The organism is Saccharopolyspora antiqui, assembly GCF_052246905.1.
GTDB lineage: Bacteria > Actinomycetota > Actinomycetes > Mycobacteriales > Pseudonocardiaceae > Saccharopolyspora.
In genome coordinates this window covers 1-115,343 of record NZ_JBQQBO010000010.1, presented here as the reverse complement: position 1 = coordinate 115,343, position 115,343 = coordinate 1, and the positions used below count along the sequence as shown (strand labels likewise).

Genomic DNA, 115,343 nt, shown 5'->3' with positions numbered 1-115,343 from the left:
CGCTGACGTCCCTGCTGCCGCAGGGCGCCGACATCGGCTTCCACCTCATCGTCGCCCGCAGCACCTCGGGCGCGTCGCGGGTCATGATGGATCCCGTGCTGCGCCGGATGTGGGAGCTCGGCACCCCGGCGCTGCTGTTCTCCTGCCCCAAGGAAGAGGGCAAGTTCCTAGCGGACGTCCGCCCCAAAACGCTGCCGGTGGGACGCGCCCAGTTCATCAACCGCCGCCGCACCATCCGCCTGCTCCAAACACCACTGCTCGACAGCGACTACGCGGAGCACCGGTGAGTGACGGGGACGGGGTGAAGGGCACCTTTCACCAACTTACTTGGTAAAAGGTGCCCTTCACCGCTCACCTGAATGGGGTCGTGAGTGCGAAAGCGGGTTGGAGCCGGGTTTCGCACTCACGACTGCGCCGCGTCGTCGACTACGTGGACGACACGGCGTCGCCGCCAGCGTTGGCGCCATCCGGGCGGGCCGAGCGCTGCTGAGATCGCCGCCAGGCAGATCAGCAGGATCGCGGCGACCACGCTGATCAGGGTTACGCGCAGCGGAATCGGGTTGTCCGGAGGGATGTCGGCGTGCGGCACGCGTCCGGCCAGTTGCGAGGCTCCGCCCTCTTCCGCTGGCAGCACGCTGGCCACCGCCAGGTACGGATTCACCGTGCCCCACCCCATTTCCGCGTCGGGCACGGTCGCCCCCGGGCGGGTAGCGGTCGCCCGCAGGCGCTCGGCGACCTGGTCGGCCCCCAGTTCCGGGCGATACGCCCGGACGAGGGCCGCCGTGCCGGAGACGAACGGGGTGGCGAAACTGGTGCCGCTGTCCTGCCAGTGCCCGGGCCCGCCCGGGCCGACGCTGATGACGTCGACGCCGGGGGCGACGAGGCTGACGAACGAACCGGTCTGCGAGAAATCCGCCCGAGCACCCGTCATGTCCACCGCGCCGACCGCCAGGACACCGGGATACGAAGCGGGATAGGTGATCGGGTTGCCCCGCTGTTCGCTGTTCGCGGCGGCGGCGACGATGAGCACGTCTCGCGCGTGGGCGTAGTCCACGGCGGTGCGCAGCTCGTCGTTGGGATACGGGCTGCTCGCCGACACGTTGATGATCCGCGCCCCGCCGTCGACGGCTTCCCGGATCGCATCTGCCATCGCTGGCGCGGTGCCGCCGGTCCGCGACTGCGTGTAGCGCACCGGCAGGATCCGGGCTTCCGGGGCGATCCCGGCGAACCCGAGGCCCGGGACGGGTCGAGCCGCGATGATGCCCGCGACGAACGTTCCGTGCCCCACGCAGTCCGTGTTCGCGGTGTCCCCCGGGCTGAGCACATCCACGCCGTCGAGGACGGCCCCGGCCAGTTGCGGCGTTTCGGCGTCCACACCGGAATCGATGACAGCGACCGTGACTCCCGCGCCCCGGGTGAGCCCCCAGGCGCGTTCCGGAGTCAGCATCTGCTGCGCCCACGGTCGCGACGGCTCGCTCCGGATCGGCGGCTGCCGACAACCGTTCCCGGAATCGGGCGGCGGATTCGCCGGTTGCGCGACGGCCGCAGGCATCGGGACCAGGCTGAGGAAAGCCCCCACCGCGCCGAAAATGGCCAGAACACGCCGGAAATCGCGGCTGCCGCGGTGACCTCGGCGGCGTTGCTTCACTGCTGGCCCTCCTGTGGTGGGTAGGTTTGCGCTGCCGCCATCGCCAGTCCGACCGGTGTGCCGATCCGCCGCAACTGCTCCGGGGCGTCGATCACGCGCTGCGGCGCGCTGTGCCTGCGGCCAAGCGCGCGTTGCAGCCTGGGCAGGATCGTCAGGTCGGTGTCGTGCAGCGTTCCGGGATTCGACGCCTCGCCCGGACGCAACTCCCGCATCAGCACCGCGGCGGGCATCGAGGCGTCGTCTGCCGCCTCGGCCGCGTCCGGCTGCTCGACGGCCAACACCTTGAACCGGCTGCCCGCCGGGAAGACGACCTCGTCCGGCAGCCCGTTGCGGCCGAACGCGGCGGTGCGGCGCGCCGAGTGCGACCAGATCACCACATCCGCGTGGGCTTCGGTTGTGGTCAGGTCGGATGCCGCACTGGCGCTGACGAAGCCGGGTTCGGCGAGGACTCCGCCGGTCTCGTAGGCGTCCGTCGGGGATTCCCCGGCGGGCAGCAGGACCATGCCGTACGCCGGTCCGCGGTGCACCGGCAGCCGCCGCAGGCCGGAAGTCAGGCAAGCGACGTAGTCGTCGGTGCCGGATTCGTCGGTGCGAAGCATCCGGTTCACCGCGGGGGCGCCGAACTCGCCGTCGCCGACGTACAGGCAGATGGCGACGAAATCGGCTTTCTCGTCCTGGTTCACCCCGGCACGCAGCGCCGGATAGTTGGCCAGGGCGGCGTTGACCGTGGGCAGCGCCGCGTCGAACTCGGCCCCGGCCAGCTGGACCAGACCGGCGCGTTCGGCGGCGGTGCTCCGGTGGTCCGGCGCGAACCGCCGTTCGCGCGGCGCCGCGGGCAGCAGCCCGGATTTCGCTGCGGCAGGCGCGGCTTCCGCGACCGGATCGGGCAGGTCCACCGGCTCGGGTGGATGTGCGCTCTCGGATTCGGGCGTTCGCGGGTCTTCTCCACCGGTGGAGCGGGCAGCGGCGTCGGAGTGCTGTTCGCGCCGAGATGTTCCGGGGGCGGGTTCGGTGAGGAGTGACTCCGGTGGAGACGAGACCGTCACCGGTCGCGGCGGCAGCGGCGGTGCGACGACGTGCCACGTGTCCTGTTCGCGCGCTGGCGGGTCTTGCTCGGATGTGTGGTTTTCCGTTGCCTGGTCGGCGTTCCCGTGCGCTACGGGCAGGTCGTGGTTCGTCGGGCTGCCGCGGTTTTCCAGCGGAGCAGTGTTGTTCCCCGCCGGGCGGTCGCTCGCGGGCTGGCCGTTGTCCCCGGGTGCTGGGGCGACCACGGCCGGTTGATCTGCTGGCTGATCTTCCGAAGGCGGTTCGCTGTCCGCCAACGCGTCTCCCGCGCGATCCGCAGCTGGCACGGACGTCGTGAACTCCACCCGGTCGGCCAGTTCTCCCACCGCCGAGCGGATTGCCTCGCGCATCCGCTCGTGGGCCGCGCCGAGCACGAGAAGGCGGAGCCTGCCGCGGTGTTCCGGGTGCAGTCCGGTGATCAGGCGGTGCAGGGCGCGCGGTGTTCCCCCGGCCAGCGGCGTAACGGGCGAGCCGATGACCACGGTCATCCGGTCCGGTTCGAAGGCCAACTGGTCGGCGGCGCCGGACTCGCCCGCGGTGGTCAGCGCCAGCCCGGCCGGTACCACCCGGGCCGTGATCTCGTCCGGCGCGGGAGCCGCCCCGGTCGCCTCGACCTCCCGGTACTCCAGCGGTGCGGACCGGAACCACCCCAGCGGAGCGGGCGCTGCCGCCACCACCCGCGTTTGCCCGCTGGCGGAGTAGCGCAGCGCGACCGGGAACGGCTGCCAGGATCGCCGACCGAACTCGTCGTACAGCACGGCGCTCTCGACGCCCAACTCCTCGTGGTGGAGGTAGCCGGTGGCGGCGAACACGTCGTGGCCCAGCAGTTCGGCGAGCCGCTTCATCCACCCAGTGGAGGCCGCTTCCGGATCCGTCGGCACCAGTTGCAGGTTCGAGCGGAAGGCGGTGGGGAAGCGGGAGAGCAGGGCGGCCAACCGACGGGGCGAGATCGGCACGTCGCCGGGCCGACCCAACAGCACGCGGGGGTGCTGCGGCGATACCGGAAGCCCCGCGCCGATGCCGATCCAATCCTCGCCCGGAGCGTCGGCGTGCACCAGGATGCCCGCCGGTATCGGTTCCGCCCGCAGGTCCGACGCGGTGACCGCACCGCGTGGCATCAGGGCTTCCCAGTGCGGCAGCGGATACCGGGCGCCGTACCGCCGCTTCTGGTCCTTGGGAGCGAACAGCTGCCAGGAGTGGTGATCGTCGCCCGCGAAGATCGTGCCGTCGGCGGTGAGCGTCAGCGGCCCGTCCGGCGCGAGGACGTGCACCGCGAATTCCTTGGCGAGTTTCTGCGCCGGACTGTTTCCTTTGGGGTCGGTTCGCGCCAGGCCGGGCACGGCCACCCACAGCCGGTGGCTCTTCGGCACCGAGCTCAGCGCGACCTCGCACGCATCGCGCAGCGCGGCACGGAAACCGGGATCCCGGCCCGCGGTGGTGGACGCCAGCACGACGGCGTTGCCCGGCGCGTTCTGCACCGCGGCGAACAGCCGGACTTGCTGCTCGTCCTGGTCGTCGCGATGCCGGATGACGGCCTTGCCGCCGTGCGCTTCGACGAACAGGCTCCCCGCGCGGGTGTGGTTGGTTTCCGGTGCTGGTATCAACTCGGTCTCGTTCCGCGCGGTCGGGCTCCTCACCGATGCCGTAGCGAAGGCAGTTGTACCTGGACAGTCTGGGGATTCGCGGCCTTGTGCGCGGACGCGCGATACCCGCGCCGGAGGTTCGGAGGGGTTTCCCTCACCACCGCCCTGATCTCGCCCCGTTGCCACGCGCCGGTTTCGAGCGCGGTGCCTGGCGGTTCGGCCCGATGAGTTGGACGCCGACCGGTTCGCGGCGCTGCTGGAACAGGCTGGCCAGGCCACCGAACCGCGGCAGGCCGTGGAGCTGATCCGGGAGGCGCTGCGGCTGTGGCGTGGCGAGCCGTACCAGGGCCTGGACATGCCGGAACTGACCGCGGACGTCCGGCGGCTCACCGAACTCCGGCTGGCGGCCACCGAGGACCGCTACGCCGCCGAGTTGCGCTGCGGCAGGCACGCCGCGATCGTCGCCGACCTAACCGAACTCGTGGACCGACATCCGCTGCGGGAACGCCTGCACGCGCTGCTGATGACCGCGCTGTACCGCGCCGGGCGGCAGGCCGACGCGCTGGCCGCCTACCGCGACGCGCGGTTGGTGCTGGTCGAAGAGCTCGGGGTCGAGCCAGGGGCGGAGCTGCGCGAGCTGGAGGCCACCATACTGGCCGGTGAGCCGCTCGAAAACGCCGTGCCCGCAACGCATCCGGTGCCCGCGCAGTTGCCGCGCAACGTCACCGGATTCGTCGGCCGCAGCCGCGGTCGCAAACCCATCGGCTAGTCCACTCGGGCCCGGTTCTGCGAGACCACAACCCGCCGTCCTCGCTACAGTGGCCGATCTGTTCTGCCGTCGAACTCCGCGCGCGCCGCATCAATCGCCGAGATGTTCTGAAGGCTCCATTGGATCAGGGGATTCGTCGCTTCGAGGAGCGTTCGTCCCATGGCCGTGAGTTCGTAGGTGACGTTGGGGGGCATGACGGCGTACACGGTGCGGGTGAGGATCCCGTTGCGCTCTAGGCCGCGCAGAGTGACGGTCAGCATTTTCTGGCTGATGCCTTGGATGGAGCGTTTGAGCTCACTGAATCTTTTGGGGCCCGCGCCGAGCGTGTCGACTACGCCGAGAGACCACTTGTCAGCGACGAGGTCGAGGACCTCGCGCGCGCGGCAACCTTGAGCAGCTGACAGCTGGGCGGGTGGCCTGGTTGCGGGAGCGGCGGACGCGTCATCGGCCATGAGTTACCTCCATGGAACCCGGGCACTGAAAAGTGCCTGATTGACCCACCATCCGAGGTTACCTGAAGATACCGGGGAACCTTTGGTAAGCACTCGGGCATCGAGGGAGGCTCCCTGGATGAGCGCTGACGTAAACGTCGAGGCGATCGATATGCCCGGCTGGGTGACCGCCTAGCCGTTCGGGCCGGACGAAGAACGCGTCTGACGGTGTCGAGTATTTGGCTCTTGGAATCGAATTCTGGAATGGCAGGGTGAGCTGGGCATGAAGTTTGGTATCGCTACGTTCATCACCGACGAAGGCATCAGTCCGGCGTCGCTGGGCACTGCGGTGGAAGAGCGTGGGTTCAACTCCTTGATTGTCAGCGAGCACGCGCACATTCCGGTTGAGTACCAGATGCCTGCTGGCAGCAAGGGCGGGTTGCCTCGCGACTATCACCGCATCATTGACCCCTTCGTAGCGCTCTCGTCAGCGGCATCGGTCACGCGTGACCTTGTCCTCGCCACGGGAGTGCTCTTGCTTCCCCTGCGGGATGTGATCTACACCGCGAAGGAGGTCGCCAGCCTGGACCTGATCTCCAACGGACGTGTCGCGATGGGTGTCGGCGTGGGTTGGATGGTTGAGGAAATCCGCAACCACGGCACAGATCCGACCACCCGTGGTGCGAAGATGAACGAACAGTTGGCGGCCCTCAAGCAGATCTGGACCCAGGAGCAGGCCGAGTTCCACGGCAAGTTCATCGACTTCGACCCCATCTTCTCCTGGCCCAAGCCGGTCCAGCAGCCACACCCCCCGATCTACATCGGTGGTGAGAGCCCACGGGCGCTGGAACGTCTACGCACACTTGGCGACGGGTGGCTACCCCAGGCAGCCACCCCGCCCGAGGAGTTGCGCCGGGTGCGTCGGTGGTTGACCGACAACGGCCGGACGGCTGTGCCGTTCATGATCTGGGGCGCCGGGCGGGACATGTCCACGCTGGCCGGCTACGTCGACGCCGGGATCGACGAGGTCACTTTCCTGCTCCCGACGCAGCCGGAGTCGGAGACATTGCGCGACCTCGACGAGCTAGCGGTCCTGGCGAACAGCCTCTCCTGACCAACGGCTGCTGGGAGACCTCAACCGCCACCACGGCGTAGTGGGGTGGACCCCGGAATCAGCCAGCCTGTTGATCACGCGCGGGCGCGCCGCTTGAGCGGGAGTTCCCGCACCGGAAGGTCGAAAGCGAAGCGAGTGGACTCCTGGTCGGCATCGTCAGCCACCCGCAGCAGCAGTCCACTCGCGAGCCGATGGCTCCCCCGCCCAGTCGAGCGGGGGAGCCATCGGAGAGCTAAAAAGCAGCCCTTGAGATCAGACGCGCACGGAGGCGGCCTGCGGGCCCTTCGGGCCCTGGGTGACCTCGTAGGTCACGTGCTGGTCCTCGGTCAGCTCACGGAACCCCGAGGCTTCGATGGCCGAGAAGTGCACGAAGACGTCCGGCCCCCCGTCGTCCGGGGCGATGAAGCCGAAGCCCTTTTCCGCGTTGAACCACTTCACGGTTCCCTGTGCCATAACAATTTCCTTCGAGAGCTAGAGACAAAGCAGGCCCGGCACACCGCGTGCCGACCTGGGCCGGAGAGATCTCAGACGACAGCTAACTCCAGCTACACCAAAGAGAGCAGCTCGCCCGCATCAGCATCCTGCGAGCGTGCGTGAACACGAACCAGAACTACCACGACCACCAGGAACACTACACCACCGCGACACCGCGGCACCGCGCTATCCCGATCATTTACCCGTGTGTCTCGATGTGGGCCGGACGGTGGTGGCGCCGACGGTGCTGAGTAAGATGCCGCCCCCCAACAGGCCGTGGAGGCCAGCGCGAACCTCACACCCAGGGCGGAGACCGCCTGCCCGGTAGCTCTGACCACGATCAGCGCCCCGGTGATGCCCAGAGCACCTGCAGGGGCTGTCGGCGGGCACCGGCAAGGGGACGGCCAAGGCACACTCGGGCGCAGACCGAGGGGCGCAGCCCTCGTGGCGGCGGCAATCGATTACCGCCGAGCAGGATCGGCCACACGGCGGCAGCGGCCACGAGGAAGAACACCGGGCGGTGCCCGATGCCGAACAGCGCGACCGCGACCGGAGCCCAGGACAGCGGCGAGATCATGCGCAGGAACTGGAAGACCGGACGTGTCGCGCGTTCCACAGCGGCCAGTGACCCGACCGCGAGGCTGAGCGGCATGCCGATCACGGCCGCGATGAGGATGCCGACGAGCAGTCTCCACAGGCTCGACCCGATGTCGTGCAGGAGGACGCCGCGAGCGATGAGGTCGCCGATGGCGGGGACGGCGCGCTGCGGTGCGAAGGAGCTCAGCAGTCGATCGTCGTCGGCGATCACGCTGGTGAGCAGCCACCACAGCGCGACGGCGAAGGCGATCGTGCCGAGCGGCATATGCGAAGGCGGCGGCTGAACTCGACGCGCGGTAGCAACCCGGGCCGCGCTCAGGCACCGCGCTTCAGCCGCGCCAGCGCTGACGCCGCCTGAGAACCGGCTGCTTTCCAAGCGAGGCAGTACCGCACCGGAGGAGACCGCTCAGCACGTGTTGGCCAGATCGCGGTGCCGCAATCGCTGGCGCCGCAACGCGGTCGTCCCGGCCGGGCCGGAATTCCCAGTGGGGTCGGGGAACACCGGTTGGGGCTTCACGGGATGGTGACCACCATCTTGCCGATGTTCTCGCCGCGGTAGAGGCCGCTGATCGCACCAGGCAGGGCTTCGAGGCCGTGCCGTTCGGTTTCCAGCGGGGTCAGTTGCCCGGTCTCGACCCAGTCGACGAGGTGGTCCAGCGCGGCGGGCAGGGCGTCGGGGAACTGCACCGGGGTGTAGCCCTGCAGCGTGAGTCCGTTGGCGTACAGCGGTTTGATGTTCACCGTCCACGCGGTGTCGTCGTCGTAGGTGGAGATCAGGCCGCACACGACCACGCGTGCCGGGCGGCGCATCAGGCCCATGACGGTCTGGCTGACCGCGCCTCCGACGGAATCGAAGTACAGGTCCGGGCCGCCGAGCGCCAGGGCTCGGAGTTGCTCGGCGAGGTCCGGTGCGCGGTAGTCCACGGCGGCGTCGAAGCCGAGGTCTTCGGTCAGGATCTTGCGCTTCTGCTCGGAGCCCGCCAGACCGATGACCCGGGCGCCGCGGATCCTGGCGATCTGTCCGGCCAGCGAGCCGCTCGATCGACCAGGTCGAGCGGGCGTTGGGCATCCTGGAGGGCCGGTGGAAGCTGCTGATCATCCACCACCTCCTGGTGCGCCAGCCGCGCCGCTTCTCCGACCTGGAGCGCGCGATCCCGCGGGTGACGCGGAAGATGTTGATCCAGCAGCTGCGTGCGCTGGAGGCCGACGGGGTGGTCCGCCGCATCGTCTACCCGGAGCTGCCGCCGCACGTCGAGTACGAGCTCACCGAGGCTGGGGTGGCGCTGAACCCGGCGCTCAACGCCCTCCACGACTGGGCGGCCGACTCCTGCCCCGGCCAGTGATCAGCATGCAACGCCTCGGTCGTCCGTCGGCCTCCCGCTCGGCGCAGTGATCATGCCCGTCATCGCCGATCAGGTGCTCGCCGCGATCAACCGGATCTTCGACGTCGGAGGCGCCTCGATCGTCGGCCGCGAGCGAGGGCGCGCGCATGGCGCCAGTGCCGGTCCACTCCGACGATCGTCGGTCGTGCTGGTGGAGACCGACCAGGTCAACGCGATCCTGAAGCAGACGTTGGGATGATCTTCGGCGGGGAATGGCGGTATTCGGCTTGGTGTTCTCCTATGCCGGACGCCGAGAGCACGCCCGGCGCTGAGGAAGATGATCGGAGTCGGCCGCACTGCCGTGCGCGTCGGGAATCTGGAGGACGCCGTGCCGACTAGCTCGCGACCGTTGCGGAAACTGGGGTTCTTGACCATCGGGCTGTTCGACGAGGCAGACCCCCGTGCTGGGCACGAGTCGACCCTGCGGATCATCGAGCTGGGGGAGCAGCTGGGCTTCGACAGCGCCTGGGTGCGGCACCGCCATCTGCAGTACGGCATCTCGTCCCCGGTAGCCATGCTCGCCGCGGCGTCGCAACGCACCGATCGCATCGAACTGGGTACCGCGGTGATCCCACTGGGCTGGGAGAATCCGTTGCGGCTCGCCGAAGACCTGGCGACCGTGGACGTCCTCTCCGGCGGACGCCTCAACCCCGGCATCAGCGTCGGTCCGCCGAACCACTACGACGAGGTGAAACAGGCGCTCTACCCGGACACCGCCGACTTCGAGGACTTCAGCCACGACCGCGTGGCGCGACTGCTGCGGTTCGTGCGGGGCGAACCGGTGACGCGGTTCAGCGGTACCGAGGGGTTCGAGGTGTTCTCCGACCGCGTCCAGCCGCATTCCCCCGGCTTGGGGAGCCGCCTGTGGTACGGCGGTGGCAGCCTGCGGTCGGCCCGGTGGGCCGGCGAGCACGGCATGAACTTGTTGACCAGCAGCGTCGTCAAGGCCGAGGAATCCGAGGACTTCGCCGAGATCCAGTCGTCCCACATCCGGACCTTCCGCGCGCACCACCCGGACGGCGACCGCGCTCGGGTGTCGCAGGGGCTCGTCGTCATCCCGACCGACTCGGCCACGCCCGAGCAGCGCGCGAAGTACGAGGACTACGTCCGGCGGCGGACGCCGCGCACCACCAGCCCGCACGGCCCCGCGCGGATCATGTTCGCACCCGATCTCCTGGGCACCTCCGCGCAGATCGCCGAACAGCTCCACGCCCACCTCGCGTACCGGGAAGTCACCGAGGTCGCGTTCCCCCTGCCGTTCACCTTCGATCACGCGGACTACGTCCAGATCCTCACCGACATCGCCACCAAGCTCGGCCCGGAACTCGGCTGGCACCCGACGCGCTGACAGCGAGCCCGCGTGCGGCGCGACGAGCAAGAGGCCGCTGCGCTCTTCCTCCACTGTGGAGTCCGACGGCGGGAGGCGGCCTCCGGCCGGGAATTCCGGTGCTGGCGGACGTACGGGTGCGACCACCTGATGGGAAAACGGCGGAGGGTGTTGACCGCAGGTGGCTCGGCTGCGGATGCTGATGGCATGGGCAGGCACTCAGCTTTGGTGCGACGGCTGCACATCGACCTGGTGAGATCGACAGCGCACGGCTGTTGATCCCCATGAGGCCGGGCGCCCGCAGCGGCCCGGCCACCCGTGCTGGTTCGCCGTCGTCGAGTGATCTGATTTCCCACCATTCTCGGGGGATTGCCGCCACGTGATCCGTCGGCCGCTTCGCGGTCGAACGCGCTCACCATCCGTCCAGTCAAGAGGATGCGGTGCCGCGGCTGCGTCGGCGAGACCTGTTCCACCACGAATACCGCGAGAAGACCCTGCGCGCCCGACCCGGTGCGCCGGTGTCCGGTGTCGGGTGCCGCTGCGCCCTCGGATGCGTGAACCGTGCGGTTCGGCTGAGCCCGCCCCGCGGGTGAGAAGGGGAAGATGAGCATGCGGTTGCACCTCAACGTCGGCATCAACAGCACCGGCTACGTTGGTTCGTCCTGGTCCTGGCCTGGGACCCGGTGGAACCGGTTCGCCGACTTCGAGCACTACCTGCACGCGGCCGAGCTGGCCCGGTCCGGGGTGTTCGACGCGGTGTTCCTGTCCGATCACACCGCATTGCAGCGGGACAACTCCTCGCGGCCGCTGCACTCGTTCGACCCGGTGGTGCTCTTCGCCGCGCTGGCCACCGCGGTGCCCGACATCGGTTTCGTGCTGACCGCGCCGCTCCCACGCGCCGGGACGGCGAGCGGCGCGGGCGACGGCGATGCCGAGGCCCTGTTCGGGCTGGAGCGAGGGGTGCAGGTAGCCGCCGTTGAAGGCGATCACTTACCGCTGGCCTGGAGGGAACGCTCCTCGCGAAGCTGGAATACCTCAACCCCGGTGGGTCCAAAAAGGACAGAGTGGCCAAGTGCATCGTGCAGGACGCCGAGAATGCTGGCCTGCTTCTCCCCGGTCAGCCCGTGGTCGAATTCACCAGCGGAAACACCGGTGCGGGACTCGCAATCGCCTGCGCGGTCACGGGCCATCCCTTCGTGGCGGTGCTGTCAAAGGGCAGCTCTGCCGAGCGCGCGCGGATGATCAGCGCTTTGGGGGCCGAGGTGGTCCTCGTGGACCAGTTGCCCGACTCGGTTCCCGGCCGGATATCGGGAGGCGATCTCGAACTCGTCGAGCTGGAGGCGCAGAAAATTACCGAAGAACGCGGCGCGTTCCGCTCAGACCAGTTTGAGAACCGGAGCAACGTTGACGCCCACTACACGGGTACGGGGCAGGAGATCTGGGAGCAGACAGGCGGTAAGATCGACGCCTTCGCCGACTTTGTCGGGACGGGCGGTTGCCTAAGAGTGGGGTTCAGGGCATGACCGCCAGCAGGGGATCCAACCGCACGCTCCTCGGACGACAGGGCCGTGACCTGCTCCAGAGCGACGTCGTGCCAGACGCGCCGGGCCCTGATCTAACAGTTCATTCTTGTTGCATCGACTTTCAACTACGGGAGCGGAAATGCGAATCGCGGTCATGGGCACGGGCGGTGTCGGCGGCTACTTCGGGGCCCGTCTCGCGCGCGGTGGGCACGACGTGGCGTTCGTCGCACGAGGCAAGCAACTGGCAGCGCTGCGAACGGACGGCCTACGCGTCGAGAGCCCGCTGGGCGACGTGCACCTGCCCGAGGTCGTGGCCACCGACGACCCAAGCGAACTCAACCCCGTGGATCTGGTGCTCTTCGGCGTGAAGCTGTGGGACACCCACGAAGCCGCCGAGCAGATCCGGCCGCTACTGCGTGAGGAGACCGCGGTCGTGTCCCTCCAGAACGGCGTGGTGAAAGACGACATCCTCCGCCAGGCGCTCGGCCCGCTACACGTGCTGGGCGGGGTCTGCTACATCGCGGCCACCATCGACCGACCAGGGGTGATCCGGCACTCGGGCACCATGCAGAAGCTGACGTTCGGCGAGTACGACGGCTCCCGGTCCCCGCGGGTCGAGCAGTTTCGCGCTGCCTGCGCGGACAGCGGCATCGACGTCGAGGTCAACGACCGCATCGAGCAGGCGATCTGGGAGAAGTTCGTCTTCCTCGTCGGCCTGTCCGGCACCACCTGCCTGGCCCGCACGCCAATCGGCCCGATCCGCGACCACGCGGAATCTCGGGCCTTCCTGCACGACGTGATGGACGAGGTCGTCCAGGTCGCCCGCGCACAGGGCGTGCCACTGCCGAAGAACTACGCCGACAACCGGCTCACCTTCATCGACAGCGTGCCCGACACGATGACCTCGTCGATGCACCACGACCTGGAACGCGGCAACCGGCTTGAAATCCGGTGGCTCAGCGGCGACGTCGTCGACCGCGGACACGCACTCGGCATCCCCACGCCCGCCAACCACGCGATCGCCAGCCTGCTCGCCGTCCACGCCGACGGCCGACGATGACCACCACCCCGGCACTGACGGCCCGCCCCACTCGCCAGTCACGTTGCACTTCGGGACAGCTTCGGGAATTTCGGACACGGGACGGGCCCTCCTCGGCCGCGGTCAACGCACCCCACGCGACTGGAGCTGCCGAGGTTTCGCTGTAACGACGTACGGTCCCGTTGTAGACCAATGCTTCATGGTCGTTGAAGTAGTCATACCGAGCGAGAACAGCGTCGTATCCTCCGGCCTGTGCCGGATCGTCGGTTGCGTCGAGGCGGAAGCGCTGATCATCGGATCGCCAGGCGTACTGACCGCGGCCATCGCCGTAGCGGTGGCCACGTCCAGCTACCTGGCGGCGGTGTACCTGGCCGCGGATGCTCGGCGTCGGACCGATCCGGACCTGGCACGGATCTACCGGCTGCGCGGGCTGCGAACGGGGGCGGTGGCCGGAGTGCTCGCTGTCGCGGCCCTCGCCGTCGTGCGGCAGGACGCACCCGGGTTGTGGAACGGTCTGGTCAGCACCGGTGGGCTGGTGGCCGTCGGTATCTCCGCCGCCGGAGGACTGGTGACACTGGCACTGGTCTGGCGTCGCCGTTTCGGCCTGGCACGGGCGTCGGCCGCGCTCGCCGTGGTCGCGATCGTGGCCGGCTGGGCCGTCGCACAGCAGCCCACCTTCCTGCCCGGTCTGACGGTTGGTCAGGCCGCGGCCGGGCATCGGACGCTGCTGGCCGTCATCATCGGTATGGCCGTCGGTGCGGCTGTGGTCATTCCATCCCTGATCCTGCTGTTCGGGTTGCTGCTGCGCGGCCGACTGGACACGGGTCTGCGGGGCACGGAGCCGGCCCGCCGAGTGCGCATCAGCGCGTCCCGGCCTCGACCAGTGGTGAGCAGCGCATTGGCCGTCATCTTCCTGGTGGCGGGCGTGGGCCGCACCGTTTTCGCCGAGCCCGCCTGGGCACTGGCTGTCGGCGTCGTCTGCCTGTGCGCGTGCGCCGTATCCACCTTCGCGCTCGCCACCACGGCCCCACCGACGGACCCGTGAACGCCCGAGGTATCCGACACCTCTTCGGGCGGCCGTGTTCGCCGTCGTCGTCTGTTGCCGCGAAAGTCCCGAACGACCGGACGCCGCTGGGGCGCTGGGCCGCGCGAGGCCGTTGGATCCGCCTTAGTTTTGAGGTGACGGGTAAGCGGCCTTGAACAGGCCGGGTGCTCGCCGCGCCGTGCAGCCATCAGGACGGTCCTTCGTCGAGCGCTTGGGGAGACGGGTCATGTCATCATCGCCAGACCAGCGACAGGATGCGGATCAGCGCATGTTGGGTGCCGTGCCCGGTGCTCCTGCGCTTGGACGGGGGCCGGTACCCACCGGTGACTATTCCCGTCACGACTACCACCACCCAGCTGCGGGGTGGGGTGCGGCGCGCAGCGTCGCGCATGTGCTCGAAAGGGCGGGCGAGCCGGTGCAGGGCGTCCGCGCTTTGTTCGTGATGAACCACGAGGACGGCGGGTTCGACTGCCCGGGCTGTGCGTGGCCGGATGACCCGGCCGGTTTGCGCCTGGACATCTGCGAGAACGGCGTCAAGCACGCCACATGGGAGCTCGCACCGGCGAGGGCGGATCGGGAGTTCTTCGCCGCGCATACCGTGACCGAGCTGAGCGGGTGGACCGACTACGAGTTGGAAGCGGTGGGGCGCCTGGCCGAGCCGCTGAGCTACAACCCGACGACCGACAAGTACGAGCCGATCGCTTGGGACGATGCCTTCGCCATGGTTGGTGCCGCCCTGCGCGGACTGGACAGCCCGCACCAGGCGTCGTTCTACACATCGGGGCGACTCAGCAACGAGGCCACGTTCCTGTACCAGCTGTGGGTGCGCGAGTTCGGCACCAACAACCTGCCGGACTGCTCGAACATGTGCCACGAGGCGAGCGGCCGTGCGATGCAGGCAGCGATCGGTACCGGCAAAGGCACGGTCGATCTGCTCGATTGGGAGAAGGCGGACGCGATCTGGGTGATGGGCGACAACGCCGCCTCGAACGCGCCGCGAATGCTCACCTGGCTGGCCGAGGCGGACCGTCGAGGCGCGCAACTGGTGCACATCAATCCGCTGATCGAAGCGGCGTCGCGGCGCACGATCGTTCCGCACGAGTTCGCGGACATGGCCACGTTCCACACCACCCGGATCGGCACGATGCAGGTCCAGGTCCGCATCGGCGGCGACATGGCGCTGCTGCGCGGGGTCGCCAAGGCCGTGTTCGAGGCGGCGGAAAACGATCCGGACGTGCTCGATCGGGAATTCCTCCAGCGGCACACCACCGGCCTCGACGAATATCGCAGGCTCGTCCAGGCCACTGCCTGGAGTGAGCTGGTGCGGGCCAGTGGCGTCGAGGAATCCGCGATCCGCCGACTCGCCGAGTCCTACCTCGGGTCCCAGCGGGTGATCATCGCCTGGTGCCTGGGCATCACGCAGCACGAGCACGGCGTCGACACGGTGCGCGAGGTCGTCAACGTGCTGCTGTTGCGCGGCAACGTGGGCCGCGAGGGCGCGGGGCCGTGCCCGGTCCGCGGGCACAGCAACGTGCAGGGGAACCGCACCTGCGGTGTCAACCACCGGCCCGACCAACCGTTCCTGGACCGGCTCGCCGAGGTCTGCGGAATCGACCCGCCACGCCAGCACGGGTTGGGCACCGTCGCCACGATCGAGGCGATGCACCGCGGCGAGGTCAAGGTGTTCGTCGCCTTGGGCGGCAACTTCGCGCTCGCCGCACCCGACCTGGCCTACACCGCCGCGGCATTGCAGAACTGCGCGCTGACCGTCCAGGTCAGCACCAAGCTCAACCGCAGCCACCTCACGCACGGCAAGCGTGCGGTCATCCTGCCGTGCCTGGCCCGCACCGATGAGGACCACCAAGCCAGCGGCGTCCAGGGAGTCACCGTCGAGGACTCGATGTCGATGGTGCACATGTCCTACGGGATCAAACAGCCGGCCTCGCCCCAGCTCCGCTCCGAGTGCGCCATCCTCGCCGGACTGGCCCAGGCCACCCTGCGCGACAGCCGCACGCCCTGGCAGGACTACACCGACGACTACGACCGCATCCGCGACACGATGGCCCGCGTGCTGGACGGGTTCGACGACTACAACGCCCGTGCCCGGCACCCGCACGGCTTCCGCATCGCACAGCCAGCCCGGGAGCGCATCTTCAAAACTCCCTCCGGCCACGCGGAGTTCTCCCCAGCGCCACTACCCGAGGAACCCGACCCAGGCGCCGGTCGGCTGATACTGACCACGATCCGGTCGCACGACCAGTTCAACACCACCATCTACTCCAACGACGACCGCTACCGCGGGCTCAAGGGCGTGCGCACCGTCGTGTTCATGAACCAGGCCGACATGAGCGACCGCGGACTCGACGAGTTCGACCTAGTCGACATCACCAGCTTCGCCAAGGACGGAACGCAGCGGACCGTGCACGGCTACCGCGCCATCCGTTACGACATACCGGCCGGCTGCGTGGCCGGCTACATGCCGGAGCTCAACGCTCTCTGCGGTATCGCCGACTACAGCACGCAAAGCGAGCAACCGGTCACCAAGCACCTCATCGTCGAGGTCAGTCCCGTCGACCGGGCCGTGGCGGGCGGATAGCAGCGACGGGCCGCGCCGTCCGATCCCGTCGATCATGCGCGTGGTCGGCTTGCGCCGCGGTGTCGCGGATGCGCAAGCACCGCCGCCGCTGCGGCCAGCACGGCGGCGGGCAGCGGCCCGATCCACGGCAGATACCGGATGAGCACCGCCTCGACGGCCGCGCCGACCACCAAACCGCAGAAGGCGAGGATCTGCACCCGATCGATGCGCCGTGGCCACGAGGTTCCCCGTGATAATGCTGGCGAACACGCCACCGAGAACCAGCAAGCACAACGCATCGGTCATCCCCGCAGCCAGCGAGAGCATGACCGCCACCACCGTCGCACGTGCAGACCGGGCAGGGTCCCCGGAACCGTGCTGCCGATCAGTCGCCACCTACCAAGGCATCCTTCCCATCAGCAGGCCCGTGGTCACCTGCAGGCGAACTCGAAACCCCAGGGTCGCGGAATGTCGCGCAGGTCGCAGGCTGCGAGTCGGAAGCGCTTTCCCAACCACCGTCGGCAGTGCTGCTGGGGCGCACCGCGAGAGTGCGGCGTCGTGCCGCTGGGAATCAGTGGGCGGGGTCTAGAAGAGGCCGGGTCCCGCAGTGGCGAACGCGATCAACGAGAACGTCAACTGCTGACTCTGCCGGGACCGGGACGACCGGTGTCTGATTACCACGCCGATGTCCACTCCGCGGCTTCCAGAAGTACGTCCCCAGGCTGCTCATTCGGTCTTCTCGTGGGAATCAGGTTGCGTACTCTAGACATTGAATCCAACCCGGTCTAGCCTCGTGCACGATGATCAGACGTGACGGAGGCCATATGGTCCCGCCGGGTTGCTTTATCAACTAAGCCGATCATCCGATGTGGACGGTGCGCGCCCTCGCGATCAGCGAACCTGCGCTGCTGGCTTCGCCGCGTGCCATGTCCGCCACCTCGAACGCCAGCGCCAGCGACAACTCCTGCCACCGACGACTGAGGTCCGGGTACCACGAGCGCCGGAAAGAGGACGACGATGCTGTCAGCACAGGACAACGAGATTCTGACCCGCGTGGGTCCCGGCACGCCCACCGGAGAGGTTCTTCGCCGTTATTGGACGCCTGCCCTCCTCTCGCGCGAGGTGACCGAGCCGGGCGGGGTCCCGGTGCGGGTCCGGCTGCTGGGGGAGGACCTCGTTGCGTTCCGCGACACGCAGGGGCGTGTCGGGCTGATCCAGGAGAACTGCCCGCACCGCGGCGCGTCGATGTTCTTCGGCCGCAACGAGGACGGCCCGGACGGCACCTGCGGGTTGCGCTGCCTCTACCACGGCTGGCAGTTCGATGTGGACGGCCGGTGCGTGGACATGCCGTCGGAGCCGCCCGCGAGCACCTTCAAGGAGCGGGTGCGGGCCACGGCCTACCCGACGCACGAGTCCGGCGGGATCGTGTGGACCTACATGGGCCCGCCGGAGACGATGACGCCGTTCCGGGACTTCGGCACCGAGACGCTGCCGGTGGAGTACCAGCTCGCCTCCAAGACGCGGTCGTACTGCAACTGGGTCCAGACGATGGAGGGCAACTTCGACACCGCGCACATCTCCTGGCTGCACTCCTGGCCGGGCGCCAACGAGATCCAGGACGACGGCAGCGACAAGCCCGGCTACCCGTCGAATGTCCTGACCTGGAAGTTCTGGATGCACGACCGCGCGCCGGGGATCGAGGTCGCCAACACCTGGTACGGCTTCAAGTACGCAGGCATCCGGAACACGCCCAACGGTCACACCAACGTGCGGGTCACCCAGTACATCTTCCCGTACAGCACGATCGTCCCGGCGGTCCCGTTCAGCACCCGCCAACTCATGGTCATACCGATCGACGACGACAACTGCTGGCGCGTCAACTTCAACGTGTCGATCCCGTCCAACCCCGCGGGCCACGGCGGCGAGCCGCTGTTCGGGACCATCGACCCGTACAGCGCCGGGCAGGCGCTGAGGACGAACGGCGAGATCGCCCGCACCCACGTCGCGGAGAACGACTACCTCATCGACCGCGAGCAGCAGCGGACCACCACGTTCAGCGGCATCGCCGACTTCGTGAGCCAGGACCTGATGGTCACCGAGTCGATGGGCCCGATCTACGACCGGTCGCAGGAGCACCTTGGCGCCATCGACAAGGCCATCATCCGCATGCGCCAGCTGATTGTCCGCACTGCGAAGAAATTCGCCGACGACCCGGCCGCGCCGCTGCCCGCGCTTGCCGGGCCGGACGCCGACTTCCGTCGCATCCGCGCCGCCGACAAGACACTGGAGGAGGGCGAGGACTGGCGGATGCTGGGCACCGACGACGACCCCGGTGTACGGGAGGCCGAAGAGGCACTGCGCCACCGCCTGCCCTCGGCGGGCGGCTGACCGCATGGGTATCCATCGGCTCAACCACGCCGTCGTGTACGTGCGCGACGTCGACCGCAGCGTCGCGTTCTACCGCGACATCCTCGGGTTCCGGGTGCAGATGCAACGCCCCGGCACGGCCGCGTTCCTCCAGGCCCCCGACTCGACCAATGACCATGACATCGGCCTGTTCGCAATCGGCGCGGCGGCGGACAACCCGGCAGGTCGCGGCCATGTCGGGCTCTACCACCTCGGCTGGGAGATCGGCACGCTCGACGAGCTGGAGCAGACGGCGCAGCGGCTGGTCGAGGTCGGCGCGTACGTCGGCGCCACCGACCACGGCACGTCCAAGAGCATCTACGCCCGCGACCCGGACGGGCTGGAGTTCGAGGTGGCCTGGCTGGTGCCCGCCGACCTGCTCGACGACGAGGCCTTCGCGCAGCGCTCCCGGCGGGGCACCCCGCTCGACATCACGAAGGAGAAGGCCCGCTATGGCGCCGACACCCGCGGCGGGATCGGCGTCTCCACACCGGTTACCGGACTCTAACTCGGCAGTTCGTCGCGCACGGCTCATTGGCACGAGCCCATGCACTCGCCAAGGTCGGCCATCCGTGACTTCCTGCGGTTTTCCGCGTTGTCCTCAAGACGGTGAGGTATCAACGGTGATACGCCCTCTGCTACGGGCGGTCGGTGCGCTGACGGCCGTACTCAGCCTTGTCCTGGTGGCCTCTTGCGGCGCCGCAGACCGCAGGTCCAACGACACGGCGCCGCTGGCGCCGATGGATCCCTATGGCGGCAACCCCGCCGCCGAGGGCACGCCGAAACCCGGTGGGACGCTGGTGATGGGGATGGACCGCGAGATCATCAGCTTCGATCCGACCACCCAGAACACGAACCCGGCCGCTCTGGCCGTCTACGACTCGCTGCTGAAGCAGACGCCCAGCGGGTCCTTTGAACCGTATCTGGCCCGGTCAATGGACAGCCCCGATAACGGGAAGACCTGGCGGCTGGGCTTGCGGCCCGGGGTGAAGTTCTCCGACGGCACCGACCTGAACGCGGATGCCGTGATCATCAACGTGCAACGACACATCGACAAGGCCTCCTCACCCGCGTACACCTCCGCCCGAGAGATCGCGTCCATGCGCGCGGTCGACCCGTTGACCGTGGAGTTCGAGCTCAAAACTCCGTTGGGAGCGTTTCCCGCGCTCTTCGCCCAGTCCCAGTTCGCCGGCAACCTCGGGTTGATCGTTTCTCCTGCGGCATTGCAAGAGTTTGGCAATCAAATATCGAGCAATCCGGTCGGTGCTGGTCCGTTTACTTTCGTCAGTTGGCAGCGGGATTCGAAGCTGGTCCTGGCGAGAAATCAGAACTATTGGCAGCAGGGCAAGCCATATCTGGATAATTTGGAGTTCCGGCCGTTGCCGGACACCGAGACGCGGTACGCGTCGATGCACAACGGTGACGTCGACCTGATTTTCGGTGGTTACAACGATGAGCTGATCCGCGCCATGCGCGACCAGAAGTTGAAGGTCTACTACGGGCCTGGCGATCTCGGTGAATACCTGCTCTACAACTTCAACCGGCCACCGTTCAACGATCGCCGAATGCGTGAGGCAGTCATCCGAGCGATGAATATTCCCGCGTTGGGTGCGAGTCTGTACAACGGCAGGCTCGTCCCGGCGGACAGCCTGTTCAACACGGATAGCCCGTACCACACGCAGGCGGCGTCGGACGCGTGGCCGAAGTTCGATCCGGAGAAGTCCAAGCAGCTGATCCAGGAATACACGGCAAGCGGCGGGAACCCGAACTTCAGCTTCAAGACGTCGAACGCGCCGAACCGGGTGAAGTTCGGCGAGTTCCTGCAGGCCCAGATGGCCGCGGTCGGTATCCGCGTCGACCTGCAGTACTACGACCTCGCGCAGTTCTCCTCCCAAGTCGTGCAGAGCGGCGACTTCCAGGCCACGACCTATGTGGGGACAATCGATACCCCGTACCCATCTGTTTGGCGTCTACTGCACACCGGAGCGCCCAACAACTTCGGCAAGTACTCGAATCCTCAGGTCGACGCACTGCTGGACGAGGCTGCGGGCACCATGGACCCGTCCGTGCACAAACGGGCCTATCAGCAGGTCGAGCAGCTCACCGGACAGGAGCTCGTGTTCGCATACTTCAGTCGCAGCAACCTGTCCACCATCACCAGGCCCGAAGTCAAGGGCGTTGACCGCTACATATCCCGCGACATGTTCTTCGCGACGACCTGGCTCAACCGATGAGGGAACTGCTGACATGACCTACCTGCAATCGCTGGCTCCAGCGAGCCCTCAAGAGGACCGTGTGGCCCGAGGCGAACAACTACCTGGAAACGCGCTGTTCCTGGAGTTCTTTGCCCCGCAGGGATGTTGATTCTCGCGTGCGGCGACGACCGGCGGCGACCGCATCCCCCGCCGCCTCGTACGATCTGGAAACGAGCGGCTAGCGCCGACGACGTCCGCGATCGAAGGATGACCGGAGGTTCGCAATGGAGTACGTGCGGTTGGGTGGCACCGGGCTGAAGGTGTCCAGGATGTGCCTGGGAATGATGAGCTACGGCGACCCGAAGCTTCGCGAGTGGTCGCTCGACGAGGACGCCGCCGAGCCGTTCGTCCGTGCCGCGGCCGAGGCGGGGATCACGTTCTACGACACCGCGGACGTGTATTCCCTCGGCCGGAGTGAGGAGATCACCGGTCGGCTGCTCAGCCGCTTCTTCACCCGCCGCGAGGACTACGTGCTCGCCACCAAGGTGCACGGTGCCATGGGTGACGGCCCGAACGACCGCGGGCTGTCCCGCGCCCACATCATGGACGCGATCGACGCCTCCCTGCGTCGGCTCGGGACCGACCACGTCGACCTGTACCAGATCCATCGCTTCGACCCGCAGACGCCGGTCGAGGAGACGATGGAGGCGCTGCACGACGTCGTACGTGCCGGGAAGGCTCGCTACATCGGCGCGTCCAGCATGTACGCCTGGCAGTTCAGCAAGGCGCAGTACACCGCCTCGACCCATGGGTGGACCAGGTTCGTGTCCATGCAGAACCACTACAACCTGGTCTACCGCGAGGAGGAGCGGGAGATGCTGCCGCTCTGCCAGGACCTGGGTGTCGGCGTGATCCCGTGGAGCCCGCTCGCCCGCGGGTTGCTCACCGGCAGCCGCGGCCGGGGCGGCGAGAAGCGGACCCTTCGGGCCCGCAGCGACTCGTTCGGCGACACGTTGTACGACGACAACGACTTCACCATCGTCGACCGCGTGGCGCAGGTCGCCGAGAAGCATGGCGTCGCAGCCGCGCAGATCGCGCTCGCCTGGCTGCTGCACCAGCCGACCGTGACGGCACCGATCGTCGGCGCGACCAAGCTCGGGCACATCAAGGACGCCGTCGCCGCCGTCGACGTCACGCTCTCCGACGACGAGCTGGCCTCCCTCGAAGAGCTCTACCAGCCCAAGCCGATCGCCGGTCACAGCTGACTACACGCCTTCTGCTTGCCGAAATCGGTTGAGGCAGGAGGCTTTTCGTCGTCCCGCCTGTCCCGCAGGGGTCCACCTGGGACGTCCTGATGGGACAGACGCGGCGAGAGCCTGATCAGCGGCACCCGGGAGCCGACAGCCCCCCGGGTGCCGCTGGTCGGGCAGGGCTCACTTCTTCGCGGTGAGGCCCTTCGGGTTGAGGTGCTTGATGTTGCCGGACTCGGTGCCGTCCGCCGGGTCGATGATGCAGTCGATCAGCGCCGGCTTGCCCTCCGCGAGGGCCTTCCGCAGCATCTCGCCGACCTGGTCGGGGGTCGTGGCCTGGTATCCCGTACCGCCGAACGCCTGCATGATGACTTCGTGCCGCGCCCGCAGGTACGTAGGCGCTGGGTCGCCCGACGGGGAGGTCTCGTCACCGCGGTATACGCCGCTGTTGTTGAGCACCAGCGTGATCACCGGCAGGTCGTAGCGGGCGATGACCTCGGCCTCCATGCCGGAGAAGCCGAACGCCGAATCGCCCTCGATGGCGATCACCGGCTGCCCCGTCTCGACCGCGGCCGCGATGGCGTAGCCCATGCCGATGCCCATCACGCCCCACGTACCGGAGTCCAGCCGGTGCCGCGGCACGGTCATCGGGATCGTATTGCGGGCCAAGTCAAGGGCGTTGGCGCCCTCGTTGACGACGTACGCCTCCGGGTGTTCGGCGATCACGTCGCGGATGGCTAGGAGTGCGCCCAGGAACTTCATCGGCTGCGCGGTCTTCGCCGCCTCCAGCCGCTTGGCCATCTTCGCCACGTTCGCCGCGGACTTCTCGCCCAGCTGCTCCCGCCACGCGGAAGGCGCCGCGATCTGCCCGGGTTTCGCCCGCTCCACCAGCGCGTCCATCACCGAGCCGATGTCGCCGACCAGCGGGGCGGCGATCGGCTGGTTGGAGTCCATCTCGTTCGCCGCGATGTCGACCTGGATGAACTTCGCGTCCGGGTTCCACTGCGGCGCATCCCCGTGCCCCAGCAGCCAGTTCAACCGCGCCCCGACCAGCAGCACGACGTCCGCCTGCTTCAGTGCCAGCGACCGCGCGGTCGCCGCCGACTGCGGGTGGTCGTCCGGCAGCAGCCCCTTGGCCATCGACATGGGGACGTATGGAATCCCGCTCGACTCCACGAACTGCCGGATCGCCTCATCGGCCCGCGCGTACGCCGCGCCCTTCCCGAGCACGATCAGCGGTCGCTCCGCGCTGGCCAGCAGCTCGATCGCCCGGTCCAGGGCCGCCGACTCGGGTATCTGCTTCGGCGCCGGATCCACGACCTCCCACAGGGACTTCTCGCCCTTCTCCTTGTCGAGGATTTCGCCCAGCACCGCCGCCGGGATGTCCAGGTACACCCCGCCCGGCCGGCCGCTCACCGCGGTACGGATCGCCCGCGCGATGCCCCGCCCGATGTCCTCCGCCCGCGACACCCGGTACGCCGCCTTGCAGAGCTGCTTGGCGACCGCCAGCTGGTCCATCTCCTCGTAGTCACCGCGCTGCAGGTCCACGATGTGCCGCTCGCTTGAGCCGGAGATCTGCACCATCGGGAAGCAGTTGGTGGTGGCGTTCGCCAGTCCGACCAGGCCGTTGAGGAAGCCCGGCGCGGAGACCGTCAGGCAGATCCCCGCCTTCTGAGTCAGGAACCCGGCCGCCGCGGCCGCATGCGCCGCGTCGCTCTCGTGCCGGAACCCGATGTAGCGGATCCCGGAGGCCTGTGCCAGGCGCGCCAGGTCAGTGATGGGGATGCCGACGACACCGTAGATCGTCTCGACCCTGTTCAACTTCAGCGCGTCGACGACCAGGTGGATCCCGTCCGTCAGGGCAGCCGTGTCGCCACCCTCCGCTTCCGTGGCCTGCGCGACAGCGTCCGTCATGGTCCGGATCCTCCCTAGGGGCCGTTCGTCCGTTCTCTGTTAGCACCAGCGACCTCAGTCGGCCGTTAATTGTATGCAGTATCCAGCATCCCATCGTTGGGGGCTAGGGGGTGGACGGCGTGGATCGTGAGCGCGCGGCAGGGCCGACCCTGCGCAAGGGGTCGGCCCCTGGTTTTGTGGTTGGTGAGCTCAGGCTTCTGCTCGCACGAGATCCGGCCTGGCGAAGGGGGTTGCGGACAGGACGACGCGAACGGGGTTGAGGTAGCAGGCCCCCGGTGTCCCCGCCCGGATTTCGGGTGCTCACGACGCGTTTTGCGGCAGGTCACTGGTCTTGTTCCAGTTCTTTGAACTGATCGGGGAGGGCCCCGTCTTGGGACCGGGCTCGCGGATCCCAGTTGGTGGTTCCGCGTCAGCTGGCCGGGCGAGTGGGAAGAGGAGCCTCGCTGCTTGGTGTCCTCGACGGCGGGTGGGCCGAATGGGCGGACGTGATGGGCGTCACTGGAGGTTGCTCGTCCCGTCTCGATGGAGAAGGTCTCACAGGCGGGAAGTGAGGGCATGACGGTTGTGCCGTGCTCGCGGATCGGGATCGTGGTTTTGACGCGATCGTGGTCGGTGAGTATGTGCGTCCCTTCAGCGACAACCAGTTCGCCCATATGCTGCCGCTTTTCGACGGATACGGCGTGCAGGTGTGGTTTCCCGAGGCTGGCGGCCCCCTCCAGTCCGATAGCCCCGATCTCCGGGCGCTGATGGCGATGCTTGGTGCGCAGTCTCAGCGGGAGGTCCTTCAGGCCCGGCACCAGCCTCACCGGGACGGCCGAATGCATTGACGAACCCGACGCGGTCGACCGTTTCCCACGCGACCACGGCCTGATCACCATCTACGACAACTCACGCCTGGTCGTGCCAACCGACCAGGCCTGACCAGCGAAAACAAACCCGCGTCATGGGGTAATTCTGTGTCCGAGGCGAGTTGTGGTGCAACTCGACTGCTAGGCAGCAGTCGAGTCCACAAAGGAGAGATTGGGGTACTGCGGCACGGCCACGTCGGGTGGCGCGCTCTCGGCATTCGCAGCACCGTGGTTACCTGCGGACCTCGCGCTGAGGGTGGGTGCCAGAGCCTGCGCCAGGAGCGTGCGAGCCGCTCGGCATATGGGCTGTACGATTGTAGGGGCGATCATGACTTCGGACGCGACTGCCGCTGGTGGAAAACGGCTGCCCCGGCACCGCAGCGCGCGGGACGACGCGGGCATCGCGGGCGAACACCGGCCAGACGAGGCGCGCCCGGTTGGAGACACGAGTGCAGGGCGCGGCAGTGACTTCGCCCAGCTGGCCCGGATGATCAAGCAACTCGGTCTGCTGAATCGTCGCCGCGCCTACTATGTTGCAAGGATGGCCGTCAACGGCGGGTTGCTCGCGGCCGGCGGCGTGGCGTTCACCGTGCTTGGTGACTCCTGGTGGCAGATGGTCACGGCGGTGGTTTTCGCGGGAGTGTTCACGCAGCTCGCCTTCATCGGACACGATGCCGGACACCGCCAGATCTTCCGCACGCGCCGGGCCAACGACCTGGCAGGCCATGTTCACGGGTGTCTCACGGGGATCAGCTATGGCTGGTGGGTCGGCAAGCACAACCGGCACCACGCCAACCCGAACCACGAGGACGCTGACCCCGACATCGAGATCCAGGCCCTGGCGTTCACCGCCGAGCAGTCCCGCACAAAGCGCGGCATTCTCCGGTGGATGGCGAAGCATCAGGCATTCCTCTTCCTCCCGCTTCTGACGCTTGAGGGGATCAGCCTGCACGTCCGCAGCATCCAGGCCGTGCTGCGACGGGAGGTGAAAGCGCACCGTGTGGAATCCGCGCTGCTCTCCGCGCACGTGGTGGGTTACCTGGTGGTGGTGTTGCTCGTGTTGTCGCCGTTCAAGGCGGTGGTGTTCATCGCGGTGCATCAGGGCCTGTGGGGCGTGTACATGGGGTGCGCGTTCGCGCCGAACCACAAGGGCATGCCGATCCTGCACGCGGCTGACAAGCTGGACTTCCTACGCAAGCAGGTGCTCACCTCCCGCAACATTCGGGGGAGCCGGTTCGTGGATTTCCTGCTCGGAGGTCTGAACTACCAGATCGAACATCACCTTTTCCCCAGCATGCCGCGGCCGAACCTGCGGCACGCACAGCGGCTTGTGCAGCAGTTCTGCACCAGCCGCGGAGTTTCGTACAGCCAGTGCGGCCTGTTCACTTCCTACGCGCAGGTGCTGCGGCACCTGCATGCCGTTGGCACGCCATCGCGACACCCATCGGTCGACCGCAGCGCCCCGTAACCACATGGCCCGTCGCGTGGGCCACGATCCCGCTCGCCGCGTTCTGGCCATGTACTGCCCGCAGCCTGCGGTGGTCTACCTGGCGGTCAGCGGGTGGCCGCCGTCGGTTTCCCAGCGGTCCTCAGGCGATGCCTCCGCAGGCTGCGGGATGAGCGCGGTAGCAGCGGAAGTCGGCTTCGGATCATCGGCGAGCAGATCGTGGGGGGAGGCGACGCTGTCTTGTTGGGATGCCTTCGCGAGCACCGCGTTCCCGCGGAGTTCGGTCGTGTCCACAGGGATGACCAGCAGGACCATCCGGTGTCCGCTCGGGCTGGTCAGGCTCACCGTCTGCTGATCGAGCGCGTGGAAGCCTTCCAGACGTACCTGGTGTCCCTCGACGCGGAGTTTCCGTGGGGCCGGTTCCCAGGCGGTCAGGTTGTAGGCGAGCCGGGTCATCGGCCCGGAGGTAGCCGTGAGTGCGGTGAGCAGCCCGGTGAACTCGATCGTCGGGTTCGCCGATCGCGGCCACCAGGCGCCGTCGACGAATCCTCGCGGGCTGGTTGCCGACTTGAGTGTGAAGCGCGGTCCCGCAGGGGTGGCCCGCGTGGTGACCGGGTTTAGCTGGTTGGGTCCCATGGCGGAACTCCTTCCCGGCCGATCAACGACCGGTACTGACCCCCGGGACTGTGGAAGCTGGACTGCTCACGTTGCCGAGAACCTCGTTGATCTCAGCCTACGCCCAAGTCGTAGATCAGGTGCGATTCCGGAGCTCGTAGCGGTCGAGTCACACGGTCGCAGCAGCAGGAGGACGCGTCGATGATCGGCGGTGTGGCGGGGCCACCGCATGCGGACCCGTCACGTTTCGGGGCGGGCGACCTCCGAAGGTCGCCCGTTCAACCCCAGACTTCTGGCGAGCGTTGCCGAGGGGCACGGGTACGGCCGCTCCCAACGCCCGGCCCGGTGCCCCTGGAGACTTCGGCACCATTGCCTCGGCCAGATGCGCGGAAATATCCCCAGTGGTCATTCCCTTAGCTGTCAACTAAATCGCCAGTTAGTCCACACTGGGCAGACGGTTGGCTGTGTCCACGACTGGCACCAAAGCCGGAGGTGCCCACCGCGGAGTACTTCGATGTGCCCTGGTGTCCGTGATCGCGGGAGCCGTCCACCGAGGTGCCGACACCGCTTTTGGTGCCGACAGTTCGGCCGGGACCAATCCGCGCTTCGGTCTGCTGGTAGTGCCGCGAAGTAATCTACTGTGGACAGTGTTGTGGCAGGTCGATACCGCCGAACCCCAAGTGAATTGGGAGTCAAACCGCCTGGTGCGGCACAACATCCTGCGCAACCGACCTGCAGAACTGATCACGCGCTCGCAATCGTTGGAGGCACCGGTGGCGGATGGGTACCACGCGGCCGGTGGAGTGATGATGCTGGCGATCCAGTGCGTTGCGGCGCTATCGTGTCGTGACCGCCCCGGCCCCCGGCGGTAGCCAACACTTACGGTTGTCCCACCGGAGGCCAGCGATGTCAGACTCGTTCCTATCGGCCGAATCCAGCTCCACACCCGCCCAGCGGCCGACCGCGAGCGAGCGGCGTTGCGATGACAGTGATCTCAGCGACGCGGTCCGGCAGGGCTGCGCGAGTGCCTACCGCGAGCTGTACGTGCGGCATGTGGGTGCCGCGTACACCGTGGCTAGGCAGGTGACCAGATCGTGGGTCGACGCCGATGACTTCGTCTCCCAGGCTTTTGCCAATGTGCTTGCCCGCTTGCGCGAAGGCCAGGGGCCATCCGCGTCGTTCCGGGCATACCTGCTGACGTCCGTACGTCATGCAGCTTTCGAGCGCACCCGACGGGACCAGCGGCTGCAGCTGGCGGGCGACATCGCCCACGTCGTCTCGGACGACGTGGGCGAACGGTTCGAAGACGCCGCGATCGCAGGGCTGGAGCGCTCGCTGGCGGCGCATGCCTTCGTCAGCTTGCCGGAGCGCTGGCAGATGGTGCTCTGGCACGTCGAGATCGAAGGCCGGACCCCAGCCCAGCTTGCGCCGTACCTGGGGTTGACCCCCAGTGGTGTCTCAGCGCTGGCCTACCGGGCCAGGAAAGGGCTGCGCAAAGCGTACCGGCAGGCTAGCCAGGCGTCGTGTTCCGGCTAGCGCAAGGTACTGACTCCGGTTGCGCGGCATTTTCCGCCGTCACGGTCGGACCCGGTGACAGCGGCCGACCGAACCGGAACAGACCCGAACGCGCTGCGCGTGGTTGTGGATCTGCATTGTTGGAGATGCGAACTCCCGCGACTAGAGCTTGACGGGATGGACGCCCTGTGGACTCGGAATCGTGCGGTTTCCCTCGCATTTGGATCCGGCTTTCTCCCCCCAGCGATAAGTGGTTACCAGGGTCTGGAGTAACCGGATCAAGCGGAATGAGTTGACCGTACGCGCCTTCCCGGCGTCTGTCACTCTCCGGATCATCCGGCGCCGGCGTTCGCACTGCGCCCACCGGCGACGAATGTGGCCTGGATTTTGCGGTATCTCTGTTCGGTCCGCGTCGTGGTGCGCGTAGGCTGGTGCTGAGTCGTTGAGCGCATCGGTAGCGTCGGCAGGACCCGTGAGGCGCCGACGTATGGCGGCTGATTCCGGCTACGGGGATGAGGCCACAAGATGAATCGGTGCGGTGTACCCCCGTTGACGGTGGGCGCTACCCGTGGCACTTCCCATGGGTGATATCGACCCGTTGGTGTGGACCCTTGCCTCGATCATCGCCAAGGGGGGAGGTTCGGCGCCGCTGCGGATCTGCCAAGCCTGCGTAGCGGAACTGCTGGTGGACGGGGCGGCGATCACGATGATGACCGACGCTGATCGCCAGGAGCTGGTCTGCGCCACCGACGAGGTGGCGAGCGAGCTCGATGAACTGCAGTTCAGCCTTGGGGAAGGACCAGGCGTGGAGGCACTCACCTCGGGACGCCCGGTGCTGATTTCAGACCTGGACGACACCATCGACCACCGGTGGCCTATGTTCGCCACCAATGCCCGGCGCATGGAGGTACGTGCTCTGTACGTGCTTCCCCTGCAATTGGGCACGATCAAAATCGGGGTCCTGGACCTCTATCGCGTCAGGCCCGGTCCGCTGCAACCCGAGCAGCTGACCGGCGCATTGCGCGCTGCGGACGCGGCGTTGTGGACGTTGCTCGGCCACCGGGCTGGCGAGACACTGGATGGCGATGGCCCACTGCGGTGGTCGCACGATTACCCGCTCCGCAGGGCTGAAGTGCACCAGGCGACCGGGATGATCGTGGCGCAGGCACGCGTTTCCGCGGAGACCGCGCTGGCCATGTTGCGGGCATCCGCCTTTGCAAACGACCGCCACATCGATGAAGTGGCCCGCGACGTGGTCGCCAGGCGGCTTCGGTTTGAGGAGGGACCTCGATGATCACAACCAACCGCCCGAAGGCGGTGACGATGCCATGACCAGCGAGGATCGCGGAAGCGAGCGGGCGGTCGCCGAGGCGCTGGTCAGCCTCGCAGACTCCTTGGTGGATGACTTCGACATGATCGAGCTGCTGCACCGGCTCACGTCTGATTGCGTGCGGCTGCTCCCCATCGATGCCGCCGGGTTGTTGTTGTCGGATCAGCGAGGAGCCCTCCAGCTGGTCTCGTCCTCGACCGAGCAGGCGCGGTTGCTGGAACTGTTCCAACTGCAGACCGACGAGGGACCGTGCCTGGATTGCTTCCGGACCAGTCGCCAGGTCAGTTCGATCGATCTGGCCCAGGACGGGAACCGGTGGCCGAATTTCGCGGCGCGAGCATTGGAGGCCGGCTTCATCGCGGTGCACGCCCTGCCACTGCGCCTTCGTGCCGACACCATCGGCGCGCTGAACTTGTTCAGCGCGACGGCGAGTGCGATGGGGCAGGAGGAGCTGCGCATCGGGCAGGCTCTGGCGGATGTCGCCACCATCAGCATCCTGCAGGAACGGGCGATCCGCCGTGGCGACATCGTCAACGAGCAACTGCAGACGGCGCTCAACAGCCGCGTCATCATCGAGCAGGCGAAGGGGGTCCTCGCCGAACGAAACCAGACCGGCATGAACGAGGCGTTCACCACCTTGCGGCGCTACGCCCGGGCGTACAACCGTCGGCTCACCGAGGTCGCCAGCGAGGTCGTAGACGGCACGCTCCTCATCTCCATCCCCGAACCCGCAGCCACGGACGAACACACCGCCTGAGCAGGGTCCTCCGCTCGGCCACGCGAGGTCGGGGCTGTTGCGGGACGCGCGTGGCGGCCCGAACAGCGTTGCACTGCGCTGGACAATGGCGAGCTAAGTGGGGTTTTTACTCTGGTTTCTCGGTTTTCGCAGGCGACCGTCTACTGTGGTGTGCCGGATGTGGATCGTGGGTGCGTTTCGTGTGTTCCTGGTGATCGGGTACCAGAGTGCGGCCCCAATCTCCACGAACTAGAGTGTTTTGGAGGGAGCGCAAGTGCGCCAACCGCACTACGATTCATTACTTTCCACAAGAGACGGTCCTCAATAGACCTGGTGGCAAGGAAGGAGCTTGCGGGTGAAGGCTGCCACTGTGGTGCCGGGTAGGCCGGAGTTGTCGGGGGTCGTTGAACTGCCCGTTCCCGTTCCGCGGCCGGGGGAGTTGCTTGTGCAGGGCCTGCTGGTGGGGTTCTGCGGTGTTGATCGTGATGTCACCGAACGAGCGCATGGCGTCTTGCCTCCTGGGCGTGACCGCATGGTTCTTTTCCATGAATCCGTTGGTCGGGTGGTCCATGCGCCTGGGGTCAGCGGTTTTCAGGAGGGTGACTATGTGGTTGGTGTTGTCCGTCGTCCGGATCCGCTGCCGTGTGAGGCGTGTGCTGCTGGGCAGTGGGACTTTTGCCTCAATGGCGAGTACACCGAGCGCGGGATCAAGGAACTGGATGGATTTGGTGCTCAGCAGTGGACGGTCGAGCCCCAGTTCGCGATCAAGGTTGGGCCTGTGCTTGGTGATCTGGGGGTGCTGACCGAGCCCGCATCGGTGGTGGCCAAGGCGTGGGAGCAGGTCGACATGATCGGTAGGCGAGCCTACTTCGCTCCCCGTCATGCCCTGGTGACTAGCGCTGGACCGGTGGGTTTGCTCGGTGCTCTGTTCGGTACGCAGCGTGGCTTGGATGTGCACGTTTTTGACCGGGTCGCTGAGGGGCTGAGACCTGATCTGGTACGCGCACTGGGCGCGACTTATCACACGTCGTTGGAGGATCTGGGCTGCGATCCGGACATCGTGATCGAGACGACGGGATCCGGGAGGGTCGTGTTCGAGGTGCTGCAGCACACCGCGCGTAATGCGATCACTGTGTTGGTTGGTCTCACGGGCCACCACCGCACGGTTCCCTTTCCTGCGGAGGCGGCGATCGACAACGAGTTGATGTTGGACAACGACGTTGTGGTGAGTAGCGTGAATGCCAATCTGCGCCACTACAACCAGGCAGTGCAGGCGCTGGGCGGTGCGGATCGGAAGTGGCTGGGGTCGCTGATCAGTCGCCGGATCCCGCTGTGCGACTGGACCGATGTCTTCGACACGGGTCCTGACGAGTTGAAGGTCGTCGTCGACCTCCAGACCTGACCAAGCGACAGTTGCCTGGAAAGAGGCTCAGTCCGGTCGACCCGTCCCATGTCCGGGCAATCCGGGTTCGGGGCGTTGCGCGCAGGGTTTTCTCGCGTTCGTGCGACAACCCCTGCCGGGGTCAATGCCTACTGCTCCAGGCGGGTCTGGCGGTCGGCCTGGATTGGTCGCTCCCCTTGCTGGGAGAGATTGCAAGATTTACATTCGGCTTTGGAAAGTCGATAACTGCACGGAAACATTGCCTGCGCGTGCACCGCAGAGCGTGCATCGTCGGATGTGCACCGGGTGAGGCAGCAATACATGCGACGCGGCCCGGGTTCGCCGTGGATCAGGCAGGATCGAGCGGTCACCGGTGCGGACCGGGTGCTGCCCCTCCCGTGTCGGTTACAGACCAAAGGCGGTCTCAACGATGAGGGACGCACACAGGCTCAAGCAGACATCCGGGGACCCGGGCAAGGGCACGGTGTACGCGGCATGGGAATGCTTCGTACAGGGCGAGGATGACGTCCGCGGGGTGCGGCCCGAGGTGGCGATCTCCTGGCATCGCTGCCGGGAGCAGTACCGGGTGGACCCGCACCTGACCGAAGCACCGGTGGCCGTCGTGGAACGAGAATATACGCCCGAACACGATGTCGTATTCGCTGAGCTGGGTTTTCGTGCCGCCTTCATAGCACATGAAGTGAGCAACCTCGGTGGCATAGTCACCGTCACCGATGCCACCGGCCGGATCCTGGCCGAGTGGGGCGACCAAGCCACGCGTGCCATCGCCGCCGAGTCCAATCTCGCGCCCTGGTATTCCTGGTCCGAGCGCGCGGCTGGCACGAACGGCATGGGCACGGCACTCGAAGAGCACCACCCGGTACAGATCAGGGGTGCGGAGCATTGGTGCCAGGCATTCCACAACTGGGCCTGCGCGGGCGTCGCGGTGCGTGACGTGGTGACCAAAGAGCCGATCGCGGTGCTCAACATCTCCAGCTGGCGAAATCCACTTCCCGCCTCCGCGAGCGGATGGCTGGCAAACGCCGTCACCAAGACCCAGTGCACGCTGAGAAGGCGCGCCCGGGACAGTGGCGCTGAGCTGGTCGCCGCATACAACCAGGCAAGGACACGCTCCGGTGCGGCGCTCACCGCGGTGGACGCCGCGGGCAAGGTGGTGATCGCCGACGACAGGGCAAGTGTGCTGCTTGGCGTCCCAGCCTCCACCCCGGCAGTAGACCCCACGCTGCGATGGAACCCCGGGCTGCCGGAGTTGATCGAAGCCGCCCGGTACGCCAGCAAGCAGGCAGCCCGCAATCCTGACTGGGTCGGTTCGACGCAGATCTTCACCCACCTCGCCGACGAGCCGATACCGATCAGCATCCGGCCCGCCTTCTTCTCCGGTCGGCTGATCGGGAACTTGGTCTCCTTCGGTGCTTCTGGCGGGGAGCAGTTGCCCCGGACGGAGGAGGACGCGCACTCTCGAACACAGCCGCGCCGAGTGGTCGCGATGCGTGACAACCGGATGGTGCTGCTGCGGCTGCCGGAGGTTTCCTTCGCCGAATCAGAGGGCAACGACGTGTGGCTGTCTACCGACCAAGGGCGACTGCGAGCCGCCTCTCCGGGCCTGGACAAGCTCGACGGTGAGCTGGCGGCTGCCGGCTTCCTGCGGGTGCACCGCCGGTACGTGGTCAATCTCAGCCGCATCCGCGAGATCGAGCGCCGGCGCAAGGGCGAGCTGGTTCTCGTCATGGATGACCAGACGGACGAGGTGGTACCGGTTTCCCGGCGCAACGCGCCAGCCGTGCGCAGGGCACTGGGCTTCTGAGGTCCTAAGCCCGGAAGGAGTTTCGTGTCTGACAGCCCCGACGCCGTTGTCGGCAAGAGGAACGACCGCGCCCGAGGTGCGGGTGCGCTCGGCGTCCCAGCTCACGGCGCCCCGTACAGCGAGACCCTCGGGGCCGCCGCCAATGGGAGCGTGGGCGGGTACCGCCACCCGACCGCGGGCGCGAGCAACCACGACTGGTGGCCGAACCGGCTCAACCTGAAAATCCTGCGGAAGCACCCGGCTTCGGCCAACCCCATGGGCGATGACTTCGACTACGCAGCGGAGTTCCAAACCCTTGACCTGGACGCCCTGGCGAGGGACCTCGACGAGGTGCTGACGACTTCGCAGGATTGGTGGCCAGCCGACTTCGGCCACTACGGCCCGCTCGTGATCCGGATGGCCTGGCACTGCGCTGGCACGTACCGCATCGCTGACGGCCGCGGCGGTCCGAGCGCAGGCATGCAACGCTTCGCGCCGCTGAACAGCTGGCCGGACAACCGCAACCTCGACAAGGCGCGCCGCCTGCTCTGGCCGGTGAAGCAGAAGTACGGCCGCAAGATTTCCTGGGCCGACTTGATGGTCTTCGCGGCGAACCGCGCGCTGGAGACGATGGGTTTCAAGACCTTCGGCTTCGCTGGTGGGCGGGAGGACGTCTGGGAGCCGGACGAGGACGTCTACTGGGGCCCCGAGCGCACCTGGCTCAGCGACCAGCGGCACAGCGGCATCCGGGAGCTGGAAAACCCCTTGGCCGCCGACCAGATGGGCCTCGTCTACGTCAACCCGGAGGGCCCGAACACCGTGCCGGACCCGCTCACCTCGGCGCGGGACATCCGCGAGACGCACCGGCGGATGGCGTTCAACGACGAGGAAACCGTCGCGCTGATCGCGGGTGGGCACACGTTCGGCAAGACCCACGGCGCGGCCGAGCCGGAAAAATACCTCGGCCCCGAGCCCGAGGGCGCCCCGATCGAGGCGCAGGGCTTGGGCTGGACGAACAGCTACCGCACCGGCAAAGGCGAGGACACCATCTCCAGCGGGCTCGAAGGTACCTGGACCCCCACCCCGACGAAGTGGGACAACAGCTTCTTCGAGACCCTGTTCGGCTACGAGTGGGACGTGGTGCTCAGCCCTGCCGGTTTGTGGCAGTGGATTCCGCGGGACGGCGGCGGGGCCGGCACAGTGCCGGACGCCCACGACTCGTCGAAGACACACGTCCCGACGGTGCTGACGACCGACCTCGCGCTGCGGTTCGACCCGGTCTACGAGTCGATCTCGCGGCGTTTCATGGCGAACCCGGACCAGCTGGCGGACGCGTTCGCCAGGGCCTGGTTCAAGCTCACGCACCTCGACATGGGGCCGATCCAGCGCTACCTCGGGCCGCTGGTCCCGCAGGAGCAGCTGATCTGGCAGGACCCGGTGCCCGCGGTGGACCACGAACTGGTCAACGATGCGGATGTCGCCGACCTGAAGAGCAAGCTCTTGGCCTCAGGGCTGTCGATCTCCCAGCTCGTCTCCACCGCGTGGGCGTCGGCGTCCACGTTCCGGGGCAGCGACAAGCGAGGTGGGGCGAACGGGGCGCGGATCCGTCTTGAGCCCCAGCGGAGCTGGGAGGTCAACGACCCGGACACGCTTTCCACCGTGCTGCGCACCCTGGAAAGCATCCAGGAGTCGTTCAACAACCTCCAAAGCGGCGGCAAGTCGGTTTCGCTGGCCGACCTGATCGTGCTCGGCGGGTGCGCGGGCGTCGAGCAGGCCGCCAAGAACGCCGGGCACGACGTGCAGGTCCCGTTCACCCCGGGACGCACGGATGCCTCGCAGGAGTGGACCGACGTGGAGTCCTTCGCCCCGCTCAAGCCCACCGCCGACGGGTTCCGCAACTACCTCGAAAAGGAGCACCGGCTGCCCTCGGAGTACCTGCTGATCGACCGCGCGAACCTGCTGACCTTGAGCGCGCCCGAGATGACCGTCCTGGTGGGCGGACTGCGGGTGTTGGGCGCGAACTACAAGCAGTCCCCGCTGGGTGTGTTCACGTCGGCGCCCGAGTCGTTGACCAACGACTTCTTCGTGAACCTGCTCGACATGAGCACGGAGTGGAAGGCGACGTCCAGAAGCGGCGCGACCCTGGCGACCTTCGAGGGCCGCGACCGCGCCACCGGCGAGGTCAAGTGGACCGGTAGCCGCGTCGACCTCGTCTTCGGCTCGAACTCCGAGCTGCGCGCACTCGCGGAGGTTTACGCGAGCGACGACGCGAAGGACAAGTTCGTGTACGACTTCGTGGCCGCGTGGGACAAGGTCATGAACCTCGACCGGTACGACATGGTCTGATCGTCGTCGGGCGCTGAGACGCAGGGCGAGGCGTCGTGACCGGCTGAGTCGGTGTTGATCATCTCCTCGCGGTGGCGTACCGGGGTACGAACGGTAGCTCGTGGCGTACGAACGGCATAACTAGCCGAATTGGCGCTCGTCCTTGTCGGTGCGGATTCATCCGGCGTAGAGTCTTCCTTACCGATTTGTTGATCGGGGATCGGGTCGCACAATTAGTTCAACGTGCCTTTTGTCCCATGTCAGTATATGCTACTGCAATCACAACCAGGCGTACGTGATCACGCGGCCCAGTTACCCGAATTGGCCTCGGGTATTTCGCTGGGGCCATTTCTCATGTCAACCGGGTTGGCTCTTTTGTCGAGCGGAAGGTGCACAACACCCCGCGACGTGCGACCGTGATCGCGACCGACGCGAACAGTTGCTACCAGGGGTTCGGGATGAGGAGGTGAAGTCCGGTGACGACCGCGAAGGATCGAGCCGAGCTGCTGAGCGAGATCGGGTTGGACGGACAGAACAAAGCAGGTATTGGTCAAGTACTCGCGACCGGAAACATCGGCCGGGCCACGGAGAGAGCCGATGGCACGATGGAGGCGACGATCCGGATCAATCCCGATGAAATTGCCTGGGATCCCTCGATCCTGGTCATGCCCCATGGGGGTGATCTTGAGCTCACGCTCATCAATGACGACCTGAACACGCACTGCGCGCTGTTGCCAAGCAATGGCGACAAGAAATTTATTTGGCTGGTGAACCATTCGAAAGGAAGGGCGACCCTCAACCTGGACGGGCCGGGCTACTACTGGTACAGCTCGCCCACCGGAAACGACGAAGGCCGCGGGCTGACCGGGGCCATCGTCGTGCTGGGGGACGTTCCGCCGGAGGCCCGCCTCGACCGCCCCGACCAGCCACGGCCGTAGAAAGGAGTAGGCAATGACCGTTGAGTACGTGGATGCCGGAGAGGCCATCGATCAGGGAACGCTGAGCGGCAAGACCGGGACTGCGCCGGACGTGGTCTCTGGGGTTACCTACGAGCGGCTTCTCAATGCCAAGTCGGAGTCGCACAACTGGCTCACCTACTACGGCACCTATGACGGGCAGCGGTACAGCACGCTGGACCAGATCAACACGGAGAACGTCAAGCGCATCGGTCCCGCCTGGATGTTCCAGGCCGGTACCTCCGGCATGATCGCGGGCGCTTCGACTTACGCGTTCGAGGCCGCCCCGATCGTGGTGGACGGGGTCATGTTCCTCTCCGGCTGGGACGGCTGGCTCTGGGCGCTCGACGCGAAAACGGGTCAGGAGCTCTGGCGGTACAAGCACGCGGTCCCCTACGACGTGTCCCTGTGCTGCGGGAACGTGAACCGTGGCGTAGCCGTGGCCAAGGGCAAGGTCTTCATGGTCACCGGGAACGCCCACCTGCTGGCGCTCGACGCCACCAACGGCAAGCGCGTCTGGGACAAGACCTATGGAGACGTGCGGGCCGGGGAGAGCGGCACGGTCGCGCCGCTGGTCGTCAAGAACATGGTCATCGTCGGCAGCTCCGGCGGGGAATTCGGGGTGCGCGGGCACTTGGACGCTTTCGACGTCGACTCGGGAGAGCCCGTCTGGCGCTGCTACATGGTGCCGAAGCCCGGGGAGCCCGGCTCCGAGACATGGCCCGCCGATGGCGAGGCATGGGCGCGGGGTGGCGCGAACTGCTGGGTCACCAGCACCTTCGATCCGGAGACCAACCTGTTGTACGTGGGCACCGGCAACCCGGCACCGGACTTCGACGGAGCCGTCCGCGAGGGCGACAACCTCTACACCGACAGCATCGTCGCGGTGGACGCCGACGCTGGCCAGATTCGCTGGCACTACCAGTGCACCCCGCACGACGTGTGGGACTACGACAGCACCATGGAAAACATCCTGTTCGAGCACGACGGGAAAAAGCTGCTCGGGCATTTCGACAAGAACGGCTACTTCTTCGTCCTGGATCGCACGAACGGCGAGCTGCAGCACATCACGCCCTTCGTGGACCGGATCGACTGGGGCGCGATCACCAGGGACGGCAAGGTGACGCCCAGGAGGTATCCCGACAAGGAGGGTGATCCGGTCCACTTCTACCCGGGACCGGCTGGCGCCAAGGAATGGACCCACGCGGCATACAGCCCGAGGACCGAGCTGTTCTACGTACCGGTCCAGGATGTCGGGGCAACGGCAACCCGGCGGCGCCGGGACTTCAAGGAAAGCATCCCGTACTGGGGTGCGGGCGTTCAGGTGGACGCCGACGACATGGCCGGGTCCATCAGCGCGTTCGACGCCAACGGCGAGGAGAAGTGGCGCTGGCGCAACGAGGTTCCGATGTGCGCCTCGGTGCTGGCCACGGCAGGCGATCTGGTGTTCGCCGGTGAGCCTTCCGGAGAGTTCAACGCACTCGACGCCCGCACCGGCGAACTGCTGTGGCAGTTCCAGTGCGGAAGTGGCCACCACAGCAGCCCGATCACCTACAGCGTCGACGGCAAGCAGTACGTCGCCGTGCCGGTCGGATGGGGCGGCTGGATCGAGGGGTTCCTCCCCGGCATGCTCGGCGCTGGCCACGGAAGCGCACTGATCGTCTTCGCCCTTCCGGACTAGTAGCGCCACGAAGTGAACCTGCCGGAGTCCGGCAGAGGGGAGGTCAGCTCACCGTCCGGGAGACGCCCGAGTTCGACGAGATCGGAGTCGCGCGGGAGGTGACCAGGTACGTGGCTCGGTTGGCGGACTAGCGATCGAGGGGCGCCGGACATACGTCCGGCGCCCCTGTCGCTGCCGGGGTCACCACGGCGCTCGCGAACGGTGCCGACCGCGAAGGTGGGGTCCCACCCTGCGCGGTTGCAAGAGTCCCTATGGCGATTCCGCAGAACCCTGAGGTGGGCGCCGGGTCGGAAACAGCTCGTCTGCGGAAATTCCCGCGGACAGGCCGAAAGCCAGCCGCAACCGTGCCTTGACCGGCGAGAGCATGCCCGCGAACAGCAGACCGGCACGGCGCAGCTCGGTCTCTGAACCGGCGCCGCCATAGGTGTGCGCCAGCAGCGCGCCGTCCGGGCAGCGGCTGGCGACCACGACGGCCTTGCCGGAGCCCGCGATCCGGATGAGTGCTTCACCCAGCGACGGTGCGACATGCCCGGCGCCGAGCGCGGCGACCACCAGACCGTCCACATCGGACGAAACTGTGTCGGCCGCGGAACCGTCGACACCGGTTGCCGCGTGGACCATGCCGATGCGACAGGTCGGCGGGCTGCGGTCGGGCAACAGGTCGGATCCAGGCGGCGGGCCGAGCAGCAGTTCGAGCTCGTCCTCCGCGACGAAACCGACCGGCCCGGCAGCCGGTGAGCTGAACGCCGCCACGCGTGCGCTGTGCGTCTTGGTGACCAGCCGCGCCACGTGCACCTCGTCTTGGAAGACGACGACCGGCCCGTACCGCGCCAGCGCGGGATTGGCCGCCGCGCACACCGCCGCGCGCAGGTTGGCCGGACCGTCCGGGCCAGCGAGGTGCGGTGCCCGCATGGCGCCGGTGACAACGACCGGCACGCGGGTTTCGACCAGCAGACCGAGCGCGTAGGCCGTCTCCTCCAGCGTGTCGGTGCCGTGGGTGAGCACCACACCGTCCCGCCCGGCCGCGATCTCCTCGGTGACGGCCGCGGCCAGGGTCCACAGATCGTCCAGGGTCAGCTGCCGGGAGGAGCGGCGGAACACATCCCTCGGGTGCACCTCGATTCCGGTGGGTAGCTGCTCGGTCGGCAGCGCGCGCACGCCGTGGTGTGCCTGCGCGCCAGCGGGCGATGGCGCGACCGAAATGGTGCCACCCGTGGCGATCAGGCTGATCGAACGCGGCGCGGCCATCAGGACGCCGGGCCCGGGTTGCCGAGCTCGGCGGACAACGCCTCGGCGGCGTGCAGCACCGCGTTCGTCACGCGTTCGCGTACCTTCGGGTCGGCGACCCGGGATCCGGGTGCGGTGATCGTGACGCTGGACAGCACCCTGTCGTCGCCGTCCCGGATCGGCGCGGACACCGCCCAGGCGTCCGGATCCAGCTCGTTGTCACAGGTGGCGTAGCCGTGTTCGCGGACTTCCTTGAGCACCTGCATGACATCGGCCACGCTGTGCGGGGTGCCCGTGGTGAACTCGGTCAGCGGTTCCGACTCTTCCAGCAGGGTTCGCACCACGTCCTCGTCGAAGTAGGCGAGGATCGCGCGGCTCGATGCGGCCGCGTGCAGCGGCATCTCCTGGCCGATGCGAACGAACAGCCGCAGCGCGTGTTCGGCCTCCACAATGGACACACAAACTGGAACGTCGCCGATGAACTCGGTGAGGAACACCGTTTCGCCGGTCTCGTTCGCGGCGTCGATCAGCGCGGCCGGTGGCTTGATCAGCCTGGCGCTGTGCGAGCCCGTGCCGCCGGACAGGGTGCGCGCCGCGCGGCCGACGAAGTAGCGCTTGCTGATCGGCGAGCGGCGCAGGTAATCGGCCTGGCTGAGCGTGCCGAGGATTCTGTGCAGGCTGCCGAGCGGGATGTCGAGCTCGTCGTGCAGCTCCTGCAGCGTCAGCCCGGAGCGTGCGGCGCCGACCGTGTTGAGTACGTCCACGGCGCGGACGACCACCTCAATCGGTTTCGCAGCACTCATCGAACCAGCTCCTCTCGTGGTGATCCGCCCCCCGTGCCATGCACTGCCGTGCGCGCGCGACGTTTCGCCAGCGTTTCCGCTGGATGACAGGGCCGTCACCACCAGATCCTAGCTATCCATGCGCATAGGTTGACAAAGCCGCGAGCGGATGTCCATGCTCGTCACCCCGGAACTGGAAAGATGTTTCCATTGGTGCGCGAGCCGTGGGAAGGAACGCATGTCGCGGATCCTGGACGACCAGACCGTCGATCGGCTGCTGCCGCCGGATGCCGCGCTTGCCGGTGTGCGGACCGCGTTCGAACTCCTCGGCGCCGGTGCCGCGCACGACCAGCCCCGGCAGCGCAGCAGCATGGGCGCGGTCACGCTGAACGTGATGTCCGCTATCGCGCCGACCCTGGACGCGGTCGCGGTGAAGTCGTACCCGGTGGTGCGCCGGGACATCAACCGGGCGAGCGTGATCACGGTGCTCGTCTACGCGCACCGCACCGGGCAGCTGCGCGGCATGGTGCAGGCGGACCTGCTCGGGCAGCGGCGCACCGCGGCCGCATCGGCGCTCGCGACACAGCTGATGGCCCGGCCGGAAAGTGCCACCGCCTGCTTGTTCGGCACCGGGTACCAGGCGCCCGCGCAGATCACCGCGTTAACCGAGGTGTTGCCGAAACTGCGCACGGTGCTGGTGGTCGGTCGCGATGCCGAACGGGCGGCGACTACCGCGCGCGGCATCGAGGACGCGCACCCGTGGCTGACCGTGGAAGCTGGCACCAGCGCGGAAACCGCGGTGCCCAGGGCGGACGTGGTGATCACCGCAACGGGCGCGGCCAAGCCGCTGTTCGACGGGGCACTGCTGCGGCCGGGCACGCACATCAACGCCGTCGGCAGCAATCATGCCCGGCGCCGGGAGCTCGACGGTGCGACGTTGCGTCGCGCGGCACACGTGGTGGTCGACTCCGCGGCCGTCGCGTCCGCCGAGTGCGGTGATCTGCTGGCCAACGGCCTGGACCCGGCCGCTGCAACGGAGTTCGCGAGCGTGCTGTCCGGCGAGGTGCCGGCCAGGTCGAGTAGCGACGACATCACCGTGTTCGAGTCGCACGGCCTGGCCATCCAGGACCTCGTCTGCGCCGTCCGGGTGCTTGAGGCCGCGCGAGTCGCCGAGCTGGGCACCGTTATCGACGCATGGGCGCCCGCGTCCGATCGAGATTCGAGGAGAAACCGATGAAGCTGCTTGTCGCCAACGGCCAACTCGTCACGCCCGCCGGGCTGCTGGACGCCGATCTGCTGTGCAGCGACGGGGTGATCAGCGCGATCCTCGACCGAGGCGCCACAGTGGACAGTGACGAGCGGTACGACGCGGCGGGCAAGCTGGTCTTCCCCGGGCTCATCGATCCGCACGTGCACTCCCGCGACCCCGGCCTGAGCCACAAGGAAGACTTCGACCATTCGACGCGTGGTGCGCTCGTCGGCGGGGTGACCACGGTGCTGGAGATGCCCAACGCCATCCCGCCGGTGGATTCGGTCGAGGTCTTCGAGCAGCGCCGCGCGCACCACGAGCAATCCGCGTGGACCGACTTCGGGTTGTGGGGCCTGTCGCTCGGTGAGTCCAATTTGGACCAGATCGGTCCGCTGTTCGAGGCTGGCGCGGTCGCGGTGAAACTGTTCTGGGGTTACGCCCTGCACCGCGAAACCCGCTCGCTGGTGTACAACATCGGCGACGAGAAGCCGGAGAACCTGCTGATGCCGCCGCCGAACGGGCAGGTGCTGCAGCTGTTCGCGGAGGTCGCCAAGCACGGTGGGGTGCTCGCCGCGCACTGCGAGGACAAGGACGTGCTCGCGACCAGCCAGCATGCGCTCGGCCACCCGATCGAAACGTACGAGGATCTGCTCGCCGCTCGCCCCGCGGTCGCCGAAGCGACCACGATCTCCATCGCCGCACAGTTCGCGAAGGCGACCGGCTGCCGGTTCCACGTAGTGCACCTCGCCTCGGCCATGGGCCTGGACGCCGTGCGTTCGGCGCGGCGCAACGGAATCGCGGTCACCGCGGAGACCTGCCCGCAGTACCTGACGCTGACCGATGCCGACTATCCCGGGGTCGGTCCGGTGATGAAGGTGTATCCGCCGGTGCGCGAGCAGCAGGACCAGGACGCGTTGTGGGCGGGGGTGAACGAGGGCACGATCGTGTCGCTGGGTTCGGATCACGCGCCGCACACCGTTGAGGAGAAGGCACGCGGTTTCGAAACCCAGCCCGCGGGCGCGGTCGGTTGCGAGACGTTCGGCCCCGTCCTGATGGACGCGCTGATCCGCGGCAAGACGACGGCGAGTCGGCTCGCCGAGATCGCCGCCACCGAGACGGCCAGGTTCTACGGGCTCTACCCGCGCAAGGGCGTAATCCGGCCGGGCAGCGACGCCGATCTGGTGATCATCGATCCGGAGCTGCGGCGCACCGTGCGCAACGAGGAGCTGATCGCCAAGCAGCCGGTCAGCCCGTGGCACGGGTTCGAACTGCGCGGTGGGCCGGTCGCCACCATCCTGCGCGGGGAGGTCGTGGTGCGCGATCGCGAGATCGTCGCACCACGGCGCGGGCGGTTCATCCGTGCCGAACACGCTGCGGCACTCGCCGATCGGCCGAGCACGTGACCGCCGAGGAGCTCGCGGCGTGCGTGGCGGAGTCGATCACGCAGGCGAGCGCGCTTTTCACCGGCACGCTGGATGAGCCGGTACGCCGACATGCGGCGCACGTCGTCGCGGACACGATCGGCGTGAGCATCGCCGGTGGCCGCACCGCGGAAATGACCCGGCTGCGGGAAAACGCGGATGAGCTCGGTGGCGCGCTGTCGGGCACCGGTGGTGCGACGGTCCTGGTCGCCGGGGTCGCACCGGTGTCGGCGGAGCAGGCCGCGTTCCTGAACGGGGCGGCGGGAGGCTTCCTCGAACTCGACGAAGGCACCCGGCCGACCGGCCACCCCGCGATGCACATCGTGCCGGCGGCGCTGGCGGCGGCCGAGGTCGCGCATCGCCCGGGCACCGAGCTGCTCGCCGCGGTCGTCGCGGGCTACGAGGTCAGCGCCCGGCTGTTCGCCGCGTTCCAGTTGCGCCCGCCGACACATCCGCACGGGCACCTCGCCGGTGTGGGTGCGGCGGTCAGCGTGGCACTGCTGCTGGGCGAGGACCCGGCTGCCGTGGCAGCGATCGCGGCGACCACACCGACGGTTCCGGTGTGGAACGCCTGTTATGCGGGGGCCACCGCGCGCAACACCGCGATGGGCCTGTCCGCGCAGGCGGCGCTGCGCGCGATCCGCCTGCACCGCGCGGGTTTCACCGGGACGCTGGAGTCGGTGTCGGCACTTTTCGGCGAAGTGACCGGGAAACCGGTGGACGTCGACGCGCTGACCGCCGCCGCGGATCCGGCCCGGCCGCGCATCCTGCGCAACTACTTCAAGCGGCACAGCGCATGCGCGCTGACCCACGGTGCCGTCGATGCGGTGTTGTCCATGCCTGCGGTACCGGTGGACAGCATTCGCTCGGTCGAGGTGCGCACCGTGGCGAACAACCTCAAGCTCGACCGGCAGGCGGCACCGAACGACCTGTCCGCACGGTTCTCCCTGCCCTACTCCGTCGCGGCCGTGCTGACCCGGCGGGAGTCGACGCCCGCCACCTTCGACTACGACCCCACCGTGGCGCGACTTGCTGAGAAGGTGCGCGTCACACTCGCCTCCGAGCTCGACCGCAGCTGGCCGGAGCACGCGCCGACCGAGGTGGTGGTGCACGCGCGAGGCAGCGTGGCGGCGACCGTGCAGGATCCGCGCGGCCATCACCACGACCCGCTGTCCGCGGACGAGTTGCGCGCCAAGTTCACCGATCTCGTCGGGGACATCGCGCCCGAGCTGTGGGACCGCCTGCTCGGCCTTGCCACGTTTGACGACTGCACCGAGGCGCTTCGACCGTTGCGGCTTGTGAAGCCTGTGTAACGGCACGCTCACCGTCCGACCGGAGGAACAGCGATGACGAACGACGAGACGAACACCCAGACGGTCCGCGACGGCACCGGCCCGGCACCCGGCGACGCGGGGCAGGTCACTCCGTATGGCCGCAAGGCCGTCTTCGCCGCCACGCTCGGCTATGCGATGGACGGCTACGACCTCCAGATCCTCGGGTTCGCCCTGCCCGCGATCACGATTGGTCTCGGCCTGTCCACCACCGAGGCGGGACTGCTCGCAACCATCACGCTGATCGGCACGGTCACCGGCGCACTGTTCTTCGGTGCGCTCGCCGACCGGTTCGGACGCGTCCGGGTGCTGACCTACTCGATCCTGCTGTTCGCGATCTTCACCGCGCTGACGGCGTTGTCCCAGGGGTTCGTCGCGATGGCGGTGTTCCGGTTCATCGCGGGGATGGGGATCGGCGGCGAGTTCGGCATCGGCATGGCACTTGCGGCCGAGGCGTTCCCGGCGATCAAACGCGCTCGGGCGACGTCCATGGTGGGGGTGGGCTTCCAGCTCGGCGTCCTGCTCGCCGCGGTGCTTTCCGCACCGGTGATCACCTTGTGGGGCTGGCAGGGCCTGTTCATCATCGGCATCTTTCCCGCGATCGTGGCGGTGATCTTCCGGCTGCGGCTGGCGGAACCGGAGGCGTTCGTGCGGCACCGGCAGGCGGTCGGCGCCGGGCAGGTCAAGCAGAACCCGTTCGCGTTGCTGGTCGCGGATCGGCGGACGTTGCGCACCAGCATCGGCATCGTGATCATCTGCTCGATCCAGAATTTCGGTTACTACGGCATCCTGACCTGGCTGCCCACGTACCTGTCCAAACAGCTCGGATTGAGCATGACCAAGTCCGGGATCTGGACGGCGGTCACGGTGCTCGGGATGATCGCCGGAATCATGATCTTCGGCCAGCTCGCGGACCGGATCGGGCGGCGTCGCTCGTTCTGGATCTTCCAGGCGGGCGCGTGCGTGTCGCTGTTCGCGTACAGCCAGCTGACCTCGCCGGCGGCGGTGTTGTTCGGTGGCGCGGTGATGGGTGTGTTCGCGAACGGCATGCTCGGCGGGTACGGCGCGATCATCGCGGAGAACTATCCGACGGCCGCCCGGGCGACCGCGCAGAACGTGCTGTTCGGCATCGGCCGCGGGGTCGGCGGGCTCGCGCCGCTGGCCGTCGCACTGTTCGCCGGCTGGCAGGGATTTGGTGCGGCGCTGGGATTCCTGGCGCTGATCTACATCGTCGACATGTTCGCGATGCTGCTCATCCCGGACCGCCGCGGTGCGCGTCTGGATGAAGCGGTGTCGCGAAGCTACCAGGGAGCGTCATCGTGACCAGCACCATCACCCCGGTGGCCGCAGTCCTGCCGTCGCAGGCACTCGCCGCGGTCACCGATGTGCACGCGGTCGCGCTGCTTTCCGCCGACGAGACGAAGGAGTTGACCCGGTGATCACCGTCGACCTCGCCGCCGATCAGGCACGGCTGCGCGAGCTCATCGACACCTTCGCCGCACTGTCCGAACCGGACAGTGGGCCGGGCGTCACGCGCCTTGCCTACACGCCACTGGAGCGGCGCGCACACACGGTGTTCGCGGACCGGATGTCCGCACTGGGACTGACCGTGCACACCGATGCGGCGGGCAACACGATCGCCGAGCTGCCCGGCGACGACCCGGCACTGCCCGCGATCGGCACAGGGTCGCATTTGGACAGTGTGCCGAACGCGGGTTCCTACGACGGGATCGTCGGTGTCTGCGGGGCGATGGAGGCGGCGCGGCTGCTGGTGGAGCATCGAGTGCGGCACCGCCATCCGGTGCGGTTCGTGGTGTTCGCCGCGGAGGAGGGCGCGCGCTTCGGGCAGGCGTGCACCGGCAGCCGGATCGTGGCTGGCCTGACCGGTGCCGATGACCTGCCGGGCAAGCACGACGCGAACGGTGTCAGCCTCGCCGAGGCGATGGCGAGCGTGGCGCTGGATCCGGCCGCGGTGCACTCGGCGCGCTGGGCGCCCGCCGACTGGGCTGCGTTCGTCGAGCTGCACATCGAGCAGGGCGGTGTGCTGGAGGCCGCCGGTGCCCGGATCGGTGTGGTGGACCTGATCTCCGGCAGCACCAGGTTCCGGCTGGAGCTCACCGGTCGCGCCTCGCACAGCGGTGGCACCCCGATGCACCTGCGCGCTGACGCGGTGACCGCCGCCGCGGAGGTCGTCCTGCTCATCGAGGCGTTGGCCAACGACGAACACAACGAGGGCACCCGGGCCACGGTCGGCAAGATCGAGGTGGCACCGGGGTCGATGACGACCATTGCGGGTGCAGCGACGCTGTGGGTCGACGTGCGCGGCACGGACACCGACCGGCAGCGGCGGACCGCACGCGAGATCGTGGCGAAGGCCGAGGAGATCTGCGCGCGCCGGGGCATCGGCCTGCGCACCGAGCACCTGGCTGACACGCCACCGGTGCGGCTGCCCGCCGAGGTGCGCGATGGGCTGGCCGCGGCCTGCCGGGCGCTGGGCCAGGAGCCGCGCGTGCTGCCCAGCGGGGCCAGCCATGACGCCCAGCAGATCAACCACGTCACGCCGACCGGCATGATCTTCGTGCCGAGCAGGGACGGGATCAGCCACGACCCGGCCGAGTGGACGGGCATCGCCGACATCGCGCTGGGCACGACCGCGCTCACCGCGAGTCTGCTGCGGCTGGACGGGCGCCTGCCATGAGCCCGGCGGCGTCGCTGAAAACCATCGCCGGACCTCGGGCCGCTCCGACGTGGCTGGCCGCGGAGGTACTGAGCAACCGCGCATACACCGACCGCTACCGATTGCTGCGGCTGCGTTGGAACAGAACGGATGTACGGCGTGGTGGGCGCTTAGCGCCGTGGGCTGCGCCGCGCCTGGACAGGCGGCACCGCGGTGATACGAGCCATGGTGGATGCTCCTTTCTGCAATCGAGGTTCAGCGAAGACCGGCGTCGCGCTCGGCGTCAGGGATGGAATTCCGTCGGCGCCGACGGACGGAGCCGGGGTATCCACGCCGGAACCGCGTGCAGGTACTGCGGGAGCGACCGGCTACTCGGGTCGGCATCTCGTCGCGGTGCGCTCGACTTTGCGGGACTGTAAGGCCGAGGTCGTGGGCGAGCTTGGTCGGCGATCGATGGAACTTTCGCTGCCGGAAGCCCGCCGCCGAAACCGGCTGACGCATCAACCCGTTTCAGGACCCGTCGTCCGTTTGCCGGTGCCCGCATGGGCCAGCCGGATCATCGGAACGCCCCGGCATCCGGTGAGGAAATCGCGGGTGAATAATCGGCGTCGCACGGGCGAGGCTGCCTGGCCATTGCCGACGCGGGTCGGTCGACCGTGCGTGGGTTGGGGAAGAGCGAGCACATTGGGAGGGTGTTCAAGTGTCCGCAGCAGGCGAGGGCGGGGTTCCGCCGGAAATCGATATGTCCGTCCCGAGCGTCGCCCGCATGTACGACTACGCGATCGGCGGCAAGGACAACTTCGAGGTGGACCGGGCGGCCGCGCACGAACTCGCCAAGGTCTTCCCGGAAGGATTCCAGTTCACGCGGGACAACCGGTCCTTCCTCGGGCGGGCAGTGCACTACCTCACCAAAGAGGCCGGGATCCGGCAGTTCATCGACAACGGCAGCGGCCTGCCTGCCCAGCGCACCGTGCACCAGGTCGCACAGGAACTCAACCCCGACGCGCGCGTCGTCTACATCGACAACGACCCCGTGGTGCTCGCCTACGGACGCGCGTTGCTGGAGGGCAACGGCAAGACGACCGTGCTGCAGGCCGACTTGGCGGAACCGGAGAAGATCCTGGCCGAGGAAAGCACCCGGAAACTCATCGACCGCAACGAACCGGTCGCTGCGCTCTACGTGTCCGTACTGCACTGCCTGCCCGACGAGGGCAAGCCCGGGGACGTGGTGACCCGGATGCTCGACGCGCTGCCGTCCGGCAGTTACGTCGTCATCTCGCACCTCGTGGCCGAGGACCAGGCCCCCATGGACTATTTCACCGAGTACATGAACCGGTCGATGTCCTGGGGCCGAGTCCGTAGGCCCGCGGAGGTGACCCGTTTCTTCGATGGTCTGGAGATCCTCGAACCGGGTCTGGTCGACATCGAGTTCTGGCGTCCCGACTCGTACACGGAGGAAATGACCTTCGACCTGCCGTTTGACGTTCCCGTCGTCGCACCCGGGGACAAGCAGCTGTGGGAGTTCGGCGGCGTCGCCCGCAAACCCTGAGGGCGGTGCGCGAGGCAAAACCCGCAGACCCGCACAGTGGGCGCTGGGCTCGATCTTCAATGCTGCTGCGTCCCCGAAGGATCTGACGTCGATCAATTGTCGGCACGTCGCCACGGCTCGCGATTCGAACTGTCGGCGATTAGGGCGGCAAATCCGTCGAGATGTCGAGCAAGGCCGTATTCGAACAATCGATTGAGGTCTTCAGCTGTCCCTTCTGGAACTGCCGCCAGGAGCGGGAATTTTGCGGAGTCGAGGAGTTCTCGTGCTTGCTCCCGTTGCATTTCTCGCCATCGGTCGAGCGTGATACCCGTGCTCTGTTCGGCGTCGACTTCCTCTGCCATGGATGCGGCAGCGGTGAGGACGAGCGAGTGAATGGTGAGCGCCTCGCGCATCCGGGTGGTCATCGAAAGGCCGAGTCCGCCGAGCGCGCGGAGTGTCCACTCGGTGTGCGCCATCATGTTGGGCGCGAAGAATGGCCGGGTGAATGAGACAGCTCTGGGAAGCCAGAGATGTCGCCGGACCAGTTTCCACTCCTCGCGGGCGATCAGTTCGAGTTTGGCGCGCCAGCCTTCTGGCCCCTCTCGGGGGAGGACGATCTCACCGAAAGCGCTGTCGGCCATCTGCATCAGCAGTTCTTCCTTGTTCGCGACATTGCGGTACAACGACATCGGGCCGACGCCCAAGTGGGCGGCAAGTCGCCGCATCGACACCGCGTCGAGCCCCTCGGTGTCGGCGATCATGATGGCCGTCTGCAACAGCCGCGTCCGTTTCGCCGACTGCTCGGCGGGTCCGGGCCCGTGAAGTTCCGGTGCCGTGGGCGTGTTGGGCGTGGTCTGCCTGGCAGGCTGCTTGTGACTGCTGTGTGCGCTGGAACTGACTACGGTGCCCGCGCCGACCCTTGGTTCGACCAACCCTTCCTCGCGGAGGACCGCCGCCGCCCTGGTCGCGGTTGCGAGTGCCACGCCCCAACGTTGGGCGATCTGCCGGATGGATGGCACCCGATCTCCGGGTCGGAGATCACCCCTCTCGATCCGGGCACGGATCTCCGCGGCGATCACTCGGTACGGCGGACCTGGCCGCTGCGTCGACGACATGGTTCCCCTGTCCGACAGTGCGATGCTCGACGAGTCAGTGTACTAGTCGACTTCTTAAATGTACTAGTGCGAATTCTCCAACATGGCGATTGAACTGCCTATGTTATGGAGATACGTTGTTCCCGAGCATAGATACAGCGTACGCATGGCGCTCATGCGAACGCATCGATCGTCATCCGATCCTTCTCGGTCCGGTACGGCACCGCTCACGGCGGGCTTCGGGCCACGACGACAAACAAGGAGACCGATGCAGAGCCGCAGCATCCTCGTTTCCGGTGCCGGGATCGCCGGACCGGCCCTGGCGTACTGGCTACACAGGTTCGGGTTCCATCCAACTGTGGTGGAGCGCGCCCCCGGGCCCCGCAGCGGTGGCCACGCAGTCGACATCCGCGGAACGGCTCGGACGGTGGCCGAGCGGACGGGCATCGTCGCTCAGGTCCGGCAGGCGCACACCGGAGCACACGGCATGGCGTTCGTCGACCGCACCGGCAAGCGGGTTGCGACGCTGAGCACTGAGGTGTTCGGAGATTCCGGTGGACCCATCGCTGAAATGGCGATTCGTCGCAGCGATCTCGCGCGGATCCTCTACGAGGCAACGCGTGACCACGTCGAGTACGTCTTCGGCGATTCGATCACTGCGGTCGAGCAGGACGACCACGGCGTCCAGATCGAGTTCGAGGCGGGTGGCGCACGGCGATTCGACCTGCTGGTCGGCGCGGACGGGGTGCACTCCAACGTCCGCCGACTGGTGTTCGGGCCGGAGCAGCGCTACATCCGCGACCTGGGCTGCTACGTGTCGCTGTTCACCACCAGCACCACGTTGGACCTCGACGGCTGGCAGCTGATGTACACCATGCCCGGAGGCACGGGCCGTGCCGGTAGAACGGCCGGTCTTGCTCCCTTGCCCGAGCCAGGAAAGACGTTGGCCGGATTCTTCTGGCGCTCGGCACCCCAGAAGTACGACAGGCATGACATCGACGAGCAGAAGCGAATCGTGGCGCGCAGCTTCGCCGGTGACGCCTGGGAGATCCCTCGGATGCTGTCCGCCATCTGGGACGCGTCGGACTTCTACTTCGACCGGGTCAGTCAGGTTCAGATGGACAGCTGGTCACACCGCCGCGCGGTGCTGCTCGGGGACGCTGGCCACTGCGCCTCGCCGATGTCGGGAATCGGCACCAGTCTCGCCCTGGTCGGCGCGTACATCCTCGCCGGAGAACTCGCCGCCGCCGACGGTGACCATCACCTCGCCTACGCCCGCTACGAACAGGAGATGCGCGAGTTCGTCAACCGAGCTCACGAGTTCGCCCGCGGCGCAGGAGATGGCGGCCTGATGCCGGACTCGCGCGCGCAACTCTGGCTGCGCAACCGGTCCGTCCGGATCCTGCCGTACCTGCCGAAACGCCTGGTCCGCCGAGGCATGGAAAACGTCGCCAACACCGTCCGGCTCAAGGATTACGCAGCACCCGCACACCGCTGATACGCGAAGCCAAGGAGTAGAAGCATGCAATTGAGCACCTTCCTGTGGTTCGACGGTCAGGCCGAGGAAGCCGCCAACCACTACACCGGAATCTTCGCCGACTCCGAGATCATCGACATACAGCGCGCGCCGGACGGCCGGGTCACAACCGTTGTCTTCGACCTGGCCGGACAGCGGCACATCGCATTCAACGGCGAATCACCGCTCACCTTCAGCCCGGCAATCTCCCTGTATGTCGAATGCGACACGCAGGAGGAAGTAGACGCGGTATGGGCAGGACTCACCGACGGAGGTCAAGAGGGGCCCGGCGGCTCGTTGACCGACCGGTTCGGCATCACATGGCAGGTCATGCCCACAGCACTGGGTGAGCTTCTGGACGGCGCCGAACTCGATACAGCTGATCGAATCCTGAACGCGGTCCACGGCATGACGAAGATCAGAATCCAAGGCTTGATCGACGCCTGCCACCATTGAGCAATCAGTCGACTGCCTGGACTCAGCGTGTCCGCCCCACAGGTGGAACCTCAGTTCGGTGTTCCTGGCAAGCGGAGGCAGAAGCAGGCGCCTCCGTCGTCGTTGGGCTCGTACCAGGCGTCGCCGCCGGCGGCTTGGGCGAGGCTGCGGACGATCCACAGTCCGAGGCCGGTGCCCCCGGCCTGTTGGTCGGCGCGCGGCGCGTGGCTGAAGCGTTCGAACAAGTGGGGCACGAACGAGTCCGGGACGCCTGGCCCGCGGTCGCACACCCGAATCTCGACCCGGCCCGATTGCTCGATTGCCCGTACCTCGACAGGTGGGCGTCCGTAGGCGAAGGCGTTCTCCAGGTAGTTGGTGAGCATCTCGGAGAGCTCGTAGCGGTCGACGACGGCCACCAATTCGGGGTCACACGACAGGCTCACGTCCTGAGCTTTCTCCTCGAACTCGGCAAGCCGTTCGAGGAGCGTTTCGAGCACGCGCACGGGTTCCGGGGCGGCACGGATGTCCTCCGCGTCGATCCTGGAAGCAGTGAGGAGCTTGTGCATGAGTGCTTGAAGACGGTCGACGCGAACGACGATCTCATCGATGATCTCGACGGTCTGCTCCTCGCTGAGCCTAGAGCGCCGGTCACGCAGCAGATGTACGAGCAGCTTGATCGCGGCGACAGGGGTGCGGAGCTCGTGGGCGGCCACGGCGACCACGGTGGTCTGGCGTTCCAGTGCGACTTCCAGGTCCTGTTCCGCTTGCTTTCGCCGCGTGACATCACGGAGCGCTGCGACGTAGATGTGCTCGCCGTGCCAAGTCGTGGCGGTGACCCGCATTTCGGCCACCCGGGCGGATCCGTCGGGCCGGATCAAGTCGATCTCGCTGGTTTGGTTGACGACCGTCGGGGCACCGAACGCGCTGCCGACGAGATCTCCTGTCGAGCGGGCGAAGAGCATCTCGGCGGCCGGATTGGCGAGACGGATGATCCCTCGCTCGTCGACGGCGATGATCCCGTCCGCCGATGCCTCCACCATGGCCTCGTTTGCCCCGTCACGGAACCCGGCGCCGGTGGTCCGCTCTGACTCGGCGCCTGCCGCCGCACGCTTTTCGGGGCGAGGGTCAGCCATCGGTTCTCGGTCCCTGTGCTCGCTCGGACGTGGTCGTCCACTGCGGATCCTCGACGAGGGGATTCGCGGCGAGGATGTGGGAACCACCGCGCAGGGGCTCGCCTACGTGCATGCCGCCACCGTCGATCGTGACCTGACGGATGCTGTGGTCATGCGCGGTGCCCCGGGCCTGCACGACGGCAATGGCCCGCTGGATCTCGCCAGCGCGTTCGAAGTCGCGGAGCAGGATCGTGACATCGGCGAGGGTTGCGACCTCCACCGCGACCGCGGGGACGAGTGCGGACGCGAGATGGGCGCCGGCCGCCGACGTGAGTAGTGCAGTGATCTCGCGGGGCCGCAGCACAGCACCCAGTGCGATGAGGAAATCAAGCAACGCGCGTGGACTGGCGACGCGCTCAAGTGCGGACAGCGTGTCGATGACCAATCGGGCCGGTGCGAACTCCGCCACACCGCGTCTGAGCCGGATGAAGTGATCTTCCAGCGACGCCACCTCCGGGTACTCCGACACGACCCGGAGCAATCCGGTCGCTTCCATGGCATCGAGGTCGATTCCCCAACCAGCGGCGTTGCGGCCGAGCTGCTCGCGGGTCTCGTCGAACGTGTAGAACAGGCAGCGTTCCCCCGAGGCGAACGCGGAAGCCGCGAAGTTCAGGCTCGTCAGCGTTTTGCCCGCGCCAGTGGACCCGCTGAGCAGGACGATCGCGTCCCGGTAGAAACCGCCGCCGCACATCTCATCGAGTTCGGTGTTGCCCGAGGAGACGCGGGTCTGCGACGCGCGCTCGCGCGACGAGAGGAATGCGAGGGGCATGACAACGATCCCCTCTTGCGGGTCGATCGCGAACAGCCATTCCCCGGTACGGTGCGGGGCACCTCGAAACTTGACGATCTCGATGGTCCGGCGTCGTCTCTCTTGCTCAAGGAGGTTGCGCAGGATGATCACGTTGTTGAGCACGAACTCCTCGACGCCATACAAAGACACACCGTCGTGCTCCGCGGCTCGCTCTGCGGTGAGGACCGAGGTGACCCCGAGCATCTCCAGGGAGGAGGCGATCCGGAACAGCTCATGGCGAACGATGCCGATGTCGACGAAACGCGTGAAGATCGCGCCGAGCGAGTCGAGGGAGACGCGGCTGGCACCGATCTGGCGGACCGCGTACTCGATGCGGGCCACCAGTGCGCTGAAGTCGTAGCCTCCGACGGTCGAGGTTTCCTCGATATCGGCCGATGCGTCGACGAAGACCCACTTCCCCTCGCCTTCCCACTGTTCAATGGGGAAGCCCAGCGAGGCAGCGTTGCGGCGAACGTCGGCGGCCGCCTCTTCGAACGTGACGAAGACCCCGGCGTCGTCGAAGCCGCGGATACCGCGGGCGAGGAACTCGACGGCGAACAATGTCTTGCCGCTGCCGGTCGTGCCGCTCACGAGCGTGGCCCGCCCAGCGGGAAGCCCACCCAACGCGACCTGGTCGAAGCCACTGATACCGGTGGGCGTCCGCTCGATCTCGTTGCTGCCGGTCACGGGTCACCGCCTTTCCGATGGCAGCACGTACGAGTCCGGCAGGCCGAGGGCAGCCGCGGTGCGGGCGTGATCGGACAGGTCCCCGATCACCCGCCGTTGCGGCAGCGGTGCGAGCCTGACCACCGTGGGAGTGGCCAGGATTCGTTCCTCCGCCGCCACGTCCGGGCGTTCGGCGGCGTCGATGACCTCTAGTTCGTAGCGGCCGGGGACCTTGGATTCACACAGCAACCGCAGGTTCGCCACCGCGGCCTCGGACCGCTCCGTCTGCCCCGCCACGTACAACCTGAACGAATACGTAGTCACCCCAGCAAGCACTCCCACTCCACACCGAACCCCGAGCGACCCTGGATCACCGCGCCAACACCCGGCGGCGCCCTCGTGAACCGAACGAGAATGGACCCGCCAGCCCTGCTGCGTTCGTTCGATCCATTGCTGTCAGCACCACCACGCAGCACACGCCTCGACCACCCCGTTTCGCACACTGCGGCGTCGCAACCTGGGCCGGTTCGACCGGTCGTGCAGCCCTGTGCCGGGCTGCCCCCCGTTTGTAACCCGGAACTGTCCACCTTGCCCGTCCGCGGTGCGACCCCGAATGCGGCTCGCCGGTCTTCGGCCAACGTCCTCGAAATCCTGACCACACATCCGGCGCTGACCAGCGAGGCCGACTGGCTCTCGTCCGCAGCGGCTTGGTTTCAGCAGCTCAGACGGTTCCCTTCATTGACTTATGCCCTGCACGGGTGTGTACTAAGGGTGCGGTGAATCGATTGAGAGGGTCGGTGAACCGAAGGGGCGATGACGCGACAGCCCCGTAGGAACGCATGGTCCAACTCAAGGACGTTCGTAGTCCTGAGCCCTGTCGGAAGTTCTGCAGGAGGCGGAGTTCAGAAGTGCGAAAGACGCTCGTCAAACTCGAGCTAGCGTTCCGGTAAGGGCCTCCGCAGCTGCGGAGGCTCTTTGCTGTTGTGCTGCGATCCATTGTGGATCACGCTTTGAAGAAACGACTCACCGACGCCAAGATCCGACTGCATCGACTCATTTCTGCTGTCCGCGTTGCCAGGCCACGGCCGCAGCAACGTTCGTGTTCGGAGGAAGTGGCCAAAGTCCTTAGTTGGGCGGTGTTGGTTTTGGGTAGCGTCGGGTTTCGGGCGAATAGGGCATGTAGTGCAGGGGGGTGACTATGCGTTTCAGTGGGTTTCTTCCCGGTCGGCTTGGGTTTGGTACGGCTCCGCTGGGCAACATGTATCGCGCGATCCCGGAGGACGAGGTGGCCGGGACGCTGGACGCAGCTTGGGAGCAGGGTGTTCGGTATTTCGACACGGCCCCGTTCTACGGGGCGGGTTTGGCGGAGCAGCGGCTGGGTGAGTTGTTGTCCCAGAAGCCCAGGGATTCGTTTGTGTTGTCGACGAAGGTGGGGCGGGTGATCTACGACGAGGTGGAGAGTCCGAGTGCACGTGATCTCGGCGAGAAGGGTGGGATTTTCGAGCACGGTCGGCCGAACAAGATGGTTACCGTGTACACGTCCGAGGCCACGGAGAGGTCGATTGAGGACAGTCTGAAGCGGCTGGGTGTTGACCGGTTGGATGTTGTTACGGTGCACGACATCGCTCAGGACTTCCATGGTGATGCCTGGCTGCAGCAGTTCGAGGTTGCCCGCACCGGGGCGTTCCGGGTTCTGGATCGGTTGCGGGACGAAGGCGTCATCAGGGCGTGGGGCACCGGCACGAATCGCACCGAACCCGTAGAGCTGGCCTTGGCTCTGGACGAGCCGCGCCCGGACGGATTCCTGCTGGCGGGTCGATACACGCTGCTGGATCACGAACACGCCCTCGAACGGCTGCTGCCGATGGCCGCCGAGCAGGGTCTGGAGATGATCGTCGGCGGTCCCTACAACTCGGGTGTTCTCGCGGGTGGATCTCATTTCGAGTACCAGAAGGCATCGGCTGAGGTCGTCGAACGGGTGCGGCGCATCAAGGAGATCGCCGACCGGCACGGCGTGAGCGTGAAGGCCGCCGCGCTGCAGTTCTCGTTGGCTCACCCTGTTGCCGTCGCCGCGATTCCTGGAGCGACCCGGCCCAGTCGGATCGCCGAGGATCAAGCGGCTGTGCGCGAGGAAGTTCCGGCCGTCTTCTGGGCCGAGCTTCGCGAGGACGGGCTGATCAGCCCGAAGGCCCCGACTCCGGGTGGCGCCTGAGCACCGCCGTTTCCCTCGCAGGCTTACGAGTTCAGGAGAAGTGTAATGGCATCGACTTCGGTAAGCCGGTTGTTAGCAGCCTCGCCCGAGCGCGTGTGGCAGCTCATCGGTGGCTTCCACTCGCTGCCCGACTGGCTGCCCTACATCCCGCAGAGCACTCCGTTGGAAGGCGGCAGGGTCCGTGAGCTGCGCAACAGCGACGGAGGGGTCATCGTCGAGCGCATGCAGGAATTCAACGAACAGGAGCGCCACTACTCGTACTCGATCCTCCAGTCACCTTTCCCCGTGCGCGGCTATCTCGCGACTCTGCGGGTGTATCCGGTTCCTGGGGATGAGGAGAGCGCCGAGGTGGTGTGGAGCGGCCGGTTCGCTCCGGACGGGGTGAGCGACTCCGAGGTGGTCGATCTGTTCACCGGCATCTTCCGCGATGGCCTCGACTCCCTGGACAGGGCGTTGACCGTGCACGCCCCGTAAGGCTTGTCCGGACGGGCAGGGCGTCGTTTTTCTTCTCTCTGAAGTGGAATTCTGAGGGAGCTGCTGTGGCCAAGGTTGTTTGTGTGTTGTAAGACGATCCGGTGGACGGGTATCCGCCGTCGTACGCGTGGGATGACGTTCCGAAGATCACGAGTTATCCGGATGGGCAGACGGTTCCCACTCCGCGCAGTATCGACTTCGTTCCTGGTGAACTCCTGGGCAGCGTCTCGGGCGCACGTTCCTACAGCGCGAACGAGCGGTGATGGCCGAAGCGAAGATCACCCGTGCGTGCACCGCGAGAGCGGATGGAGGAGAGGAGAACTGGTGCGATGGAGATCGATCTGAGCACGCGCTCCGCGCTGGTCACCGGATCGACCGCCGGGATCGGGGAGGCCACCGCCCAGGGACTGGCCGCCGCGGGCGCTGACGTCGTGGTCAACGGTCTGAGCGCCGACAAGGTCAGCGAGACGGCCAAACGGCTTGGCGTGCGCGGTATCGCCGCGGACGTCGGCACCGCCGAAGGAGTCGCCACGCTCATCGAGCAACTGCCCGACGTGGACATCCTCGTCAACAACGTCGGGGTCTTCGCCGCCCAGCCGGTGTTCGAGATCCCCGACGACGAGTGGCTGCGGTTCTTCCAGATCAACGTGCTCTCCGGGGTGCGCCTGGCACGGCACTACACGCCGCGGATGGTGGACCGCGGTTGGGGCCGGGTGATCTTCCTCAGCAGCGAAGCGGGAGTGCAGACACCGACGAACATGGTCCACTACGGACTGACGAAATCAGCGCAGCTGGCACTCTCGCGTGGAATGGCCCAGGAGGTCGCGGGCACCGGCGTCACGGTCAACAGCGTGCTGCCCGGTCCCACCATGAGCAGCGGCGTGGTAGCGATGTGGGACGACCTGTATCCCGGCCTCGACCGCACCGAACAGGAGCGGCGGTTCGTCGCCGAGGGACGCGCGGCCACTTCCCTGCTGCACCGGCTGATCCGCCCCCACGAAGTGGCGAACCTGATCACCTACGTCGCCTCCGACCAAGCCGCGGCCACCACCGGCAGCGCGCTGAGCGTCGACGGCGGACTGGTCCCGACCATCATCCCCTGAACCTGCGGTGCCGCGGAGGACATCGACCGTCTCGACGAGGTCAGCGCTCCCGACCCGATCTACCCGCACTGGCACCAGGCCAACCTGGTGTCCGCGCGCTCAGCGAACCAGACCCGGCCATGCACCGATCAGCCAGATTACCGACCGGCGGCCGACACGCTGCCAACCCACGAAGGAAGCCGAACACATGGAATCGCCGATCAGCCTGCGGGTGGACGGCCAGGTGCGATCGCTGTCGGTGGACACCCGGACGACCTTGCTCGACGCGCTGCGGGAAGAACTCGGTGTGACATCACCCAAGAAGGGCTGCGACCACGGGCAGTGCGGTGCCTGCACGGTGCTGCTGAACGGACGCCGTGCCACGACGTGTCTCGCACTCGCTGTCGCACACGACGAAGCGGAGCTCACCACCGCCGAAGGGCTTGCGAATGGAGAGGAACTGGGCGCCGTTCAGCAGGCGTTCCTCGATCACGACGGGTTCCAGTGCGGGTACTGCACCCCCGGACAGATCTGCTCGGCGGTTGGCATGCTCGACGAGGTCAAGGCGGGCTGGCCAAGCCATGTGACCGAGGACCTGACCGGCGAGGTCGAGCTCGACGACGAGGAGATCCGCGAGCGGATGAGCGGGAACCTGTGCCGGTGCGGCGCCTACGTCGACATCGTCGCCGCGATCCGGGAGATAGCGCCATGATTCCCTTCGAGTACCGACGCGCCATCGACGCACGGGACGCGGTGTCCGCGGTGGCCTCGCGCCCGGGAGCTACCTGCACCCAGTACAGGCGACCATCGCCAACGGACGGATCAGGTCGATGGACACCGACGCTGCTGCGGCGCTGGACGGGGTGCTCACTGTGCTCACTCCGGCCAACGCACCCCGAACGGCATCCACCGACGACGGTGAATTGGCCGTCCTGCAATCCGATGAGGTCGCTTTCCGCGGTCAGTTCGGCGGTCGTCGCCGAAACCGCGTTGGCTACCGTCGATTGCGAGTGATTGGTTGCCAATCGATTGGCAACCTAACCCCTGTTACCACCGACACTCACAAACTCCGTTCCAGACAACCCCAATCTATCTGGGGCCACTGTCCGGAAACCTCGGGGCGGGCCAGGTCCCGACCGGAACCACTAGACCATCAGCTCGCCGCCGTTGACGCCGATGATCTGACCGGTGATGTAGCCGGCTTCTTCGCTCGCCAGGAAGCGGATGGCTGCCGCTACATCGGCGGGCTGCCCGAGCCGCCCGAGCGCCCCGCCGTCGCTGCGCGCGGTGAGCCGTTCCGGATCGGTGTCCCGATCCGTGACGATCGTGCCGGGCGAGATCGCGTTGACCGTGACGCCGTGCTGGCCGAACTCCCGCGCGAGCGCCCTGGTGAGGCCGATGAGCCCGTTCTTGGCCGCGACGAGGTGGGCCCGGCCCGCGGCGCCGGACTGGGCGCGAACGCCGATCAGGTTGATCACCCGGCCCCAGCCGCGGTCGATCATGTGCGGCAGGAAGGCCTGTGTGCAGTGGAACGCCCCGTCCAGCGTGACGCCGAGGACCGAGCGCCAGTCGTCGGGGCTGATTTCGAGGAACGGCTGGTGCGGGCGTTGGGAGGCGTTGTTGACCAGCACGTCGACGGTGAGGCCGTCGGCGGCAAGGGTGTCGCGCAGCGCGCGCACCTGCTCCCCGTCGCTGACGTCGCATGCGTGCGCAGTGGCGTGCACGCCGAGCGCGCGCAGCTCGTCGAGGAATCCGTCGGCGACGGCGCTCCGTCCGACGACCACCACGTCGTGCCCGGCCCCGGCGAGGGTGAGCGCGGTTGCACGCCCGATGTTGCGTGTGCCGCCGGTGACCAGCACGACCCGGTTCACGACCGCTCCCCGGCCGCGAGCCCCATGATCGGGTCGACGTCCGGCTCCTCGTCGAGGCGCCAGCAGCGCCCGGCGAGCTCCTTCGCGGCCTCGGCTCCTATCACCGGGCCGGCGAGGTCGAGGAACTTCGCCTCGATCTCGCCGTCCGGCATCGGGTTGCCCGGAGTGCCGCGGTTGTGCGTGGTCGTGCGGGAGTGTCTGGTGTCGTCGGTCAGGGTGATCGTCACGGTCGCCGAGTCCTTCGCCTGCGTCGGGTCGTGGCGCGGGTGGACGCGGCCGCGCATCGCGACGACGGCGGGATCGGTCACGCGCTCGTCGGTGAACTGCGCGAGCCGGGCCGCGCCGTCCACCGCCGCCACGGCCGCGCAGTGGACGATGCTGAACTTGCCCTCCAGACCGGTGCGCGGCTCGGCGATGCCGGTCGTGGTGATCACGTAGTCATGGACGTCGAGATCGATGCGCGCGATGCGGTCGGCGGTGATCCCGTGCTCGCGCCTCAGCGCGATCACGGCGTCGATGCTCGGGTGGGTGAGCGAGCCGCACGCGTAGGCCTTGAAGCCGTCGTCGAGCACGGTCCAGACCTCGCCGATGCCGTCGAGCGCCCGCTCCGGCTCGGGGTCCGGCGCGAACAGGTGCAGGAAGCCGCGGTGCCCCTCGATCGCGGAGGTGCTGGAGGTGAACCCGCGCGCGCAGAGGGCTGCCGACAGCACCCCGTCCATCGCGGCCTTGCCGGGGTGCAGTGCCTTGCCCATGCTCCCGTACACGGCCTTCATCCCGGCCGCCTGCGTCGCCGCGGTACCGAGCGCGGCCACCACCCGGTCGGTGCTCAGCCCGAGTACGCGGGACGCGCCCGCGGCGGCGCCGAGGTGGCCGACGGTGCCGGTCACATGCCAGCCGGCGTCGTAGTGGCCGGCGCCAGCGGCGAGCGCCACCCGGACCTCGGTCTCGAAGCCGGCGAGGAAGGCCGCCAGCGCCCCCGCGCCGTCGAGTCGGCGCCCGCTCGCGGCCGCCATCACGGCCGGCCACACGGGGGCGCTGCCGTGCACCGTGGTGCGGCCCGGGTTGTAGGTGTCGTCGTAGTCGAGGACGTGCGCGGCGAAGCCGTTCACCAGCGCGGCGAACGGCGCGCCGACGCGTCGAGCCGCCCCGACCACCCACGCGTCCGGTCCGGGACCCATCGCCTCCGCGGTCTCGCGGACGATCCGGGTGCCGGGCTCGCGGCTCCCGGCAAGTGTGACGGCCAGCCAGTCGATGAGGCACCGCTTGGCCTGGTGGACCACTTCCGGCGGCGCGGCGGCCGACGCGGGACCGGTGACGAACGCGGCGAGCCCTGCGGTCACCGCGCTCATCGGGGCAGCAACCCGAGCTGGTCCAGGTTCGTGCGGAGCAGCCCGGCCTGCTCGGTCATGTTCCGTTCGAACGCGGCTCCGTCGGCGAACGCGGTGGTGAGCCCGTTCTTCTCGACGTACGCCGCCCACTCCGGGGTTGCGACCAGCTTCTCGAACAGCCCGGTGTAGTAGGCGCGCGCTTCCTCGGACATGTCCGGCGGCCCGATGAGCCCGCGCACCTGCTGCGGGACCGGGACGTCGATGCCGGACTCGGCGAGCGTCGGGGCGTCCGGGAAGAGGGCGGGCGCCTCCGAGCCGATGGTGGCGATCACCTTGAGGTTGCCGGCGCGGACCTGCTCGGTGAAGTCGAGGGGCGAGCCGAACATCATGTCGGCGTCCCCGCTCAGGACCGCGGCGATCCGCTCGCCGCCGCCTTCGAACGACAGGTAGCTCCAGTCGGTGCCGGTATTGGCTCGGATGATCTCGCCCGCGATGGCGTCGACCGACGTGACCGATCCGCCGGTCTGGATGAGCCCGCCCGGTTCCGCCCTGGCCGCGGCGACGAACTCCTGGAGGGTGTTGTACGGGGCGTCGGCCTTGACGGCCATCAGCATCGGCTCCGTCACGAGCTGTGCCACGCACGTGAGGTCGTCCAGGGTGACCGACCCGCTCGTGGTGAGCGGGGTGGTGGTCCAGGTCGGGGTCGAGAGCGCGACCGTCTCCTCCTCGCCGGAGAGCCGGGCGAGGTACGCCATGGCGGCCGCCCCGCTGCCGCCGTTCTCGTTGCGGACGGTCCAGCTGTTCGGGGTGATCAGCCTGGTCTGCTGGAGGAGCCCGGTGACCTCGCGGGCGAAGACGTCCGAGCCACCACCGGGACCGGTGTGCACAACGAACTCGACAGCTTCCGGGGCGAACTCCCCGTTCGCGCCTTGCTCGCCGCTGCACCCAGCGGCCGCGAACACGACGGCCGTAGCGAGGGCGCACGTCCGTAGTAACGGGATTCGCATGGTGCCTCCTGGGTCAGGCGTCGATTTCGAGGACTTCGCGCCGGGCCGCCCGTCCCCGGCCCACCAGGGCGCCGACGAAGAGCAGGAGCGCGAGGACGAGGAAGCCGAGGGCGACGGGTCGGGTGAGGAAGATCGACCAGTCGTTCTGGCTGATGATCAGGGCCTGCCGGACCGCCCGCTCGGCGAGCGGACCGAGCACGAACGCGAGCACGAGCGGCGCGGCGGGCACGTCGGTCTTGCGCATCAGGTAGCCGACGAGGCCGAAGACCGCGAGCAGCACCACGTCGAACATGCTGCTGCGCACGCTGTACACGCCGATGACCGAGACGATCAGGATCCCGGGGTAGAGCAGGTGGTACGGGATGCGCAGCACGCTCGCGAACAGCGGCACGAGCGGCAGGTTCAGCACCAGCAACATGACGTTGCCGATGTACATGCTGGCGATGATCGGCCAGACGACGTCCGGGTTCTCCTGGAACAGCAGGGGACCGGGGTCGAGGCCGTAGAGGATCAGCGCCCCGAGCAGGATCGCGGTGGTGCCCGAGCCGGGAATCCCGAGTGAGAACAGCGGGATCATCGCGCCGCCGGTCTCGGAGTTGTTGGCGGCCTCGGGGGCGGCGACGCCGTCCACCGCGCCCTTGCCGAACCTGTCCTTGTTGGGCGAGAACCGCCGCTGGACCGTGTAGGAGAGGAACGATGCCACGGTCGAGCCTGCGCCCGGGAGCGCGCCGACGAGGAAGCCGATCACCGAGCCCTGGGCCATCGCGAACCGCGAGTCGGTCAGGTCCTTCTTGGTCGGCATGAGCTCGCGGAGCTTGCGCGGCACGGTGAAGATCGGGCGGTCCATCTTCTGCTCGATGTTCACGAGCACCTCGGCGACGGCGAATACGCCGACGGAGAGGGCGATGAACTCGATGCCGTCGAGCAGGTCGATCTGGCCGAAGGTGTAGCGGTCGGCCCCGGAGATGATATCGACGCCCACGGTGGCGAGCAGCAGCCCGGCCAGCGCGGAGAGCATGCCCTTGACGATCGAGTCGCCGGCCAGCAGCACCACCGACGCAAGCGCGAAGACCATGATCCCGGCGTACTCGGGAGGGCCGATGTTCAAGGCGACCGCGGTGACCACCGGGGCGAGGAACGTGAAGCCGAGCACGCCGACCGTGCCGGCCACGAATGAGGCGATCGCGGCCATGCCGAGTGCCGCCCCGGCCCGTCCTTGCCTCGCCATCTGGTAGCCGTCGAGCGTCGTGACCACCGACGCCGATTCCCCGGGTATGTTCAGCAGGATCGACGTGGTCGAGCCGCCGTACTTCGCGCCGTAGTAGATGCCCGCCAGCATGATCAGGCCGGTCGTCGGCTCCAGGTTGATCGTCAACGGCAGGAGCAGCGCGATCGTCGCGGGCGGCCCGAGGCCCGGCAGGATGCCGACGATAGTCCCGGCGGTGACGCCGAGCAGGACGTAGAACAGGTTCGTCAGCGTGAACGCCTCGGCGAAGCCGTTCGCGAGTCCGATCAGTGCTTCCACGGGATCCGCCCTTTCAGCCGAACGGGCCGTCGGGCAGGCGGACGTCCAACAGCACTGCGAACAGGACGTAGAACGCCACCGGCACCGCCACGACGCTGATGATCGACACCCGGTCGCGGCGTCGCTCCATGCCGAGCAGCAGGAGGCCGACCAGCAGCACCATCGCCGCGACGAACCCGACGAGGGACATGAGGAGCGAGCACCCGAGGAGCGCGGCACAACCGAACGCCGGCCGACGCCACGCGACCGGCTCGGACTCCGCTCCGTTCTTGGAGACGAGGGCGGTACCTGCCAGCGCGGCGCTGAACGCGAGCGTTGCCACGGCGACGAGGACGGGGAACAGTCCCGGGCCGGGGATCCCGCGGGCCTCGAACGCGAGGTCTCTGGCCCCGACCAGGAACACGACGGCGAGGAGGGCGAAAGCGGCAGCTGTCGTCAGCTCTCGCCAGCGCTGTCTCAGCATGGCACTCCAGTGTGTCCTGCTTTGCGGTACGGCGTCCTGCTATGCGGGCAAAAGATAACACCGCTGAAAGAGGTTCACAAGCGTCACTTGCGCCCCAGCACGAGCGGGACGACCACGAACACGAGGAGCTGGCGGACCACCTGGAACCCCGCGACCAGCGCCGCGTCCAGGCCGAACCAGACCGCGGCGACGGCCATGTCGCTCGCGCCGCCGGGGACGAGGGCGAAGAGCGCGGTGCTCGCGTCGAGCGGGGTGAGCGCGGCCAGCAGGCAACCGGCGCCAGCGCACAGGAGTACGACCGCGGCCATCTCGACGGCGAGCGCGCCGCGCACGTCGTGGAGCGCGCGCAGCGGGCTGCGGGTGATCTCCGTGCCGATCGCAACGCCGATCAGGATCTGCGCGGCGGTCCGGAAGGCCCCAGGCAGCGGCTCAAGGTCCGCGACGGCGAGGTGCAGGGAGGCGGCCGCAGCGAGTGCCCAGACGATCACCCCGCCGGGCAGGCGGAACCGGAGTGCGATGAGTCCTGCCGCGCTGCTCACGGCCAGCGTGGCCCCGATCGAGAGGATCACAGCAGGGCTACGGCCGTGATCGTCGCCGTCAGGAGCACGAGCTTGCGGACGAGGTGCATCCCGATCACCAGGTCGACCCGAGCGCCTGACTCCTCGGCGAGCGCGACCATCTCGGCCATCCCGCCGGGGCAGCTGCCGAGCAGCGCCGTGCGGCGGTCGATGCCGGTGGCGCGGGCGAACCACAGCCCGACGAGCAGTGACCCGCAGACGACGGCGACGGTCAGCACGATCGCCCAGCCGATGCTCGCGCTCAGGGTGTGCAACAGGGCTGGCGTCGCGAGCGACCCGATCGTCGCCCCGACCAGGATCCGGCCGGGGATTCGCACCGCCCGCGGCACCGACAGTCGGCCGTCCGCGAACACGTTGACCGTGGCTACCGCGAGCAACGACCCGAGCAGCGGCCCCGCGGGAAGGTTCGACCACCACCCCGCCAGGCCTCCGGCGAGGCCGACTCCGAGTGCGACGAGGGTGCGCATCCGCGGGCCTTCCTGGTGCGAGGGCGGGAGGAGCTGTAGATTTGGAGCGTACCAGATTACGGAAAGGTATCCCGAAATGCAGACGGAGGACATCCAGGTCAGCGGGGTGCAGTCGATCGACCGCGCGGTGCGCGTGCTCGCCGCGTTCACCCCGGAACGCCCGATCGCGGGGGTCTCGGACATCGCGCGCCTCACCGGCATGAGCCGCAGCACCGTCCACCGCCTGTTGACCGCGCTGGCCGTGCACGGGCTCGCCCAGCAGCTCGCCGACAGCCCCACGTACTCGCTGGGCCCGCGCCTGCTGAGCTTCGCCGACACCGCCCGCGGCCACCTCACGCTCGACCGGCAGGCCGAACCGATCATGACCTGGCTGCGCGACGAGAGCGGCGAGACCGTCGGCCTGCACGTCTTGGACGCCACCCCGGCCCGCCGCACCGTGGCGCAGGTCGAGAGCACGCAGGCGCTGCGCCGTACCTACACCGACATCGGGGCACCCCGGCCGGTGCACCAGGGCGCCCCGGGCAAGGTGCTCCTCGCCTACGCCGACGAGGCGCTGCGGCAGAAGGTCCTGCGCTCGAAGCTGATCGCCGCCGACGGCGAGACCGTGGTGCCTGCGGCCAGGTTGCGCGCCGAGCTCGGCGAGATCCGCGAGCGGGGCTGGGCGATGTCGCTGCAGGAGCGTGTCGTCGGGGTCGTCGCGCTCGCGGTGCCGGTGTACGACCACACGGGCCGGGTCATCGCCGCGCTCAGCATCAGCATCCCGGCCGCCCGCGCCGGCCGCGAGGAGCTCGAAGTGCTCGCCCCGGTGGCGATGAGCGCAGGCAGCACGCTCTCGGCACGCCTCGGCTACGGCCTCACCCCAGTACGGACCGCAACCCCAACCCAAGCCCAGGAGGCCACCTCATGAGGGACGACCGCACGAACGCCGGGACCCGCGAGCTGATTGACTTCGTCGTCGAGACCCCGAGCGCGGGCGTCCCCGCCGAGGTGCTGCACGAGAGCACTCGCTGCCTGCTCGACCACGTCGGGCTTGTCGTCGGCGCCTCCGGCGCACCGGCGCCGACGATCGCGGCGGCTCAGCTCGCCGCCCTCGGGGGCGAGCGGCAGGCGGCGGTCCTCGGCACGGGCACGCGGCTGCGGGTCACCGACGCGGCGCTGGTCAACGGGATCGCCGGGCACGCCTTCGACTTCGACGACACCCACGTCCCGACGATCCTGCACCCCACCACACCGCTCTACGCCGCTGGCATGGCGCTGGCCGAGTGGAAGGGCAGCCGCGGCCTCGACCTCATCGCCGCGCACGCGCTCGGCTACGAGCTGGCGGCGCGGGCGAGCAATGCGATCTACCCCGAGCACTACGACGTCGGCTGGCACATGACCGGCACCACCGGGCCGCTCGGGGCGGCCGTCGCGAGCGCCCGCCTGCTTGACCTCGACCCGGCGGCAGCCGTCGCGGCCGTCTCGATCGCCGCCACCGAGGCCGCCGGTCACCGCGAGCAGTTCGGCACGATGACCAAGCCCTTCCACGCCGGCCGCGCGGCGTCCGCGGGCATGCTCGCCGCGCTGCTCGCCTCCGGCGGGTTCACCGCCGCGCCAGACCCGCTGCAGGGCCGGCGCGGGATGTTCGCGGTGATGTCGACCCGCTCCACGCCCGAGGACCTGACCTCCGAGCTGGGGGACACGTGGCAGATCTTCGACAACGGCGTCAAGCCCTACGCGTGCGGCGTCGTCACCCATCCGCCGATCGACGCCGTGCGGCAGCTGCGCACGGTGCACGGCCTCACCGCCGACGACATCGAGCGCGTCGAGCTGACCGTCCACCCCCTCGTCCTCGAACTCACCGGCAAGACCGAGCCGCGCACCGGCCTTGAGGGCAAGTTCAGCGTGACGTTCGCGTGCGCGATCGCGCTGCTCGAAGGCACCGCGGGCGAGCACCAGTTCACCGACGAGAAGGTGGTCGACGCGCGCGTGCGCTCCCTCATGTCCCGGATCACGCCGGTGGCCAGCACCGAGCTGAACCACAGCGAGGCCGTGGCCGTCGGCCGGACCACGGGCGGTCGGCGGATCGAGGTCGTCGTCGAGCACGCCACCGGCACCCCGCAGAACCGGATCAGCGACGCCGACCTCGCCGCGAAGTTCCACGGTCTGGCCGACCCGGTTCTCGGCGCCTCCCAGGCGACTGAGCTCGAAGAGGCCCTGTGGAAGGTGGCCGAGCTGCAGGACGTGACGCGGCTGGTGGAGCTCGCCACGCCCCGCTGACCCGCCGACGCACGCACCCCTGCCTGCGCGCACCATTGAGCAACTGCGGTCGGCCCGCCCGTACGGCGTGCCCGCCGCGTCTCAACAGGGCAGACGAGGTTGTCGGCAAGGGCAACGCCGCAGATCTCGCGTCAGGGCACTCGCGCGACCGCGCCGTAGCCAAGCGGTCTGGCCACGTCATCGAGTTCGTTCGGGTCGTCGGTGTGCCACTCGGGCAGAGTGACCAGGCCCGGGTCGACCAGGTCGAGGCCGTCGAACCAGGACAGGATCTCGGCGTGGTCACGTGGGTACACGGGTTCGCCGGCGGCTTCGTAGGCACCGCGCAGCAGGTCCATCTCGGCACGCAGCGCCGGCGAGGCGTGTTCGGCGGTCAGTGTGGACACGGCGACCAGCGAGCCGGGCGCAAGGCGTTGCCGGTAGGCGCGGATCAGCTCGGCTGGTTGCGGGTCCTTCAGGTACAGCAGCACGCCGACAACGAGCAGCCCGACCGGCTGGCTGAAGTCGAGCAGTCGGCGGGTGTCCGGGTCGTCGAGCACCGCGGACACCTCGCGCATGTCGGCCTGGATGATCGTCGTCGTCTCCGACCCGGCCAGCACGAGCTGGGCGTGGTGGTAGGCCACCGGTTCGTTGTCGACGTAGACCACGCGGGCCGGGACGCCGGCGTGTTCGGCGACCTGGTGGGTGTTGCCCACCGTCGGGATGCCGGAGCCGAGATCGAGGAACTGGCGGATGCCCTGGTCGAGGGAGTAAAGCACGGCGCGGTGCAAAAACGACCGGTTCAGCCGGGTCACGGCCGGGATGCTCGGCGCGATGGCCAGCACTCGGTCGGCGAACTCGCGGTCGGCGGTGAAGTTGTGCGAGCCGCCGAGAAAGTAGTCGTAGGCGCGGGCCGCGCTCGGCTGGCTGGTGTCCACGGTCGCCGGTAAGTCAGGCACAGGGTCCAAGATCGACACGGTGGGTCTCCCTCATGGTTCCGGTGGATGCTCGTCAGTATCGTCGTCGTGGACTGTCCGTTGTAACGATCCGGGGCTGCTGCTTGTGTGCGGCCACTCCCGATCGGTGTCCCGCCCACGCTGCGGATCGCTTGGTGGGGGTGCAAGTTCCGAGGCACCCTGCTTCTAGCGCTTCAACCGAAGGTCGACAAGACTGGTGGTGGCTGAATGCCCACTGCTCGCCACGCGTTATCAGGGACACCTGTGGGTTCCGCGTTCCTGCGCCAGTTGCGCAATACGGTCAGCCGCGACCTCGGGATCTTCGTGCTCCCACACTCACACGACCAACCAACCCGCTGCCGTCCTCTTGGCGGATGTGCCTCGCGTTACGACGGATTTCATAACTCCCGTTCGCGGAATACTCGACGAGGGAGTAGTTGACTGCAACGAGCCTGGTCGAGGCAATGCTGCCTCGGAACGTCGCGTCCTGCTGGCCAATTCGTGTAACACATCGGACGAACCTTTCGGAGACCACGTGTTGCCAGTAGTCGACGCGCTCGCCTGGCGGCACGTTGTCCGTGCATATTCGGTCTATCACGTTTCCTCCCCCAGCCTGCGGCTTCCTGCGGAAGGCAGGGCGCTGACGGCCTGTTAGTTGCGATCTTCGGGCAAACCGGACGGCGGCTCGACCGCCTCCCAGGTGGCGAAGGAGGTCCTCAAGCCGGGTCGCGCGGCGGGATCTTCGTGACCGCGATGCCTTCGAACGCGTTGAACCACAACCTGATCCGCGAACTCATGGGAAGCACCACCCTCGTGCCGCCGGACCCGCGACTGCTCGACGATTCCCGGAACATGACGTGCGGTAGTAGTCAACGGGGGAGCTTGGCGGCGGCGGGTTCGGCCAGGTCGGTGGCCAGGCGGCAGAGCTCGTCGATGGGCTGCGGCCCGTTGACCACGACGAGCAGCAGTTCGACCATCGGTTTCCCGTCTTCGCCGGGATATCCCCGGTGCACGATGCCGACCTCGCACGAATCGTCGCCGAAGCTCCCGGGCGTGACGAAGGCCTGGCGGCCGGCGAGCTGGCGGGGTTGCCCGTCGCTCGCGGTCAACGGCTGGTTGCGCTCGAAGATGAGCCGGAGCGAGGCAGAACTGGTGGTGCTGTTCCACCGGCACGTCCAGTTGCCGAAGTCGACTTGCGGACGGATGGCGTCGACACCCGGGAAGCGCGAGAGCCCAGCGGGGTCGAGCAGCGCGCACGCGTCCACGTTGATCAGCGACGCGGACTCGGCGGCCGGGCGGCGCGGAATCTCGCCCCGGGACAGCACCTCGGCCGCGCTCACCGCCGCTGTCTCAGCCATGCCGCAGAGGTCGGCGGGGCCTTCACCTTCCTGCTCCGCGCTGATCGCGACCCACGTGCGGCTGTCGGGAAGCGCCAGGGTTCGCGCGCATTCGCCGCTTTCTTCCGGCTCGCGCACGACGTCCAGCGCGCCGATCTTCTCGACCCGCCCGAGCAGCGCCTCGGTGGTGGTGAGCCGCACCTCGATGTCCACCTCGCTGTCGCCGGACCGCACGATGACATCGCACCGGTTGAAGTTGCCGTAGTCGACGTCCAGTTCGGTTTCGCCGAACCGGGCGAGCGCTACCGGATTGGTCAGGGCGCAGGGGTCTGCTGTGCGGGGGTCGCCGACGACCGAGGCCGAGCCCGGCTGTGCGGCGCGGTCCGTGGAGCCGGGGAAGAGGTTGGTCGCCAGCAGGGCACCGAGCGCCAGCACGCCGACCACGGTGGCGGAGATCAGGGCCGTGACAGCGATACCGCCGCGTCGACGACCCGGCTCGGTTTCGGTCCCAGCGCCGGCGGCGATGTCCGCCAGCATCGACGCGGCTTCCGCCGCTGTCGGCCGCTTCGCCGGGTCGACCCGTAGCAACGCGGACAGAGCCGCAGCGAGCGGTCCGGCCTGATGGGGTGCGGAAACGTCGCCTTCCGCGGCCCGCCGCAGGAGCACATGGGGGTTCTTGGAATCCCCGAACGGCGACACGCCCTCGACCGCGGCGAACAAAGTGGCGCCGAGCGAGAACACGTCCGACGCCGCAGTGGGTTCCGTGCCGTTGGCCACCTCGGGGGAGATGAAGCCGGGTGTTCCGGAGAGCAGGCCGGTGTCGGTCAAGGTCACGTCGGCGTGCACGGCCCGCGAGACCCCGAAGTCGCTCAGCTTGGCGACGTCGTCGACGGTGACCAGGACGTTCCCGGGCTTGATGTCGCGGTGCACGAGGCCCTCGGCGTGCACCGCTGCCAACCCGGCGGCGAGTTGAGCGCCGAGCCGGGCCACCCGTGCCGGAGGCAGGGTGCCGTGCTGGGCGAGGTCCGGCACGGGGAGGTATTCCATGACCAGCAGCCATTCGCCACTGTCGGCCACCACGTCGAACAACGTGACGACGTTCGGGTGGTTCACCTGCGCCAGGACCCTGGCCTCGCGCCGCATGCGGCCGACCCGTTCGGCGCCCTGCTCGCTGTGCTGCGACAGAGCGTGCTTGATCGCGACGTTCCGGCCCAGTTCCTCGTCATTGGCGCGCCAGACCGCGCCGTTCCCACCTGACCCGATGTGCTCCGTCAGCCGGTATCGGCCGCTGATCAAACGACCAGTGCACACCGCTCCTCCGCTCCGCTGGCTGGGGTGGCTCGAACAACGTGGCACCAGCTTATTGCAAGGCCAGCTTTACCGGGCCAGGACGCCAAATCGGAGCAACGACGCCCAAGGGAGCATCGCCCTCCTTCCTTGGCGCCCAGCCGCTCGGCCGCCTTGCCCGCGGCCAAGGACGGCGAGAACCTGGTTGCCTGCGGGGACGGGACGTGCGAGGTGCTGGTATCCCCCTCGGCCGTGGTCCCAGTACCTCGGCAGTACGGGTTCATCCTGATGCGGGTGCGGAGCATCGCCGGTGGCGTGATGGAGATCGGTGCGAAGCTCGAATCCGGATCGATAACGTCGCCGCTGGACACCGGGCGATCCACGATCATGAACGGCCTAGAGGTGAAAGCTGTGGCCGTGGGCGACGGGAAGGCGGTCCTGAGCATCTCGCCCGCGTGACACCGGTCCTCGCGGTCGGGCGAGGGGCCCGCACTGCGCGACGCCGACGAGGTGCAAGCCCGAGCCCAAGAGCCCGTGCGCGTGCGTGAATCCAGCCAGGCAGCCGCACCTGCACAACTGGATTGTGCTGCTGGACAACGTCGATCACGGCGGCGGATTCCGGTTCATCGAGGACATCACCGCCGCCCGCGAAAGGCATCTGCGTCAGCACGAGGAACACGATCCGCTGCTGATCATCGCCACGAGTGGCCGTTGGCACCCGGACTGGGAGTCCGACTGGCATCCGCCGTGGAAGTCGGTCGAGAGCAAGCCCGATGACGTGTCGGTGGTGCCGCGCTGCCGGAACGTCGGTCACTGGCGCACCAATCCGGCTGAGCGCTGGCCGACCGCGACCTACCTTCCGGTGCTGCTGGAGCCGCTGAAGATCGAGGAGACCGCCCGGATCCTCCGCACCAGCGTCCGTTCCCCGGAAGCCAGGCTCGCGCAGCGCGCCAGCGGTGGGTTGCCGCAGGCCGTGCACACGATCAAGGACCTGCTCGATGGCGGCCCGTTGAACAAGCAGCGGCGGGACACGCTGTGGCCCGACGATCCGGCCAAGGCGCGCTCCTGGCGGGAGCGCCTCGATGACCTGCGGCTGTCGCATCACCTGCTGGACGTCGACATCGAGGAGTTCGTCACCGTCGCTGCGTGGGCCACCGCCCCGTGGCTGGTGCCCGCGGAGTCGACCAGCCTGGTGTCACAGGCCGACGCGGATTGGACCTGGGGATGTCTTCATTACCACGCTCGACGCCTGCCCCGGTACGCCCCTGGCCGTGGTGGCGCCGCCACAAGATCATCTCGGCGCTGCTGGTGCTCGCAGTGGTGGCCGGGGGATTGGCGTGGTGGCGGCCGTGGGAGCGCTCCGGCGCGGGTATGTCGGACGCGGACGGGCAGTGCGTTGGGCTGAACCTGGACATGACCCCGTTCTCCGTCTCGCCCGATGCAGCACCGACAGTTTCTCGATCTTGAGCACGTCGCCCGGCCGCGCGTACGGCACGCGACGGCAGCCGGGTCGGCGTGAACCTGGCCAGCGCGGGGCTTCCGAGGACCCGGCGACGACCGGAATTCCAGATGGACCTGTTGCTTTGCGAGGGAATGTTCCAAGACCGAACGACATTCCTTGCCGGACGTACACTGTCGGTGTTGGACGAGCACATCGCCTTGGCGCCAGGAAGTGCCGACGCCAGCCAATATGAACGGGCCAGACGACGCCAAGGTCTCTCCAACTACCGGCTGGTCCGGTTTGCGGACGACTGGTACCTAGCCGTTTCGGGCACCCAGCCGCACGCGGAGGCCTCGCGGGAGGAGATCGCGGGTAGTCGCATGACGGGCCTGCGCCTGTCGCCGGAGCGCGACGTCGTCGAAAACTGCGAAGTGGGCGACGTCACCGCTCTCGCCGACTCTTCCGCCATGGACTTCAATTGCACATGCCACGAACCCACCGTCGACTGACTGGCCAACCAGACCGCCGCTCGGTGGGCCATCACGCCCGTCGAGCGGCACACCATTTGCCACCACTGTGCTACTAGGGGAGGTGTGCCATGCCGGTTTGGCGGGTGCGTGACTTTCGCGATGACGATCTGGATCAAGCAATCCACATCTGGGATCAGAGCCGTGACCCTGTAGAACCGGTGTTCTCGGCGGCCGAGGTGGTGTCTATCGCGCGGGCCGGACATCCGGCGTTGGTGGCCGTCGTCGAACACGATGTGGTGGGCATGGCCGCAGCCAAAGTTGAAGGCGAGCGGGCCTGGCTGGCGCTGTTCGCCCTAGACGCCCGCTGGCGCCACCGGGGGATCGGCAGTGCGTTGCTCGCTGAACTAGAGAAGAAGCTCCGCACTCTGGGCGTGCACCGGATCTGCAGCCTGGTCCCGGAGGGCGCGGCTGGGTTCAAGGCCATGGAAAACTCCGGTTACCGGCCCCGCACCGGTTTGATCTACTTCGAGAAGGTTGAGCTCCTGGACCCGGCCGAATTCGGTTTGCTCGAACAGCTCGGCGGCCGACTACTGCCCGTCGGCCAGTGGGAAGCCCTGGCCGGGATGAAAAGAGAAAAGAGCGTCATCGAGCGCCGGGTCGTGCTCCCCCTGTCGCACCCCGTGCAAGCCGAACGCCACGGCGTGCGCCCACCCAAGGCCGTCGTGCTGTTCGGCCCTCCGGGCACCGGCAAGACCAGCTTCGCCAAAGCCATCGCCTCCCGGCTGAACTGGCCCTTCGTGGAACTGTTCCCCTCACGCCTGGCTGCGGACTCCCCGGACGGGCTAGCCGCCTCGCTGCGTGCGGTGTTCGCCGAACTCGAAGACCTGGACGACCTGGTCCTGTTCATCGACGAGGTCGAAGAAATCGCCGGAATCCGCGCCACCCCCACAGCCGGCCTCGCCCACGGCGTCACCAACGAACTCCTCAAACTCATCCCGGGCTTCCGCGAACACGACCACCGCCTGCTGGTCTGCGCCACCAACTCGGTGCGCTCCCTGGACCCCGCCTTCCTCCGCCCCGGGCGATTCGACTACCTCATCCCCGTCGGACCACCCGACCCGCCCGCCCGCAGCGCGATCTGGTCGCGCTACCTCGGCCCCGCACGCGACACCGTCGACCTGGACCAACTCGTCGAACACTGCGACCTGTTCACCCCGGCCGACATCGAATTCGCCGCGCGCAAAGGCGCACAAACCGCATTCGAACGCGATGTTCTGCACACCGACCAACGACCCGCCACCACCGAGGACTACCTCAAAGCCATCGCCGACACCCGCCCCACCCTCACACCCGCCACCATCTCCGAATTCGAACAAGATATCGAAACCTATACCCGCCTGTAGGTCAGCAGTACGACCGGGCAAACCGACGTGTACATGTCTGATGTGCTGGATCGCTTTCATCTCCCCCGACGGCGCTCCGGCTGGCGCCCCGATGAACCGCATGCTCGTCGCCGTTGTTACCAGGGATCGGCTATCGTGCTGGCTGTGTTCAAGCCGAATTGATCGAGGGTCTCGGCCTCACTTTTGTTTCCGCTCTTCGTCCTCAGTCGCACGTCTCGCGGCGCATCACGATGCGGTGCCCTTCTCCGGTCGCCGGGGACGGCGGGTCGTCCGCTTGCGCGGCTCGGGCTGGGTCAAGGCGTTGCGCAGCGAGTTGAGCAACTCGGACGTGTTCGTGGCCCGATCGCGATCTCTGGCGGCGATGCCGAGCGCCACACAGTCGGTGAGCAGCAGCGCGCTGAGCCCCTCGCCGGTGAAACCGGATCCCGAGTGCACGGCCGTCAGGGTGAGCGTCACGCGATCGGCGAGGACCGGCAGCAGGGCATCGGAGAACAGCAGGACGGGGGAACCCACCGCCTGTGCGTGGTCGAGGAGGACGTAGACGTCGTTGAACAGCCGGCCGGGCACGTAGAGGACCACGACATCGGACTTCTGGAGCCCTAGCAGGTCGTCGGCCAGCCGGAACCCCGTGGTGCTGATCTGCCGGGCCTGCCGACCGAGCCTGCGTAGCCGGAGGGTGAGGTAGTGCGCGCTCATCTCCGACGGGCCGAGGCCGAAGCTGACGACCTCGCGGGCGTTCGTGAGCAGGTCGACGGCCGCGACGAAGTCCTCCTCCGTGATCAGCCTGCGGGTCTCTAGCAGCCGTTCGGTCGCCTCGGTGAACACGTGGTCGAGCAGGGACTCGGTCTCTCGGCTCGCCTTGTCGATCCGGCTCCGGAGCCGTGCTGACGGCCGGGTCCTGCCGAGCGCCCGGCTGCCGGCCTCTCGTTTGAGCTCGGGGAGGCCCGAGTAGCCCAGCGTTTTGGCGGTCCTGATGACGGTCGCGTCGCTGGTCTCGGTCGCCGCACCGATCTCGCCCGCCGTCGCGAAGATGATCTCCGGTGCGTGGTCGTGCAGGTACTCGGCGACCCGTCGTTCGGCGGGAGGCAGGTCGGCCAGTTTGCTCGCGATCCGCTCCCGCAGCGGGTCGTCTTCGGGCTGATCGTTCACAGCGGAGGTTGACTTTCTTCTCGATACGGCTATCTTCACCGTAGTCTTTGCTACGGATACCGTCAATTTGTAGTCCACGTTACGGTCACGCTGTCTGCGGTGAGAGGATATTCCTGGGATGCCGAAGAGAGTGGTCCCGCTCATCGAGGTCTCCGGCGATGCGCGGCAACGCGGCGCCGCCTACGGCGAGGCCGCGCGTGCCGAGATCCGTGGTTCGGTGGAGTTCTACCGGGACGCGTTCGCGGCGTCGTCCGGTCTGGACTGGCCCGACGTGCTCGTCGCGGCACGTCAGTGGCGGGCGCTGATCGAGGGCAGCGCACCGGACCTGCTGGTCGAGATGGACGCGATCGCCGAGGGTGCCGGCCTGCATCCCGACGAGATCCTCGCGCTCAACGCCCGGGGCGAGATCGTGCGCAATCACGACAGCGGCTTCGGCCGGGGCCGCTCGTCCGAGCCCGTGGACGGGTGCAGCTCCTACGCGCTGTTGCCCGAGGTGACAGGGGACGGACACACCTACTGCGGGCAGAACTGGGACTGGCGCGCCGGGGTCGAGGCCACGACCGTGCTGCTGCGGGTGGTGCAGCCGCCCAAGCCCACGATCATCATGCAGGTCGAGGCCGGACAGATCGGCAGGCAGGGCGCCAACTCCGCGGGAATCGCGCTGAACGCCAACGGCCTGGGCGGGCGGTTCGAAGCCGGGATCGGCGTGCCCCAGCCGGTGCTGCGGCGGCTGATCCTCGACTCTGCCAGCCTGCGTGCGGCGCTCCAAGTGCCGTTCGACGTGCACCAGCACATCGCGACCAACCTGCTGATCACGCATCGCGACGGCGTTGCCATCGACCTGGAGACGACACCGGTGGCGCATCGCTGGGGTTACCCCGCCGACGGCATCCTTGTGCACGGTAACCACTACCAATTCGGTGTCCCCGAACGACTGCGCGAGACGTACCGGCCGTCTCCCGTGGACTCCCTGTACCGGGTGCCGATCATCACGCGCGGTCTCGGCCTTGCCTCCGGCGCCCGTGACTCGGCCGGGGTCCGCAAGGTCATCGCCGAGACGATGAGCGACCACACAGGACTCCCGGACAGCGTGTGCGCCCACGCCGATCCCGGCCGGCCCGCCGTCAGGCGGAACAAGACGATCATGTCCAGCCTCGTCGACCTCACCACGGGCGAGTACCGGCTGGCCGCGGGCAATCCCTGCGAGAACGACTACGAGCTTCTGCCGTGGCGCCTGTACGACGGGCCGGGCGGCGATCGCACCACTTCCCACAACAACGCCAACTAGGGAAACGAACTGTCATGACAAGACATCGCCATTCCCACCGGCTCTCCGCCGGTGCGCTCGGGTGCGCGACACTCGTACTGGTCGCCGGTTGTGGCGGCGGGGGCGTCTCTCCGTCCCAGGCCAGGGAGAACGTGCGGCTGGTCGACAGCACGCCTGCTGCCACGGGGCCGCTCGACAAGGCCACCTGGTTCATGCCCAAGGAGCCGGCGACTCTCGACCTCGACAACGACGCCTCCGGTGCCACCACCGACACCGTCATGGGCAACGTGTGCGAACGGCTCGTCCAGGCGCAGCCCGATCTGACGATCAAGCCCGGGCTTGCCGAGAAGTACGAGTGGACGTCGCCGACGACTCTCGTGTTCACAATCCGCCAGGGCGTCCGTTTCCACAGCGGCAACGTGATGACGGCGGACGACGTGGTGTGGAGCATGAACCGGCACCGCGCCGACGGGGCGAACGAGTCCGATGAGTTCGGCAACGTCAGCGACATTCGCCAGACCGGGCCCACCGAGGTGACGGTCACGCTGACGCAGCCCGACGCCGTGTTCGTGAAGGCCCTGGCCGGTACGGGTGGTGTCGTCTTCGAGCGCAAGACCGTCGAGGCTCAAGGCGCTGCCTTCGGCACGCCGAGCGGCGGCGACGCGTGCACGGGGCCCCTGGAGCTGAAGTCGTGGGAGTCCGGGCGGCGGATCGTCCTCGGCAAGTTCGCGGACTACTGGGACAAGGCGCGCGTGTCGAAGACCGGTGAGCTCACCATCCGGTGGGCCGATGACGACGCCGTCGTCAACTCGCTGCTCACCGGCGAGGCCGACGGCGCGTACCTGGAGAACATCGCGTCCGCTGCCCGGTTGGCGAACGGTCCGAACACGACGGTCAGCCAGGGCCCGGACACCCGCGTGTGGAACTCGATGGTGACTGAGCGCGGCGCGCTCACCGACGTGAGACTGCGCAAGGCGCTCTCGCTAGCGCTCGACCGGGACGGCGTCTCACGGGCTGCGCTCGCTGGTTTCGGGTTGCCTGCCACCGAACCGGTGGGCCAGGGCGCGTGGGGATACCAGGCCGACAAGTTCCGGGCGGCGTCGGAGCAGTTGGCCGCTGGGGCACCGGCCAAGCCCACCGCGCAGAACATCGAGGCGGCGAAGAAGCTCGTCGCCGAGGTCGGCAACACGCAGCAGATCGTAGTCGCCAGCGACGGCACCACGGTGCGCGACGTGATCGCGAACGCGATCGTGGACGCTGCGAAGACGATCGGCCTCGATGCCAGGATCATCCAGATCCCGCCCCAGCAGTACGGCGACTACTACAGCGATCCGGAGTTCCGCAAGCAGGCCGACCTGTTCACCGACGACTACTTCATCTCGAAGAACGACCCGGTCGGTTTCTACAAGAACGGTGCCTCCGACTCGTCGGTCAACTGGGTCCTCAACGACCCCCAGTACGACGCCCTGGTGCTGCAGGCCAGGGCTGAGCTGGATGACGCGAAGCGGGCCGATCTCGCGATCGACCTCGGGCAGCGGTGGGCCGAGGCCATGCCGTGGCTGTCCGTCGTGCAGAGCCCGACCACGGTCGTGCTCGCCAACGACGTGACCGGTGTTCCCGCGTCCGGTGGCTTCCGGAACTACTCGTGGGCTGCCGACCTCGGAGCGAAGGGCAATTGAGCATGGCGGCCACACTTCTGCGGCGGCTCGGCGCCATGTTCCTCACCTTGGCCATCAGCTCATTCGTCATCTTCGCGGGCATCTATGCCGCGCCAGGCGACCCGGTGACCTTCCTGATCGGCAATCCGGAGAACATGACGCCGGAGCGGATCGCGGCGGTGCGCGCCGAGTACCACCTGGACCAGCCGTTGGTCGTGCAGTACGCCCTGTGGGCGAAGGGCGTGCTGCACGGTGACCTCGGCACGTCCTTCTTCTACCAGCAGCCGGTCTCCGAGCTGTTGGCGTCGCGGCTGCCGATGACGTTGACGCTCGTGGCCATGGCCACGGTGCTGTTCGTCGTCATCGGCGTCTCGCTCGGTGTCGCCTCGGCGCTGCGCCGGGGCGGCCCACTCGACTCGTTCATCACGGGCGGCACCACTTTCGTGAACTCCGTGCCGAACTTCGTGGTGGCGCTCGGACTGGTGTCGGTTTTCGCGGTGCAGCTGCGCTGGTTCCCGGTGGTCGGCGATGGTGCCGGTTTCGCTGATCGGCTGTATCACCTGACGCTGCCCGCGGTGGCGCTCGCGCTCGGATCGCTCGCGCTCATCAGCCGCGTGACCAGACAGACCATGGTCGAGCAGCAGGCCCTCGATCACGTCGAAGCGGCACGCAGCTACGGGCTCGGCACCCGGCGGATCGTGTATCGGCACGTGCTGCGCAACTCGCTCGGCCCGGTGGTCACCATGTGCGGGCTCACCATCGCGGGAATGCTCGCGGGAACCACGGTCATCGAGAGCGTGTTCGGCCTCAACGGGGTAGGCAGCCTGCTCGTCGAATCCATCAACACGCACGATTTCGCCGTGGTACAGGCAATCCTGCTCTACATGGTGCTCGCGTACATGGTGGTCACGATCCTCGTCGATCTGCTCTACCCCCTCCTCGACGCACGCACCCTGATAAGGAGTGACCGATCGTGACGATCGACAGTCTCCGGTCACACCCGACAGCCTCGGCCGGGGGCCGTCGGCGCGGCTCCCGGTGGACCTTCGGTGTTTGCGTCGGAATCCTGGCCGTCGCTGTCGCCGCGGCGGTGTTCGCCCCGCTCGTCGCGCCGTACGAGCCCGACGACCCGGACTTCTCCGCCATCTGGGCGCTTCCCAGCTCCGCGCACTGGCTCGGCGCCGACCAGCTCGGCAGGGACATCCTGTCCAGGGTGATCCACGGCGCGAGGCCGAGCCTGCTCGGAGCGATCGCCCTGCTCGCTTTCGCCACGGCGCTGGGCGTGCTCATCGGGGTGATCGCGGCGTGGCGGCGCGGCTGGGTCGACACCGTGCTCGCCCGGGTCACCGACGTCATGTTCGCGTTCCCGGGACTCCTGTTCGTGGTGCTCATCATCGCGGTGTTCGATCGGGGGTCCGCGACGGCGGTCATCGGTATGGGCCTGGCCTTCGCGCCGGTGATCGCCAAGTTCACCAGGGCGATCGCGCTCGAAGAGCTGGCTAGGCCGTACGTAGACGCCTACCGGTTGCAGGGAGTCGGCGGCGTCCAGCTGCTCGGCAGGTACGTGCTGCCGAACCTGCTGCCCACGCTCGTCGGCTACCTCGTGGTGCTGTTCGGCGAGGGGCTGATGAGCCTGGCCGCGCTCAACTTCCTCGGGTTCGGCGCGCAGCCGCCCAGCTCCGAATGGGGCCTGATGGTGCAGGAGGGCCGTGCGGGCGTGATCCAGGGTTTCTTCGGCCCTGCCATCATCCCGGGTCTCACGATCGCGATCGTGGTCGTCGCGACCAACGTCGTCGGGGTTCGCCTTTCCGACAAGCTTGCAGTGAGGACGTGACGCGTATGTTGTTGGCGATCGAAGACCTCAGCCTGTCGGTGCCCGGCCCTGCGGGCTCTCGGCAAATCTTGCGCAGCGTGTCCCTCGATGTCGCCGAGGGCGAGACGGTGGGACTGGTCGGCGAGTCCGGCTCCGGCAAATCGACGACGGCGAGAGCCGCGCTTCGCTTGGCACCCGACCACGCGTCGCTGTCGGGCACCATCACGGTCTGCGGATACGACATTGTCGCGGACGACCGGGCGACCGTGCAGAAGATCCGGTCGGAACTGGCCGCCATGATCTTCCAGGAGCCGCGAGCGGCGCTCAACCCGGTGCGCCGCATCGGAGACTCGGCCACCGAACGGCTAGTCCACGTCCACGGTGTCGCCAAAGCGCAGGCACGCGAGCGGATCGCGTCGCTATTCGCCGAGGTCGGGCTCGACAACACGGACCACGTGCTACACGCGTACCCGCACCAGCTCTCCGGCGGCATGCTGCAGCGCGTGGTGATCGCCGCGGCGCTGAGCATCAGTCCCCGCCTGCTCCTCGCGGACGAGGCGACGAGCGCGCTCGACGTGACCACTCAAGCGGAGGTGCTCGCGCTGCTCCGGCGGCTCCAGCGAGAGCGGTCGATGGGTGTCCTGTTCATCACCCATGATCTGCAGCTCGCCGCCGCGTACTGCGACCGCGTCTACGTCATGAAGGACGGTTCCGTGGTAGACCACCAAAAGGCCAGCACGATCTTCGTGAACCCGGCCAACCCGTACACCAAGGCGCTGGCGGACGCCGTCCCCAAGCTTCCCGATCGGGAATCCGCCCCGAACTCGATCGAGGCGCGGGCATGAGCGACGCGGTGCGGGTCAGCGGCCTGACCAAGACGTTTCCGGGGCGGCGCGGGGCGGCCCGCGTGGTCGCGGTGCAGGACGTGAGTTTCAGCGTCCGCAAGGGCGAGGCGCTCGGGCTGGTCGGCGAGTCCGGCTCCGGCAAGACCACGGTCGCCCGCGTGCTGGTGGGCCTCACCCGGCCCGACGCTGGCACGATCGCGATCAACGGCCGTAGCAGGGAGCGGAAGGAGCGCGGCAGGTCCGCGCGCCTGCGCCGGGCCAAGGAAGTCCAGATGGTCTTCCAAGATCCATACGGTTCCCTGGACCGAAGGCTGAGCGTCGAGGCCGCACTGCGTGATGTCCTGCGCCGACATCTGCCCGATCCGGCCAAGGAGACCGTGCGGGCCCGGATCGCCGAGCTGATGGACTGTGTCGGGCTCTCCGAGCAGCATCTTGGATCCCGGCCCCACCAACTCAGCGGCGGCCAGCGGCAGCGGGTCGCCATCGCGAAAACCCTCGCCGTGGACCCCGCCGTGCTCGTGCTCGACGAGGCGGTGTCTGCATTGGACGTCTCCGTCCAGGCGCAGATCCTGAGGCTGCTCAACGAGATCCGCGTCGACACCGGGGTGAGCCTGGTGTTCGTCACGCACGACCTCGCCGTGGTCGGTGAAGTGACCAGCGAGATTCTCGTGATGTACAAGGGAGAGGCCGTCGAGCAGGGTGCCACGGCAGACGTGCTGCGCCGCCCCCAGCACCCCTACACCGAGATGCTCCTGTCGTCCGCACCAGGCCCGAACTGGAAACCCGAGCGCGTCGCCGAACTGCGGGCCGCCTTCGCGAGCACGCGATGACGGGTTCCGATCGGCCACCCCGCCGGCCGTCGACGAGTTCGCAGACAACACACCGGCACGGCTGTTCCCGGCGCCTTCGCCGGACAGCGTCGTCCGCCCGGACGAAGATTCAGAAGGTGAACTGGTCGCCACGATGAGACTGCTCGTACTGCCCGGGGACGGCATTGGCCCGGAGATCCTCGCCCCGACCCGAAAGGTGCTCGACGCGGCCGACGCCGCGTACGACCTCGGCCTCGAACTGGAGACCGCCGACATCGGCTTCGCCAGCCTGGCCCGCGAGGGCACGACGCTCCCGCCGACGGTGCTGGACCGGATCCCCGAGGTCGACGGCGTGGTCCTCGGTCCGGTGTCGCACTACGAGTACCCGCCGCGGCACGAGGGTGGGCTCAACCCGTCGGCCGAGCTCCGCGTTCGGTTCGAGTTGTTCGCGAACGTCCGCCCATGCCGGTCGAGGGCGGAGCTCAGTGTCCTGCGGGCACCGATGGACCTGGTCCTCGTCCGCGAGAACACCGAGGGCTTCTACTCCGACCGCAACATGTACGCGGGCACCGGCGAGTTCATGCCGGACGCCGACAACGCGTTCAGCATCCGCAAGATCAGTGCCCGGGGCTGTGAACGGGTTGCCAGGGCGGCGTTCGATCTCGCCCGAGGACGCCGCCGGAAGGTGACCGCGGTGCACAAGGCCAACGTGCTCAAGCTCTCCGACGGGCTCTTCCTCCGCGAGGTGCGCGAGGTCGCGAAGGACTTCCCCGACGTCCAGCTCGACGAACTGATCGTCGACGCCGCCGCGGCCGCGCTGATCCGGCGGCCGGACACCTTCGACGTGATCGTGACCACCAACATGTTCGGCGACATCCTCTCGGACGAAGCGGCCGAACTCTCGGGCAGCCTCGGCCTCGGCGGCTCGCTCAACGTCGGCCACGACGTCGCGGTGGCCCAGGCACAGCACGGTTCCGCGCCGGACATCGCCGGCCAGGGGATCGCCAACCCGACGTCGCTCATCCTCTCCGCGGCGATGCTGCTCGACTGGCGGGGCCGGCGCGACCGCAACGAGGCCTTGGTCGAGGCGGCGGCAGGCATCGAGTCCGCCGTGGAGCGGACGCTCGACGATCCGGGTTCGCGCACCCGCGACCTGGGCGGCAGCCTGGGCACCGCCGAGTTCGCCGACCACGTGGTGGCGCGGCTGCTCACCGGGAGACGTGCGGTCTCGACCCCGAACTGACGTCCATCCTCGCGATCCGCACTGTTGAAAGGAATGGACATGCCCCTGTCCGTCAACCCGGCGACCGCATCGCCGGGTACGACGTGCACACGCCCGAGCAACTCGAACGGAATCAGGGAGTTCGTCAACGTGAAGACCGTGTGGATCGGCCCGGTGGTCCAGGCATGACCGCCGACAACCGGCAGCAGCCATCGATCCTGCGGCCCGACGAGCTGCCCGCCAAGGACCGCGGGGCAGGCGCGCGCACGGTGCCGCTCGTGACGAGCGCGCGGGGTGCCACGGCGTTTCTCAACGGCATCACCAGTTTCGAGCCGGGAGCGGCGATCGCGCATCACACCCACAACGTCGCCGAGTCGGTGGTCATCGTGCAGGGCGAGGCCATTGTGGACATCGACGGTGAGCGGGCCCGGCTGCGCGTATTCGACACGACGTTCGTGCCGGCCAACATCCCCCATCACTTCGAGAACGCCTCGGACACCGAGCCGATGAAGATCTTCTGGACGTACGCCTCGCCGGACGCGACCAGAACGATCGTCGAGTCGGGGGAGCGCTCCCGGATCGACGCCGAGCACCCCGACGGGCCCGTGAGCTCGGCCAGCATCGTGCGCGAGACAGCGCTGATCACCGTACTGCCGGGCCGGGAGAAGGCGTTCGAGGCGGCCGTGGCCGAGGCCGCGCCCCTGTTCCAGCGTGCGAAGGGAGCACGCACGTTCGTCCTGGAGCGCTCGCACGAGAGCCCGCTGCGGTACCGGCTCGTCGTCGGCTGGGAGTCGGTCGACGATCACACGTCGGGGTTCCGGAACTCGCCGGAGTTCCGGCGTTGGCGCGAGCTCATCGGCGACTCGATCGCCGGGCTGCCGGAGGTCGAGCACTTCCACCACGTTCTGACCGCCTTCTGACGGCGGATCCCGCGCGCGTCGCGACCCCGCGACCCGAACTAGCCAGTGACGAGCAAGGAGCACACGAAACCATGGTGAACACCGCCGAACGCGATTCGCAGGGCGCCCACTTCATCGGCGGCACGCCGTTCTTCGCCTCGCGGCACGACCAGCGCCTGTCCTACGCCCTGTACGTGCCCAAGGACCACACGCCCGACGCGGCACCGCTGCCGCTGGTCGTGATCCAGCACGGTACCGGGCGGTCGGCAGAGCTCTACCGGGACCGGTGGAAGGGCTTCGCGATCGAGCACCGCTGCGTCATCCTCACGCCGTTGTTCCCGGCCGGGCTGGTGGAGCCCGGGGAGCTGCACAGCTTCAAGTTCCTGGAGTACGAGGGGATCCGGTTCGACCACGAACTGCTGCACATCGTCGACGAGGTCGGTGAGCGGTTCAACACCGAGACCCAGAAGTTCTACCTGCATGGCTTCTCCGGCGGCGGGCAGTTCGCGCACCGCTTCCTCTACGCGCATCCCGACCGGCTGGCCGGCATCTCGATCGGCGCGCCCGGCCGAATCACGCAGCTCGACGACTCGCTGCCCTGGTGGCTCGGGACCGGAGGGTTCGCGGAGCGCTTCGGCATCGAGATCGACATCGAGGCCGTGCGGAGGGTTCCGGTGCAAATGGTGGTCGGCGGCGACGACGTCGAGAGCTGGGAGATCAACAACCCCGGCGGGCCCAACTGGATGGACGGTGTCGAGAAGACCGGCAGCACCCGGATCGAGCGGCTGGAGACGCTGCGCGACAACTTCACCGCGCACGGGATCGAGGTCCGTTTCGACGTCGTTCCCGGCGTCGCCCACAAGGGCAGCGAGGTGATTCCCGTGGTCCAGGAGTTCATGGCGGAGTTGGTGAGCAGGCGGTGATCCAGCCCCGCGCGGGCCACCTCGGCCGGCACGGAACCAGCGCCGCAACGATATCGGCCGACGTTCGGCCCACCCACGAAAGGACGGTGACCATGGCGACCGATCTGGCGACCGTGGGCATGGGCCCCGTGAGCACGCTTCTTCGGGACCTGTCGAACCGAGGCATGCGACTGCATTCGCTGCTCGTGCACTGGCGCGGGCGTACCGTGCTCGATCTGTGGCAATGGCCGCACGACCCGGATCTCAAGCACAAGCTCCACTCGGCGACCAAGAGCTTCACCGGCACGGCTGTCGGCTTCGCCGAGGCCGAGGGGCTGCTCGGGCTCGACGACCCGGTCGTGGACTTCTTCGATGGTCGGCTGCCCGCGGCTCCCAGCGAGAACCTGAGCCGGATGCGGGTTCGTGACCTGTTGACCATGCAGACCGGGCACGGTCGTGGCCTGTCGGGTGCGACGACCCGGCTGCGGCGGACCGGCTGGGTCGGCGAGTTCCTAGAGGAACCGGTGGTCGAGCTGCCGGGCCGCAGGTTCGTGTACAGCAGCACGACGAGCCACGTCCTCTCGGCGATCGTGCAGGAGGCGTCCGGGCAGCCCGTCGACGAGTACCTGAGCCCGCGCCTGTTCGAACCGCTGGGCATCGTGGACTTCGACTGGGAACGGGACCCGGACGGCGTGGCCAGCGGCGGCAACGGCCTCTCGATGCGACCGCGTGACCTGCTCGCCTTCGGGGTTCTCTACCTCCAGGACGGTGTGTGGCAGGGCAAGCGGGTCCTGCCGACCGGCTGGCCGCAGAAGGCCTCGGCCCTGCACGTCCGGCGCGCCCTCAGCGGGGAATGGAATGGAACGGAACTCGTCGGTCCCGCCACGGACGCCGTCGCCGACTCGGGTTACGGCTTTCAGTTCTGGACCACGGAGGACGGGATCTACAACGCCTCGGGCATTTTCGGCCAGGAGTGCATGGTCTTCCCCGACCAGGACGGGGTCGTCGTCGTCACCGGCGCGATGGGCAACGGCACCTACCACGATCTCCCGAAAATGCTCCGGAAGACGTTCCGCAACGCCTTCGGTGCCATGGCGGGCGACCAGGAGTCCTCTTTGGACGGAAGTGACGAGATCGGCCGGTGGGTGCGGCACGCGCGGCAGCCGGAGCCACTGCGTGCCGGGACACGCCGGGTCGGCTTCCGGGAGACCTACGACTTCGAACCCAACGAGCACGGCCTACATTCCCTGTCGGTCGAGGTGCGGGACGAATCGGTGCTGCTCGTCCTCGATGATGAGCTCGGTCGCCACGAAGTCGAACACGGCGTCGGGCACTGGATCCGGCAGGACACCGGAGCGAGCGTGTGGCGGCTCCACCACTCCTACCAGGACGCGTCCGCCGCCATCCTGGCGGCCGCGCAGTGGTCCGCCCCGAGCGACGAAGATCCCACCACGGACGACGTCCTGCGCCTCACCTGGCACTTCCTCGAATCGCCGTTCGTCGACCAGCTGACGCTGCGCTTCGACGCCGCTGGCGTCGCGGTAGCTCGCGAGGTCAACGTCAACTCAGGCCCGACCGAGCTGCCACCGGTCCGGGGCGTTCCCCGGCACCGGTGACGGCGTCACGCCCCCTCGGCCCGTAGCGCGGACAGCGCCCGGTGGAGCCGGTCGATGAACAGGTCGACGTGCGCGGGCTCCCAGACCAGCGGCGGCCGGACCTTCAGCACATCGCCGCGCGGGCCGGTCGAACCGGCGAACGCGCCCTGCTCGACCAGCCGATCGAGCAGGGCGCGGGTCATCGCGCGGGAGCTCGCCCCATCGGCGGGGAGCACGTCGACGCCGGCGAGTAGTCCGATGCCGCGAACGTCACCGAGCAACGGCTCGGCGGCGGCGAGGTCGCGCAGCCGCTGGCGGAGCCGGGTTCCGACCTCCACCGCCTGCTCGGGCAAGCCGGTCAGCTGCAGGACATCGAGGACGGCGTGACCGGCGGCGGCAGCGACCGGTGTCGCCGCGAAGGTGGAGAAGTACTCATAGCTCCTGGCGAGGACGTCGGCGATCTCGCGCCGGGTGACGACCGCGCCGATGGGGTAACCGGCACCCATCGGCTTGCCCAGCGTCACGATGTCCGGCGTGACTCCGGCGAGCGCGAAGCGCCACAGGTGCGGACCACTGCGGCCGTAACCCGACTGCACCTCGTCCGCGAGGTACAGGGCGCCGACGCCGTGCGCGCCGTCGACGAGCCCGGCGGCGAACTCGCCGGGCACGTCGAGGATGCCTTCGGAGGTGAACTGCGAGTCCGCGAGCACCAGCGCGGGGCTCTCACCCGTGCCGTGCAGCGCCGCCGCGGCACCGGTAACGCGTTGCGCCGCAACGGCTCGCGTCAGTTCGGCGGCGGGACCGTGCGGTGCGGGGTACGTTGCGACGCGCTGCGGCCGGTAACCCTCCGGCCACTCGTTCGAGCTCAGGTCGGCCATCCACTTGGACGTCCCGTGGTAGGCGTGTTCCGCGATGATCGCTCCGGTGGCGCCGGTGTATTCGGTCGCCAGCCGCCAGGCGAGTTCGTTGGCTTCGGTACCGGACGTGGTGAACAGGCAGGTGTCCAGTTCCGGCGGCATCGTGGCCAGGATGCGCTCGGCGAGGTCGACCACGCCGGCGTGCAGGTATCGCGAGTGGGTGTTCAGCGCGGCCAGTTGCCTGCTGACCGCATTGGTGACCGCGGGGTGAGTGTGCCCGATGACGGCGACGTTGTTGTAGGCGTCCAGATAACGCGTGCCGTCAGGGGAGAGGAGCCATGGGCCCTCGCCGCGCACCACCTCGACCGGCCGCCCGTAGAACAGCGGCGACAGTCCGCCGCCCATCGCCTCGGCTCGGCGGCGCGGCAGGCTGTGCCCGGGGATCGCGCTCGCGAGCTCACGGGTACCGGCAAGTCGTTCCATCCGGTCCGCGAGCTGGTCCGGACCGAGCCGGCCGAGCAACTCCAGGACCTGCTCGCTGCCCTGGTCGTACTGGGTGATGTACCGGTGGTTGTCGTGATGCGGACCGCGTCGTGTCGCCGACACCGCCAGCGTCGTCAGCAGGCGGGCGATCACGAGTTCGCCGAGCAGAGCCACTTCAGCCCGGGCCAGCTCACGATGACGCTGGTAGCCGCGGAGCACGGCATCGGCGAGCCGCCACATGTCGCCGTCGCCACCCGCTCCGCGCAGTACCGACGTCAGGCTCGCGGCGAGGTCGCAGACGGCGGCTGTGTGGTGCATGTCGCCGAAGTCGATCACGCCGCTGACGGTGCCCGACTCGGAGAGCACGTTGGTGAGGGTGACGTCGGCGTGCTGGACACCGGACGGGAGCGTGCGGGTCGCCTCAAGCGCTGGCGTCACCCGGACCGCGAGGTCCTGCCACGACCCGGCTCCGATGCCCGAATCGGCCAGCACGATCGGCATCCTCCTGATGTCCCACATCAGGGTTCGGCCCGCCGCCGGATGGAAGAAACCCCGAAGGGCAACGGACATCCGCGCGGTGGCGGCGCCGACCTGCTCGGCGAGTCCGATGTCGAGCGGCTTTCCTTCGAGCGGGTTCCCCGGCAGCAGCGTGATCAGCCTGGCCAGGCAGTCACGGCCGGTGTCATCGCGCAGGCGCACGATCGGCGCGCCCGACTGGGCGGGGACCGTGATCGGGACCGGCAGCCCGGGGTCCGAGTCGTGGACGTGGGCGAGCCCGCGGACCTCCATGTCGACCACTTCGGCGCTCTCGGCGGGGTTGGAGACCTTGACGACGAACCGGCCGTCGACGAGCCCGTTGAGGTCGCGTTCGCTGTCGAGCGATCGCAGCTCCGGATCAGGCAGGTCCCAATGCTCGCGCAGCACGTCCCGGAGCCGACCGGCGGCGAACACGGGTGCGGGCTCCGCGAAGACGTCGGTCGCCGATCCGTCCGGTCCGGCCCACTCTGTGGTCATGACGCCGTGTCCTTTCCCTGCGAATGTGCTCAGAGCCGGTCTTTGATCTTGTTTGTGATGTCGGGGATCGGCGGAGCGAGACGGCGACGGCAACTCCCGCAGGGGCCGCCACCCACGCTAAACGAGCTCGAAGACGAGTTCTCAGCCAATGTCTTCCCGCAGGAACTGCCGGTAGACGAAGGGCAGGACGCCGCCGTTGTTGTAGTAGACGGCTTCCTGCGGCGTGTCCAGCCGCACCTTGACGTCGAAATCCAGGCTGGGCCGGTCGCCGCTCGCTGGCCTGGCCCGGATCGTCACCGAGGAGGACGGGGTCCGCAGCGCGCGCTCGATGCCGATGATGTCGAACATTTCGGTGCCGTCCAGGGCGAGTGACCGGGCGCTCTGTCCGTCGAGGAACTGCAGGGGCAGCACGCCGAGTTGGGCCAGGTTCGCTCGATGGATGCGTTCGAACGACCGCGCGAGCACTGCTCTGACGCCCAGCAGCGCGGTCGCCTTCGCCGCCCAGTCCCGGGATGACCCGGTTCCGTACTCCTCGCCGGCGACGACGATCAGGGGGACGCCCGCCGCCGCGTACGACCGCGCGGCCGCATGGATGGGAACGACAGCACCGTCCCGCGTGAAATCGGGGGTGACCCCGCCACCCTCCGCCACCAGCAGGTTCCGCAGGCGGGGGTTCGCGAACCCGCCGCGCACCATCACCTCGAAGTTCCCCCGACGAGAGGCGTAGGTGTTCAGGTCGGTCTCGCCGAGCCCGGTGAGATAGCGTCCCGCACTGCTCCCCACGGGAATGCGTCCGGCCGGGCTGATGTGGTCGGTGGTGACCGAGTCACCGAGCAGCGCGAGCGCCCGCGCGCCGACGATGTCGTCCGGCCTCGGCGCCTCCTCGGCCGCCGCGTCCAGGAACGGCGGGCGGCGCAGGTAGGTGGATTCGGCCGACCAGCCGAACCGGTCACCGGTCGCCGAGGGCACATCGGCCCAATTCCGGTCGCCGTCGAAGATGCCGGTGTAGGCGTCGCTGAACAGCTCGGGAGTGAGGTGCGCGTTGATCACCGCGTCGATCTCGGCGTCGCTCGGCCACAGGTCGGCGAGCATGACGGGCCTGCCGTCCGCGTCCGTCCCCAGCGGTTCCGACAGCAGGTCGTGCGTGACCGAGCCCACGAGGGCGTAGGCGACGACCAGGGGTGGCGACGCCAAGTAGTTGATCGAGACGTCGTTGTGGATGCGCCCGTCGAAGTTCCGGTTGCCCGACAACACGGAGGCGACGACGACGCCGCGTTCGGCGACCGCCTCGGCGACGACGGGCAGCAGCGGTCCGGAGTTGCCGATGCAGGTCATGCAGCCGTAGCCGACCAGGTTGAAGCCGAGCTCGTCGAGCGAGTCGGACAGACCCGAGCGCCGCAGGTAGTCCGTGACGGTCTTCGAACCCGGTGCCAGGCTCGTCTTCACCCATGGCTTGGTCCCCAGTCCCCGTGCCCGCGCGTTCCGGGCCAGCAGGCCGGCGGCGACCATGACATGCGGATTGGACGTGTTGGTGCACGACGTGATCGCGGCGATGGCGACAGCGCCGTCCTGGACCTGCTGGCCGGGGCCGACCGCAGGGCCCGCGACCGATCCGCCGCTGCGGAGTGCGGGCCCGGCGGTGCGGACCCGCTCGACCGCTGCGGCGGCGTTGCTTCGCATGTCGCCCAGGGGAACGCGATCCTGGGGCCGGCGAGGGCCGGCGAGTGACGCGGTCACCTGGGAGAGGTCGATCCGCAACCGCTCGTCGTAGCGCGGGCTGCCGGCGGGTTCGTGCCAGAGCCCCTGTTCCTTCGCGTAGGTCTCCACGGCGGCGACGTGATCGGGCCGCCGGCCGGTCAGCCGCAGGTAGTCGAGCGTCGCACCGTCGATCGGGAACATGGCGGCGGTGGCGCCGAACTCCGGGCACATGTTTGCGATCGTCGCCCGCTGGGCCAGGGCAATCCCGGCGACGGCGGCGCCGGTGAACTCGATGAACTTGCCGACGACACCGTGCGCGCGCAGCGTCTCGGCGATCGTGAGCACCAGGTCGGTCGCGGTCACGGACGGCCGGAGCTCGCCAACGAACTCGACGCCCACCACCGGTGGGACGACCATGCTCAGCGGCTGCCCGAGCAGGGCGACCTCGGCCTCGATGCCGCCGACGCCCCACGCCAGGACGCCGAGCGCGTTCACCATGGTGGTGTGCGAGTCCGTTCCCGCGCAGGTGTCCGGGAATGCCCAACCGTCGCGGCGCTCGACAACCTGCGCGAGAAACTCCAGGTTGATCTGGTGCATGATGCCGCTGCCCGGCGGAACGACATGGACACCGTCGAGCCGTTCGCCCCATTTCAGGAACCGGTACCGCTCCGCGTTGCGCGCGTACTCGATTTCGATGTTGCGGCGCACGGCGTCCGGGCGGCCCGACACCTCGGTGGCGATGGAGTGGTCGACGGTCAGGTGGCTGGGGATGAGGGGGCTCACGCGGCGTGGATCGCCACCCGCCTCGGCGATCGCGTCGCGCAACGCGGCGAGATCGGTCAGGACCGGAACCCCGTTGGTGTCGTGGAGGAACACCCGGGACGGCGCGAACGAGATGACGTCGGGGGCCCCGTCCACCCGACCGCGGACGAGCGCGGCGATCTGCTCGGTCGTCACGGAGTGCCCGTCCTCGTGGCGCAGCAGGTTCTCCAGGAGCACCTTGTGGCTCAGCGGCAGCTGTTCCGCGCCGGGAACTGCGTCGAGACGGTGCACACGAAAGCGCTCACCTGCGAGATCGAGTAGAGCGAGGCTTTGATAGCTGTTCAGCGCCGCTGTCCGCACCGTGCTCAAGTCATTCCTTCCGTGGACAAGGATATAGGCTATAACATAGCCCAACGAAACCAGGCATGCCATCGTCGTGGACTGGGCGCTGATCCTGTCGGCCGAGAGCGGGCAGTCAGTAGAGTTCGGATCCGCAGCACGAACACCGTTCCGCAGACCCGACAACCTTAGGAGTTCGAGCATGGTCACGCTGTTCGAGAGGATATTGGCTGCCCACAAGGGTATCCGCCCCGATGTTCCGGTGACCACGCTCCAGCGCAGTGCGTTTCTGTCGCGGGAGGCGCAGTGCGACGTCTGGCTGAAGGCGGAGCACCTGATGCCAACGGGCTCGTTCAAGGTGCGCGGTTCCGCGAACAAGATTCGTACGCTGGGCGAGGCCGCGCGGTCCGGTGTGGTCACCGCGTCCACCGGCAACCACGGACTCGGGGTGGCTCGTGCCGGTGCCCTGGCCGGTGTCGGGGTCACCGTATATGTCAGCAATACTGCCGTGCCCTCGAAGATGGCCGCGATCGAGGCCCTGGGGGCGAAGCTCGTCGTGGTCGACGGATCCCCGCTCGACTCGGAGATCGAGGCACGTCGGCATTCGGAGCTGCAGGGCCAGCCGTACGTCGCCCCCTACAACGACCTCGACACGATGGCGGGGCAGGGGACCCTGGGGGTTGAACTGGTCGAGCAGGCCCCTGATCTCGACGCGGTTTTCCTCTGCGTCGGCGGGGGCGGTCTCGCCGGTGGGGTCGGCACCGCGCTCAAGGCGCTGAGCCCGAAAACTCGGCTGGTCGGCGTGTGGCCGGCGGCGTCGAGGTGCATGCTCGACTCGCTGAACGCCGGCCACATCGTCGAAACGCCCGAGTACGACACCCTTTCCGACGGTTCGGCGGGGGCGGTGGAACCGGGTTCGGTCACCTTCCCGGTCTGCCAGGAGGTGATCGACGAAACCGTGACCGTCAGCGAGGACGAGATCGCGCTCGGGATGCGGAAGATCGCCGAGGGGGAGCGGTGGATGATCGAGGGCTCGGCCGGTGTCGCCGTCGCCGGATTGCTCCAGACCGCCGAACGCTACCGAGGCAAGAAGGTGGCCGTCGTGCTGTGCGGCCGCAACGTCTCGGTCGAGACGTTCCTCGCTGCCATGGCACGCGCGGCGAACTGAGCGTGCGCCAGCGGCGCAGTTGAGCAACGAATCGATGCATGTCCGCCGGAGAAGCGCAACGATCGAATGATCTCGGCAACGGATCTCGGCTGTGGCTGCTTCTCATAGGCTATAGCCTGTAACCATGACGACTTTTGCCGAGGACATCATCGGTACCGCGCCCGCTGAGTTCATCGCGTTGGATGAGCGGTGGAGCACGCACAACTACCACCCGTTGCCCGTGGTGGTGGCCAGGGCGGAGGGGGCGTGGGTCACCGATGTGGCGGGGGCGCGATATCTGGATTTCCTGTCCGGGTATTCGGCGTTGAATTTCGGGCATCGGCATCCGGTGCTGGTGGCGGCGGCGGTGGAGCAGCTGAGCCGGGTCACGTTGACGTCGCGGGCGTTCCATCACGATCAACTGGGGTTGTTCTGCCGGGAGCTGGCCGCGCTGACGGGCACGGAGCTGGTGTTGCCGATGAACTCGGGTGCCGAGGCGGTGGAGTCGGCGATCAAGGTGGCGCGGAAGTGGGCGTACCGGGTGAAGGGGGTGCCGGACGGGGCGGCCGAGGTGGTGGTGGCCGGCGGGAACTTCCACGGCCGTACGACCACGATCGTGTCGTTCTCCACCGACGAGACCGCGCGGGCGGAGTTCGGGCCGTTCACCCCGGGTTTCGTGGTGGTGCCCTACGGTGACGCGGCGGCGTTGGCCGGGGCGATCACCGAGCGGACGGCGGCGGTGCTGGTGGAGCCGATCCAGGGTGAGGCGGGGGTGATCGTCCCGTCGGCGGGTTACCTGGCCGAGGTCCGGCGGCTCTGCGATGCGGCGGGGGTGCTGCTGATCGCGGATGAGATCCAGTCCGGGCTGGCCCGAACCGGCCAGGTGCTCGCGCTGGACCACGAGGGTGTCCGCGCGGATCTCTACACCCTGGGCAAGGCGCTCGGCGGCGGGATCGTGCCCGTCTCGGCGGTCGCCGGCCGCGCCGACGTGCTGGGCGTGCTGCGCCCCGGCGAGCACGGCTCCACCTTCGGTGGTAACCCCCTGGCCTGCGCGGTCGGGCGCGCCGTGGTGCGGCTGCTGGCAACGGGGGAGTTCCAGGAGCGGGCCATCGCTCTCGGCGCGCACTTGCACCAGCGCCTCGCGGCCATGCTCGGCCAGGGCCTCGCCGCGGTCCGCGGGCGTGGGCTGTGGGCCGGAGTGGACCTCCCCGCCGACGGACCGACCGGCCGCCAGGTCTCCGAGGCGCTGCTGCGGCGCGAGGTGCTGTGCAAGGAAACCCACGGCCACACCCTTCGTCTCGCACCCCCGCTCGTCATCACCCACGACGAACTCGACCAGGGACTCGACGCACTCGAAGAAGTGGTACGCCCGCGGTAGTGGCGTTCGAGGACATCTCGTCGAGGCTGTCGGCGCAACTGTGCCACCGGCACACGAGAACGCGGGAGTCGAACCGCTGCACGGGAATGCGCGGATTCCTGTCGGGAAATCGATGTGCGTCGCGCATGTCGATGTCGCGGCGGAGTCCCTGGATTGGTTTCTCGAATGACCGGAATGCAAGGACTGGGTGACGAGTACGAGCTGGATGGACGGCATCCACAGGTTATAGCGAACGGCGGCTGGGGTCCGAGTTCGGAACCGGCCCGCCGGGGTCGGCGTCGGCTGCCGTGCCGTGGGCGAGGTGCGGTACGCGGTGCACCGGGGTCTTCCCGTGGCTCGGTGCTGTCGTGGTTTTCCCCTGAATACAAGCAGATCCTCGCCGATCCTGGGTGTGGAGACCGGGTTGCCGCGAAGTCGGCATGGGCTTGCCGACCGCCGTCCTCGGGTGTGACTTGATTGACAGTCTTAGATTATAGGCTGTAGGTTACCGGCCAATTTGAAGTCCACCTCACGAGTCACGAGGGCGTGCGAAATGGCTGAACGAACTCGATGGTTGCGACGAGCGGGTGCTGTGGGGGCGGCTGCGGTGGTTCTTCTCTCGGCGGCCTGCGCGAGTGAGCCCGCCGCTGCACCGAACGAGATCGCCGTGGAGCAGGTGCCGAGCTACTACCCGGTGGACTACCAGAAGATCATCGAAGGGTCCAAGGCCGAGGGCGGAGAGCTGATCATCAGCTCGGGCACCGCCAAGGAGAACTGGGCCCCGGTCTTCAGGGACTTCCAGAAGAAGTACCCCTGGGTCAAGTCGATCCTGGCCAAGGAGAGCGGCGTCGAGATCTACCAGCAGTTGCTGAGCCAGATGGCGACGGACTCGGTGCAGTCCGACATGCTGGTAGTGAGCTCGACCCAGGGATGGAGCGAGTTCGCCGCCCACGAGGGCGCGCTCGCCGAGTACCGGTCGCCGGAACTGGAGAAGCTGCCGGAGTTCGCCGAGCTCCTCCCGAACGTGTACGCGATGTCCATGGACCCGATGGGCATGGTGTACAACACGTCGTTGATCACCGAGGACCTGACCAGCCTCGGAGACCTCGCGGACTACGCCAGGACACACCCCGGCGAGCTCGACGGCAAGGTCGTGGTCCGGAGCGCGGATACCGAATTCGGCTTCACCGTGGCGAAGGCGTGGACGGAGGACAACCCGAAGAACCCGCGTGCCTGGTCGACGTTCGAGCAACTGCTTCCCCTCTCCAGCGCGGAGACGTCCTCCGGCACCCAGATCGAGAAGATCCTCTCGGGCGAGTACTCGGCCGGCTTCCTGATCAGCAGTGCGGTTGGCTATTCGCAGGAGCAGAAGAGTGCCGGTCTGGTCAAGTTCGTCCTGCCGAAGGACGGCACGCTGTTGCTCGGTCGTGGTGTGGGGATCATGAACAAGGCGCCGCATCCGAACACCGCCCGGCTCTTCGTGGACTTCCTGCTCTCCGAAGAGGGCCAGCGCGCGGTGGCGGAGGGCGGGCTCACCGCCTACCGGGACGGCATCTCCGGCACCGAAGGTCTGCGGACGTACCAGGATCTGGTCAAGGAGATCGGTGTGGACTCCATTGTCGTCGTCCCCTTCGAGGCGACTCCTGACGCGGAGCTCGACAGGTTCCGGGCCCGGTTCGAAGAACTGATGAACCGATGACCCCGAACACGACCGAGCTTCGCAGCCGCCCCGAGGCTCAGGGGGCGGCTGCTCCCGGAACCTCGTTGCCGGCGCCGAAGTACCGGCGGGTCCTCGGCATCGACAAGGGTGTGCTGCTGCAGTACGCCACCCTGGCCTTTCTCGCGTTGTTCGTCATCGCGCCGATCGCCCCCATCCTCTACCAGTCGTTCATCGACCGGCCGTTGTACGAGACGGGGAAGATCTTCACGATCGACAACTTCGTCAAGCTGTTCACCGAGGCGGGGTTCGGTCAGGTCATCGTCAACACGGTGCTGCTGGCCGTGCTGACCACGGTCCTGACCCTCGTGTTCGCGGTGCCGATGGCGGTACTCGTGGTCCGGACCAAGCTGCCGTTCGCCAGGGTCCTCGCGGGTTCGATGCAGTGGCCGTTCTACATCTCGTCGCTGATCCTCGGGTTCGGCTGGATCACCATGTACGGGCCCGCCGGCTTCATCAGCGTCGCGGTGCGCAACCTGCTCGGATTCGTGCCGTGGAACCTCTACAGCCTGCCCGGCATGGCGTTGACCGAGGCGGTCGCCCTCGCGCCCATCGCCTACGTCTTCTGCGCGAACGTGCTGCGGCAGGCCGATCCCGCACTGGAGAGCGCGGCTCGGGTGTGCGGCGCGAAGCCCCTGCGGATTCTCCGCACCATCGTCGTCCCCATGCTGCGGCCGCCGATCGTGTACGCCACGATCCTGACGTTCACGTCGTCGATCGAGTCCCTGAGCGTTCCGCTCCTGTACGGCGCGCGGACGGACATCAGGGTGTTCTCGACATTCCTCTACAGCAACGGACTTGAGTCCGTCCAGCCCGACTACGGTGTGCTCGGCGCGGCGTCGATGATCATCCTGGTCGTCACGATCGGACTGGTGTTCCTCCAGGCGCGTGTGCTGAAGAAGGCGCAGCGCTTCGTCTCGGTCCGCGGCAAGGCGAGCCGCCCGCGCCGCCTCGAACTCGGCTGGGTCAAGTGGGTGGGGGCGATCCTGGTCACCGCATACGTCGTCCTCGGCGCCGCGATACCGATCTTCGGCCTCGTCTTCCGGTCGTTCACGTTGGTCTTCACCCCGATGCAGAACCCGTTCCGGACGGTGACGCTGGAGAACTACTCCCGCATCTTCATGTTCGACGACTACACGCGGTCCATCACGAACAGCATCATCGTCGCCGCGGTGGGCGCCGTGGTGGTCAGCCTGATCGCCCTGATCGCCGTCGTCGTGGCGCGGCGGTCCACGTTCCGCTTCCGGCGCGCGGTCGAATACCTCGCGTTCGCACCGCAGGCGATCCCCGGCATCATCGTCGGCATCGGCTTCTTCTGGACCTTCGCACTCCTCCCGAGCAGCGGTCCGTTCAGCCTCATCGCAAAGGGGACGCTCATCGCCGTGATCATCGTGTTCGGGTTCGGCGTGGTGCCCACCGCGTTCAGCTCGATCGCGTCGTCGATCACGCAGATCGGTTCCGAACTCGACAACGCCGCACGGACGTCGGGCGCGGACTGGCTGGGCGCGTTCGTCCGGATCCTGTGGAAACTCCTGATCCCCGCCTTCGTCGGCGCGATGATCCTGACCTTCGTGGCGATGCTGAAGGCCTACGCGTCGGCGTTGTTCGTGGCCTCGGCGAACTCGGAGGTCATCGGTACGACGATGCTCGTCCTGTGGGGGGAAGGGGAGACCGGTTCCGTGGCCGCGCTCGCCACGTTGCAGATCGTCATCACCGCGGCGGTCGTAGGAATCGCGAGCCGCTTCATGAAGGGACACGCCAATGCCTGACGTCCGGCTTTCGCAGGTATCCAAGCGATTCGGGGATGTGTCCGCATTGGACGCGGTCGACCTGACCATCCGCGACGGCGAGTTCTTCACCATGCTCGGTCCGAGCGGGTGCGGGAAGTCCACAACGCTGAACTGCATCGCGGGGCTGGAGGAACCGACGACGGGCACGATCACGGTCGGCGACGTGCCCTTCGTCGACACCGAGCGCAAGTTCCTCGTTCCTCCGGAGGAGCGGAACCTGGGCATGGTCTTCCAGTCGTACGCCCTGTGGCCCCACATGACGGTGACGCAGAACCTCGCCGTTCCCCTGTCCATCCGCAAGGTCCGGCGCCAGGACCGGGCGAAGCTCATCGAGGACGCCCTCGACAAGGTGGGTCTCGCTCATCTGGGGGCCCGGTACCCGCACGAGCTCTCCGGGGGCCAGCAGCAGCGTGTCGCGCTCGCGCGTGCGCTGGTGTACTCGCCATCGGTGCTCCTGCTGGACGAGCCGCTGTCGAACCTGGACGCGAAGCTGCGGGAGCAGGCTCGTGCCTGGCTCAAGCGCCTGCAGGAGGATCTCGGCATCACCACCGTCTACGTGACGCACGACCAGGACGAGGCGCTGTCGCTGAGCGACCGGATCGCGGTGATGTTCGACGGGAAGATGAGCCAGATCGGCACGCCCGCCGAGATCTACGACAGGCCGGTCACGGCGCAGGTGGCCGGGTTCGTCGGCAGCTGCAACTTCCTGCTCGGGAAGGTCGCCGACCGGAGGCCCGGGGTCGTCGAGGTCCGCCTGCAGAGCGCGGACGCGGTGGTCGAGGTCGCGTCGCCGGACACGTTCTCCACAGGCCAGGACGTGACCGTGGCGATCCGCCCCGAGCGCTTGTCCATCATCCCGGCGGACGGCGAGTCGCCCGTGGCGAACGTGCTGGAAACCGACGTGCTGACCCGGGCGTACGTCGGCTCCCGGTTCGAGTACGACCTGCGGCTCGGCACGAGCGTGGTCAAGGTGATCACCCAGGACGGAACGCTGGAGGGCGGTGTACGGCTGGTGTTCGACCGGCAGGACGCGCTCCTGTACCCGGGTGTCGGGGTGCCCTCGGTGGACGCGCAGCAGCTCTCGACAGTGGCCTGACGGGAGGATCGACAGATGCCGGACCGGTGCGGTGAGAACTCCGCGAGTCACTTCCTGCTGGTCGAGGGGGGCGCTCGGGCGGGAACGAAGGTGATCAGCACGGTGTTCGACTTCTTCCGCTCCGTTCTCAAGGAGCCAGCCTGAACACCGCATGTCTGCCGGTGTCTGGCGGGTTACGACCATGAACGGGAGCTTCGAGAACTTCTCCACGAAGAGCGAGTTCGCCTACGCGGCGCTGCGGAACAAGATCCTCGCCCACGACTACGGGCCGGGAGAGCTGCTCAACCAGGCGATCCTGGCCCGGGACATGGGAATCAGCACCACCCCGCTGCGGGAGGCGCTCCGGCGGCTTGAGTCGGAGGGGCTGGTGGAGCTCGGTGCGCATCGCGACGCACGGGTGAGCCGACTGTCGGCGGAGGAGGCCAGGGACCTGCTGGAGATGCGCCGCGCCCTGGACCCCCTCGCCGCCTCCCTCGCCGCGGAGCGTCGCGCGTCGCGGGACATCGTCCGGATGCGGGCGGCGTTCGAGGAGCTGAGGCCGTTGCCGGACCGGCCCGACGTGTCCGATCTGGTGGCACACCGTGGGTTCCACCGATCCATCTACGTCGCCTCGCACAACGAGCTGCTGATCGCCACGCTCGACGGCCTTTGGGACAAGGCCGACCGCTACCGGATGGTGGGCCTGCGCGAGCGGCGTGATCAGGCGAGGCGGGACGAGACGGCAGCCGAGCACCGGGCGATCCTGGACGCGGTCATCGCCGGGGACGGTGCTGGCGCTGCCGAGGTGATGCGCAGGCACATCCGCAGCAGTCTCGGCGCGACGGCTCTGTCGCGTCTGACCACGAGGCCGGATCACCCGTGACGCGGGAGGGCCCGACATCGCGAGCTGGAAGGGAACCGATGGACAAGATCATGCTCTTCGGTGACAGCATGCTGGCGCGGTTCACCAAGCCGCGGATCCAGCAGCTGGAGCGGGAGCTGGGCGGCGACGCGACGCTGTACAACTGCGCCGCCGGCGGCTGGGACAGCACCGACGGGGTCACGCGCGCCCCGGTTCTCGCCGGTCTCGGCTGCTCGACCGTGGTGCTGTCGTTCGGCGGCAACGACTGCGCCCCGTGGAAGCGGGTCGCGCTCGACCAGTTCACGGCGAACATCGGTGCGATCGTCGACGCGTTCGCCGGTGCCAGCCTCGTGGCCTTCCTGCCTCCGGTGATCGAGGAGATCGAACGGCCGGGCCTCGGGATGCGCACCAACCGCGAGCTCGACCAATATCGTGAGGTTCTGCGTTCCGCCGTCGGGGCTGACGCTTGCCTGGAGACCGATCGCATCCTCAGCCCCGGCGGGACGGCCCGGGGACTCGAAGACGATGGACTGCACCTCACGGGCGAGAGCTACACCTCGCTGATACCGCCCCTGGCGCAGGTGATCGCACGGACCCTGACCCGGCCCGCAGAACGGGGTACCACGGCATGACGCACACCTCGGCCACGGCAGCGACATCGAACGGGTACGGCTCGATCGCGAGCCCGCACCACCTGGCGACGGACGCGGGCGAGCAGGCGTTTCGCGCTGGCGGGAACGCGATCGACGCCGCGATCGCCGCCGCCGTCGTGCTGAACGTCGTGTATCCGAACAACACCGCGCTCGGTGGCGACGTGGTGGCGCTCGTCCGCACCCCTGATGGCACGGTTCGCTGCGTCAACGCGACGGGGTGTGCGCCTTCCGGGCAGTCCGTCGAGCGGCTGCGGGCGGCACACGGTGCCGAACTCCCCATGCGGGGCATCGACACCGTGACCGTGCCGGGCGCGGTCCGGGGCTGGGAATCGCTGAGAGCATTCGGCGCCCGCCTGGACTGGGCGGTGCAGTTCACCGTCGCGATCCGGCTGGCGGCGGAGGGTGCGCCCGTGAGCAGGTCCGTCGCGGCGGCCATCGCCGACAAACACGACGTGCTGATGCGGGATCCCGGCTGTCGCGAGGTTTTCCTCCCCGGCGGGACCCCGCTGCGGGAGGGTGAGCTCCTGCGCCAACCCGCGCTGGCGGAGTCGCTGGCCGAGCTGCGGGCCGAGGGGCCGGACGCGCTGTACGGCGGATCCGTGGGCCGACGTCTGGCCGATGGTCTGAGGCGGCTCGGCTCGGTGCTGACCATCGAGGACCTGGCCGGTTTCCAGGCCGAACTCGCCGACCCGGTCCGGGGCACGTTCCGCGCGCACGAGGTCATCACCAGCCCGCCGAACACCCAGGGGTTCATGCTGCTGAGGGCGTTGGACCGGGTTCAGCGGCTCGGCGACCCCGCCGACGTCCTGGGCGCACGGGCCGGTGAGCTGGCGGCCATCTTCGAGCGGAGCAACGCCGTCCGCGATCTCCTGCTGGCCGATCCGAGATTCGCCGACGTGGATGCCGAGCGGTTGATCGGCCTGGAGCTGGACCCGGCCGAGCGCGTGCTGGGGCCGCGGCGCGTCGGCGGGGACACGGTCGGCATCTCCGCGATCGACTCGGACGGGTTCGCGGTCTCCCTCATCCAGAGCGTCTACAACTCGTTCGGTTCGGCTGTGCTGGAACCCGCAACCGGAATCCTCCTGCAGAACCGGGGGAGGTCGTTCTCGCTCGATCCGCGCTCGCCCAACGTCGTGGAACCCGGCAAGCGGCCCCGGCACACGCTCATGCCGGTCCTGGTCGTCAAGGACGATCAGGTGAGGTGGGTGAGCTCGACGATGGGAGGACACGGCCAACCGCAGATTCATGCCCAGCTGCTGTTGCGATCGCTGGCGGGGGAGACGCCCGCGGAGGCGGTCGGCGCTCCCCGGTGGATCGTCGGGGTGCAGGACAGCGGTGACACCAACCGGACGGTCTACCTGGAACGCGACGCCCCGTCCGACGCCGCGCGGTCGTTGGCCGAGCACGGCTTCGTCCCCAAACTGCTGCCCCCGCACGACGAATGGCTGGGGCACGCCAACCTGATCGAGGTCGGGTCGGGCGGCCGGTTCGACGCGGCCAGCGACCCCCGCTCGGATGGAGCGGCCGTGGAGGTCGAGCTACCCGCGCGATGACGGCCAACACGTGATCGCGCTGCGCGGACTCGCCGATCTCCGTCGGTCAGTGCTGGTCGCGAGAGTGGGAGCCAGCCGCCGTCCGGGCCAGCCGGGCGGCGGCCTTGGCACCGAGGCTGCCGCGAATGTGGCGAGTCATGACGGCTGACGCCTCGTCGGCGTCGCCGGCGATCACGGCGCCGAGCAACAACCGGTGCTCCTCCGCCGTCTGGTCGGCCTTCGCCCTGCCGCCGCGATCACGCAGGCCCATGAGGCGGTAGCGGTCGGCCTTGTCCCACAACGCGTCGAGTGTCGAGATCAGGATCTCGTTGTGCGAGGCGCGGTAGATCGACCGATGGAACCGCCGATGCGCCGCGAGGTCGGGCATGGCCGCGCGGTCGGGCAGCGCGTCGAAATCGGCTGCGGCGCGCATATCGGCGATGTCCTCCTTCGACCTCCTCTCGGCGGCCAATGCCGCGGCGAGGGGGTCCAGCGCGAGCCTGGTCTCCATCAGGTCACGCGCCTCCTCCGCGGACAGCGTGGTGGCCCGCGCGTCGCGGTGGGCGTCGAGCTCGACGAGCCCCTCGGACTTGAGCCTGCGCAGTGCCTCTCTGAGCGGGGTCGTGCTGATGCCCAGGTCCCTGGCGATCTGCGTCTGGTTCATGATCTCGCCGGGCGGGAACTCGTGGGAGATGATCCTGTCTCGAAGCCACGAGTAGGCGAACTCGCTTTTCGTCAAGAAGCCGTCCTCGGGTCTGGGCATGCCTGCCTCCTCCCACCATCGAGTTGCGATGCCACCCGAGAAGGCTCCCGTGCGTTCCGCACGCGGCCGGTGACGCTTCTCTGACGTCGCTGCTCTGTCCGTCGTTCGTTGATCGCATCCTAATCGCCGCGGTGTCGTCGGCTGCCCCGGAGCACTGGTGATGGCATACGCGTCAACACGTGGTGCTGGAGGTGGCGTGTGATCCGGAAAGGACGGTCTTGGACTTATCAAAGCCACAGCAGCAGACGTGGAGGACTTGCTGCGCATTCGAGGGCTTTGTCGAGGATTTCTTCGCCACGGTGCTCTGTCGGCAGGGGCAGAGCTTTGCGCAGAACGTCAAGAAGGTGAACCTCTCGAACCCGGACCTCGCGGGGTTCGAGGTGCTGGTGCACAGGGAGTTCCCGGACCTCAAAGGTCAGGTTGGGCGCGATTTCAAGGTTGACGTCTGACTCGTTGGTGCTGGCCGGAGCGATCACGTGTGCCCGCATCACATCGCTGGCGCTCAGCACATCGCCGATGTCGTGGCGGCTCACCTGGGCGAATCCCTGAACTGGTCAGAGGTGCCGCAGTTTCCGCTGAATCCGACAACCGGATGACCCTTCGCTGACGAACGCTTGGTGGGCGACCTGGCCTGCGGCTTCGTTTGTTCCGGGAAATCACCGCCTCGGTCGTCCGTGGTTGTTGCCACACGTTGATTCAACGATAATGATTTGTTCAGTGTTTATTGAAATTAATATCGATCCCGGCGGTGTCTCGGGTGGCGACCCAGGGTAGGTGGATGCCGATGCGGTGCCAGAGGTGGTCGTAGCGTCGGGTGATGATCGGCCTGCCACTGGTGTAGCGCAGGAGCTGCGCAGTGCGCGGTGCTCCGCGTTGTTCGGCGTGGTGTTGCAGGTGGGTCGTAAGGGTGGGGGAGACGGGGTGCCAGCGGACGGTCTCGCCTTTTTCCCGGAGGAAGACCAGACACTGGGTGGGGTCGAGGTCTTGGGGGCGCAGCGCGAGTGCGCCTCCGCGGCAGGCGGTTTCGGTGTGCAGCGGCAGGAGGAGGGTGTCGAGTGCGGGGTTATCGGCCGGGGAGATGTGTCCGTCGTCTTCGGCATGGCGGTAAAAACAGCGCAGGGCAGCGATGAGGTGTTCGCCGGCGCTGCGTCCGCCGCGTCCATTGCGGCGGGCGACGACGTGGGTCTTGATGTACTCGACGAGTTGCTTGATCTCTGACGGGGTGGGTTCGTCCAGGCGTCGGTTGCCCCAATGGTTCTCGATGCGGTTCCAGTAGGAGCACGTGAGATGTAGCAGGGATGCCACATTTTTGTGTCCGAGGGGGGAGTTGCGCGCTATCCACCCGGCTCCAGTTGTCGGAGCTCGGCTGATTCGCTCAAGTAACTGCGTTCACGGGCCGTCTCGGCCGAGACCGACGGCGCTCAGCTCAGCGACGCTCGCGTCACGGTCTGGAACTACATACCGGGAACCTTCCGGCCATTGACGCAAACCGAACGATCACCGCTGCGCCACGCCCCCCAGCAATGGATCGACGAGCAGTTCTACTCCATCGTCACCGACGTCGTCGGCACCCCCACAGAACTCATCAACGACCACGGCGGCATCGCCTGGTACCACCGCACAACCCTCTAGGGCGCCACGACCGACCAAAACCGTGGTAGTGCCTCCACACCGCTCCGCTTCCCGGGCCAATATCACGACCCCGAAACCGGCTTCAACTACAACTTCCACCGCCACTACGACCCCACAACGGGCCGGTACGGCAGTGCCGAGTCGTGCCACTTTCGCGACTGTCCACGGAAGCGGGAGGGCTCCACCGGTGATCAGGTCCAGTGCGGCGAACATGTGCCGCACCCCTTCGGGGCGGGTGTAGGTCGCGCGCAGCCGCGCTGGCTGTTTGAGCGGACGCCAGCCTTTGTCCTTGCGAGGCAGCGTGGTTGCCTGCGCGTCGAACCGGCGGCCGAGCACCATCGCCCGGTACGCGGCCAGCAACCGGTGCGGCTCGGGCAGCGGGTAGTTCGGATCGGGCTGCTCCAGCAGCCGCACCGGGCTGCTCGACGGAAGCCATTCCACGACCGACACCTCCTCAGGACGACTGGCATGGAATAGTCGTGCACACGAGTCACGGTCACTTCGGGAGGACGAGCGCGGCCACTCCGTCCAACACGCGCTGCAACCCGAACTCGAAGAAATCGTCGATGTCGATGCGGAACTCCGGAGAACGGCCGGCGGCCCTCGAAAGCGCCGGGTACTCGGCGAGGTCGTCGCCGGACGCGGCGAGCTGGGCCGTCATCCACTGGCCACCGGACAGTCCCGTCCGCTGCTCCATCGCGGTTTCCAGTTCGAGGTTCGTGGCGGTGCCGCGCACGTAGTTGACGATCACGAAGTGCACCTTCGCCCGGGTCTCCGGATCGAGCCCGAGCTCCTCGGCCGCGCGCAGCATCCACTCGCCGTGGCGCACCATGTTGGGCAGCGCCTGCGGGTGGGTGAGGGAGAGGGCGAACGGCAACCAGGGATGTCGCCGGTAGACCCGCCATTGCAGCCGGGCGGCCAGTTCCAGCGCGGCCCGCCACGATCCGGGCGGCGGCACGGGGAGATCGATCTCCCCGATGGCCGCGTCGGCCATCAGGTCGAGCAACTCGTCCTTGCTGCGCACATGCCGGTAGAGCGACATGGTGGGCGAGCCGAGGGCGCCCGCGACGCCGCGCATCGACAGCCCGGCAAGTCCGCGCTCGTCGGCGATCGCGATCGCCGCAGCGGCGATGCGGTCCTGGCTCAGCTCGCGGTCGGACACGACGGTGCCGACGCGGGACACCGCCCGGACCACGCCTTCGCGGCGAAGCGTCTCCAGGACCTTGGACGCGGTCGCTTTCGCGACGCCCCATTCCCGGGTGATCTGCCGGGTGGAAGGCACGCGGTCCCCGGCGCGCAGCTCGCCGGCCGCGATGCGGGCGCGGATCTCGGCGGCTATTCGCAGGTACGGCGGTTCGGTCCGGGGGGCACGTCCGGTCACGGTCGCCTCCTTCGCACGTGGGCCGCCTTTACCCTAGGGCAGATATGCGGTCGGCCGCACATGAACTCACCCCGGTTCTGCGAATTCTAGGAAAGTCAATGGTCCGATGGAACTGTTTCCGCTTGGCTGCCCTAGGTCAGGATCCTCGAAATTTGTTTATATGACAGGATTTTTTGCAACTTGAATCCTATTCTTGTACTTTGTACCCATCGATTGCACTTGTTGTCTCGAACTGCCGTCCGCGACTGTTCGGCCTTTCGCCAGCAAATGAGGAGACCCGGTGGAGAAGACGCATGCCCGAGGTTCGGTCGGACGAGCCGCCAACCGTTACCTCGAAGGCGATTTCGCGCCCGTGGCCGAGGAGATCACGGCACACGATCTGGCCGTGACGGGACGGATCCCCAGCGAGCTCAACGGCCGCTACCTGCGCATCGGCCCCAACCCGCTCGGGGTGGAAGACCCCGCTGCGCACATCTGGGCCACCGGAGTGGGAATGGTGCACGGCGTGCGCATCCGCGACGGCCGGGCCGAGTGGTACCGGAACCGCTGGGTGCGCTCGCCGGGCGTGCTCGGCGCCCTAGGGGAGCCCGCGCCCGCCTCCCCGGTCGACCCGAGGGCGCACTACTCGCCGAACGTCCACGTGATCGGTCACGCCGGACGCACCTTCGCCCTCGTCGAAGCTGGCGCGCTGCCCTACGAGCTCGGCTACGAACTCGACACGGTCGGGCCGTGCGACCTGGGGGCCACTCCCGACGGCTTCAGCGCGAACGCACACTCCAAACTGGACACCAAAACCGGGGAGTTGCACTCCCTCGCCTACATCCCGGGAATGCCGCACGCACAGCACATCGTCACCGACGCGACGGGCGTGGTCACCCGCGCGACCAACATCCCGATGCCGGCCGACACGCCGTACATGCACGACTTCGCGCTCACCGAGAACCACGTGGTCCTGTACGACACACCGTTGGCCTACGACCTCGAAGCGCTCATCGCCGGGGCCGGACCCGATTCCGCCATCGGCTGGAACCCGGAGCACCCGGGACGGCTGGGTGTCATGCCCAGGTCCGGCGGGCCGGTCCGCTGGTCGGAAACCGAACCGGCGCACATCAGCCACACCCTCAACGCCTACGAGGACGGCACCGAGCTCGTCATCGACCTCATCCGCGCCGACGGTCCTGTCGACCCGACCGATCCCGGCGCCGTCCACCCCACGCTCGACCGGTGGACCGTCGAGCTGGCGGGCGGCGCGGTCCGCCGCAACCGGCTGGACGATCGACCTCAGGACTTCCCCCGGCTGAACGAGGCGATGGTGTCGCGGCCGCACCGGTACGGGTATTCCGCAGCGACGGCTGCGCTGCACGCGCGCGTCGACGAGCACCCGGACGAATCGTTCGCCAACGCCATCGTCAAGCACGACCTGCACCGCGGCACCACCGAGGTGCACCGCTTCGCCACCGACGCCGCCGTCGGCGAAGCCGTCTTCGTGCCCGACCCGTCCGGAGGAGCCGAAGACGACGGCTATCTGATGACGTTCGCGCACAACCCCGATCGCGGTGCCGCGGACCTGGTGGTCCTGGCCGCGCAGGACTTCACCGGCCCACCGGTCGCCCGGATCCACCTTCCCGCGCGGGTGCCGCTCGGCCTGCACGGAAGCTGGGTCCCGGACGCCTGACGGCCGAGGCCGCGAGGTTCGCGCCGAACGAAACTCGCGGCCCCGCAGCGTTCGCTAGCCCAGGTCCGGGAGCTTCGCGGCGTGGCCGGTGGCCTTCTCCAAGGCATGGCCGACTCGCAGGACGCGGAGGTCCGCCCGGTGCGGGCCGACCACTGGCGCCCCACCGGGAGCCCCGCCGGGGTGAATCCGGCCGGGACCGAGAGGGCCGGGCACCCGGTTGCCGTCACGTAGTACGCCGACCGCATCCAGTCCAAATAGGACACCATCACTACCCCGGCGACCTCCGTCGGGTACTCCAGGTCGATGTCGAACGGCGCGACCTGGCTGACCGGCAGCAGCTGGACGTCGTAGCGGCCGAAGAACTCGCGCATCCGGTGGAGGAGCTCGCCGTGCAGCCGCTTGGTGGACGCGGAGGAAGTCGTCCGCACACTGCGCGCCTGGGAGGAGGAAGCGGAGGGCAGAGCTGGACACGTCGACTCCCGACGGGTAGACAAGCACACGAAGCCCCTGGTGGAGATGGTTCTTCTCGGTTGAAAACCCTGTGGGTGCCCGAAACTCGGCCAGCCTATGCGACCGCCTGTATTCGTGGATCAGTCCGCTGAGTCGGTCGTGTCTGATGACCTTGATATCGCCCGTTTCAAGCTCGTCCAGTGGTCGTAGCGGGGCGGCTTGGCCGAGAGATCGGTGTGGTCGATGGGTGTTGAAGTGAGTTTCGTACTCCGCCAGGACTTGGCGTAAGTGGCGGGCGTTGAGGATGAGCGTCCGGTCGAGAAATTCTCTTCGGAGGGTGCCGATCCAGCGTTCCATCATGGCGTTCGCGCGAGGTGCTTGGATCGGTGTCTTGATGATCCGGATGCCCTCGCTGGCGAATACGGCGTCGAACATACGGGTGAACTTGGCGTTTCGGTCGCGGATCACATACCTGAACTGCCTTACCCGGTTACCGAGGTCCATGAGCAGGTTGCGGGCCTGTTGGGCGACCCAGTCCGCGGTGGGATGTGCGGTGACGCCGAGGATATGGACTCGACGGGTGGCGTGCTCGACGACTGCGAAACAATAAAGGCTGGTGAGTAGCACCGTGTCGTAGTGGAAGAAATCGCAGGCCAGGATCCCGTCTGCTTGCGCACGTAGGAATTCGGCCCAGGTTGGACCTGTTTGCCGTGGACAGGAGGGGTCTGTCAACGGGCGATCAGCACGGCCATGTCGTCATCGATAGGTGGGCGTCCGCATCGATGTGGGAAGGTCCACTTCCTCGCCACCAAACGACGATGCCACCGCATCACCGTGTCCGGCGTGACTAGCCGATGCCCACGCATCGCCCGAGGCAACAGCTGGATGAACGCGAGCGCGACCGGATTTTGAAACCCCACAGGCTTTGGAGCAAGAAGATCAAGAAGTCGTTGCCGGGCAGATTGTGCAGACGGTCGTGACCGGCGACGGTGCCAGTCGCTTGATGACGCTGCGGCGGTCGCGGCGGTAAGTCTTCGAGGCTCTGGAACATGGTGGGCGAGACCTGGACCGGTAGGTAGGTGCGTATCCAGATGGGATTTGCGCCCCCACCAGCAAAGGCGCAGGTCGGAAGACTGAAGTGAAAGCGGTCATCCAAGCGGTCATGAAGAAACCCCAGGTCATTAGCTTGACCTGGGGTGCTCCACGTGTCCGAGGGGGGAGTTGCTCGCTAACTACACGCCTTCTGCTTCCCGAAATCGGCTGAGGCAGGGGGCTTTTGCTGTCCCGGCTGTCCCGTCGGGTGTCCATCTGGGACGCCTTGGCGGGACAGGTGGAATTGCCTTATGAGCTGCGAAAATGTCGACCGGTCTGCGCTTGGGGCAGGTGCTTGTGGGTGTCCCAACGTGTGCCCGAGCAGCCCCGTCGCGCTGGTAGCGAAGGCGCTTGGCATCGGGACACTGCTACCTGTCCCGCCACGGCCACGCGGAGCTCCAACGTCGCGTCTTGTCGAGTCACCGTTCGGATAAGAGAACTTGCCTACGCTTTTGATCGTGGCGACGGTTGCGTCTATAGCGAGATCGAGGGATACGCGGAGGGCACGAATTTCCCAGACAGGGAGGCAGCGCATAGGGCCGGGGTGCACCGATCGCTGCAAGGTGGCATCTCACGGCTGGGGTGAACCGCACCCTCTCTTTACGGAGGTGGCGCTCCAGCACCGTGATCTGATGGCGCAGGGCCCGGATCTCGACGTCTTTGTCCCGGTCACTCGTCAGCAGCAGGTGCAGCATAGCGAACGCGTTCGTCACACCTAGGCAGGCCAGTCGTCGCAGCACAGTCGATCATCATGCCCTGGTGATCGACCGAGCGAGTAGCGCTGGGTTGAGTGACTGCGGTCGACCTACCGTACGCCGTGCCCGCCGCGTCTCACCAGCGCGGATGACGTTATCGACAAGGGCAGGGCCAATGCGGACAGGATGGCTCGATCCGGCCACGACAAGCGGGGCCGGCGACCTACGTGACGGCGTAGCACTGCCAGTTCATGCCGCAGCACAAGGATCTCGACATCCTTGGTCGCGGTACGCCGGGCGAACAACCCGAGCCAGCCGAACACGGTCACCGACGTTAGGTACAACAGCCGAAACACCACGATCCGCGATCACGGCATGATCACCGGCCACGACGCGGACCTGGTCGAATACCTGCGCACGGACGGGCTGGTGGTGGTCCATTCCGGTCCGGATTGGACTTTTGAAGAGGTGTCGTCAACGCGACGACAAGTGCCGTTGCAGAACTCGGGCTGGGTCGAGTAGGGATTGGGGGTCAGCGAGCGGGCCAGGAGTGGGCGTCCCGCAGTAGTCCGAGCATTCCTGAGACGAGCCGCATCTGCTCGACCGTCCGGATGTCCGCCTCCAGCAGCTGCGGGCTGCACACCAGCACCGCCACCGACTGCGCTCGCGACAGTGCCACGTTCAACCGGTTGCGGGACAGCAGGAAATCCAGTCCGCGGGGTAGGTCGATCGCTGACGAGGATGTCATCGTCGTCACCACCACTGGGGCTTCCTGGCCTTGGAACCGGTCCACCGTGCCGACGCGCACGTCGCCGAAACCGGCGTCGGCAAGCGCGTGCGTGACCGTCCGCGCCTGCAGGTTGTACGGCGCCACCACGAGGAAATCCGCGTCTGTCAGCGGACGGCCTTGCCACGTGCGCCCGTGCAGGTCCGCGATCACTGACGTGACCTGCGCCGCTTCCTCGATCGACCGCGTGGTGTTCCCGCGGTGCTCCACCGACGCGAGGTACAACCCGGAGGCGAAGCCGTCGACCGAACGGTCCGCGGACGGGTGCGAGTGCAGCAAACCCGCGTACGACAAACGGGAAACCGGCGCGCACACGGCCGGATGCATGCGCCGTGTCTGGTCCAGGAAGTAGCCCAGCTCGGGCGGCATGATGTCCGCGTGGCCGATCAGGTGCCCCAACGCCGACGCCTCCGCGCCCGCCGGGTGCGTGCCCTGCACGACCTGCGGCAGCTGCTGAGGATCGCCCAGCAGCACCACGTTCTTCGCGCACATCGACACGGCCAGCGCGTCCGCGAGCGCGAACTGCCCGGCCTCGTCGATCACCAGTACGTCGAACGGTTCTTCGCGCACGGCGGCGTTCGCAAATGTCCACGCGGTGCCGCCGACGAGGTGCCCGTCGTTGTGCTCGTCGCGCCATTTGGCCAACGCGTTGTTCGTCTTCGGCTGTTCCCACGGCAGCGCGGGATCCGGCTTCCGGCGCGGCCGTTTCGCGCACGCCATCGACGGCGCGTTGCCGAGCGCGGCGGACAGCACGTTCTCCACGGCCTTGTGGCTGTTGGACGTCACACCGACCGTCCGCCCGGACCGCACGAGGTGCGTGATCAGCTTGCCCGCCAAGTACGTCTTCCCCGCCCCGGGCGGGCCCTGCACCGCGAGCACCGACCCGTCGAGCGCGTCGACCGCCTCGATCACGGTGGCCACCGAGTCCTCGCCGGGTGCGGGCAGCGCGCCGCCGCGCAACCGCGGGATCCGGCGCAGCAGGTCCACACCCGGATGCGCGGGCAGCTCAGGGAGCGTTTCCCCGACCAGGCGGGCCAGGTCGGCCACGGCCTCGTCCTTCGGCGCGGGCCGCACCGGGCCGCCCGGCAGGACCGCGACCGGTGGCTCGTTCGACGTGCTGTCCGGTGCGCTGCTCTCCTCCAGTGTCAGCTCGACCGCCGACGCCGCCATGACTTTCGCGTCACGCGCATCGGCGCCGTACCGCAGCCGCACGCCGTCCCCGATCGCGAACGGATGCGGCCGGTCCGGGTCGCACGCCACGATGACCGTGCGCTTGGCCGTGCGCAGCCGTCCCGACGGCGGCACCCACTCCTCCGCGGACACCGACACCGGCACAGCGCAGGTCGTGTCCACCTCGAGGTCGCCGACCGGTGCGGCGAGCTGCCGGAAGAACTCCCACCACGCCGGGTTCGTCTCGCGCCGGTGGTAACCGACGGAGGCGGCGAGCAGCGCGCGGGCGTGGTCGTCCGGGGTGAAGTCGACGGGATCGTCGGGTAGGCCGTCGAGCAGCGGGTCGACCAGCGCCGCCAGCGCGGCCGCGCGTTCGGCCCGGCGCAGCGCGGCCTCTTCCTCCTCCGTCCGCCGCAGCAGAGCGTCCACTTCGGACTCTGGCGCCGGGGTTGCGAGTTCGATGCCCGCTTCCTCGCGGACGAGGTGCAGGAATTCCAGCAGCCGCAACGTGGACACGCAGTCGTACTCGTTGTAGTGGGCGATGCCGCGCAGTACCTCGTCGGCCTCTTCGATGTCGCCGGCCTTGGTGAGTGTCAGGTAGTCCTCGTACGCCTCGATGCTCGACGCGGCCGTCTTCACGTCGCCGTCGCGGGCTCCCGGCATGTACAACGGTTCGAGGTACTTGATCGAATACGACCGCTGGCCGACGCGCAAAGCCTTGCGCACCACGGTATACAGGTCGACCATCCGGCCGCTGCGCAAAAGTTCGTCCACGGCTTCCTCGCGCGTTCCGTGCACCGCGGCGAGCCGCTTGACGGCCGTGACCTCGTACGGCGCGTAGTGGAAGATGTGCGCGTCCGGATCATCGGTCAGCCTGGCGGTGGCGAAGTCGACGAACTCCTCGAAGGCACGCTTCTCCTGCGGACGCGTATGCGCCCAAAACGGTGTGAAGCGCGCGTCGGGCGTGACGGCGCCGAACAGGTACTCCAGCCCGGCGCCGGCGAGCGCATACGGGTCACCTTCCATGTCGAAGAAAATGTCGCCGGGGCTCGGCGGCGGCAGCTCGGCCAGCACCGACGGGTCGATGACCTCGTACGCCAATTCCCCGGTTTCGTCCTGCCGCACCTGGATCGCGGCCTGCGCGCGCAAGGTCGCGAACGTGCCCGCCGACATGTCACGCGGCCGGTCCGCTGGCTCGGCGGTGGCGAGCGCGTCGATCGTGCCGACCCCGGCCGTCACGAGCTTGCGCCGCTGTTCGCCACGCATGCCCGCGACCAGCGACAGGTCCCGGTCCGCCTCGCGCGCGGACGAGCAGTGGTCAGCGAAGCCGCAGCCGATGCAGGCGGGGCGTTCGTCGGCCCACATGCGTTCCGGCAGCCGTGGCGGCCGCGTGACGAGCCGGTCACGGAGGCGATCGAGCAGCGGCAGGAAATCGTCGACGCGCAGGCTGCGCGTGGTGCCGTCACCGAGCAGCAGGTGCATCTCCGGCCCGGCCGGCCAACCAGCGCGGCGCAACGCGTCGGCGTACGCGGTGAGCTGCACGACCGCGGATGGCTTCGCGTGCCGCGCGAGCTTCGTGTCGTAGACCTCGTAACGGCCTTGGTCGTCGCGGAGCAGGAAATCGGCGCGGCCGGAGAACTCGCCGTCGTGGAAGACGGCCTGGTAGACCACCGGCGCGCTCGCCCGCAGCGCTTCCTCGGTCGCCTTCGCGGCGGCGACCTGGTCGCGCTCGTCGATTTCGATCACGGTCTTGCGCTCGTCACGCAGCCGTTCGAGCGCGGCTGCCTCGTGCGCGTGGCCGTGCTTGACGGCCAGCCGGTCGGGTCCGGAGCCCGGGCGCGGCGCGCCGGGCAGTCCCGCCGCCAACGCTTGCTTGAGGATGCTGCGGTGTTCGCATTCGAGCAGGTCGGCGAGGTCGGACGGGGTATGCATTGCCTGGCAGTCTGACATGCGCGCCCGTCCAGGTCGGCACCATGGGTGCCGACACGCCGTGGCTCGCGGCGCGCGCTCACCGCTGCCGATCCGGTACCAATCTGCACCGTTCTGGGCAGGCGTGGATGACGCCGACCGCGGTGGGGATCCTGGGCAGCTGATTTGCCCGTGCAGAAGAACCGCCCGGCGTCGGGGAAGATTGCTGTGCTTGCAGGTCAGCGGTTCGGGTATGCGACTTCAGATCGAATCGGCTCGTTCCAGGGCCCGATGTGCACCGCTTCCACGTGAGCCGATGCGGAGGCGAGTTGGCCGTGGGAGTACGCGGCGTTGCTGTGGTTGCCCTTGCATGCGATCGGGAGCGCCAGGGAAGGCGCTCCCGGTTTCCACAGCTCGACGAAGAACTGCGGGCGATACCGGTAGTTATTTCGTCGGCCCTTCTCCCTGCTGGTCAGAGCCCAGCCGGCGCGCAGCGTCGTGTCCGCGGGCACGATCGAGACGACACGGTCCGAATGGCGCTGCGCCAGGACCCAATGGGCCAGCGCCAGAGCGAAGCCGACACCGAGCTCGCTTGACTGGTTGGCCTTGTAGTAGTCCGCCGTCACCTTGCCCTCAGCGGACAGCTTCATGAAGGTCAGTGCCTGGCTGTACTTCAGCGCGCCCCAGTGCTCGGCGAGTCCGCGCGCAGCTTCTCGTCTCGACAGCGCGATGGCCCGGCCGAGACATGCAGTACGTCCCACGGCGTCAGCTGAACGGATCGCTCTCCCTACGCGGGTATGGTCTGGAGCTCGGGCTTCCGCCGCAGGACGTTGTCCTCGTTCTTCGCCTTTTTCTCCTAAAGGTTGTCCCGTAATCGCGGGTCCGGGTGGTAGTGGATCATGTGATGGTGCAGGTGATCGGGGTTGACCAGCCGGGGTGGATACCGACGTTCACGGGGCTGTCGGTGCGGCAGTTCGGCAAGTTGGTGGGCATCGTGCGAGGTCGTGGCGCTGAGCAGACCGGCGCCGGTCGTCGGTGGGGTCTGTCGCTGGACGATCGGGTGCTGCTGGTGGCGGTGTACTACCGCACCAACCTGACTTTCGGCAGGTCGCGTTGCTGTTCGATATTTCCAAGTCCGCAGCCGGGCGGGTCGTGGACCACCTCGGTCCCTATCTCGCGTTGTCTGCGACCACGCGCAAGCACAGCCCGGACACATTGTTGATCGTGGACGGCACCGTGCGCCGCGAGGCGCTTGATGACCGGGCGGGGGTGAAAGGACTCCGCCGCCGGGCTGTCGCAGCAGTCCGGTTGAAGCTGAGGGCAGCCTGATCCGGGGGACGCCGGGG

The 115,343-nt window shown here is 67.9% G+C and carries 96 protein-coding genes and 6 pseudogenes (1 of these 102 running past the window's edge); 66 read left to right on the top strand and 36 right to left on the bottom strand.

Annotated features, from left to right (window positions below; genetic code table 11):
- A protein-coding gene (gene eccCa, locus ACTWQN_RS18000; RefSeq protein WP_443204644.1) for a type VII secretion protein EccCa crosses the window boundary here: on the top strand, positions 1 to 287 show its 3' portion. It extends 3,721 nt beyond the left edge of the window; only the last 287 of its 4,008 coding nucleotides appear in the window; the start codon falls outside the window, past its left edge; it ends in the stop codon at positions 285 to 287.
- A gap of 116 nt (positions 288 to 403) precedes the next feature.
- Here the strand turns inward: eccCa and mycP are convergent, their stop codons facing one another.
- Entirely contained in the window at positions 404 to 1,552 is a 1,149-nt protein-coding gene (gene mycP, locus ACTWQN_RS17995; protein ID WP_443204643.1) for a type VII secretion-associated serine protease mycosin, read from the bottom strand.
- Positions 1,553 to 1,644: 92 nt separating this feature from the next.
- Positions 1,645 to 4,350 carry a hypothetical protein gene (locus tag ACTWQN_RS17990; protein ID WP_443204642.1) on the bottom strand — a complete coding sequence of 902 codons (2,706 nt, stop codon included), beginning with the start codon at positions 4,348 to 4,350 and terminating at the stop codon, positions 1,645 to 1,647.
- A 175-nt stretch (positions 4,351 to 4,525) separates the two neighbouring features.
- On the opposite strand from ACTWQN_RS17990, the gene ACTWQN_RS17985 reads away from it, so the two are divergent.
- Positions 4,526 to 5,065, top strand: a complete 540-nt coding sequence (locus ACTWQN_RS17985; protein WP_443204641.1) for an AfsR/SARP family transcriptional regulator — start codon at positions 4,526 to 4,528, stop codon at positions 5,063 to 5,065.
- 44 nt (positions 5,066 to 5,109) lie between these two features.
- Here the strand turns inward: ACTWQN_RS17985 and ACTWQN_RS17980 are convergent, their stop codons facing one another.
- The gene (locus ACTWQN_RS17980; RefSeq protein WP_443204640.1) at positions 5,110 to 5,517 is read right to left on the bottom strand and encodes a winged helix-turn-helix transcriptional regulator; all 408 of its coding nucleotides are present in this window, start codon (positions 5,515 to 5,517) and stop codon (positions 5,110 to 5,112) included.
- 262 nt (positions 5,518 to 5,779) lie between these two features.
- Between ACTWQN_RS17980 and ACTWQN_RS17975 the strand changes: the two genes are divergently transcribed.
- Positions 5,780 to 6,610: an LLM class F420-dependent oxidoreductase gene (locus ACTWQN_RS17975; protein WP_443204639.1), complete on the top strand. Its 831-nt coding sequence runs from the start codon at positions 5,780 to 5,782 to the stop codon at positions 6,608 to 6,610.
- A 252-nt stretch (positions 6,611 to 6,862) separates the two neighbouring features.
- Here ACTWQN_RS17975 and ACTWQN_RS17970 read toward each other — a convergent pair whose 3' ends face one another.
- From ACTWQN_RS17970 to ACTWQN_RS17960, 3 genes are all read right to left on the bottom strand, one after another.
- Positions 6,863 to 7,063: a cold-shock protein gene (locus tag ACTWQN_RS17970; RefSeq protein ID WP_443204638.1), complete on the bottom strand. Its 201-nt coding sequence runs from the start codon at positions 7,061 to 7,063 to the stop codon at positions 6,863 to 6,865.
- A gap of 361 nt (positions 7,064 to 7,424) precedes the next feature.
- Positions 7,425 to 7,946, bottom strand: coding sequence for an ABC transporter permease (locus ACTWQN_RS17965; protein ID WP_443204637.1), 522 nt, complete (start codon positions 7,944 to 7,946; stop codon positions 7,425 to 7,427).
- Between the two features lie 248 nt (positions 7,947 to 8,194).
- Positions 8,195 to 8,710, bottom strand: coding sequence for a zinc-binding dehydrogenase (locus ACTWQN_RS17960; protein WP_443204737.1), 516 nt, complete (start codon positions 8,708 to 8,710; stop codon positions 8,195 to 8,197).
- A gap of 32 nt (positions 8,711 to 8,742) precedes the next feature.
- Here ACTWQN_RS17960 and ACTWQN_RS17955 point away from each other — a divergent pair, with 32 nt between their 5' ends.
- The 7 genes and pseudogenes from ACTWQN_RS17955 to ACTWQN_RS17925 all read left to right on the top strand — a co-directional run.
- Positions 8,743 to 9,024 (top strand): winged helix-turn-helix transcriptional regulator, encoded by a 282-nt coding sequence (locus ACTWQN_RS17955; RefSeq protein WP_443204636.1) that lies wholly within the window; start codon positions 8,743 to 8,745, stop codon positions 9,022 to 9,024.
- A gap of 46 nt (positions 9,025 to 9,070) precedes the next feature.
- Entirely contained in the window at positions 9,071 to 9,262 is a 192-nt protein-coding gene (locus ACTWQN_RS17950; protein ID WP_443204635.1) for a hypothetical protein, read from the top strand.
- A 78-nt stretch (positions 9,263 to 9,340) separates the two neighbouring features.
- Positions 9,341 to 10,411, top strand: a complete 1,071-nt coding sequence (locus ACTWQN_RS17945) for an LLM class flavin-dependent oxidoreductase (protein WP_443204634.1) — start codon at positions 9,341 to 9,343, stop codon at positions 10,409 to 10,411.
- A 980-nt stretch (positions 10,412 to 11,391) separates the two neighbouring features.
- Complete coding sequence (locus ACTWQN_RS17940) at positions 11,392 to 11,913, top strand: PLP-dependent cysteine synthase family protein (RefSeq protein ID WP_443204736.1); 522 nt, start codon at positions 11,392 to 11,394, stop codon at positions 11,911 to 11,913.
- A gap of 139 nt (positions 11,914 to 12,052) precedes the next feature.
- The gene (locus ACTWQN_RS17935; protein WP_443204633.1) at positions 12,053 to 12,973 is read left to right on the top strand and encodes a 2-dehydropantoate 2-reductase; all 921 of its coding nucleotides are present in this window, start codon (positions 12,053 to 12,055) and stop codon (positions 12,971 to 12,973) included.
- A gap of 178 nt (positions 12,974 to 13,151) precedes the next feature.
- On the top strand, positions 13,152 to 13,997 hold the full coding sequence (locus ACTWQN_RS17930; RefSeq protein WP_443204632.1) for a cytochrome d ubiquinol oxidase subunit II: 846 nt from the start codon (positions 13,152 to 13,154) through the stop codon (positions 13,995 to 13,997).
- 367 nt (positions 13,998 to 14,364) lie between these two features.
- Positions 14,365 to 16,593: pseudogene (locus tag ACTWQN_RS17925) on the top strand (FdhF/YdeP family oxidoreductase); the annotation flags it as partial.
- Between the two features lie 32 nt (positions 16,594 to 16,625).
- Here ACTWQN_RS17925 and ACTWQN_RS17920 read toward each other — a convergent pair.
- Positions 16,626 to 16,790: a hypothetical protein gene (locus ACTWQN_RS17920; protein ID WP_443204739.1), complete on the bottom strand. Its 165-nt coding sequence runs from the start codon at positions 16,788 to 16,790 to the stop codon at positions 16,626 to 16,628.
- A 16-nt stretch (positions 16,791 to 16,806) separates the two neighbouring features.
- A pseudogene (locus ACTWQN_RS17915) lies at positions 16,807 to 16,899 on the bottom strand (DUF1275 family protein); the annotation flags it as partial.
- A gap of 690 nt (positions 16,900 to 17,589) precedes the next feature.
- Here ACTWQN_RS17915 and ACTWQN_RS17910 point away from each other — a divergent pair.
- From ACTWQN_RS17910 to ACTWQN_RS17895, 4 genes are all read left to right on the top strand, one after another.
- Complete coding sequence (locus tag ACTWQN_RS17910; protein ID WP_443204631.1) at positions 17,590 to 18,960, top strand: Rieske 2Fe-2S domain-containing protein; 1,371 nt, start codon at positions 17,590 to 17,592, stop codon at positions 18,958 to 18,960.
- Between the two features lie 4 nt (positions 18,961 to 18,964).
- On the top strand, positions 18,965 to 19,486 hold the full coding sequence (locus ACTWQN_RS17905) for a VOC family protein (RefSeq protein WP_443204630.1): 522 nt from the start codon (positions 18,965 to 18,967) through the stop codon (positions 19,484 to 19,486).
- A 115-nt stretch (positions 19,487 to 19,601) separates the two neighbouring features.
- Positions 19,602 to 21,212, top strand: a complete 1,611-nt coding sequence (locus tag ACTWQN_RS17900) for an ABC transporter substrate-binding protein (RefSeq protein WP_443204629.1) — start codon at positions 19,602 to 19,604, stop codon at positions 21,210 to 21,212.
- A 245-nt stretch (positions 21,213 to 21,457) separates the two neighbouring features.
- Positions 21,458 to 22,438 carry an aldo/keto reductase gene (locus ACTWQN_RS17895; RefSeq protein ID WP_443204628.1) on the top strand — a complete coding sequence of 327 codons (981 nt, stop codon included), beginning with the start codon at positions 21,458 to 21,460 and terminating at the stop codon, positions 22,436 to 22,438.
- A 168-nt stretch (positions 22,439 to 22,606) separates the two neighbouring features.
- Here the strand turns inward: ACTWQN_RS17895 and oxc are convergent, their stop codons facing one another.
- Positions 22,607 to 24,337: an oxalyl-CoA decarboxylase gene (gene oxc, locus ACTWQN_RS17890; protein ID WP_443204627.1), complete on the bottom strand. Its 1,731-nt coding sequence runs from the start codon at positions 24,335 to 24,337 to the stop codon at positions 22,607 to 22,609.
- Between the two features lie 569 nt (positions 24,338 to 24,906).
- Here oxc and ACTWQN_RS17885 point away from each other — a divergent pair.
- Together ACTWQN_RS17885 and ACTWQN_RS17880 are read left to right on the top strand one after the other, a co-directional pair.
- Positions 24,907 to 25,164, top strand: coding sequence for a hypothetical protein (locus ACTWQN_RS17885; protein WP_443204626.1), 258 nt, complete (start codon positions 24,907 to 24,909; stop codon positions 25,162 to 25,164).
- 508 nt (positions 25,165 to 25,672) lie between these two features.
- On the top strand, positions 25,673 to 26,653 hold the full coding sequence (locus ACTWQN_RS17880) for a fatty acid desaturase family protein (RefSeq protein WP_443204735.1): 981 nt from the start codon (positions 25,673 to 25,675) through the stop codon (positions 26,651 to 26,653).
- Positions 26,654 to 26,728: 75 nt separating this feature from the next.
- Here the strand turns inward: ACTWQN_RS17880 and ACTWQN_RS17875 are convergent, their stop codons facing one another.
- The gene (locus ACTWQN_RS17875; RefSeq protein ID WP_443204625.1) at positions 26,729 to 27,268 is read right to left on the bottom strand and encodes a DUF5994 family protein; all 540 of its coding nucleotides are present in this window, start codon (positions 27,266 to 27,268) and stop codon (positions 26,729 to 26,731) included.
- A gap of 885 nt (positions 27,269 to 28,153) precedes the next feature.
- Here ACTWQN_RS17875 and ACTWQN_RS17870 point away from each other — a divergent pair.
- The 8 genes from ACTWQN_RS17870 (at position 28,154) to ACTWQN_RS17835 (ending at position 38,975) form a co-directional block, all read left to right on the top strand.
- Entirely contained in the window at positions 28,154 to 28,783 is a 630-nt protein-coding gene (locus ACTWQN_RS17870; RefSeq protein ID WP_443204624.1) for an RNA polymerase sigma factor, read from the top strand.
- A 559-nt stretch (positions 28,784 to 29,342) separates the two neighbouring features.
- Positions 29,343 to 30,056, top strand: a complete 714-nt coding sequence (locus ACTWQN_RS17865) for a GAF and ANTAR domain-containing protein (RefSeq protein WP_443204623.1) — start codon at positions 29,343 to 29,345, stop codon at positions 30,054 to 30,056.
- Between the two features lie 34 nt (positions 30,057 to 30,090).
- Positions 30,091 to 30,849: a GAF and ANTAR domain-containing protein gene (locus tag ACTWQN_RS17860; RefSeq protein WP_443204622.1), complete on the top strand. Its 759-nt coding sequence runs from the start codon at positions 30,091 to 30,093 to the stop codon at positions 30,847 to 30,849.
- Between the two features lie 334 nt (positions 30,850 to 31,183).
- On the top strand, positions 31,184 to 32,230 hold the full coding sequence (locus ACTWQN_RS17855) for a glucose 1-dehydrogenase (RefSeq protein WP_443204621.1): 1,047 nt from the start codon (positions 31,184 to 31,186) through the stop codon (positions 32,228 to 32,230).
- A 409-nt stretch (positions 32,231 to 32,639) separates the two neighbouring features.
- On the top strand, positions 32,640 to 34,034 hold the full coding sequence (locus ACTWQN_RS17850) for a DNA-binding protein (protein ID WP_443204620.1): 1,395 nt from the start codon (positions 32,640 to 32,642) through the stop codon (positions 34,032 to 34,034).
- Positions 34,035 to 34,058: 24 nt separating this feature from the next.
- Entirely contained in the window at positions 34,059 to 36,359 is a 2,301-nt protein-coding gene (gene katG / locus ACTWQN_RS17845) for a catalase/peroxidase HPI (RefSeq protein WP_443204619.1), read from the top strand.
- 455 nt (positions 36,360 to 36,814) lie between these two features.
- Positions 36,815 to 37,276, top strand: coding sequence for an MSMEG_3727 family PQQ-associated protein (locus tag ACTWQN_RS17840; protein ID WP_242185423.1), 462 nt, complete (start codon positions 36,815 to 36,817; stop codon positions 37,274 to 37,276).
- A gap of 13 nt (positions 37,277 to 37,289) precedes the next feature.
- Positions 37,290 to 38,975, top strand: a complete 1,686-nt coding sequence (locus ACTWQN_RS17835; RefSeq protein WP_443204618.1) for a PQQ-dependent dehydrogenase, methanol/ethanol family — start codon at positions 37,290 to 37,292, stop codon at positions 38,973 to 38,975.
- Positions 38,976 to 39,224: 249 nt separating this feature from the next.
- Here ACTWQN_RS17835 and ACTWQN_RS17830 read toward each other — a convergent pair whose 3' ends face one another.
- Positions 39,225 to 40,223 carry an asparaginase gene (locus tag ACTWQN_RS17830; RefSeq protein ID WP_443204617.1) on the bottom strand — a complete coding sequence of 333 codons (999 nt, stop codon included), beginning with the start codon at positions 40,221 to 40,223 and terminating at the stop codon, positions 39,225 to 39,227.
- A complete protein-coding gene (locus ACTWQN_RS17825) occupies positions 40,223 to 41,005 on the bottom strand; it encodes an IclR family transcriptional regulator (RefSeq protein ID WP_443204616.1) in 783 nt (260 codons plus the stop codon). The genes ACTWQN_RS17830 and ACTWQN_RS17825 overlap by 1 nt, the downstream gene beginning before the upstream one ends.
- Before the next feature lie 217 nt (positions 41,006 to 41,222).
- Between ACTWQN_RS17825 and ACTWQN_RS17820 the strand changes: the two genes are divergently transcribed.
- From ACTWQN_RS17820 to ACTWQN_RS17795, 6 genes are all read left to right on the top strand, one after another.
- A complete protein-coding gene (locus ACTWQN_RS17820) occupies positions 41,223 to 42,221 on the top strand; it encodes an ornithine cyclodeaminase family protein (protein WP_443204615.1) in 999 nt (332 codons plus the stop codon).
- Positions 42,218 to 43,636 (top strand): dihydroorotase, encoded by a 1,419-nt coding sequence (locus ACTWQN_RS17815; RefSeq protein ID WP_443204614.1) that lies wholly within the window; start codon positions 42,218 to 42,220, stop codon positions 43,634 to 43,636. The genes ACTWQN_RS17820 and ACTWQN_RS17815 overlap by 4 nt, the downstream gene beginning before the upstream one ends.
- Positions 43,633 to 44,967, top strand: a complete 1,335-nt coding sequence (locus ACTWQN_RS17810) for an MmgE/PrpD family protein (RefSeq protein ID WP_443204613.1) — start codon at positions 43,633 to 43,635, stop codon at positions 44,965 to 44,967. The genes ACTWQN_RS17815 and ACTWQN_RS17810 overlap by 4 nt, the downstream gene beginning before the upstream one ends.
- Positions 44,968 to 45,000: 33 nt before the next feature.
- Positions 45,001 to 46,308 carry an MFS transporter gene (locus ACTWQN_RS17805; RefSeq protein ID WP_443204612.1) on the top strand — a complete coding sequence of 436 codons (1,308 nt, stop codon included), beginning with the start codon at positions 45,001 to 45,003 and terminating at the stop codon, positions 46,306 to 46,308.
- A gap of 112 nt (positions 46,309 to 46,420) precedes the next feature.
- The gene (locus tag ACTWQN_RS17800) at positions 46,421 to 47,683 is read left to right on the top strand and encodes a Zn-dependent hydrolase (protein ID WP_443204611.1); all 1,263 of its coding nucleotides are present in this window, start codon (positions 46,421 to 46,423) and stop codon (positions 47,681 to 47,683) included.
- Positions 47,684 to 48,362: 679 nt separating this feature from the next.
- A complete protein-coding gene (locus ACTWQN_RS17795) occupies positions 48,363 to 49,211 on the top strand; it encodes an SAM-dependent methyltransferase (protein WP_443204610.1) in 849 nt (282 codons plus the stop codon).
- 92 nt (positions 49,212 to 49,303) lie between these two features.
- On the opposite strand, the gene ACTWQN_RS17790 is transcribed toward ACTWQN_RS17795, so the two are convergent.
- Positions 49,304 to 50,305 (bottom strand): TetR/AcrR family transcriptional regulator C-terminal domain-containing protein, encoded by a 1,002-nt coding sequence (locus ACTWQN_RS17790; protein ID WP_443204609.1) that lies wholly within the window; start codon positions 50,303 to 50,305, stop codon positions 49,304 to 49,306.
- A gap of 247 nt (positions 50,306 to 50,552) precedes the next feature.
- On the opposite strand from ACTWQN_RS17790, the gene ACTWQN_RS17785 reads away from it, so the two are divergent.
- Positions 50,553 to 51,782: an FAD-dependent monooxygenase gene (locus tag ACTWQN_RS17785; RefSeq protein ID WP_443204608.1), complete on the top strand. Its 1,230-nt coding sequence runs from the start codon at positions 50,553 to 50,555 to the stop codon at positions 51,780 to 51,782.
- Between the two features lie 24 nt (positions 51,783 to 51,806).
- On the top strand, positions 51,807 to 52,256 hold the full coding sequence (locus ACTWQN_RS17780; RefSeq protein ID WP_443204607.1) for a VOC family protein: 450 nt from the start codon (positions 51,807 to 51,809) through the stop codon (positions 52,254 to 52,256).
- A 50-nt stretch (positions 52,257 to 52,306) separates the two neighbouring features.
- On the opposite strand, the gene ACTWQN_RS17775 is transcribed toward ACTWQN_RS17780, so the two are convergent.
- Genes ACTWQN_RS17775 through ACTWQN_RS17765 form a run of 3 tightly spaced genes read right to left on the bottom strand, consistent with a single transcriptional unit; the run spans position 52,307 to position 55,160 of the window.
- Complete coding sequence (locus ACTWQN_RS17775; RefSeq protein ID WP_443204606.1) at positions 52,307 to 53,368, bottom strand: PAS domain-containing sensor histidine kinase; 1,062 nt, start codon at positions 53,366 to 53,368, stop codon at positions 52,307 to 52,309.
- Positions 53,361 to 54,884 carry a circadian clock protein KaiC gene (gene kaiC, locus ACTWQN_RS17770; RefSeq protein ID WP_443204605.1) on the bottom strand — a complete coding sequence of 508 codons (1,524 nt, stop codon included), beginning with the start codon at positions 54,882 to 54,884 and terminating at the stop codon, positions 53,361 to 53,363. The genes ACTWQN_RS17775 and kaiC overlap by 8 nt, the downstream gene beginning before the upstream one ends.
- Before the next feature lie 3 nt (positions 54,885 to 54,887).
- Positions 54,888 to 55,160: a circadian clock KaiB family protein gene (locus tag ACTWQN_RS17765; protein WP_242188307.1), complete on the bottom strand. Its 273-nt coding sequence runs from the start codon at positions 55,158 to 55,160 to the stop codon at positions 54,888 to 54,890.
- 901 nt (positions 55,161 to 56,061) lie between these two features.
- Here ACTWQN_RS17765 and ACTWQN_RS17760 point away from each other — a divergent pair.
- From ACTWQN_RS17760 to ACTWQN_RS17740, 5 genes and pseudogenes are all read left to right on the top strand, one after another.
- Entirely contained in the window at positions 56,062 to 57,075 is a 1,014-nt protein-coding gene (locus ACTWQN_RS17760) for an aldo/keto reductase (RefSeq protein WP_443204604.1), read from the top strand.
- 45 nt (positions 57,076 to 57,120) lie between these two features.
- Positions 57,121 to 57,549: an SRPBCC family protein gene (locus ACTWQN_RS17755; protein ID WP_443204603.1), complete on the top strand. Its 429-nt coding sequence runs from the start codon at positions 57,121 to 57,123 to the stop codon at positions 57,547 to 57,549.
- A gap of 329 nt (positions 57,550 to 57,878) precedes the next feature.
- A complete protein-coding gene (locus ACTWQN_RS17750; RefSeq protein WP_443204602.1) occupies positions 57,879 to 58,652 on the top strand; it encodes an SDR family NAD(P)-dependent oxidoreductase in 774 nt (257 codons plus the stop codon).
- Positions 58,653 to 58,839: 187 nt separating this feature from the next.
- Complete coding sequence (locus tag ACTWQN_RS17745) at positions 58,840 to 59,343, top strand: 2Fe-2S iron-sulfur cluster-binding protein (protein WP_443204601.1); 504 nt, start codon at positions 58,840 to 58,842, stop codon at positions 59,341 to 59,343.
- A gap of 67 nt (positions 59,344 to 59,410) precedes the next feature.
- Positions 59,411 to 59,596, top strand: a pseudogene (locus ACTWQN_RS17740) (hypothetical protein); the annotation flags it as partial.
- A gap of 180 nt (positions 59,597 to 59,776) precedes the next feature.
- Here ACTWQN_RS17740 and ACTWQN_RS17735 read toward each other — a convergent pair.
- The 7 genes from ACTWQN_RS17735 to ACTWQN_RS17705 all read right to left on the bottom strand — a co-directional run bounded on the left by ACTWQN_RS17735 (position 59,777) and on the right by ACTWQN_RS17705 (position 65,870).
- Positions 59,777 to 60,502: an SDR family NAD(P)-dependent oxidoreductase gene (locus tag ACTWQN_RS17735; RefSeq protein WP_443204600.1), complete on the bottom strand. Its 726-nt coding sequence runs from the start codon at positions 60,500 to 60,502 to the stop codon at positions 59,777 to 59,779.
- The gene (locus ACTWQN_RS17730; protein ID WP_443204599.1) at positions 60,499 to 61,851 is read right to left on the bottom strand and encodes an MmgE/PrpD family protein; all 1,353 of its coding nucleotides are present in this window, start codon (positions 61,849 to 61,851) and stop codon (positions 60,499 to 60,501) included. The genes ACTWQN_RS17735 and ACTWQN_RS17730 overlap by 4 nt, the downstream gene beginning before the upstream one ends.
- Positions 61,848 to 62,837 carry a Bug family tripartite tricarboxylate transporter substrate binding protein gene (locus ACTWQN_RS17725; protein WP_443204598.1) on the bottom strand — a complete coding sequence of 330 codons (990 nt, stop codon included), beginning with the start codon at positions 62,835 to 62,837 and terminating at the stop codon, positions 61,848 to 61,850. Before ACTWQN_RS17725 ends, ACTWQN_RS17730 begins: the two co-directional genes overlap by 4 nt.
- A gap of 13 nt (positions 62,838 to 62,850) precedes the next feature.
- Positions 62,851 to 64,362 (bottom strand): tripartite tricarboxylate transporter permease, encoded by a 1,512-nt coding sequence (locus tag ACTWQN_RS17720; RefSeq protein ID WP_443204597.1) that lies wholly within the window; start codon positions 64,360 to 64,362, stop codon positions 62,851 to 62,853.
- 13 nt (positions 64,363 to 64,375) lie between these two features.
- Positions 64,376 to 64,825: a tripartite tricarboxylate transporter TctB family protein gene (locus tag ACTWQN_RS17715; protein WP_443204596.1), complete on the bottom strand. Its 450-nt coding sequence runs from the start codon at positions 64,823 to 64,825 to the stop codon at positions 64,376 to 64,378.
- 83 nt (positions 64,826 to 64,908) lie between these two features.
- Entirely contained in the window at positions 64,909 to 65,364 is a 456-nt protein-coding gene (locus tag ACTWQN_RS17710; RefSeq protein WP_443204595.1) for an AbrB family transcriptional regulator, read from the bottom strand.
- 26 nt (positions 65,365 to 65,390) lie between these two features.
- A complete protein-coding gene (locus ACTWQN_RS17705) occupies positions 65,391 to 65,870 on the bottom strand; it encodes an AbrB family transcriptional regulator (protein WP_443204594.1) in 480 nt (159 codons plus the stop codon).
- 76 nt (positions 65,871 to 65,946) lie between these two features.
- Between ACTWQN_RS17705 and ACTWQN_RS17700 the strand changes: the two genes are divergently transcribed.
- Both ACTWQN_RS17700 and ACTWQN_RS17695 read left to right on the top strand, forming a co-directional pair.
- Positions 65,947 to 66,777 carry an IclR family transcriptional regulator gene (locus ACTWQN_RS17700; RefSeq protein WP_443204593.1) on the top strand — a complete coding sequence of 277 codons (831 nt, stop codon included), beginning with the start codon at positions 65,947 to 65,949 and terminating at the stop codon, positions 66,775 to 66,777.
- Entirely contained in the window at positions 66,774 to 68,129 is a 1,356-nt protein-coding gene (locus ACTWQN_RS17695; protein WP_443204592.1) for an MmgE/PrpD family protein, read from the top strand. Before ACTWQN_RS17700 ends, ACTWQN_RS17695 begins: the two co-directional genes overlap by 4 nt.
- A 131-nt stretch (positions 68,130 to 68,260) precedes the next feature.
- On the opposite strand, the gene ACTWQN_RS17690 is transcribed toward ACTWQN_RS17695, so the two are convergent.
- The gene (locus ACTWQN_RS17690) at positions 68,261 to 69,064 is read right to left on the bottom strand and encodes an SAM-dependent methyltransferase (RefSeq protein WP_443204591.1); all 804 of its coding nucleotides are present in this window, start codon (positions 69,062 to 69,064) and stop codon (positions 68,261 to 68,263) included.
- Between the two features lie 866 nt (positions 69,065 to 69,930).
- The gene (locus ACTWQN_RS17685; protein ID WP_443204590.1) at positions 69,931 to 71,709 is read right to left on the bottom strand and encodes a serine/threonine-protein kinase; all 1,779 of its coding nucleotides are present in this window, start codon (positions 71,707 to 71,709) and stop codon (positions 69,931 to 69,933) included.
- A 126-nt stretch (positions 71,710 to 71,835) separates the two neighbouring features.
- Between ACTWQN_RS17685 and ACTWQN_RS17680 the strand changes: the two genes are divergently transcribed.
- The 4 genes from ACTWQN_RS17680 to ACTWQN_RS17665 all read left to right on the top strand — a co-directional run bounded on the left by ACTWQN_RS17680 (position 71,836) and on the right by ACTWQN_RS17665 (position 74,999).
- Entirely contained in the window at positions 71,836 to 72,144 is a 309-nt protein-coding gene (locus ACTWQN_RS17680; RefSeq protein WP_443204589.1) for a hypothetical protein, read from the top strand.
- 85 nt (positions 72,145 to 72,229) lie between these two features.
- A complete protein-coding gene (locus ACTWQN_RS17675; RefSeq protein ID WP_443204588.1) occupies positions 72,230 to 73,090 on the top strand; it encodes a hypothetical protein in 861 nt (286 codons plus the stop codon).
- A 236-nt stretch (positions 73,091 to 73,326) separates the two neighbouring features.
- Positions 73,327 to 73,635 carry a hypothetical protein gene (locus tag ACTWQN_RS17670; RefSeq protein ID WP_443204587.1) on the top strand — a complete coding sequence of 103 codons (309 nt, stop codon included), beginning with the start codon at positions 73,327 to 73,329 and terminating at the stop codon, positions 73,633 to 73,635.
- A gap of 89 nt (positions 73,636 to 73,724) precedes the next feature.
- Positions 73,725 to 74,999 (top strand): ATP-binding protein, encoded by a 1,275-nt coding sequence (locus tag ACTWQN_RS17665; protein WP_443204586.1) that lies wholly within the window; start codon positions 73,725 to 73,727, stop codon positions 74,997 to 74,999.
- 225 nt (positions 75,000 to 75,224) lie between these two features.
- Here the strand turns inward: ACTWQN_RS17665 and ACTWQN_RS17660 are convergent, their stop codons facing one another.
- The gene (locus tag ACTWQN_RS17660; protein ID WP_443204585.1) at positions 75,225 to 76,148 is read right to left on the bottom strand and encodes a MurR/RpiR family transcriptional regulator; all 924 of its coding nucleotides are present in this window, start codon (positions 76,146 to 76,148) and stop codon (positions 75,225 to 75,227) included.
- Between the two features lie 118 nt (positions 76,149 to 76,266).
- On the opposite strand from ACTWQN_RS17660, the gene ACTWQN_RS17655 reads away from it, so the two are divergent.
- From ACTWQN_RS17655 to ACTWQN_RS17610, 10 genes are all read left to right on the top strand, one after another.
- Complete coding sequence (locus ACTWQN_RS17655) at positions 76,267 to 77,436, top strand: C45 family autoproteolytic acyltransferase/hydrolase (RefSeq protein ID WP_443204584.1); 1,170 nt, start codon at positions 76,267 to 76,269, stop codon at positions 77,434 to 77,436.
- 14 nt (positions 77,437 to 77,450) lie between these two features.
- Entirely contained in the window at positions 77,451 to 79,094 is a 1,644-nt protein-coding gene (locus ACTWQN_RS17650) for an ABC transporter substrate-binding protein (protein ID WP_443204583.1), read from the top strand.
- 2 nt (positions 79,095 to 79,096) lie between these two features.
- On the top strand, positions 79,097 to 80,050 hold the full coding sequence (locus ACTWQN_RS17645) for an ABC transporter permease (protein ID WP_443204582.1): 954 nt from the start codon (positions 79,097 to 79,099) through the stop codon (positions 80,048 to 80,050).
- Positions 80,047 to 80,907, top strand: a complete 861-nt coding sequence (locus ACTWQN_RS17640; protein WP_443204581.1) for an ABC transporter permease — start codon at positions 80,047 to 80,049, stop codon at positions 80,905 to 80,907. Before ACTWQN_RS17645 ends, ACTWQN_RS17640 begins: the two co-directional genes overlap by 4 nt.
- Positions 80,908 to 80,984: 77 nt before the next feature.
- Positions 80,985 to 81,731: an ABC transporter ATP-binding protein gene (locus tag ACTWQN_RS17635; protein ID WP_443204580.1), complete on the top strand. Its 747-nt coding sequence runs from the start codon at positions 80,985 to 80,987 to the stop codon at positions 81,729 to 81,731.
- Positions 81,728 to 82,561 carry an ABC transporter ATP-binding protein gene (locus ACTWQN_RS17630; protein ID WP_443204579.1) on the top strand — a complete coding sequence of 278 codons (834 nt, stop codon included), beginning with the start codon at positions 81,728 to 81,730 and terminating at the stop codon, positions 82,559 to 82,561. Before ACTWQN_RS17635 ends, ACTWQN_RS17630 begins: the two co-directional genes overlap by 4 nt.
- 133 nt (positions 82,562 to 82,694) lie before the next feature.
- Positions 82,695 to 83,783: an isocitrate/isopropylmalate dehydrogenase family protein gene (locus ACTWQN_RS17625; RefSeq protein WP_443204578.1), complete on the top strand. Its 1,089-nt coding sequence runs from the start codon at positions 82,695 to 82,697 to the stop codon at positions 83,781 to 83,783.
- Positions 83,784 to 83,866: 83 nt separating this feature from the next.
- Positions 83,867 to 84,682 carry a cupin domain-containing protein gene (locus ACTWQN_RS17620; protein WP_443204577.1) on the top strand — a complete coding sequence of 272 codons (816 nt, stop codon included), beginning with the start codon at positions 83,867 to 83,869 and terminating at the stop codon, positions 84,680 to 84,682.
- 71 nt (positions 84,683 to 84,753) lie between these two features.
- Positions 84,754 to 85,584, top strand: coding sequence for an alpha/beta hydrolase (locus ACTWQN_RS17615; RefSeq protein WP_443204576.1), 831 nt, complete (start codon positions 84,754 to 84,756; stop codon positions 85,582 to 85,584).
- 92 nt (positions 85,585 to 85,676) lie between these two features.
- Positions 85,677 to 87,179 (top strand): serine hydrolase domain-containing protein, encoded by a 1,503-nt coding sequence (locus tag ACTWQN_RS17610; RefSeq protein ID WP_443204575.1) that lies wholly within the window; start codon positions 85,677 to 85,679, stop codon positions 87,177 to 87,179.
- Between the two features lie 5 nt (positions 87,180 to 87,184).
- Here the strand turns inward: ACTWQN_RS17610 and ACTWQN_RS17605 are convergent, their stop codons facing one another.
- Together ACTWQN_RS17605 and acnA are read right to left on the bottom strand one after the other, a co-directional pair.
- Positions 87,185 to 89,512: an aminotransferase class III-fold pyridoxal phosphate-dependent enzyme gene (locus tag ACTWQN_RS17605; protein WP_443204574.1), complete on the bottom strand. Its 2,328-nt coding sequence runs from the start codon at positions 89,510 to 89,512 to the stop codon at positions 87,185 to 87,187.
- Positions 89,513 to 89,653: 141 nt separating this feature from the next.
- Positions 89,654 to 92,515, bottom strand: coding sequence for an aconitate hydratase AcnA (gene acnA, locus ACTWQN_RS17600; RefSeq protein WP_443204734.1), 2,862 nt, complete (start codon positions 92,513 to 92,515; stop codon positions 89,654 to 89,656).
- Between acnA and ACTWQN_RS17595 the strand changes: the two genes are divergently transcribed.
- The 8 genes from ACTWQN_RS17595 to ACTWQN_RS17560 all read left to right on the top strand — a co-directional run bounded on the left by ACTWQN_RS17595 (position 92,514) and on the right by ACTWQN_RS17560 (position 102,465).
- Positions 92,514 to 93,479: a threonine/serine dehydratase gene (locus ACTWQN_RS17595; RefSeq protein WP_443204573.1), complete on the top strand. Its 966-nt coding sequence runs from the start codon at positions 92,514 to 92,516 to the stop codon at positions 93,477 to 93,479. The genes acnA and ACTWQN_RS17595 overlap by 2 nt on opposite strands.
- A gap of 124 nt (positions 93,480 to 93,603) precedes the next feature.
- Complete coding sequence (gene rocD, locus ACTWQN_RS17590) at positions 93,604 to 94,836, top strand: ornithine--oxo-acid transaminase (RefSeq protein WP_443204572.1); 1,233 nt, start codon at positions 93,604 to 93,606, stop codon at positions 94,834 to 94,836.
- 586 nt (positions 94,837 to 95,422) lie between these two features.
- Positions 95,423 to 96,514: an ABC transporter substrate-binding protein gene (locus ACTWQN_RS17585; RefSeq protein WP_443204571.1), complete on the top strand. Its 1,092-nt coding sequence runs from the start codon at positions 95,423 to 95,425 to the stop codon at positions 96,512 to 96,514.
- A 65-nt stretch (positions 96,515 to 96,579) separates the two neighbouring features.
- Positions 96,580 to 98,301 (top strand): ABC transporter permease, encoded by a 1,722-nt coding sequence (locus tag ACTWQN_RS17580; RefSeq protein WP_443204570.1) that lies wholly within the window; start codon positions 96,580 to 96,582, stop codon positions 98,299 to 98,301.
- Positions 98,294 to 99,418, top strand: a complete 1,125-nt coding sequence (locus ACTWQN_RS17575) for an ABC transporter ATP-binding protein (RefSeq protein ID WP_443204569.1) — start codon at positions 98,294 to 98,296, stop codon at positions 99,416 to 99,418. The genes ACTWQN_RS17580 and ACTWQN_RS17575 overlap by 8 nt, the downstream gene beginning before the upstream one ends.
- Positions 99,419 to 99,599: 181 nt before the next feature.
- Positions 99,600 to 100,280, top strand: a complete 681-nt coding sequence (locus ACTWQN_RS17570) for a GntR family transcriptional regulator (protein ID WP_443204568.1) — start codon at positions 99,600 to 99,602, stop codon at positions 100,278 to 100,280.
- A 38-nt stretch (positions 100,281 to 100,318) separates the two neighbouring features.
- Entirely contained in the window at positions 100,319 to 100,891 is a 573-nt protein-coding gene (locus ACTWQN_RS17565; protein ID WP_443204567.1) for an SGNH/GDSL hydrolase family protein, read from the top strand.
- Positions 100,888 to 102,465, top strand: coding sequence for a gamma-glutamyltransferase family protein (locus tag ACTWQN_RS17560; protein WP_443204566.1), 1,578 nt, complete (start codon positions 100,888 to 100,890; stop codon positions 102,463 to 102,465). Before ACTWQN_RS17565 ends, ACTWQN_RS17560 begins: the two co-directional genes overlap by 4 nt.
- A 46-nt stretch (positions 102,466 to 102,511) precedes the next feature.
- Here ACTWQN_RS17560 and ACTWQN_RS17555 read toward each other — a convergent pair whose 3' ends face one another.
- The 3 genes from ACTWQN_RS17555 to ACTWQN_RS17545 all read right to left on the bottom strand — a co-directional run bounded on the left by ACTWQN_RS17555 (position 102,512) and on the right by ACTWQN_RS17545 (position 104,512).
- Positions 102,512 to 103,207, bottom strand: a complete 696-nt coding sequence (locus ACTWQN_RS17555) for a GntR family transcriptional regulator (protein WP_443204565.1) — start codon at positions 103,205 to 103,207, stop codon at positions 102,512 to 102,514.
- A 227-nt stretch (positions 103,208 to 103,434) separates the two neighbouring features.
- The gene (locus ACTWQN_RS17550) at positions 103,435 to 103,740 is read right to left on the bottom strand and encodes a hypothetical protein (RefSeq protein WP_443204564.1); all 306 of its coding nucleotides are present in this window, start codon (positions 103,738 to 103,740) and stop codon (positions 103,435 to 103,437) included.
- A 181-nt stretch (positions 103,741 to 103,921) separates the two neighbouring features.
- Positions 103,922 to 104,512, bottom strand: a complete 591-nt coding sequence (locus tag ACTWQN_RS17545; RefSeq protein ID WP_443204563.1) for a site-specific integrase — start codon at positions 104,510 to 104,512, stop codon at positions 103,922 to 103,924.
- A 402-nt stretch (positions 104,513 to 104,914) separates the two neighbouring features.
- Here ACTWQN_RS17545 and ACTWQN_RS17540 point away from each other — a divergent pair.
- A pseudogene (locus ACTWQN_RS17540) lies at positions 104,915 to 105,316 on the top strand (hypothetical protein); the annotation flags it as partial.
- A gap of 19 nt (positions 105,317 to 105,335) precedes the next feature.
- Here the strand turns inward: ACTWQN_RS17540 and ACTWQN_RS17535 are convergent.
- Positions 105,336 to 106,220 (bottom strand): TetR/AcrR family transcriptional regulator C-terminal domain-containing protein, encoded by an 885-nt coding sequence (locus ACTWQN_RS17535; RefSeq protein WP_443204562.1) that lies wholly within the window; start codon positions 106,218 to 106,220, stop codon positions 105,336 to 105,338.
- Positions 106,221 to 106,500: 280 nt separating this feature from the next.
- Between ACTWQN_RS17535 and ACTWQN_RS17530 the strand changes: the two genes are divergently transcribed.
- Positions 106,501 to 107,895 (top strand): carotenoid oxygenase family protein, encoded by a 1,395-nt coding sequence (locus tag ACTWQN_RS17530; protein WP_443204561.1) that lies wholly within the window; start codon positions 106,501 to 106,503, stop codon positions 107,893 to 107,895.
- Positions 107,896 to 108,000: 105 nt separating this feature from the next.
- Positions 108,001 to 108,126, top strand: coding sequence for a hypothetical protein (locus ACTWQN_RS17525; RefSeq protein ID WP_443204738.1), 126 nt, complete (start codon positions 108,001 to 108,003; stop codon positions 108,124 to 108,126).
- Here ACTWQN_RS17525 and ACTWQN_RS17520 read toward each other — a convergent pair.
- Both ACTWQN_RS17520 and ACTWQN_RS17515 read right to left on the bottom strand, forming a co-directional pair.
- Positions 108,090 to 108,266 (bottom strand): annotated as a pseudogene (locus ACTWQN_RS17520) (amidase); the annotation flags it as partial. The gene ACTWQN_RS17525 and the pseudogene ACTWQN_RS17520 overlap by 37 nt on opposite strands.
- A 349-nt stretch (positions 108,267 to 108,615) precedes the next feature.
- Positions 108,616 to 108,702 (bottom strand): annotated as a pseudogene (locus tag ACTWQN_RS17515) (hypothetical protein); the annotation flags it as partial.
- 1,709 nt (positions 108,703 to 110,411) lie between these two features.
- Here ACTWQN_RS17515 and ACTWQN_RS17510 point away from each other — a divergent pair.
- The gene (locus ACTWQN_RS17510) at positions 110,412 to 110,654 is read left to right on the top strand and encodes a hypothetical protein (protein ID WP_443204560.1); all 243 of its coding nucleotides are present in this window, start codon (positions 110,412 to 110,414) and stop codon (positions 110,652 to 110,654) included.
- Between the two features lie 10 nt (positions 110,655 to 110,664).
- On the opposite strand, the gene ACTWQN_RS17505 is transcribed toward ACTWQN_RS17510, so the two are convergent.
- On the bottom strand, positions 110,665 to 114,021 hold the full coding sequence (locus ACTWQN_RS17505; protein ID WP_443204559.1) for a TM0106 family RecB-like putative nuclease: 3,357 nt from the start codon (positions 114,019 to 114,021) through the stop codon (positions 110,665 to 110,667).
- Positions 114,022 to 114,236: 215 nt separating this feature from the next.
- On the bottom strand, positions 114,237 to 114,758 hold the full coding sequence (locus ACTWQN_RS17500; protein WP_443204558.1) for a hypothetical protein: 522 nt from the start codon (positions 114,756 to 114,758) through the stop codon (positions 114,237 to 114,239).
- 352 nt (positions 114,759 to 115,110) lie between these two features.
- Here ACTWQN_RS17500 and ACTWQN_RS17495 point away from each other — a divergent pair, with 352 nt between their 5' ends.
- Positions 115,111 to 115,326, top strand: coding sequence for a hypothetical protein (locus tag ACTWQN_RS17495; RefSeq protein ID WP_443204557.1), 216 nt, complete (start codon positions 115,111 to 115,113; stop codon positions 115,324 to 115,326).
- The last annotated feature ends 17 nt before the right edge of the window (positions 115,327 to 115,343 follow it).

Excerpts from the sequence above, each read along its gene's own strand:
- mycP (WP_443204643.1), bottom strand. The coding sequence starts at position 1,552 with ATGCCTGCGGCCGTCGCGCAACCGGCGAATCCGCCGCCCGATTCCGGG.
- ACTWQN_RS17980 (WP_443204640.1), bottom strand. The coding sequence starts at position 5,517 with ATGGCCGATGACGCGTCCGCCGCTCCCGCAACCAGGCCACCCGCCCAG.
- ACTWQN_RS17975 (WP_443204639.1), top strand. The coding sequence starts at position 5,780 with ATGAAGTTTGGTATCGCTACGTTCATCACCGACGAAGGCATCAGTCCG.
- ACTWQN_RS17970 (WP_443204638.1), bottom strand. The coding sequence starts at position 7,063 with ATGGCACAGGGAACCGTGAAGTGGTTCAACGCGGAAAAGGGCTTCGGC.
- ACTWQN_RS17965 (WP_443204637.1), bottom strand. The coding sequence starts at position 7,946 with ATGCCGCTCGGCACGATCGCCTTCGCCGTCGCGCTGTGGTGGCTGCTC.
- ACTWQN_RS17945 (WP_443204634.1), top strand. The coding sequence starts at position 9,341 with ATGATCGGAGTCGGCCGCACTGCCGTGCGCGTCGGGAATCTGGAGGAC.
- ACTWQN_RS17935 (WP_443204633.1), top strand. The coding sequence starts at position 12,053 with ATGCGAATCGCGGTCATGGGCACGGGCGGTGTCGGCGGCTACTTCGGG.
- ACTWQN_RS17930 (WP_443204632.1), top strand. The coding sequence starts at position 13,152 with ATGGTCGTTGAAGTAGTCATACCGAGCGAGAACAGCGTCGTATCCTCC.
- ACTWQN_RS17910 (WP_443204631.1), top strand. The coding sequence starts at position 17,590 with ATGCTGTCAGCACAGGACAACGAGATTCTGACCCGCGTGGGTCCCGGC.
- ACTWQN_RS17905 (WP_443204630.1), top strand. The coding sequence starts at position 18,965 with ATGGGTATCCATCGGCTCAACCACGCCGTCGTGTACGTGCGCGACGTC.
- ACTWQN_RS17895 (WP_443204628.1), top strand. The coding sequence starts at position 21,458 with ATGGAGTACGTGCGGTTGGGTGGCACCGGGCTGAAGGTGTCCAGGATG.
- oxc (WP_443204627.1), bottom strand. The coding sequence starts at position 24,337 with ATGACGGACGCTGTCGCGCAGGCCACGGAAGCGGAGGGTGGCGACACG.
- ACTWQN_RS17880 (WP_443204735.1), top strand. The coding sequence starts at position 25,673 with ATGATCAAGCAACTCGGTCTGCTGAATCGTCGCCGCGCCTACTATGTT.
- ACTWQN_RS17875 (WP_443204625.1), bottom strand. The coding sequence starts at position 27,268 with ATGGGACCCAACCAGCTAAACCCGGTCACCACGCGGGCCACCCCTGCG.
- ACTWQN_RS17870 (WP_443204624.1), top strand. The coding sequence starts at position 28,154 with ATGTCAGACTCGTTCCTATCGGCCGAATCCAGCTCCACACCCGCCCAG.
- ACTWQN_RS17865 (WP_443204623.1), top strand. The coding sequence starts at position 29,343 with ATGGGTGATATCGACCCGTTGGTGTGGACCCTTGCCTCGATCATCGCC.
- ACTWQN_RS17860 (WP_443204622.1), top strand. The coding sequence starts at position 30,091 with ATGACCAGCGAGGATCGCGGAAGCGAGCGGGCGGTCGCCGAGGCGCTG.
- ACTWQN_RS17850 (WP_443204620.1), top strand. The coding sequence starts at position 32,640 with ATGAGGGACGCACACAGGCTCAAGCAGACATCCGGGGACCCGGGCAAG.
- ACTWQN_RS17835 (WP_443204618.1), top strand. The coding sequence starts at position 37,290 with ATGACCGTTGAGTACGTGGATGCCGGAGAGGCCATCGATCAGGGAACG.
- ACTWQN_RS17830 (WP_443204617.1), bottom strand. The coding sequence starts at position 40,223 with ATGGCCGCGCCGCGTTCGATCAGCCTGATCGCCACGGGTGGCACCATT.
- ACTWQN_RS17825 (WP_443204616.1), bottom strand. The coding sequence starts at position 41,005 with ATGAGTGCTGCGAAACCGATTGAGGTGGTCGTCCGCGCCGTGGACGTA.
- ACTWQN_RS17820 (WP_443204615.1), top strand. The coding sequence starts at position 41,223 with ATGTCGCGGATCCTGGACGACCAGACCGTCGATCGGCTGCTGCCGCCG.
- ACTWQN_RS17815 (WP_443204614.1), top strand. The coding sequence starts at position 42,218 with ATGAAGCTGCTTGTCGCCAACGGCCAACTCGTCACGCCCGCCGGGCTG.
- ACTWQN_RS17805 (WP_443204612.1), top strand. The coding sequence starts at position 45,001 with ATGACGAACGACGAGACGAACACCCAGACGGTCCGCGACGGCACCGGC.
- ACTWQN_RS17790 (WP_443204609.1), bottom strand. The coding sequence starts at position 50,305 with ATGTCGTCGACGCAGCGGCCAGGTCCGCCGTACCGAGTGATCGCCGCG.
- ACTWQN_RS17785 (WP_443204608.1), top strand. The coding sequence starts at position 50,553 with ATGCAGAGCCGCAGCATCCTCGTTTCCGGTGCCGGGATCGCCGGACCG.
- ACTWQN_RS17780 (WP_443204607.1), top strand. The coding sequence starts at position 51,807 with ATGCAATTGAGCACCTTCCTGTGGTTCGACGGTCAGGCCGAGGAAGCC.
- ACTWQN_RS17775 (WP_443204606.1), bottom strand. The coding sequence starts at position 53,368 with ATGGCTGACCCTCGCCCCGAAAAGCGTGCGGCGGCAGGCGCCGAGTCA.
- ACTWQN_RS17760 (WP_443204604.1), top strand. The coding sequence starts at position 56,062 with ATGCGTTTCAGTGGGTTTCTTCCCGGTCGGCTTGGGTTTGGTACGGCT.
- ACTWQN_RS17755 (WP_443204603.1), top strand. The coding sequence starts at position 57,121 with ATGGCATCGACTTCGGTAAGCCGGTTGTTAGCAGCCTCGCCCGAGCGC.
- ACTWQN_RS17750 (WP_443204602.1), top strand. The coding sequence starts at position 57,879 with ATGGAGATCGATCTGAGCACGCGCTCCGCGCTGGTCACCGGATCGACC.
- ACTWQN_RS17745 (WP_443204601.1), top strand. The coding sequence starts at position 58,840 with ATGGAATCGCCGATCAGCCTGCGGGTGGACGGCCAGGTGCGATCGCTG.
- ACTWQN_RS17730 (WP_443204599.1), bottom strand. The coding sequence starts at position 61,851 with ATGAGCGCGGTGACCGCAGGGCTCGCCGCGTTCGTCACCGGTCCCGCG.
- ACTWQN_RS17725 (WP_443204598.1), bottom strand. The coding sequence starts at position 62,837 with ATGCGAATCCCGTTACTACGGACGTGCGCCCTCGCTACGGCCGTCGTG.
- ACTWQN_RS17715 (WP_443204596.1), bottom strand. The coding sequence starts at position 64,825 with ATGCTGAGACAGCGCTGGCGAGAGCTGACGACAGCTGCCGCTTTCGCC.
- ACTWQN_RS17705 (WP_443204594.1), bottom strand. The coding sequence starts at position 65,870 with ATGCGCACCCTCGTCGCACTCGGAGTCGGCCTCGCCGGAGGCCTGGCG.
- ACTWQN_RS17700 (WP_443204593.1), top strand. The coding sequence starts at position 65,947 with ATGCAGACGGAGGACATCCAGGTCAGCGGGGTGCAGTCGATCGACCGC.
- ACTWQN_RS17695 (WP_443204592.1), top strand. The coding sequence starts at position 66,774 with ATGAGGGACGACCGCACGAACGCCGGGACCCGCGAGCTGATTGACTTC.
- ACTWQN_RS17665 (WP_443204586.1), top strand. The coding sequence starts at position 73,725 with ATGCCGGTTTGGCGGGTGCGTGACTTTCGCGATGACGATCTGGATCAA.
- ACTWQN_RS17655 (WP_443204584.1), top strand. The coding sequence starts at position 76,267 with ATGCCGAAGAGAGTGGTCCCGCTCATCGAGGTCTCCGGCGATGCGCGG.
- ACTWQN_RS17650 (WP_443204583.1), top strand. The coding sequence starts at position 77,451 with ATGACAAGACATCGCCATTCCCACCGGCTCTCCGCCGGTGCGCTCGGG.
- ACTWQN_RS17645 (WP_443204582.1), top strand. The coding sequence starts at position 79,097 with ATGGCGGCCACACTTCTGCGGCGGCTCGGCGCCATGTTCCTCACCTTG.
- ACTWQN_RS17630 (WP_443204579.1), top strand. The coding sequence starts at position 81,728 with ATGAGCGACGCGGTGCGGGTCAGCGGCCTGACCAAGACGTTTCCGGGG.
- ACTWQN_RS17625 (WP_443204578.1), top strand. The coding sequence starts at position 82,695 with ATGAGACTGCTCGTACTGCCCGGGGACGGCATTGGCCCGGAGATCCTC.
- ACTWQN_RS17615 (WP_443204576.1), top strand. The coding sequence starts at position 84,754 with ATGGTGAACACCGCCGAACGCGATTCGCAGGGCGCCCACTTCATCGGC.
- ACTWQN_RS17610 (WP_443204575.1), top strand. The coding sequence starts at position 85,677 with ATGGCGACCGATCTGGCGACCGTGGGCATGGGCCCCGTGAGCACGCTT.
- ACTWQN_RS17605 (WP_443204574.1), bottom strand. The coding sequence starts at position 89,512 with ATGACCACAGAGTGGGCCGGACCGGACGGATCGGCGACCGACGTCTTC.
- ACTWQN_RS17595 (WP_443204573.1), top strand. The coding sequence starts at position 92,514 with ATGGTCACGCTGTTCGAGAGGATATTGGCTGCCCACAAGGGTATCCGC.
- acnA (WP_443204734.1), bottom strand. The coding sequence starts at position 92,515 with ATGCTCGAACTCCTAAGGTTGTCGGGTCTGCGGAACGGTGTTCGTGCT.
- rocD (WP_443204572.1), top strand. The coding sequence starts at position 93,604 with ATGACGACTTTTGCCGAGGACATCATCGGTACCGCGCCCGCTGAGTTC.
- ACTWQN_RS17575 (WP_443204569.1), top strand. The coding sequence starts at position 98,294 with ATGCCTGACGTCCGGCTTTCGCAGGTATCCAAGCGATTCGGGGATGTG.
- ACTWQN_RS17570 (WP_443204568.1), top strand. The coding sequence starts at position 99,600 with ATGAACGGGAGCTTCGAGAACTTCTCCACGAAGAGCGAGTTCGCCTAC.
- ACTWQN_RS17565 (WP_443204567.1), top strand. The coding sequence starts at position 100,319 with ATGGACAAGATCATGCTCTTCGGTGACAGCATGCTGGCGCGGTTCACC.
- ACTWQN_RS17560 (WP_443204566.1), top strand. The coding sequence starts at position 100,888 with ATGACGCACACCTCGGCCACGGCAGCGACATCGAACGGGTACGGCTCG.
- ACTWQN_RS17555 (WP_443204565.1), bottom strand. The coding sequence starts at position 103,207 with ATGCCCAGACCCGAGGACGGCTTCTTGACGAAAAGCGAGTTCGCCTAC.
- ACTWQN_RS17525 (WP_443204738.1), top strand. The coding sequence starts at position 108,001 with ATGGCCGACTCGCAGGACGCGGAGGTCCGCCCGGTGCGGGCCGACCAC.
- ACTWQN_RS17505 (WP_443204559.1), bottom strand. The coding sequence starts at position 114,021 with ATGCATACCCCGTCCGACCTCGCCGACCTGCTCGAATGCGAACACCGC.